The organism is Erwinia sp. TECH1, from assembly GCF_054057575.1.
Genome location: NZ_JBSRZK010000001.1, coordinates 574429 through 689327, shown reverse-complemented (window position 1 = coordinate 689327; position 114899 = coordinate 574429). Strand labels below are relative to the sequence as shown.

General features: G+C 54.8%; 103 protein-coding genes, 6 tRNA genes and 2 pseudogenes (2 of these 111 only partly in view). 49 read left to right on the top strand and 62 right to left on the bottom strand.

What is annotated here, in order from left to right; all coding sequences use genetic code 11:
* Together ACVWZ0_RS03065 and fklB are read right to left on the bottom strand one after the other, a co-directional pair.
* Positions 1 to 222, bottom strand: partial view of a hypothetical protein gene (locus ACVWZ0_RS03065; RefSeq protein ID WP_253455849.1) — the 5' portion only. Its footprint begins 69 nt before the window's first position; 222 of the gene's 291 nt are visible here — the first part of the coding sequence; it begins with the start codon at positions 220 to 222; the stop codon falls past the left edge of the window.
* Between the two features lie 286 nt (positions 223 to 508).
* Complete coding sequence (gene fklB / locus ACVWZ0_RS03060; protein WP_125290327.1) at positions 509 to 1129, bottom strand: FKBP-type peptidyl-prolyl cis-trans isomerase; 621 nt, start codon at positions 1127 to 1129, stop codon at positions 509 to 511.
* Positions 1130 to 1406: 277 nt separating this feature from the next.
* Here fklB and ACVWZ0_RS03055 point away from each other — a divergent pair, with 277 nt between their 5' ends.
* Positions 1407 to 1946 carry an OapA family protein gene (locus ACVWZ0_RS03055; protein WP_253455851.1) on the top strand — a complete coding sequence of 180 codons (540 nt, stop codon included), beginning with the start codon at positions 1407 to 1409 and terminating at the stop codon, positions 1944 to 1946.
* A gap of 117 nt (positions 1947 to 2063) precedes the next feature.
* On the opposite strand, the gene rplI is transcribed toward ACVWZ0_RS03055, so the two are convergent.
* From rplI to rpsF, 4 genes are read right to left on the bottom strand one after another with little or no spacing between them, the layout of a single operon-like run.
* Positions 2064 to 2516, bottom strand: a complete 453-nt coding sequence (gene rplI, locus ACVWZ0_RS03050; RefSeq protein ID WP_125290325.1) for a 50S ribosomal protein L9 — start codon at positions 2514 to 2516, stop codon at positions 2064 to 2066.
* 38 nt (positions 2517 to 2554) lie between these two features.
* Positions 2555 to 2782, bottom strand: coding sequence for a 30S ribosomal protein S18 (gene rpsR / locus ACVWZ0_RS03045; protein WP_000135199.1), 228 nt, complete (start codon positions 2780 to 2782; stop codon positions 2555 to 2557).
* A gap of 4 nt (positions 2783 to 2786) precedes the next feature.
* A complete protein-coding gene (gene priB, locus ACVWZ0_RS03040) occupies positions 2787 to 3104 on the bottom strand; it encodes a primosomal replication protein N (RefSeq protein WP_125290423.1) in 318 nt (105 codons plus the stop codon).
* 6 nt (positions 3105 to 3110) lie between these two features.
* Entirely contained in the window at positions 3111 to 3506 is a 396-nt protein-coding gene (gene rpsF, locus ACVWZ0_RS03035) for a 30S ribosomal protein S6 (protein WP_125290324.1), read from the bottom strand.
* A 386-nt stretch (positions 3507 to 3892) separates the two neighbouring features.
* On the opposite strand from rpsF, the gene ACVWZ0_RS03030 reads away from it, so the two are divergent.
* On the top strand, positions 3893 to 4096 hold the full coding sequence (locus ACVWZ0_RS03030) for a hypothetical protein (RefSeq protein ID WP_253455853.1): 204 nt from the start codon (positions 3893 to 3895) through the stop codon (positions 4094 to 4096).
* Between the two features lie 6 nt (positions 4097 to 4102).
* Here ACVWZ0_RS03030 and yjfP read toward each other — a convergent pair whose 3' ends face one another.
* Positions 4103 to 4852 (bottom strand): esterase, encoded by a 750-nt coding sequence (gene yjfP, locus ACVWZ0_RS03025; RefSeq protein ID WP_253455855.1) that lies wholly within the window; start codon positions 4850 to 4852, stop codon positions 4103 to 4105.
* Positions 4853 to 5027: 175 nt separating this feature from the next.
* Between yjfP and ACVWZ0_RS03020 the strand changes: the two genes are divergently transcribed.
* Together ACVWZ0_RS03020 and bsmA are read left to right on the top strand one after the other, a co-directional pair.
* Complete coding sequence (locus tag ACVWZ0_RS03020; RefSeq protein ID WP_253455858.1) at positions 5028 to 6962, top strand: methyl-accepting chemotaxis protein; 1935 nt, start codon at positions 5028 to 5030, stop codon at positions 6960 to 6962.
* 48 nt (positions 6963 to 7010) lie between these two features.
* Positions 7011 to 7334, top strand: a complete 324-nt coding sequence (bsmA, locus tag ACVWZ0_RS03015) for a biofilm peroxide resistance protein BsmA (protein ID WP_253455860.1) — start codon at positions 7011 to 7013, stop codon at positions 7332 to 7334.
* Here bsmA and ACVWZ0_RS03010 read toward each other — a convergent pair.
* From ACVWZ0_RS03010 to nnr, 21 genes are all read right to left on the bottom strand, one after another.
* The gene (locus tag ACVWZ0_RS03010) at positions 7308 to 8915 is read right to left on the bottom strand and encodes an isovaleryl-CoA dehydrogenase (RefSeq protein ID WP_253455862.1); all 1608 of its coding nucleotides are present in this window, start codon (positions 8913 to 8915) and stop codon (positions 7308 to 7310) included. The genes bsmA and ACVWZ0_RS03010 overlap by 27 nt on opposite strands.
* Before the next feature lie 100 nt (positions 8916 to 9015).
* Complete coding sequence (rlmB, locus tag ACVWZ0_RS03005) at positions 9016 to 9750, bottom strand: 23S rRNA (guanosine(2251)-2'-O)-methyltransferase RlmB (RefSeq protein WP_253455864.1); 735 nt, start codon at positions 9748 to 9750, stop codon at positions 9016 to 9018.
* A gap of 68 nt (positions 9751 to 9818) precedes the next feature.
* A complete protein-coding gene (gene rnr, locus ACVWZ0_RS03000) occupies positions 9819 to 12272 on the bottom strand; it encodes a ribonuclease R (protein WP_253455866.1) in 2454 nt (817 codons plus the stop codon).
* A 19-nt stretch (positions 12273 to 12291) separates the two neighbouring features.
* Positions 12292 to 12735, bottom strand: coding sequence for a nitric oxide-sensing transcriptional repressor NsrR (gene nsrR, locus ACVWZ0_RS02995; RefSeq protein WP_253455868.1), 444 nt, complete (start codon positions 12733 to 12735; stop codon positions 12292 to 12294).
* Between the two features lie 186 nt (positions 12736 to 12921).
* Positions 12922 to 14220 carry an adenylosuccinate synthase gene (locus tag ACVWZ0_RS02990; RefSeq protein WP_253455869.1) on the bottom strand — a complete coding sequence of 433 codons (1299 nt, stop codon included), beginning with the start codon at positions 14218 to 14220 and terminating at the stop codon, positions 12922 to 12924.
* A 131-nt stretch (positions 14221 to 14351) separates the two neighbouring features.
* Positions 14352 to 14552, bottom strand: coding sequence for a DUF2065 domain-containing protein (locus ACVWZ0_RS02985; protein WP_253455871.1), 201 nt, complete (start codon positions 14550 to 14552; stop codon positions 14352 to 14354).
* Between the two features lie 86 nt (positions 14553 to 14638).
* Positions 14639 to 15880 carry an alginate export family protein gene (locus ACVWZ0_RS02980; protein WP_253455873.1) on the bottom strand — a complete coding sequence of 414 codons (1242 nt, stop codon included), beginning with the start codon at positions 15878 to 15880 and terminating at the stop codon, positions 14639 to 14641.
* 20 nt (positions 15881 to 15900) lie between these two features.
* Positions 15901 to 18177, bottom strand: a complete 2277-nt coding sequence (locus ACVWZ0_RS02975) for a phosphotransferase (RefSeq protein WP_253455876.1) — start codon at positions 18175 to 18177, stop codon at positions 15901 to 15903.
* Positions 18164 to 19981: an ABC transporter ATP-binding protein gene (locus tag ACVWZ0_RS02970; RefSeq protein WP_253455879.1), complete on the bottom strand. Its 1818-nt coding sequence runs from the start codon at positions 19979 to 19981 to the stop codon at positions 18164 to 18166. Before ACVWZ0_RS02970 ends, ACVWZ0_RS02975 begins: the two co-directional genes overlap by 14 nt.
* Positions 19981 to 21156, bottom strand: coding sequence for a glycosyltransferase family 4 protein (locus ACVWZ0_RS02965; RefSeq protein WP_253455881.1), 1176 nt, complete (start codon positions 21154 to 21156; stop codon positions 19981 to 19983). The genes ACVWZ0_RS02970 and ACVWZ0_RS02965 overlap by 1 nt, the downstream gene beginning before the upstream one ends.
* Positions 21157 to 21186: 30 nt before the next feature.
* Entirely contained in the window at positions 21187 to 22392 is a 1206-nt protein-coding gene (locus ACVWZ0_RS02960) for a glycosyltransferase family 4 protein (protein WP_253455883.1), read from the bottom strand.
* Positions 22392 to 23414 carry a glycosyltransferase family protein gene (locus ACVWZ0_RS02955; protein WP_253455885.1) on the bottom strand — a complete coding sequence of 341 codons (1023 nt, stop codon included), beginning with the start codon at positions 23412 to 23414 and terminating at the stop codon, positions 22392 to 22394. The genes ACVWZ0_RS02960 and ACVWZ0_RS02955 overlap by 1 nt, the downstream gene beginning before the upstream one ends.
* A 467-nt stretch (positions 23415 to 23881) precedes the next feature.
* The gene (gene hflC / locus ACVWZ0_RS02950) at positions 23882 to 24886 is read right to left on the bottom strand and encodes a protease modulator HflC (protein WP_253455887.1); all 1005 of its coding nucleotides are present in this window, start codon (positions 24884 to 24886) and stop codon (positions 23882 to 23884) included.
* Positions 24887 to 24888: 2 nt separating this feature from the next.
* Positions 24889 to 26121: an FtsH protease activity modulator HflK gene (gene hflK, locus ACVWZ0_RS02945; RefSeq protein WP_125290307.1), complete on the bottom strand. Its 1233-nt coding sequence runs from the start codon at positions 26119 to 26121 to the stop codon at positions 24889 to 24891.
* Positions 26122 to 26183: 62 nt separating this feature from the next.
* Positions 26184 to 27464: a ribosome rescue GTPase HflX gene (gene hflX / locus ACVWZ0_RS02940; RefSeq protein ID WP_253455889.1), complete on the bottom strand. Its 1281-nt coding sequence runs from the start codon at positions 27462 to 27464 to the stop codon at positions 26184 to 26186.
* A 178-nt stretch (positions 27465 to 27642) separates the two neighbouring features.
* Positions 27643 to 27954 carry an RNA chaperone Hfq gene (gene hfq / locus ACVWZ0_RS02935; protein ID WP_246760812.1) on the bottom strand — a complete coding sequence of 104 codons (312 nt, stop codon included), beginning with the start codon at positions 27952 to 27954 and terminating at the stop codon, positions 27643 to 27645.
* Positions 27955 to 28054: 100 nt separating this feature from the next.
* Positions 28055 to 29005, bottom strand: coding sequence for a tRNA (adenosine(37)-N6)-dimethylallyltransferase MiaA (gene miaA, locus ACVWZ0_RS02930; RefSeq protein WP_253455891.1), 951 nt, complete (start codon positions 29003 to 29005; stop codon positions 28055 to 28057).
* Positions 28998 to 30941, bottom strand: coding sequence for a DNA mismatch repair endonuclease MutL (gene mutL, locus ACVWZ0_RS02925; protein ID WP_253455893.1), 1944 nt, complete (start codon positions 30939 to 30941; stop codon positions 28998 to 29000). Before mutL ends, miaA begins: the two co-directional genes overlap by 8 nt.
* 13 nt (positions 30942 to 30954) lie before the next feature.
* Positions 30955 to 32586: an N-acetylmuramoyl-L-alanine amidase AmiB gene (gene amiB / locus ACVWZ0_RS02920; protein WP_253455896.1), complete on the bottom strand. Its 1632-nt coding sequence runs from the start codon at positions 32584 to 32586 to the stop codon at positions 30955 to 30957.
* Positions 32583 to 33050: a tRNA (adenosine(37)-N6)-threonylcarbamoyltransferase complex ATPase subunit type 1 TsaE gene (gene tsaE / locus ACVWZ0_RS02915; RefSeq protein ID WP_253455898.1), complete on the bottom strand. Its 468-nt coding sequence runs from the start codon at positions 33048 to 33050 to the stop codon at positions 32583 to 32585. Before tsaE ends, amiB begins: the two co-directional genes overlap by 4 nt.
* On the bottom strand, positions 33047 to 34570 hold the full coding sequence (nnr, locus tag ACVWZ0_RS02910) for a bifunctional ADP-dependent NAD(P)H-hydrate dehydratase/NAD(P)H-hydrate epimerase (RefSeq protein WP_253455900.1): 1524 nt from the start codon (positions 34568 to 34570) through the stop codon (positions 33047 to 33049). Before nnr ends, tsaE begins: the two co-directional genes overlap by 4 nt.
* Between nnr and queG the strand changes: the two genes are divergently transcribed.
* Positions 34569 to 35708, top strand: coding sequence for a tRNA epoxyqueuosine(34) reductase QueG (queG, locus tag ACVWZ0_RS02905; protein WP_253455902.1), 1140 nt, complete (start codon positions 34569 to 34571; stop codon positions 35706 to 35708). The two genes, nnr and queG, sit on opposite strands and share 2 nt — an antisense overlap.
* Before the next feature lie 313 nt (positions 35709 to 36021).
* On the opposite strand, the gene ACVWZ0_RS02900 is transcribed toward queG, so the two are convergent.
* Positions 36022 to 36097: transfer RNA gene (locus tag ACVWZ0_RS02900), tRNA-Gly, on the bottom strand.
* Between the two features lie 533 nt (positions 36098 to 36630).
* Positions 36631 to 36867, bottom strand: a complete 237-nt coding sequence (locus ACVWZ0_RS02895) for a hypothetical protein (RefSeq protein WP_253455904.1) — start codon at positions 36865 to 36867, stop codon at positions 36631 to 36633.
* A 791-nt stretch (positions 36868 to 37658) separates the two neighbouring features.
* On the opposite strand from ACVWZ0_RS02895, the gene ACVWZ0_RS02890 reads away from it, so the two are divergent.
* Positions 37659 to 38123: a winged helix-turn-helix domain-containing protein gene (locus ACVWZ0_RS02890; RefSeq protein ID WP_253455906.1), complete on the top strand. Its 465-nt coding sequence runs from the start codon at positions 37659 to 37661 to the stop codon at positions 38121 to 38123.
* A 275-nt stretch (positions 38124 to 38398) separates the two neighbouring features.
* Here ACVWZ0_RS02890 and ACVWZ0_RS02885 read toward each other — a convergent pair.
* The 5 genes from ACVWZ0_RS02885 to orn all read right to left on the bottom strand — a co-directional run bounded on the left by ACVWZ0_RS02885 (position 38399) and on the right by orn (position 39467).
* Positions 38399 to 38474 (bottom strand) — tRNA-Gly (locus ACVWZ0_RS02885).
* Positions 38475 to 38498: 24 nt separating this feature from the next.
* Positions 38499 to 38574 (bottom strand) — tRNA-Gly (locus tag ACVWZ0_RS02880).
* Positions 38575 to 38597: 23 nt separating this feature from the next.
* Positions 38598 to 38673: transfer RNA gene (locus ACVWZ0_RS02875), tRNA-Gly, on the bottom strand.
* A 22-nt stretch (positions 38674 to 38695) separates the two neighbouring features.
* Positions 38696 to 38771: transfer RNA gene (locus ACVWZ0_RS02870), tRNA-Gly, on the bottom strand.
* Between the two features lie 150 nt (positions 38772 to 38921).
* On the bottom strand, positions 38922 to 39467 hold the full coding sequence (gene orn / locus ACVWZ0_RS02865) for an oligoribonuclease (RefSeq protein WP_253455908.1): 546 nt from the start codon (positions 39465 to 39467) through the stop codon (positions 38922 to 38924).
* Between the two features lie 91 nt (positions 39468 to 39558).
* Between orn and rsgA the strand changes: the two genes are divergently transcribed.
* The 3 genes from rsgA to mscM all read left to right on the top strand — a co-directional run bounded on the left by rsgA (position 39559) and on the right by mscM (position 44934).
* Positions 39559 to 40608: a small ribosomal subunit biogenesis GTPase RsgA gene (rsgA, locus tag ACVWZ0_RS02860; RefSeq protein WP_253455910.1), complete on the top strand. Its 1050-nt coding sequence runs from the start codon at positions 39559 to 39561 to the stop codon at positions 40606 to 40608.
* A gap of 87 nt (positions 40609 to 40695) precedes the next feature.
* Entirely contained in the window at positions 40696 to 41595 is a 900-nt protein-coding gene (asd, locus tag ACVWZ0_RS02855) for an archaetidylserine decarboxylase (RefSeq protein WP_253455913.1), read from the top strand.
* A 9-nt stretch (positions 41596 to 41604) separates the two neighbouring features.
* Complete coding sequence (gene mscM, locus ACVWZ0_RS02850; RefSeq protein ID WP_253455916.1) at positions 41605 to 44934, top strand: miniconductance mechanosensitive channel MscM; 3330 nt, start codon at positions 41605 to 41607, stop codon at positions 44932 to 44934.
* A 108-nt stretch (positions 44935 to 45042) separates the two neighbouring features.
* Here the strand turns inward: mscM and epmA are convergent, their stop codons facing one another.
* Positions 45043 to 46020: an elongation factor P--(R)-beta-lysine ligase gene (epmA, locus tag ACVWZ0_RS02845; protein WP_253455919.1), complete on the bottom strand. Its 978-nt coding sequence runs from the start codon at positions 46018 to 46020 to the stop codon at positions 45043 to 45045.
* A gap of 262 nt (positions 46021 to 46282) precedes the next feature.
* On the opposite strand from epmA, the gene frdA reads away from it, so the two are divergent.
* The 5 genes from frdA to ACVWZ0_RS02820 all read left to right on the top strand — a co-directional run bounded on the left by frdA (position 46283) and on the right by ACVWZ0_RS02820 (position 50157).
* Complete coding sequence (gene frdA / locus ACVWZ0_RS02840) at positions 46283 to 48064, top strand: fumarate reductase (quinol) flavoprotein subunit (protein ID WP_253455921.1); 1782 nt, start codon at positions 46283 to 46285, stop codon at positions 48062 to 48064.
* Positions 48057 to 48791: a succinate dehydrogenase/fumarate reductase iron-sulfur subunit gene (locus tag ACVWZ0_RS02835; RefSeq protein ID WP_253455924.1), complete on the top strand. Its 735-nt coding sequence runs from the start codon at positions 48057 to 48059 to the stop codon at positions 48789 to 48791. Before frdA ends, ACVWZ0_RS02835 begins: the two co-directional genes overlap by 8 nt.
* Before the next feature lie 11 nt (positions 48792 to 48802).
* The gene (gene frdC / locus ACVWZ0_RS02830) at positions 48803 to 49207 is read left to right on the top strand and encodes a fumarate reductase subunit FrdC (protein WP_253455926.1); all 405 of its coding nucleotides are present in this window, start codon (positions 48803 to 48805) and stop codon (positions 49205 to 49207) included.
* Positions 49207 to 49560, top strand: a complete 354-nt coding sequence (gene frdD, locus ACVWZ0_RS02825) for a fumarate reductase subunit FrdD (protein ID WP_253455928.1) — start codon at positions 49207 to 49209, stop codon at positions 49558 to 49560. The genes frdC and frdD overlap by 1 nt, the downstream gene beginning before the upstream one ends.
* 72 nt (positions 49561 to 49632) lie before the next feature.
* Positions 49633 to 50157 (top strand): lipocalin family protein, encoded by a 525-nt coding sequence (locus ACVWZ0_RS02820; RefSeq protein ID WP_253455930.1) that lies wholly within the window; start codon positions 49633 to 49635, stop codon positions 50155 to 50157.
* A gap of 54 nt (positions 50158 to 50211) precedes the next feature.
* Here ACVWZ0_RS02820 and ACVWZ0_RS02815 read toward each other — a convergent pair whose 3' ends face one another.
* Together ACVWZ0_RS02815 and efp are read right to left on the bottom strand one after the other, a co-directional pair.
* A complete protein-coding gene (locus tag ACVWZ0_RS02815; RefSeq protein WP_034939964.1) occupies positions 50212 to 50346 on the bottom strand; it encodes an entericidin A/B family lipoprotein in 135 nt (44 codons plus the stop codon).
* A 259-nt stretch (positions 50347 to 50605) separates the two neighbouring features.
* Complete coding sequence (gene efp / locus ACVWZ0_RS02810; protein WP_125290277.1) at positions 50606 to 51172, bottom strand: elongation factor P; 567 nt, start codon at positions 51170 to 51172, stop codon at positions 50606 to 50608.
* 41 nt (positions 51173 to 51213) lie between these two features.
* Here efp and epmB point away from each other — a divergent pair, with 41 nt between their 5' ends.
* Positions 51214 to 52242, top strand: a complete 1029-nt coding sequence (epmB, locus tag ACVWZ0_RS02805) for an EF-P beta-lysylation protein EpmB (protein WP_253455932.1) — start codon at positions 51214 to 51216, stop codon at positions 52240 to 52242.
* 56 nt (positions 52243 to 52298) lie between these two features.
* Here epmB and ACVWZ0_RS02800 read toward each other — a convergent pair whose 3' ends face one another.
* Positions 52299 to 52649 (bottom strand): DUF4156 domain-containing protein, encoded by a 351-nt coding sequence (locus tag ACVWZ0_RS02800; RefSeq protein WP_253455934.1) that lies wholly within the window; start codon positions 52647 to 52649, stop codon positions 52299 to 52301.
* Positions 52650 to 52984: 335 nt separating this feature from the next.
* Between ACVWZ0_RS02800 and ACVWZ0_RS02795 the strand changes: the two genes are divergently transcribed.
* Both ACVWZ0_RS02795 and ACVWZ0_RS02790 read left to right on the top strand, forming a co-directional pair.
* Positions 52985 to 53362, top strand: a complete 378-nt coding sequence (locus ACVWZ0_RS02795) for a hypothetical protein (RefSeq protein ID WP_456783597.1) — start codon at positions 52985 to 52987, stop codon at positions 53360 to 53362.
* Positions 53363 to 53543: 181 nt separating this feature from the next.
* Positions 53544 to 55670, top strand: a complete 2127-nt coding sequence (locus ACVWZ0_RS02790; protein ID WP_253461140.1) for an autotransporter outer membrane beta-barrel domain-containing protein — start codon at positions 53544 to 53546, stop codon at positions 55668 to 55670.
* 60 nt (positions 55671 to 55730) lie between these two features.
* Here the strand turns inward: ACVWZ0_RS02790 and groL are convergent, their stop codons facing one another.
* The 3 genes from groL to ACVWZ0_RS02775 form a co-directional block, all read right to left on the bottom strand.
* A complete protein-coding gene (gene groL / locus ACVWZ0_RS02785; protein WP_125290274.1) occupies positions 55731 to 57377 on the bottom strand; it encodes a chaperonin GroEL in 1647 nt (548 codons plus the stop codon).
* Positions 57378 to 57421: 44 nt separating this feature from the next.
* Positions 57422 to 57715 (bottom strand): co-chaperone GroES, encoded by a 294-nt coding sequence (locus ACVWZ0_RS02780; protein WP_125290273.1) that lies wholly within the window; start codon positions 57713 to 57715, stop codon positions 57422 to 57424.
* Between the two features lie 211 nt (positions 57716 to 57926).
* A complete protein-coding gene (locus ACVWZ0_RS02775; RefSeq protein ID WP_253455937.1) occupies positions 57927 to 58388 on the bottom strand; it encodes an FxsA family protein in 462 nt (153 codons plus the stop codon).
* Between the two features lie 315 nt (positions 58389 to 58703).
* Between ACVWZ0_RS02775 and aspA the strand changes: the two genes are divergently transcribed.
* The 5 genes from aspA (at position 58704) to ACVWZ0_RS02750 (ending at position 64778) form a co-directional block, all read left to right on the top strand.
* Positions 58704 to 60134 carry an aspartate ammonia-lyase gene (gene aspA, locus ACVWZ0_RS02770; RefSeq protein ID WP_253455939.1) on the top strand — a complete coding sequence of 477 codons (1431 nt, stop codon included), beginning with the start codon at positions 58704 to 58706 and terminating at the stop codon, positions 60132 to 60134.
* 116 nt (positions 60135 to 60250) lie between these two features.
* Positions 60251 to 61552 (top strand): anaerobic C4-dicarboxylate transporter, encoded by a 1302-nt coding sequence (locus ACVWZ0_RS02765; RefSeq protein WP_253455942.1) that lies wholly within the window; start codon positions 60251 to 60253, stop codon positions 61550 to 61552.
* A gap of 188 nt (positions 61553 to 61740) precedes the next feature.
* Positions 61741 to 63717 carry a protein-disulfide reductase DsbD gene (gene dsbD / locus ACVWZ0_RS02760; RefSeq protein WP_369895110.1) on the top strand — a complete coding sequence of 659 codons (1977 nt, stop codon included), beginning with the start codon at positions 61741 to 61743 and terminating at the stop codon, positions 63715 to 63717.
* A 63-nt stretch (positions 63718 to 63780) separates the two neighbouring features.
* Positions 63781 to 64359, top strand: coding sequence for a division control transcriptional repressor DicD (gene dicD, locus ACVWZ0_RS02755; protein WP_253455949.1), 579 nt, complete (start codon positions 63781 to 63783; stop codon positions 64357 to 64359).
* Between the two features lie 343 nt (positions 64360 to 64702).
* Positions 64703 to 64778 (top strand) — tRNA-Phe (locus tag ACVWZ0_RS02750).
* 267 nt (positions 64779 to 65045) lie between these two features.
* Here ACVWZ0_RS02750 and ACVWZ0_RS02745 read toward each other — a convergent pair.
* Positions 65046 to 65252: pseudogene (locus ACVWZ0_RS02745) on the bottom strand (integrative conjugative element protein, RAQPRD family); the annotation flags it as partial.
* 231 nt (positions 65253 to 65483) lie between these two features.
* Here ACVWZ0_RS02745 and ACVWZ0_RS02740 point away from each other — a divergent pair.
* A complete protein-coding gene (locus tag ACVWZ0_RS02740; protein WP_253455952.1) occupies positions 65484 to 66320 on the top strand; it encodes a hypothetical protein in 837 nt (278 codons plus the stop codon).
* Positions 66321 to 66423: 103 nt separating this feature from the next.
* On the opposite strand, the gene ACVWZ0_RS02735 is transcribed toward ACVWZ0_RS02740, so the two are convergent.
* From ACVWZ0_RS02735 to ACVWZ0_RS02710, 6 genes and pseudogenes are all read right to left on the bottom strand, one after another.
* Positions 66424 to 66708, bottom strand: a complete 285-nt coding sequence (locus ACVWZ0_RS02735; protein ID WP_253455955.1) for a hypothetical protein — start codon at positions 66706 to 66708, stop codon at positions 66424 to 66426.
* Positions 66709 to 66771: 63 nt separating this feature from the next.
* Positions 66772 to 66947: pseudogene (locus ACVWZ0_RS02730) on the bottom strand (DUF4400 domain-containing protein); the annotation flags it as partial.
* Positions 66948 to 67343: 396 nt separating this feature from the next.
* On the bottom strand, positions 67344 to 69443 hold the full coding sequence (locus tag ACVWZ0_RS02725; protein WP_253455958.1) for a peptidase domain-containing ABC transporter: 2100 nt from the start codon (positions 69441 to 69443) through the stop codon (positions 67344 to 67346).
* Positions 69436 to 70710 (bottom strand): HlyD family secretion protein, encoded by a 1275-nt coding sequence (locus ACVWZ0_RS02720; protein WP_253455960.1) that lies wholly within the window; start codon positions 70708 to 70710, stop codon positions 69436 to 69438. The genes ACVWZ0_RS02725 and ACVWZ0_RS02720 overlap by 8 nt, the downstream gene beginning before the upstream one ends.
* Complete coding sequence (locus tag ACVWZ0_RS02715; protein WP_253455963.1) at positions 70700 to 71158, bottom strand: toxin-activating lysine-acyltransferase; 459 nt, start codon at positions 71156 to 71158, stop codon at positions 70700 to 70702. Before ACVWZ0_RS02715 ends, ACVWZ0_RS02720 begins: the two co-directional genes overlap by 11 nt.
* Complete coding sequence (locus tag ACVWZ0_RS02710) at positions 71155 to 72705, bottom strand: MchC protein (protein WP_253455966.1); 1551 nt, start codon at positions 72703 to 72705, stop codon at positions 71155 to 71157. The genes ACVWZ0_RS02715 and ACVWZ0_RS02710 overlap by 4 nt, the downstream gene beginning before the upstream one ends.
* A 544-nt stretch (positions 72706 to 73249) precedes the next feature.
* On the opposite strand from ACVWZ0_RS02710, the gene ACVWZ0_RS02705 reads away from it, so the two are divergent.
* The 3 genes from ACVWZ0_RS02705 to ACVWZ0_RS02695 all read left to right on the top strand — a co-directional run bounded on the left by ACVWZ0_RS02705 (position 73250) and on the right by ACVWZ0_RS02695 (position 75230).
* Positions 73250 to 73555, top strand: coding sequence for a hypothetical protein (locus ACVWZ0_RS02705; protein ID WP_253455969.1), 306 nt, complete (start codon positions 73250 to 73252; stop codon positions 73553 to 73555).
* 48 nt (positions 73556 to 73603) lie between these two features.
* Complete coding sequence (locus ACVWZ0_RS02700; RefSeq protein ID WP_253455971.1) at positions 73604 to 74059, top strand: hypothetical protein; 456 nt, start codon at positions 73604 to 73606, stop codon at positions 74057 to 74059.
* A gap of 67 nt (positions 74060 to 74126) precedes the next feature.
* Positions 74127 to 75230 (top strand): glycosyltransferase, encoded by a 1104-nt coding sequence (locus ACVWZ0_RS02695; RefSeq protein WP_253455974.1) that lies wholly within the window; start codon positions 74127 to 74129, stop codon positions 75228 to 75230.
* 476 nt (positions 75231 to 75706) lie between these two features.
* On the opposite strand, the gene ACVWZ0_RS02690 is transcribed toward ACVWZ0_RS02695, so the two are convergent.
* Positions 75707 to 75922: a helix-turn-helix domain-containing protein gene (locus ACVWZ0_RS02690; RefSeq protein WP_253461142.1), complete on the bottom strand. Its 216-nt coding sequence runs from the start codon at positions 75920 to 75922 to the stop codon at positions 75707 to 75709.
* Between the two features lie 115 nt (positions 75923 to 76037).
* On the opposite strand from ACVWZ0_RS02690, the gene ACVWZ0_RS02685 reads away from it, so the two are divergent.
* From ACVWZ0_RS02685 to ACVWZ0_RS02630, 12 genes are all read left to right on the top strand, one after another.
* Entirely contained in the window at positions 76038 to 76298 is a 261-nt protein-coding gene (locus tag ACVWZ0_RS02685) for a helix-turn-helix domain-containing protein (RefSeq protein WP_253455977.1), read from the top strand.
* A 195-nt stretch (positions 76299 to 76493) separates the two neighbouring features.
* Complete coding sequence (umuD, locus tag ACVWZ0_RS02680) at positions 76494 to 76913, top strand: translesion error-prone DNA polymerase V autoproteolytic subunit (protein WP_253455981.1); 420 nt, start codon at positions 76494 to 76496, stop codon at positions 76911 to 76913.
* Between the two features lie 3 nt (positions 76914 to 76916).
* Positions 76917 to 77297, top strand: a complete 381-nt coding sequence (locus ACVWZ0_RS02675; protein ID WP_253455983.1) for a hypothetical protein — start codon at positions 76917 to 76919, stop codon at positions 77295 to 77297.
* Between the two features lie 88 nt (positions 77298 to 77385).
* On the top strand, positions 77386 to 78024 hold the full coding sequence (locus ACVWZ0_RS02670) for a transcriptional regulator (RefSeq protein WP_253455986.1): 639 nt from the start codon (positions 77386 to 77388) through the stop codon (positions 78022 to 78024).
* Between the two features lie 377 nt (positions 78025 to 78401).
* On the top strand, positions 78402 to 79178 hold the full coding sequence (locus ACVWZ0_RS02665; protein ID WP_253461144.1) for a transcriptional regulator: 777 nt from the start codon (positions 78402 to 78404) through the stop codon (positions 79176 to 79178).
* Positions 79179 to 79369: 191 nt separating this feature from the next.
* Positions 79370 to 79912, top strand: coding sequence for a fimbrial protein (locus ACVWZ0_RS02660; RefSeq protein WP_253455989.1), 543 nt, complete (start codon positions 79370 to 79372; stop codon positions 79910 to 79912).
* Between the two features lie 64 nt (positions 79913 to 79976).
* Positions 79977 to 80660, top strand: coding sequence for a fimbrial biogenesis chaperone (locus tag ACVWZ0_RS02655; RefSeq protein WP_253455991.1), 684 nt, complete (start codon positions 79977 to 79979; stop codon positions 80658 to 80660).
* A 139-nt stretch (positions 80661 to 80799) separates the two neighbouring features.
* Positions 80800 to 83298, top strand: coding sequence for a fimbria/pilus outer membrane usher protein (locus ACVWZ0_RS02650; protein WP_253455994.1), 2499 nt, complete (start codon positions 80800 to 80802; stop codon positions 83296 to 83298).
* A 44-nt stretch (positions 83299 to 83342) separates the two neighbouring features.
* A complete protein-coding gene (locus ACVWZ0_RS02645; protein ID WP_253455997.1) occupies positions 83343 to 84287 on the top strand; it encodes a fimbrial protein in 945 nt (314 codons plus the stop codon).
* 264 nt (positions 84288 to 84551) lie between these two features.
* On the top strand, positions 84552 to 84908 hold the full coding sequence (locus ACVWZ0_RS02640) for a hypothetical protein (RefSeq protein WP_253455999.1): 357 nt from the start codon (positions 84552 to 84554) through the stop codon (positions 84906 to 84908).
* Between the two features lie 52 nt (positions 84909 to 84960).
* Positions 84961 to 86253 (top strand): HlyD family secretion protein, encoded by a 1293-nt coding sequence (locus ACVWZ0_RS02635; RefSeq protein ID WP_253456002.1) that lies wholly within the window; start codon positions 84961 to 84963, stop codon positions 86251 to 86253.
* Entirely contained in the window at positions 86243 to 88342 is a 2100-nt protein-coding gene (locus ACVWZ0_RS02630; protein WP_253456004.1) for a peptidase domain-containing ABC transporter, read from the top strand. The genes ACVWZ0_RS02635 and ACVWZ0_RS02630 overlap by 11 nt, the downstream gene beginning before the upstream one ends.
* Positions 88343 to 88395: 53 nt before the next feature.
* Here ACVWZ0_RS02630 and ACVWZ0_RS02625 read toward each other — a convergent pair whose 3' ends face one another.
* Positions 88396 to 88980, bottom strand: coding sequence for a YceI family protein (locus tag ACVWZ0_RS02625; protein ID WP_253456007.1), 585 nt, complete (start codon positions 88978 to 88980; stop codon positions 88396 to 88398).
* 218 nt (positions 88981 to 89198) lie between these two features.
* Positions 89199 to 90056, bottom strand: coding sequence for an SDR family oxidoreductase (locus ACVWZ0_RS02620; protein ID WP_253456010.1), 858 nt, complete (start codon positions 90054 to 90056; stop codon positions 89199 to 89201).
* Positions 90057 to 90168: 112 nt separating this feature from the next.
* Here ACVWZ0_RS02620 and ACVWZ0_RS02615 point away from each other — a divergent pair, with 112 nt between their 5' ends.
* On the top strand, positions 90169 to 90570 hold the full coding sequence (locus tag ACVWZ0_RS02615) for a winged helix-turn-helix transcriptional regulator (RefSeq protein WP_253456013.1): 402 nt from the start codon (positions 90169 to 90171) through the stop codon (positions 90568 to 90570).
* Positions 90571 to 90736: 166 nt separating this feature from the next.
* Here the strand turns inward: ACVWZ0_RS02615 and treF are convergent, their stop codons facing one another.
* Positions 90737 to 92380 carry an alpha,alpha-trehalase TreF gene (gene treF / locus ACVWZ0_RS02610; RefSeq protein WP_253461146.1) on the bottom strand — a complete coding sequence of 548 codons (1644 nt, stop codon included), beginning with the start codon at positions 92378 to 92380 and terminating at the stop codon, positions 90737 to 90739.
* Positions 92381 to 92883: 503 nt separating this feature from the next.
* Here treF and ACVWZ0_RS02605 point away from each other — a divergent pair.
* From ACVWZ0_RS02605 to ACVWZ0_RS02595, 3 genes are all read left to right on the top strand, one after another.
* Positions 92884 to 94182, top strand: coding sequence for an MFS transporter (locus tag ACVWZ0_RS02605; RefSeq protein ID WP_253456016.1), 1299 nt, complete (start codon positions 92884 to 92886; stop codon positions 94180 to 94182).
* Between the two features lie 124 nt (positions 94183 to 94306).
* On the top strand, positions 94307 to 94936 hold the full coding sequence (locus ACVWZ0_RS02600; RefSeq protein WP_253456018.1) for a LysE family transporter: 630 nt from the start codon (positions 94307 to 94309) through the stop codon (positions 94934 to 94936).
* Complete coding sequence (locus ACVWZ0_RS02595; protein ID WP_253456020.1) at positions 94936 to 95826, top strand: LysR family transcriptional regulator; 891 nt, start codon at positions 94936 to 94938, stop codon at positions 95824 to 95826. The genes ACVWZ0_RS02600 and ACVWZ0_RS02595 overlap by 1 nt, the downstream gene beginning before the upstream one ends.
* A 28-nt stretch (positions 95827 to 95854) precedes the next feature.
* On the opposite strand, the gene ACVWZ0_RS02590 is transcribed toward ACVWZ0_RS02595, so the two are convergent.
* Positions 95855 to 96634, bottom strand: a complete 780-nt coding sequence (locus ACVWZ0_RS02590) for an L-threonylcarbamoyladenylate synthase (RefSeq protein ID WP_125290242.1) — start codon at positions 96632 to 96634, stop codon at positions 95855 to 95857.
* Between the two features lie 244 nt (positions 96635 to 96878).
* Between ACVWZ0_RS02590 and ACVWZ0_RS02585 the strand changes: the two genes are divergently transcribed.
* Entirely contained in the window at positions 96879 to 97409 is a 531-nt protein-coding gene (locus ACVWZ0_RS02585) for a GNAT family N-acetyltransferase (protein WP_253456023.1), read from the top strand.
* Positions 97410 to 97436: 27 nt separating this feature from the next.
* Here the strand turns inward: ACVWZ0_RS02585 and ACVWZ0_RS02580 are convergent, their stop codons facing one another.
* Positions 97437 to 98504 (bottom strand): SDR family oxidoreductase, encoded by a 1068-nt coding sequence (locus tag ACVWZ0_RS02580; protein ID WP_253456026.1) that lies wholly within the window; start codon positions 98502 to 98504, stop codon positions 97437 to 97439.
* A gap of 99 nt (positions 98505 to 98603) precedes the next feature.
* On the opposite strand from ACVWZ0_RS02580, the gene ACVWZ0_RS02575 reads away from it, so the two are divergent.
* Entirely contained in the window at positions 98604 to 99512 is a 909-nt protein-coding gene (locus ACVWZ0_RS02575; protein ID WP_301289639.1) for a LysR family transcriptional regulator, read from the top strand.
* On the opposite strand, the gene yjdN is transcribed toward ACVWZ0_RS02575, so the two are convergent.
* On the bottom strand, positions 99502 to 99942 hold the full coding sequence (yjdN, locus tag ACVWZ0_RS02570) for a VOC family metalloprotein YjdN (RefSeq protein WP_125290238.1): 441 nt from the start codon (positions 99940 to 99942) through the stop codon (positions 99502 to 99504). The two genes, ACVWZ0_RS02575 and yjdN, sit on opposite strands and share 11 nt — an antisense overlap.
* A 970-nt stretch (positions 99943 to 100912) precedes the next feature.
* Here yjdN and ACVWZ0_RS02565 point away from each other — a divergent pair.
* From ACVWZ0_RS02565 to ACVWZ0_RS02555, 3 genes are read left to right on the top strand one after another with little or no spacing between them, the layout of a single operon-like run.
* Positions 100913 to 101395, top strand: a complete 483-nt coding sequence (locus tag ACVWZ0_RS02565; protein WP_253456029.1) for an Hcp family type VI secretion system effector — start codon at positions 100913 to 100915, stop codon at positions 101393 to 101395.
* A 27-nt stretch (positions 101396 to 101422) separates the two neighbouring features.
* The gene (locus tag ACVWZ0_RS02560) at positions 101423 to 102022 is read left to right on the top strand and encodes a peptidoglycan recognition protein family protein (RefSeq protein ID WP_253456032.1); all 600 of its coding nucleotides are present in this window, start codon (positions 101423 to 101425) and stop codon (positions 102020 to 102022) included.
* Positions 102016 to 102441: a hypothetical protein gene (locus ACVWZ0_RS02555; protein ID WP_253456035.1), complete on the top strand. Its 426-nt coding sequence runs from the start codon at positions 102016 to 102018 to the stop codon at positions 102439 to 102441. Before ACVWZ0_RS02560 ends, ACVWZ0_RS02555 begins: the two co-directional genes overlap by 7 nt.
* A gap of 270 nt (positions 102442 to 102711) precedes the next feature.
* On the opposite strand, the gene ACVWZ0_RS02550 is transcribed toward ACVWZ0_RS02555, so the two are convergent.
* The 4 genes from ACVWZ0_RS02550 to ACVWZ0_RS02535 form a co-directional block, all read right to left on the bottom strand.
* Positions 102712 to 104025 carry a c-type cytochrome gene (locus tag ACVWZ0_RS02550; RefSeq protein ID WP_370734837.1) on the bottom strand — a complete coding sequence of 438 codons (1314 nt, stop codon included), beginning with the start codon at positions 104023 to 104025 and terminating at the stop codon, positions 102712 to 102714.
* A gap of 11 nt (positions 104026 to 104036) precedes the next feature.
* Positions 104037 to 105821 carry a GMC family oxidoreductase gene (locus ACVWZ0_RS02545; RefSeq protein ID WP_253456038.1) on the bottom strand — a complete coding sequence of 595 codons (1785 nt, stop codon included), beginning with the start codon at positions 105819 to 105821 and terminating at the stop codon, positions 104037 to 104039.
* Positions 105822 to 105823: 2 nt separating this feature from the next.
* Entirely contained in the window at positions 105824 to 106564 is a 741-nt protein-coding gene (locus tag ACVWZ0_RS02540) for a gluconate 2-dehydrogenase subunit 3 family protein (protein ID WP_253456041.1), read from the bottom strand.
* Between the two features lie 481 nt (positions 106565 to 107045).
* Positions 107046 to 109928 (bottom strand): bifunctional diguanylate cyclase/phosphodiesterase, encoded by a 2883-nt coding sequence (locus ACVWZ0_RS02535; RefSeq protein ID WP_253456044.1) that lies wholly within the window; start codon positions 109926 to 109928, stop codon positions 107046 to 107048.
* A gap of 462 nt (positions 109929 to 110390) precedes the next feature.
* Between ACVWZ0_RS02535 and sbmA the strand changes: the two genes are divergently transcribed.
* On the top strand, positions 110391 to 111593 hold the full coding sequence (sbmA, locus tag ACVWZ0_RS02530) for a peptide antibiotic transporter SbmA (protein WP_253456047.1): 1203 nt from the start codon (positions 110391 to 110393) through the stop codon (positions 111591 to 111593).
* 36 nt (positions 111594 to 111629) lie between these two features.
* Here the strand turns inward: sbmA and ACVWZ0_RS02525 are convergent, their stop codons facing one another.
* Positions 111630 to 113276, bottom strand: a complete 1647-nt coding sequence (locus ACVWZ0_RS02525) for a dihydroxyacetone kinase subunit DhaK (RefSeq protein ID WP_253456050.1) — start codon at positions 113274 to 113276, stop codon at positions 111630 to 111632.
* 282 nt (positions 113277 to 113558) lie between these two features.
* Between ACVWZ0_RS02525 and ACVWZ0_RS02520 the strand changes: the two genes are divergently transcribed.
* Positions 113559 to 113756 (top strand): hypothetical protein, encoded by a 198-nt coding sequence (locus tag ACVWZ0_RS02520; RefSeq protein ID WP_253456052.1) that lies wholly within the window; start codon positions 113559 to 113561, stop codon positions 113754 to 113756.
* A gap of 290 nt (positions 113757 to 114046) precedes the next feature.
* Here the strand turns inward: ACVWZ0_RS02520 and ACVWZ0_RS02515 are convergent, their stop codons facing one another.
* A protein-coding gene (locus tag ACVWZ0_RS02515) for a methyl-accepting chemotaxis protein (RefSeq protein WP_253456056.1) crosses the window boundary here: on the bottom strand, positions 114047 to 114899 show its 3' portion. Its footprint extends 692 nt past the window's final position; only the last 853 of its 1545 coding nucleotides appear in the window; its start codon lies beyond the right edge, outside the window; its stop codon occupies positions 114047 to 114049.

Below are 114899 nucleotides of genomic sequence, written 5' to 3'. Positions count from 1 at the left end.
CGCACCAATATCGTTAATCGCACCGGAAATGTTTAACTCCAGTATTTTACCAATTCCGCCGCCCAGTTGGGAAACAGCGTCAACGGAAGAAGTTGTTAAGCCACCGGCAGAGGCGCCCTGGTCGATCACAGAACCGATAAGAAAGCCAATACCTTTGCCGATATCAGAAAAAAGCCCGGCGCCTGCAACCGCGGCAATTTCATTGTTGGTCAACTCGCGCATTTATAGTTCTCCTTGATAATAATATCATCAGCATTACTATGGCATTCATTGCCACGTCGAGAACTTATTTCAAAAAAGCGGCGTAGTCAAACCTTCCTTCAGGATCAAAATAATCCAGCAGGGTATTTTCAGAATCGGCTGAATATATTTTCAACGAGTGAGAAAAGGCTATTAGTTAAAGCATCCGCATTATTTAACGCGTAATAAAATTCATATCAGGCAATATTGAGGAATAACAGGTCTCCTGCCGGAACAACAACAATCGTTATCCCGGCAGGATCGGCTGTTACAGAATTTCTAACAGCTCAACTTCAAACACCAGCGTGCTGAATGGCGGAATGGAAGCGCCAGCGCCGCGCTCGCCGTAGGCCAGGTTCTGTGGGATAACCAGCTCCCACTTTGAGCCGACCGGCATCAGGGTCAGCGCTTCGATCCAGCCTGGGATAACGCCGCTGACCGGGAACTCAGCCGGTTCGCCGCGCGCCACGGAGCTGTCAAACACGCTGCCGTCGATCAGTTTGCCGGTATAGTGAACGCGAACGCGATCCTGGCGAGACGGAATAGCGCCGTCGCCCTGCTTGATGACGCTGAACTGCAGGCCGGATTCGGTGCTGCTCACGCCGTCACGCTGACCGTACTCTTCCAGGAATTTCTGGCCTTCGGCGGCCATCGCCTGCTGACGCTCGCGACGAACCACGTCGGCACGCTCGTGCACTTCACGCAGCGCGCGGTGAACAACGTCAACGGGCACAGCCGGGGAGTTCCCTTCCAGCGCGTCGCGCAGGCCAGCCAGCAGCGCTTCTGGCTGCAGCCCCTGCAGCCCGGATTCCAGCAGCTGCTGGCCAACCTGTAAACCGATACCGTAGCTTGCTTGTGCTTCTACGCTGTCTAAAGAAGGGGTAGTCATGGATTTTCCTTTACTGGTAATAAAACTGAGGACGAAGCATAACAGCGCAGGCAACAGGGGTAAAACGCCATCTTCTTCAGGTGACATTTTCAGCGTAAAAGGAAACAATAACGCTGCTCCGCTTACGCTATAAAAGCCGCGCGGAGAGTGCGCTATCAGCTATATTTCAGTAGAGGTTAACATGGGCCATATTGCCCGCAGACGAAGGAAACGCCGGCCGGCTTTGTTAAAGCGGTTTATTTTATTCGCGCGAGGATCGCGCAAGGAGGACGACGCCATGCCCGTCACTAAAGCGTCACCAGCATCGAAGTGGTTCAACTGGCTCTGGCACCTGGCGGATTCCGCGCGCTGGATGGATCCGCTGCCGTCTTTCCACCGTCGCGGCATTATCCTGGCCGGGGCGCTGGTTTTGCTGGCTTTTTTGTGGCCTTCGCCGCGACAGCCGGAGCAGACGGAGCGCCCCGTTAACGTTGAGCGCACCACAACAGACGTGCCGCTACAGGCGGAGCTTAGCGGTCGGGTGGATAACAGCCAGCAGCCTAAAGGCGATGCTCAGGGACAGTGGACAAACTACCAGATTGCCAACGGGCAAACGCTGGCGCAGCTGTTCCGCGACCACAATCTGCCGGTAAATGATGTATTTGCAATGGCCCGCGTGGAGGGCAACGACAAGCCGCTGAGTAATTTGCAGGCCGGTCAGGCGGTCAGGATCCGCCAGAATTCGCACGGTGTGGTGACGGGACTGGCCGTAACTACGGAGCAGGGGGAAATTTTATTTACCCGCCAGCCGGACGGCGCGTTTCTGCAGGTTCATTAGCCAAACAAAAACGCCGACGCGATGTCGGCTTTTTACATTACAAACTTGCTCAGAAAACGCTTTTCACAAACAAAAACGCCGGCACAAGGCCGGCGTTTTTAAGCGGTAGAGAAGCGATTAAGCTTCAGTAACCACGTTTACAGTCAGTTTAGCGAAGACTTCGCTGTGAACCTGGAAGTCCACTTCGTGCTCACCGGTAGTGCGCAGAACGCCGTTCGGCAGGCGAACTTCGCTCTTGGCTACTTCAACGCCGGCTGCAGTTACAGCGTCAGCGATGTCGCGAGTACCGATAGAACCGAACAGTTTACCTTCGTCGCCTGCTTTAGACGCGATGGTAACGGTGCCCAGTGCATTGATTTTCTCAGCGCGAGCGTTAGCAGCGGACAGAACGTCAGCCAGTTTGGCTTCCAGCTCTGCACGGCGTGCTTCGAAGAACTCAACGTTTTTCTTGGTAGCAGGAACAGCTTTGCCCTGTGGTACCAGGAAGTTACGAGCGTAGCCCGCTTTAACGTTTACCTGGTCGCCCAGGGTGCCCAGGTTTGCTACTTTATCAAGCAGAATAACTTGCATTACCTTATCCTCTTAAAGTCGTTAATTGACAACAGCCGTTACTGATGACGATCGGTATACGGCAGCAGAGACAGGTAACGCGCGCGCTTGATAGCACGAGCCAGCTGACGCTGGTATTTAGCGCGAGTACCAGTGATACGGCTTGGTACAATCTTACCGCTTTCAGTAATGTAGTTTTTCAGCGTTGCGATATCTTTATAATCGATCTCTTGAACGCCTTCCGCGGTGAAACGGCAGAACTTGCGACGACGGAAATAACGTGCCATTTGGCTAGTCTCCAGAATCTATCAATTCAATCTGCTCGGCATGCAGCACCGTCTTATTCAGCCCATTGCGCCCTTGATGGCTGCTAATGAAACCTGAAACGGTGACCGGCGTGCCGACCGTTATACTTTGAGTAATGGCCTGATGGGCTTTGCCGCTGATAATCACCGGCATGCGACACCAGGCTTGCCGGGTAAAACCGGCCTCCACCTGCATCGATCTGTGCTCAAGCACGAACTGGCAGTGTGGAATACCTGAGGGGCTGACTTTACGCATCGGCGTCTTGCACACGGTGCCAGACAGCGTCAGCCGATTAGCCTCCACGGTCAATTACTCTTCAGAATCCCCAGCATCTGCTTCATCAGAGGTTTCGTTAGCAAAATCTTCACGACGCTCACGGCGCTCGTCTTTCGCTTTAACCATCGGAGAAGCTTCAGTTACCGCGTGCTTAACGCGCATAACCATGCTGCGGATAACGGCGTCGTTGAAGCGGAAGTTAGTTTCCAGCTCATCGATCGCTTCCTGCGGCGCTTCAACGTTCAGCAGAACGTAGTGAGCTTTGTGCAGTTTGTTGATCGGGTAAGCCAGCTGACGGCGGCCCCAGTCTTCCAGGCGGTGGATCGTACCTTCTGCACCAGTGATGGTCGCAGAGTAGCGCTCGATCATGCCAGGAACCTGTTCGCTCTGGTCAGGGTGAACCATAAATACGATTTCGTAATGACGCATCGAATTTGCTCCTTACGGATTATTCAGCCTCCTGTCGGGGTCAACCGCGGCCCATGGAAGCAAGGAACGTTATAAGCCGTGACCTGACAACTATCGGGTCACAACCTGAGAATGCGGCTGAAAAATTGACGCGTAATCATACTGGCGGCGGGGGGGAAACTCAAGGTAAAGTCGCGGCCTGATGTAAATTATTTGTCAGCCTGAGCCAGGCTGCGGTGGGAAGCGAAAGGGACCAGGCAATTAGCCTGTTTTTTCGCCCCTAAAGCGCGACGGTAAAAAGCAAGAATTACTAATACACTTTATCGCGAACGGCGCTAAACTTACAGGGTGAAGACAAGACCCTGACGCCCGGCGTCAGATTTGTTACCTGATTGTGGAGTTGAATCATGAAAACCATCGCAATCGCCACCTTACTCGGACTCGCCCTTTCCACCCCCGCCCTTGCCGATACCGACTGTGGGCAGAGCGTAGCCAGCCAGGCGGCGAACAGCTACGTCTATGTAAACCGTATCGATTCGCCAACGGGACAGATGACGGACAAGCCTTTGGTGACGATCCCCGCTGCGCAACGACTGGCGCAGCAGCTGTGATCCCGTCTACAAATGACGTTTGAAAAATGCTGTCGTGGCTTCCAGCGCCGACGGCGTGATGCGATGCCCGATGCCCTGCTCCGTGAGAAACGTCAGCCCGGCATCGAGCTTCGCTTCTCTTAACGCTTTTTCCAGCCGCACGCTCTCTGCCACCGGTACCATCTCATCCGCTTCACCATGCCAAATCAGCAGCGGCCGATCGGCAATTTTCTCCAGCTGCCGACTGATATCATAATCCGCCAGCGGCGCCATTCGCTGAGCAAAAGCCTGCGCCTGCTCGGGCGTATGCACGGCCAGCGGCGGAAACAGCGTGTGGGACAGCGACATATAATAGCCCGACCCCATCAGGCAGGCGACGCTGGTAAAACAGGGGTAGCGCGCCATCGCGCCCAGCGCGGTCATGCCGCCCATTGAGGCACCCGCCGCCGCAAGGCGCGTACCCTCAATCAAATTCTGCTGCCGCAGCGAGGCTATAAGCTGCGGTACTTCATCAATATTGCTTTTCAGGATTTCCCAGAAGTGGGACAGGCGATATTCGCTATCGCCGTTATAGCGCGCGCCGTGCATATCCGCGTCGGGCAGGATCACGCGAAAGCCCGCCAGCGCCAGCGCCACGCCGAAATAGCTATAGACTTCTTTCGACGAGGTAAACCCGTGATAAAAAAGGATAGTAGGCAGCGGCTCGTCTCTTTTGCCTGTCGGCGCGGCGTGCAGGCATTCAATCCCCGCAAAAAATTCCGTACTGACTTCAATCATCACTTTCCCCTTAAGTCGTTGCGCTACAGGCTACAAATACAAATAGCCAGCTAATCATGCTGTTATTTGAGTTTATTGCTTATTTAATTGATCTGCATGCTGAAGCGCTCACTAAATATTTTCTTTTTCCAGCCGTTAACCGTTATGACCCCCCTCTTTTAATACAGGCTATTTTATGAAATTTCTCGCATTTGGGCGCTGGAGCCTCGGCGTTAAGCTGTCGGTAATAACCTCGCTAAGCGTAGCCGCATTATTTTTAGTTTTAACGCTGGCGCTGACCAATAACGCGTCGAATCAAATGCAGGCGTTAACGCTGGAAAATATGGAAAACCAGGTCGACGGCATCGGCGATATGGCCACCATGTTCAACAGCACGCTGAGTGAAGAAGTCGCTAACTATACCGCGCTTTTTCAAAGCTTTTTGCCGAAGCAGTTCTCCATCGATCCTGGCGAACGCGTAACGATTGGTGCCGAACAGGCGCCAGTCCTGCGTGCGGGGCTAAAAACGCTGAATCTGGACGAAAGCCTGGTGGATGATTTTCTGGCGCGCACCGGCGCTATCTCGACCGTTTTCGTGCGTACCGGCGACGATTTCCTGCGCGTGTCGACCTCGCTACGCAAAGAGAATGGCGAGCGTGCTATCGGCACCCGGCTGGATCGCGCCAGCCCAGCCTGGAAAATGGCGCAGCAGGGCCAGATCTTCCAGGGCGTTGCCATGCTGTTTGGCAAACGCTATATCACGCAGTATCAGCCGGTAAAAGACGCCAGCGGACAGGTGGTCGGCATTCTGTTTGTCGGCGTGGATATTACCAAACAGTACGCGTTGATTAGAGAAAAAGTGCTGGTGAAAAAGCTGGGCGAAAGCGGTCACTTCTCCGTGCTGAGCGATGCCGCAGGCAAAACACGCGGCCAGTATGTCTTCCATCCTGAACGCGAAGGCCAGCTGCCGGCCTGGCCGGAAGCCACCCGCCAGCTGCTGCTGAGCCAGACTTCTGGCAAGGTGGAAGTCAAAGACGCCAACGGCGAAACGCAGATCATGGCCTGGCATCATCTGCCAGACTGGCACTGGATAATTCTGGGCGAAGTCAATAAAGCCAGCCTGCTGGCGCCGATCCAACATACCCGCAATCTGTTCCTGACGCTGGGCGCCGCGCTGGTTGCGCTGTTCGCGCTGGGCTTTATCACCACCACGCATCGTTGGATAAGCAGGCCGCTACAGCAGGTCATCGAGCTGGCCGAGCACTACTCTGCCGGTAATTTGCAGGCCACGCTGGAAACCCGGCGCCATGATGAAGTGGGCAAGCTGATCGTCGCGATCAACGGTATCGGCGACGGGCTGGATCGTATCGTGTCTCAGGTTCGTGAAGCCGCTCAGGAGATCAGCAGCGGAACAGATGCTATCGCCTCCAGCAGCGAAAACATCAGCGAGCAGATCACGCGTCAGGCGGCCAGCGTGGAAGAAACCTCGGCCAGCATGGAGCAGCTGAGCGCTACCGTGGCGCAAAACGCCGCTAACGTTTCCCAGGCGTTGACGCTGGTAGGCGAAGCGGCGGCGGCGGTCGGTAAAGGCGGCGAAACGGTGACGCGTTCCGTGACGACCATGACCGATATCAAGAGCGCTTCACAGAGCATTGCCGATATTACTCAGGTGATTGAATCTATTGCTTTCCAGACCAATATCCTGGCGCTGAACGCCGCAGTGGAAGCGGCGCGCGCGGGCGAGCACGGTAAAGGCTTTGCGGTGGTGGCGGCGGAAGTCCGCGCGCTGGCGCAGCGCAGCGCCACGGCGGCCAAAGAGATTGACGGCCTGATTGAAAACTCACTCAGCAAAGTGGTACAGGGCCACAATCTGTCCGAGCAGACGCGCCAGTCAATGGAGGATATCGTTGGCCGTATCGAGCAGGTGAAAGTGCTGATGAGCGAAATCAACATTGCGTCTAAAGAGCAGTCGGCGGGCATTGGCCAGGTCAATATTGCCATGAACCAGATTGGCCAGGCGACGCACGAAAGCACCGAGCTGGTCGCCACCTCAGAGCTGACCGCGCAAGAGCTGAGCCGCAAAGGCCATCACCTGACCGCTCTGGTGCAGGTTTTCCGCGTCAAGGCATAAAGCATCGGGATAGCTTACACTTCAGGCAGTCCATCAAGAGGAGTGCTTATGTCCAGGTTATCCCTGTTTTTCGTGCTGCTGCTTACGGGCTGTAGCCTGACCCAAACCACGCCGCAGCCGCCCCCGCCGGTACAGGCGCAGGCGCAGGAGATCACGCGCGCGCAGAGCACGACGCTGACGCGGCTCGGCACCGTCAGCGTGTCGGTACGCGGCTCGCCAGATGATGCCGCGCGGGCTATTGCCGCTAAAGCCAACGAGGCGGGCGCGAAGTATTACGTCATCCAGATGGTCAGCGAAACGGTCATGCCGGGCCGCTGGTATTCAACGGCGGTGCTTTATGGGCCGTCAGCTAATGCCGGTGGCGCGCAGTAGCAAACGCTGACAGACTTTTTCCGACAGCGGCGCCGGCCCGCGCAGCTGTCGGCACCAGGCGTCGGCTATGCAGGGTTCCAGCTGCCTCATGACCTGCACGCCGCAGGCCAGGTTGAACAGGCTTTCGCAGATTGCACGCGCCTGGGCTTCCTGCGGATGGCGCAGCAGCAGCTTTAACTGGCGCCAGGCACCGTCGAAGTAGCGGCTTTGCCCTTTCACCGCCTCAAACTCTCTGGCCAGCAGCTCCATGGCGGCTGGCTGCTTACTCAGCACGCGCAATACGTCCAGGCACATCACGTTACCGGCACCTTCCCAGATGCTGTTAACCGGCATTTCACGATAGAGCCTCGGCAGCTCGCTCTCCTCGCAGTAGCCGATACCGCCCAGCATTTCCATCGCCTCCGCGACAAAGCTGATGCCGCGTCTGCACACCACGTATTTCGCCGCAGGCGTAAACAGTCGGCTGAAGAGTTTGCCCGCTTCACCGCTTTCCGCCGACCACGCGCCGGCCAGCCGCAGCAGCATCGCCGTCTGCCCTTCCAGCAGCAGGGCCTGCGAGCAGAGCTGCTGACGCATCAGCGGCTGATCGACCAGGCTTTTGCCCTGCACCTGACGCTGATGGCAATGATAAAGCGCAATGGAAAACGCGCGGCGCATCATCGCATGGCTCGCCAGCGCGCAGTCAAAACGGGTATAGCCGCCCATTTTTAAAATCTGCCGGACGCCTTCGCCCTCTTCGCCAATCAGCCAGCCGCTGGCCGCAAAGAACTCTGCTTCGCTGCTGGCATTGGATCGATTGCCCAGCTTGTCCTTCAGCCGCTCCAGATGCACGGCATTACGGCTGCCGTCCGGCAGCAGGCGCGGCAGGAAAAAGCAGGAAAGCCCGCCTTTGGCCTGCGCCAGCACCAGATGCGCATCGCTTTGTGGCACTGAAAAAAACCATTTATGGCCGGTGAGCCGGTATTCGCCGTTGCCCACGGGTTCGGCGCGTGTGGTGTTGCTCAGCACATCGGTGCCGCCCTGTTTTTCAGTCATGCCCATGCCGATAAGCAGCCCGCGCTTGTGCTCGCCCGGCTGCAAATGCGGATCGTAACGGTCGGAAAGCAGCGGCGTAAGCCAGCCGCTAAAAGGCGCAGGTAAATGGGATTTCAGCAGCGGAATAGCGCCGAAAGTCATGGTGACAGGGCAAAGCGTGCCCGCTTCCACCTGGGCGTGCAGGATAAAGCGGGCGGCCCGCGCGACAAAGGCTGCGGGCGGCGCATTCTCCTGCCACGGCAGGTTATGCACGCGGTTGCTGCACAGCCCCTGCATCAGCAGATGCCAGGCGGGATGAAAGCGCAGATCGTCCAGCCGTTCGCCTACAGCATCGTAGCGCAGCAGCTCCGGCGGATAGCTGTTGGCCAGCCTGCCCAGCTCTGACGACTCGGCGCTGCCCAGCTGCTGCCCGACGGACGCCAACAGATCGTTGTCCCAGCCCGCGCCTTCGCGCAGCACGGCCTCGCGCAGCGGCGTATCGGAAAGAAAAAGATTGCTGTTGGTCAGCGGACGGGGCTGATTAAAGACGTGGTGGGTACGGTTCATCCTGACCTCCTTCTGTAGGCACACACTCAGTATGCAAAAGAGGACGGCGCAGGCGAGGAGCAGAGAGGGATTTCGGGGCGCGGATCACGCCCCGGCGTGATTATTTCGCGCGCTGACGCACGGCCTCAAACAGGCAGATGCCGGTAGCGACCGATACGTTCAGCGAGGAAACGCTGCCCGCCATAGGAATGCTGATTAGCTCGTCGCAGTGTTCACGGGTCAGACGACGCATGCCTTCGCCTTCCGCGCCCATCACCAGCGCCATCGGGCCGGTCATTTTGCTCTGGTACAGCGTATGATCGGCTTCACCCGCCGTGCCGACGATCCAGACGTTGGCTTCCTGGAGCATACGCATCGTGCGCGCCAGGTTGGTGACGCGGATCAGCGGGACGTTTTCCGCCGCGCCGCTGGCCACTTTTTTCGCCGTGGCGTTCAGCTGAGCGGAGCGATCTTTCGGCACGATCACCGCATGAACGCCAGCCGCATCGGCGCTGCGCAGGCAGGCGCCCAGGTTATGCGGATCGGTTACGCCGTCCAGGATCAGCAGGAAAGGTTTCTCCAGCTTTTCCAGCAGATCCGGCAGATCGTTTTCCTGATACTGGCGGCCGGCTTTGACGCGCGCCACGATCCCCTGATGCACGCCGCCCTCGACCTGGCTGTCCAGCCACTGACGGCTGGCGACCTGGATCACGATGCCCTGCGCTTCCAGCGCCTTCACTACCGGCTGCAGACGGCGATCGTCACGGCCTTTAAGGATAAACACTTCCTGAAAGCGCTGCGGATCGCTGTCAAGCAGCGCCTGCACGGCATGGAGTCCAAAAACTATTTCACTCATTCACTGTTACTCAACTGGTCGTTACATGCCGCATCCGGGATGCGGCGAGGTTATGCGTCTGCCTGCCTTCAGGATGCGGGCGTATCGGTCTTTTTCGCGGCGCGTTTGGAACGCGTCGCGGCGGCGATTTTACGGCTTTTATCCGACGGCTTGCGCGGTTTTTTCTCGCTTTTCGCGCCGTCTGCCGCACCGGCCTTGCTTTTGCCGTTGCGGAAGGCGCTGTCCGGCTCGAAGTTCACCTTTTTGCCCTGGTCGCGACGGCGTTTGCCGCTGTGCTGGGCGGCGGGTTTCTTCGCCCGATCGCGCTCGGTTTTGCCTTCGCCACGCGGTTTGCGCGCGCTGGAAATCAGCGCGAAGTCAATTTTGCGCTCGTCCATATGCACCGCGTCCACGCGCACTTCAACCGTATCACCCAGGCGATAGGATTTGCCGCCGGACTCGCCAACCAGGCGCTGCCCGATGGCGTCAAAGCGGTAGTAGTCGTTGTCCAGCGTGGAAACATGCACCAGCCCGTCGATAAACAGATCGTTTAAGCGGACGAAGAAGCCGAAGCCGGTAACGCTGGAGATCACGCCGGTAAAGGTTTCGCCCACCTGATCCTGCATAAAGTCGCACTTCAGCCAGTCGGCTACGTCACGCGTCGCTTCGTCCGCACGGCGTTCGGTCATTGAGCAGTGCTGACCAAATTGCAGCATCTGCTGCATTTCATAGTGATAGCCACCGGTCGGCGTGGTGTTGCCCTGTAGCGTGTTGTTCTCTTTCGCCAGCAGATATTTGATAGCGCGATGCAGCAGCAGATCGGGATAACGACGGATCGGCGACGTAAAGTGCGCATAGGACGCCAGCGCCAGGCCGAAGTGGCCGCGGTTTTCCGGGTCGTATACCGCCTGCTTCATCGAGCGCAGCAGCATGGTTTGCAGCATTTCGGCATCGGGACGCGAAGAGATCTGCGTCAGCAGCTCGGCATAATCCAGCGGATGCGGCTTGTTGCCGCCGCCCAGCGTCAGGCCCAGCTCGTTCAGCACGGAACGGAAGCTTTTGATGTTTTCTTCACTTGGACGATCGTGATCGCGGAACAGCGCCGGCTCGTGGTTTTTCTCCACAAAGCGCGCTGAAGCGATGTTCGCCAGGATCATGCACTCTTCAATCAGCTTGTGGGCGTCGTTGCGCGCCACCTGCTCAACGCGCTCGATACGGCGATCGGCGTTGAAGATAAATTTGGCTTCGTCGGTTTCAAAGGAGATACCGCCGCGCTGCTCGCGCGCTTTTTCCAGCACCAGATACATGCGGTGCAGCTCTTCCAGATCCTTCACCAGCGGCTGGTACTGTTCGCGCAGCTCCTGATTGCCCTGCAGGATGCTCCAGACCTTGTTATAGGTCAGGCGCGCCCAGGAGTTCATGACCGCTTCGTAATGCTTGTAGCCGGTCAGCTTGCCGGTGGCGGAGATGGTCATTTCACAGACCATACAGAGGCGATCCACCTGCGGGTTCAGCGAGCAAAGCCCGTTGGACAGCACTTCCGGCAGCATTGGTACCACCTGCGACGGGAAATAGACCGAGGTGCCGCGGTTAACCGCTTCGTCATCCAGCGGCGTGCCGGGACGAACGTAATAGCTGACGTCGGCGATAGCTACCCATAAGCGCCAGCCGCCGCCGCGTTTTCTTTCGCAGAAGACGGCGTCATCAAAGTCGCGGGCGTCTTCGCCGTCAATGGTGACCAGCGGCAGATCGCGCAGATCTACGCGGCCCGCTTTGGCTTCTTCCGGCACTTCTTCCTTCAGCTGGGCGATCTGGCGCTCCAGCGCTTCCGGCCAGACGTGAGGAATATCGTGGGTACGCAGCGCCATTTCGACAGCCATGCCGGTACCCATATTGTCGCCGAGCACTTCCACCACTTTACCGATAGCCTTGCTGCGACGGGTAGGACGCTGCATCAGCTCCACCACCACCACATAGCCCATACGGGCGTTCATCAGCTCTTCCGGCGGGATCAGGATATCAAAGCTCAGGCGGCTGTCGTCCGGCACCACAAAGCCGACGCCGGCTTCGGTAAAGTAGCGGCCAACAATCTGGTTATTACGCGGCTCCAGCACGCGCACTACGCGCGCTTCACGGCGGCCTTTGCGATCGGCGCCCATTGCCTGGGCCAGGATCACATCGCCGTGCATACACATCTTCATCTGCTCGGCAGAGAGATAAAGATCGTCTTTGCTGCCCTCGGCACGCAAAAAGCCAAAGCCGTCGCGATGGCCGATAACCTTGCCGCGCAGCAGATCGAGACGCTCCGGCAGCGCATAGCACTGGCGACGAGTGAACACTAACTGTCCGTCGCGCTCCATCGCGCGCAGGCGGCGGCGCAGCGCTTCGGTTTGCTCTTCGCCAGAGATAGAAAGTTCATCCGCCAGCTCTTCACGGCTGGCGGGCTTTTCGCGTTTATCTAAATGGGAAAGGATAAATTCGCGGCTGGGAATGGGGTTCTCATATTTTTCAGCTTCCCGTTCCTTAAATGGATCTTTTGACATAGCGGTTCCTCCGTTGTCATCAGCTGCGGAAAGAGGGTTGCTCAATTCGCAGCAATTGGTAGAGCGGATGGTTGTCGGTAACCAAATCGGCCAGCGTGTAGCCGTCCAGCACGGCGAGAAAACACTGTACGGCCTCGTGCAGCGCCGTTTTCAGGCGGCAGGCCGGGGTGATGTGGCAAAAGTCACTGTGGCAGTTCACCAGCTGGAGCGGCTCCATATCGCGGACGACCTGGCCTATCACGATCTCGCTGGCCGGTTTACCCAACCGGATGCCGCCGTTTTTGCCCCGTACCGCAGCGACATAGCCTGCCCGACTCAGCTGATTGATAATCTTAACCATATGATTACGCGAGACGCCGTAAGCCCCGGTGACTTCCGTGATGCTGGTCATCCTGCCTGCGGGCAGCGCGGCCAGAAAAATCAGCGCGCGTAAACCATAATCAGTGAAACTTGTTAGCTGCACGGTTACCTCAACGGCACGGCGCTAAACGCGCCAGCAATCCGCTCAAAAATGAGTGTGTTGTCAATGATGATAAACCAGCCTTCGCATTCGAGGCCATTTTATTTCAGTAAGCGCTGATAAAGAGAGGGCGGGACGAGAGAGCGGGAGAGGAAATCAGGCCGGATATTGTCCGGCCTGGCTAACATCTTATGCGTCAAAAGGGTCACGCAGGATCATCGTCTCGCTACGGTCAGGACCGGTAGAGATGATGTCTACCGGCACGCCGGTCACTTCTTCAACGCGCTTGATATAGTTGCGCGCCGCCTGCGGCAGGCCTTCCAGCGTTTTCACGCCAAAGGTGGTTTCGCTCCAGCCCGGCAGGGTTTCATAAATCGGCTCAATGCCTTCCCAGCCTTCTGCTGCCAGCGGCGTGGTGGTCACTTCGCGGCCGTCCGGCATACGGTAAGCGACGCAGATTTTAACTTCTTTCAGGCCATCCAGCACGTCCAGCTTGGTCATGCAGAAACCAGACAGCGAGTTGATCTGCACCGCGCGACGCACGGCAACCGCATCCAGCCAGCCGGTACGACGACGACGGCCGGTAGTGGCGCCGAACTCGTTACCCTGCTTGCACAGGAATTCGCCGGTTTCGTCGAACAGCTCGGTCGGGAACGGGCCTGCGCCAACGCGGGTGGAATAGGCTTTCACGATGCCCAGCACGTAATCCACATAGCGTGGGCCCAGACCGGAACCTGTCGCTACGCCGCCTGCGGTGGTGTTAGAAGAAGTTACGTACGGATAGGTGCCGTGATCGATGTCCAGCAGCGTGCCCTGCGCGCCTTCAAACATGATCAGGTCACCGTTTTTACGCGCGCCGTCCAGCAGTTCGGAAACGTCCACCACCATGCCGGTCAGGATATCGGCAATGGCCATGATATCGTTCAGCACTTTGTCGTAGTCGACCGCTTCTTCTTTGTAGTAGTTCACCAGCTGGAAGTTATGGTACTCCATCACTTCTTTCAGCTTGGCCGCAAAGGTTTCTTTATTGAAAAGGTCGCCAACGCGCAGACCGCGACGGGCAACTTTGTCTTCATAGGCTGGGCCGATGCCGCGACCGGTGGTGCCGATCGCTTTGGCGCCGCGCGCTTTTTCACGCGCCACGTCCAGCGCGACGTGATATTCCAGGATCAGCGGACAGGCTTCGGAGATAAACAGGCGGTCGCGTACCGGAAAGCCGCGATCTTCCAGACCCTTCATCTCTTTCATCAGCGCGGCCGGTGAAAGCACCACACCGTTGCCGATGATGCTGGTTACGTTTTCACGCAGAATACCAGAGGGAATTAAATGGAGGACGGTTTTTTCACCGTTGATGACCAGCGTGTGGCCCGCGTTATGACCACCCTGATAGCGAACCACGTATTTCGCACGTTCGGTCAGCAGGTCAACAATCTTTCCTTTACCTTCGTCACCCCATTGGGTGCCCAGTACGACGACGTTCTTACCCATTTCTAAAATCACCGATTGCTTAAAAATGGATTCTACCACCGTAAAACACGTCTTTCAGCTCTTTTAGCACACGTTTGCGTACTTTTTTCCCCGTCGCGCGGTCCGGTGCCGACGGGCGCTTTTTCGTACCGTTATCCGCCGCCGTGGACGCTGACGCTATACCAGATCACCATGCCGGCGACCACCAGCCCGCCGCCGAAACGACGCAGTAATCGGTCGGGAACCTGCGCCATCGTGAGGATCAAACGCCGCCAGATACGCGGCAGCAGCATCGGGCCAATCCCTTCTAAAATCAGCACTAATGCCAGCGCTAACCAAACATTTGCATTCATAAATGACGATCCGGAAAAAAGAGCCGTAGTATGCCACGGCTTTTTACCGGTTTGGCCGGGAAAATGAAAGAAATCATGTTAAAGCGCTAAAACTGTATTCCCGCTTTCAGCCACCACGAGCTGGCGCTGCTGGCGTGCTCGCTGCGTTGCCCTGAACCGTTATAAAAGCGGGACGAAGGCGCAAACCAGGCGGCGCTGGCCTCTATTCGGATATGCGGCGATGCTCGCCAGCCCGCCACGATATCCAGCGCCGATCCCAGCTTTTTCGTGCTCAGACGATCGTATTTAGCCTGCAGCGCCGTACTGTTTTTGACCTGCTGGCCCAGGCGATCCTGACGGTAGTAATGGCCGATAACATCAAGCGAAAGACGGTCAGTGATATTCACACCCACGCCTGCGGTGAGGATATGGATATTGCTCAGTTCAGGATCGAGCGTGTCGCCATAGATTTTATATTTCGCCAGGCCGCCGAACCGGGCCTCGTTCCCCTGTAATCCGGTCTGTCGATAGCGCCTGGAAATGTTATCGCCATCGCGGTCGCCGCTGCCCCAGGCGTAGCCCAGCGTCAGCCGGGGACGTAACGCTATCTGTTTAAAGGTCAGCGTGACGCCGCCGTCCAGCGCATAGCCCCGCAGCGCCTGCCGCGCTTTTTGCCCGCGTACCGCGCCGATATCCAGCCAGTGGCTGACCGGTGCCTGCGGAGGCGACCAGGATCGCAGCCCCATGTTGAGCTGCCTGTCGCCTTCTGCGGCGCGATTATACTGCCAGAAGCTATAGCCGCCGACTCGCCACTGTGGGTTGATCCCGTAACGAGAAAACAGCATCAGCAGCGTGGTCTTATCGCCGCGCGTGTGGCTATCCAGCAGGTTTCGCTGCCAGTAATTGACGCGTCCCACGCCTACTGCCGTTTTTAGCGCATCGCCAAAGCGCGCATGGACGCCATCCACGTTTTCATCAACCAGCCATTCCCGCTCGTCGCGCAGCAGCCAGCGCCCCAGCCGCAGTTCGGTTTCCGGCAGCAGCAGGTTATCAACACGCAGCCAGAGCTGGTTGAAGTTCAGCGTATCGGTGGTATTGCCGCCGCTTCCCGTCTGGCGCTTTCGTTTCTGGATCAGCTCCAGCTCGCTGAAAAAAGAGACCGGCTCGTCTTTAAATCCCCGCACGTTCAGCCGCAGCGTCGGCTCGGTTTCTGTTTGATTGCTGCGATCTTCGCCATATCTGAGCTTGCTGTTCTGCAGCATTTTCGCCTCGTAAATCGCCCGCCAGTGAAAGCTGACCGGCTCTGCCTGCGCCTCGACCGGGTAAAAATGCGGCAATACTATAAGCACAAGCACGCCGCGCCGGATCATCAGCATCCTCTCCGTGCAGCCGCGTGCTTTAGCCGCGCCTCGCAAAGCGCCAGCAGACTGGCCGTTGTGTGGTGACGTTCAGGAAAGAGCAGGCTGATGGCGATATGGCGCGCCAGCGCCAGCGTGGTAAAAATGCTGATATTAGCGATATCCGCTGCGGCCGATCGCGCCAGCCAGGCCGCCAGAAAAGCATCTTCATGCACGGCCAGCGCTTTGTCGTCGCCGTAGTCCCGCAGCGCCTGCTCGCGCAGATGAGCGATATAGTTGCCTGCATCCAGCGATGGCGGCCCCAGGGCGGCAAGATCGAAATCCAGTACGGCAAGCTGTCCCGGCCGTGCGGCCGTCAGCAGCAGCTGGGCGGGATAGAAATCACGATGGAGAAAAAGGCCGGGCGTGGGGCTTAGCGCCAGCGCCAGCTGCTCACAGGCGCGGCTGACGTCGGCTATCCTGGCGGCCCATGCAGGGCGCGTCGTCGCGGCTTGTTTCAGCCGCTGCCGCAGCGTTTCCAGCTCGTCTTTTACCGACCAGCGCTTGCCCGCAACGGCCCGCTGCGCGGCGCGGCTGTGCTGTAGCCGGGCCAGCGCCGTGCCGACCAGCTCGCCCGTTGCCGCCAGCTGTTTATTATCCGGCGACAGCGCTTCGGTGACGCGCTCACCGGCGATATGCTGCTGGAGCCAGAGATTTTGCGCTTCGAGCACGGCCAGAGGCTCAGGCACGATAATATCGCTGTCACCGCTAAAACCGTTGCGCCACAGCGCCTGCTGGACAAGAAAACCATGCGGCTCGAACCCTTTATAACGGTATTTGCCAATAATGCTCAGTTCGTCCGGCGCTGACGTCCAGCGCCAGGCCAGCACTGCGCGACGACCGGGCTTGTGGGTAACGAGCGTAGCCTCCTCCAGCATGGCGGTGGCAGGCAATCCCAACGCCTGACGCAGCAACGGCGCTATGCGCGGCTTGCTCAGCAGCCCGGACAGCGCCGCTGCCGGATCGGCGGGCGGCTCGCTCTGGGTCATCAGCTGCCCGGCCCGCTGCAACAGCGCGGCGATATGCTGCGGCCAGCCCGCCATGCGCTTGCGAAACGGTTCAGCGGCCAGCTGCAACAGCGCCAGCGCCGTATAATCAGCCAGCAGCGGCGGCAGATGGCCGCGCTGCTGACGATATCCCTCATGTAGCGCGGCGACAATCCGCCTGGCCTGGTTTGGCGTCAGCGTTTTCTCAATGACCTGCAGTTCCAGCCTGGCCTGAAAAGCGGCCAGATCGACGGCGGGATGACCGGCTGTGGCTCTGTCCCAGTCAATCAACCGCAGCTGGCTCTCCACGGTGCGTTTGACCACCTGATCGACAGTGAAATCGCCGTGGATAACCACGCGCCGGAACAGGCGACCCGTCAGTTTTTTTGCCAATCCGGTTAACAGTGAGATAAATTTTTCTTGCTGGATGGGCGCCACAACCTTCAGCGTGTTCAGCACCTGCCATGCGTCCCTGATGCCGTCCGGCAGCGGCGCGTCTGGCAGCGATATTTTCAGGCTGTGCAGCCTGGCCAGTTTGCCTCCCAGCAGGAAAACATCCTGCTCCGTCAGGTTGCCGGCCTGCTCCACGCACAGCGTTTCCCCCTCAATCCAGCGGGCGATCAGCAATCGTTGCTCGGGCAGCGCCGCCAGCAGTTCAATTTCGCCGGTGGCGTGCCCCAGCCGGTTGCCTGTCAGCATTGCCTGATAACGTTCATCGCTGGCAAAACGCAGCGTGGCCCAGGGCCGACCGTTGCAGCGCAGCAGCGCCAGCAGCCTGCGTTCCGGCTTATAGCGCAGGATGTCCAGCTCAAGGCACGCCCCGTCGGCAATGTCAGGCAGCCAGCTGCGCAGCTGCGCGTCCCGCTCACGCGAGCCATTCAGCAAAGCGAGGCCGGGAAGCGCGCGATCGTGCTGTGGATAGCTCAGGATGATCCCCAGCTCGGGAATAGCCAGCGGGGCAAAAGGATCGCCGTTGTTAATGAGCTTTTGCCGTCTGGGATGCCGCCAGGAAACCTCGAAGCGCGTCAGCGTCAGCGCCTTGGCGGCCAGCCAGCGCCGCTGTCCGTCAGCGAACTGGAGGATCAGCGTTGCGACGCAGCTGGTGGCGGGTTTATAACGGATATAGTCGATTTTAAGCGAGCGCAGCCCGGCAAACGGCGGTAAAGCACGTATTTTTGCCGTCAGCAGATCTTCATCAAATAGCGCCGCCAGCCCCGGCAGGTCGCCGTCTTTCCCGATCGGTTCATGTTTATCCCGTAGCATAGGATACGTCCCTGTTGTTGCTTTGCTGTAGTGCCCACAGACAGGCGTAGCGCCCGCGCCTTTCCAACAGCAGCTCGTGCGTGCCCTGCTCAACGATTTCGCCCTCTTCCATTACGAGGATCCTCTGGGCTCGCGCGGCAAAGGAAAGGTTATGCGTTACGATAATCGTGGTGCGGCCAGCCATCAGCCGGGTCAGCGCGCCGGTCAACCGATGCTTGCTTTCGCAGTCCAGGCCCGTATCCGGCTCGTCCAGCAGCAGCACCGGGCTTTGCCTGACGGCGGCGCGTGTAATCGCGATACGCTGGCGCTGGCCGCCGGACAGCGAGTGTCCCCTTTCGCTGAGCACGGTGTTGTACCCCTGCGGCAGCCGCATAATAAACTCGTGCGCGCCTGCCAGCCTGGCGGCGGCGTAAACCTGTTCATCCGTCACGGCTTTCAGCGCCGCCATGGCAATATTTTCCCGAACGCTCAGGCCGAACAACAGGCTGTCCTGAGGCACATAGCTGATATTTTGCCGCACGCTTTTAATCGTACAGTGCCGAATATCCCGCCCGTCGAGCAGAATACGGCCCGCCTGCGGATCGTACAGCCGCAGCAGCAGGCTAAGCAGCGTGGATTTCCCCGTGCCGGAAGATCCGACAATAGCCAGCGACTCGCCGACGCCCAGGGAAAAGCTGATATGCCGCAGCGTGCCGTGCTGTTGCGAGGCCGAATAGCTAAAGCCGACGTCTTCGCAGCAGATTTCGCCGCGAACGCTGACCGTCTGCGCGTCCGGCCGATCGACAATTACCGGCCGGACATCCATCAGGCTGGTGACGCGCTCGCCTGCGGCCAGCGCTTTGGACAGGCGTCCGGCATATTTAGCGTACTCGCGCACGGGCCGAAATGAGTTTTTAAGGTAGGAGACAAAAATCAGCAAATCGCCGGGCGACATCCGGCTTTTCAATACTTCGCTTGCGCCATAATAGAGGACCGCTGCCGTGGCGAAAGCGATAATCAGATCGGCTTTGCGTTCCATGCCCGCCAGCAGGCGACGGGACTGTACGTTTTGCCGCAGGCTTTTTACGTCGTCAACCCCGAAACGGCCGGCGGCGACGGGCTCCAGCGACAGCGCCTGCACCACGCCTATCGCACCGAGAAATTCAGCGGCGCTGGCGGCCAGCGCCCCTTCCCGCTTGCGCTGATCGCGGCTGACTTTATGCACCTTCACGCTGGTGCGGCGAATGCTGAACAGCAGCAGCGGCATCAACAACAGCGACAGCAGCGTCAGTTTCCAGTTGATATAGAGCATCATGCCGAACATGCCGGTCAGGATCAGGATATTCGCCAGCATGGGCACCATCGCCGTAATCATCGCCTCGCGCAGCATGCCGATATCGTTGATCAGCCGCGTGGTGAGATCGCCGCTCTTCGCCTGATGATGAAAGCTTAACGACAGGCTTTGCAGATGACTGAACAGCGCCTGACGAAGCATGCTGATGATGCGATTGCCCGCCATCGCCAGGCCGACGGTGCTCAGGTAGCTCAGGCCGGCTTTGACGGCGGCAATCAGGATGACGCTGCCGGCGCAAAGCAACAGCAGACCCGCCGCGCTAAAATGGCCAACCAGCGTATTCAGCCTGCCCGTAACCGGCGCGCCAGGCTGCGCCAGCACCTCGTCGATAATAAAGGCCAGCGGCCACGGCTCCAGCAGGCGCATGCCCGTCGCCAGCAGCAGGAAAAGGAACGAACGCACGATTAAGCCGCGCTGCTGGCGAAGCCAGGGAGCGAAACGGGCAGCAATGGGCAGCCAGGGCAGAGACATTAGCTTGCGCTCCCGACAGGCATTTGCGCCAACCGCAGCGTCTCGCTGACTATTTTATCCCAGCTGTGATGCTCCGTGACGAAGCGTCGGGCGGCTACCCCCAGGCGCTGGCGCAGCAAAGGCTGGTCCACCAGCTGCCGAAGCAAAACGCAAAGCGCCGTGGCATCGCCCGGCTCTACCAGCATGCCCGTGACGCCGTGGTCAATCACTTCGGCAAGATGGCCGACCCGCGTTGCCACAACCGGCAGCTGCGCGGCCATATACTCATAGATTTTCAGCGGCGAAAAGTAGAAGTCCGCCAGCTGCGGATAGGGCGCGACGGCAATGTCTATCCTGTTCAGCCAGTCCGGCACCGTCGCCGGGCTAACGGCTCCGGCGAAAGCGACGCCGGAAATCGCTCTCGCCTGCACCGTTTTTTGCAGTTTCTGCCGCTGTGGCCCATCGCCAACAATCAATAGCCAGACGTCAGGACGCTGCAGCTGGAGCAGTACAAAAGCATCCAGCAGCGTTTCTACGTCGTGCCAGGCCTTAAGCGTGCCGACAAAGCCGATGGTTATCGCTCCCCAGCTGGTTTCCGGCTGTGGTGGCGCGATGGGAGGCCGAAAGCGCAACGGATCGACACCGTTAGCAATAATGTGGATGCGTTCAGCAGAACCGGCAAAGTCAGTCAGCCACTTTTTTACGCCGGGCGAAACGGCAATAACCACCGTCGCGCTGGCAAGTAGCTTTTTCAACACCGCCACGGCCTTCTTTTCTGCCACCAGCTCGCGGTAGCGTTTTTGTTCCTCAATCAGCGGCGCGTTGACTTCCAGCACCGTGCGCCAGCCCTGTCGGTGCGCATACGCCAGTCCGGCGAAGCTCCACAGGGAATAGCGTTCATAGACCAAATCGAACGGGCCTTCCGCCTGGAGCGCCTGCTCCAGCTGAGAATTAACGGCCAGCGCCGTTTCAACCCGCGTCAGCGCATTGTCCACCGCTGGCGGATCGAAGGGATCGAGCGAAACAAGTTTGATCCCTTGCAGATCGTCGGGCGGCGTGGCAATGCGACGAGCAAAAAGCACGATCTTCGCGCCCTGTCGGAGAAGCGCGCGCAGCACTTCCTGAATATGGACGGATGCACCCTTACAGCCAAAAACGGGGATCCCGCTATCTGCACAGATGAAAGCAACTCGCATAAATGAAAATCCTTTTTTCATACGCAGAATTTATTTCTGCTGTGGAGTAAATATCTTTTGCATTTCCATGATGTTACGGTCGATGTCGTAGTCGCGAACAATCATCCTGCGCGCCTGCCTTGCCAGCTTTTCACGCATATCCTGCCCGCTCAGCAGCATCACTATCGCATCGGCCAGCCCGATGGCATCATCAGGGTCGACGCACAGCCCGGTTTGACCATCAATGACCAGCTCCGGGATCCCTGCCACGCGTGTGGAAATCACCGGTGTACCCAACGCCATCGCTTCAACCAAAATGGTTGGCAGACCGTCGCGATCGCCGTCCTCGCTAATGGTGCAGGGCGCAACCACCATGGCGCTCTCCTGCATCGCTGCCGCCACCTGCTGGCGCGGTAACAGACCGGTAAAAGTCACCTGTGCCTGTAGCTCGCAGGCCGCGACAGCCGCCTCAAGCGCCGCCCGTTCCGGGCCGTCGCCAATCAGCGTGCAGTGGAACGGAATGGCTCTGGCCTGCAGCTGCGCCAGGGCGGCAATCAGCGTCCGAAACCCTTTTTTAGGCACCAGCCGCCCCACCGCCAGAATAGCGGCCTGCCGCCTGAGCGGGGAAAGCCAGGGAAACTGGCGCAGATCCAGACCGTTATAAAGCCGGCTGACTTTCTGCCAATCGCCGCCGTAACGCTCGCATAGCCAGGCAAGATTGTAATCGGACACGGTTATCACATGGCTGGCGTCCTCTATTTTGCGGGCCAGCCGGATATCCGTGTCATAGCGGTAATAGATGTCTTTTGCATGGGTGGTAAAAGACCAGCTTATGTTGCTGAACTTTGCACCAAGCCGCGCCACGGTAGCGGCCTGGGTGGCAAAATGCGCATGCAGATGCCGCAGTGCGTGCTGTCTGACGGCCAGCGCGAGCGCTATGCCCTGCGCCAGCTCGTGCACGTCGTGATCCCGCTCCTCTGCCAGCCGGGTGGCAAAATCAGGCAGCACCTCCAGTGCCTCTTTTACCAGGTTCCAGAAAAGTTCGGTGTTACGCTGCTTATCCGCCAGGCGAATAACCGGCGCTTTCACCGTGCCGATATCGGGCTGAAAATGCGTTTCCATCACCGGCCCGAGCGCAAAAATCGTCAGGCTGAGGCCCGTACGCTCATGCGCCAGGATTTCACTGACGACAAATGTTTCTGAGAAACGTGGGTAGCGTTTCAGCACGTAGCCCACGCGCAGCGGTTCAGACGCCATCAGACATACTCCCCGATACGCCTGCCGTTGAGTATTTGCCGGACGCTGACGGCTACCTTTTCCAGACCGTCAAAATTAAGCTTTTCACGCGGATTAACAAAATGGCGCGGCTGCTTCAGCCAGTCGCCCAGCCGTTCCTGGGTCAGATGAGTCGGATGCAGCGCGTCAATCAACCCCAGCGCGGCAAGTTTCGTTGCTCTGATCCACTGTTCCTGGCGGGGAGCGATGCGCGGCACAATCAGCGCCGTTTTATTAAAAGCCAGGATTTCCGTCAGGGTGTTATATCCGCCCATCGCAATAACGCGGCTGGCGTAGCGCAGCAGTTTTAGCGGTTCCGCCACGAATTCCACCACGGTTTTTTCAGGAAACCCTGCGGCCAGTTTTTTTAGCCGTAGCCGCTGCGGCTCGGGCATCATCGTCCCGGTCACTAATACGCCGCGCATCCCGTTGGGCAATACGGTGCTGACGAAGCTTTCTGCCAGGCGAAAGCCATCCTGTCCGCCGCCCACGACGCACAGCGCATAAGGCCGGGCGACAGGCGCAGCCTCATCATCACCAAAGCTTTGAATGCGGCGCGTCGCGTCCAGATAGCCGGTAAAAATCATCTTATTTTTGGTCGCGGCGTCAAAGTGATATTCGCGGGCCAAATCGTAAAGTGTCCTGTCGCCGTAAACCCAAATCGATGAATAAAACTTCCTGAGCGCCGCGCTGTTTTCTTGCTTATACCACTGTTTTTTCACCGCTTCGGGGTCGTCTATAATATCGCGCAGACCTAATATCAGATGCGTTTTTTTAGCGGCCAACAGCGGCAGACTGAGATCCAGCTCGCGCATGGCGCCGCGCGGCACGTTATCCACAATCATAATATCCGGCGAGAAAGCGTTGATAGCCGCGTAAATAATTTGCGAGCGGAGCCTGACCAGCGGCTGAACCTTTTTGCCCAACGCGCGGGGGCGATACTTTCCCTCTACGGTCTTCTGCCAGGAAGGCAGGATAAGGCTGTCTGCGCCGGGCGGCAGCATAAAGGCACCGGCTGCACGCACGCCTGAAATAAGCAATATCTCAGCATCAGGGCAGGCTGCTGTTATTGACTGACTGAGCAACATATTTCGGCGTATATGGCCGAATCCCATTGTATCATGTGAATAAAAGACACAGCGGGGATTTCTGGAAGGATCCATTTCCATTCATCCTGTTATTAACGCTATTTTAAGATGGCCGCCCGGTTATTTCACCCGTAAAACTCCCGGCTTATTTAAAAACGGCAAACGCTTATCATGGTTAAATATTTGCAGCCATTAATCATTTAATAAAATAAGCGTAAAAAAAGGCTACACAAAGCGCGGCAGGCCGTCAACGGCAAGGGGGAAAAAGCGGAATAATCACATTTTTGCGCGAATATTAATTAATAATTAATTAACAAATGCATCACGCTTGCGGCGAGAAATAAAAAAGCCGGGGAGGATCCCCGGCCTGAGTGTGAAGACGCTTAGCGAGTCGCTTTGGAAGGCGACTGCATAAAGCGGAAGAAGTCGCTGTCCGGGCTCAGTACCATTACGTCCTGATTGCTGTTGAAGCTGCTGTCGTAGGCGCGCAGGCTACGGATAAAGGCATAAAAATCCGGATCCTGACTGAAGGCGTCGGCAAAGAGTTTCGCCGCTTCGGCATCCCCTTCACCGCGCGTCATCAGCGCGGTACGCTGCGCTTCGGCCAGCGTGCGCGTGACCTCATAGTCAGCGCCCGCACGCAGTTTCTCTGCCTCTTCCTGACCCTGTGAACGCTGGCTACGAGCAACCGCTTCACGCTCGGCGCGCATACGATTGTAGATAGCGTCAGACACCTCGGTCGGCAGGTTGATCTGCTTGATACGCACGTCAACGACCTGAATGCCCAATGCCGCCATACTGTTCGGATTCACCGCTGGCTCTTTGCTGCTGGTTTCGCGCTCTACGCGCGCCGCAGCGGAAGCGATAGCATCATCGGCCGCTGGCGTGGCGATCTCGTCATCCTGGCCTGCGCTGCCGGTGTTCAGGGCGTCACGCACGTCGGTAGTCAACCGTCCACGCGAGTCGGTAACGATATCTTTAACGTCCAGACGACCAATCTCAGAACGCAGACGGTCGCTGAATTTACGTTTCAGCAGCACTTCCGCCTGCGAAACGTCGCCGCCGCCGGTAGCCAGATAGTAGCGGCTGAAATCGCTGATGCGCCATTTGATATAGGAATCCACGATCAGATCTTTCTTCTCTTTGGTGACGAAGCGATCGGCCTGGTTATCCATCGTCTGCAGGCGCGCGTCCAGCGACTTCACGGATTCAAGGAAAGGGATCTTGAAGTGCAGGCCCGGCGCATAGACCAGCGGTTTATTTTCATCGTCGCGCAGTACTTTGCCAAAGCGCATAACGATGCCGCGCTGGCCTTCCTGCACCACAAACAGCGATGCGTAAAGCACCACCAGCACCACAATTAATACCACGATTAATGGCTTACGCATCCTTAATCTCTCCCTTCGCGCTGGGTGTCGTTACGCTGAGCATTAACCCGACGCTGATCCATAATGCTGTCCGGGCTGAACGACGAGCCGTTGCTGGCGCGTTCATTGCTGCCCGAGGCTGCCGGCAGATGGAGCAGGCTGTTATTGTTCTGCCCCGCTGACGCTGGGGCGCTCTGGCCGCGCATCAGCTGATCCAGCGGCAGTACCATCAGGTTGTTGCCCTTATCGTTAACCAGCACCTTACGGGTGTGGCTCAGTACGCGCTCCATGGTTTCAATATAGAGACGCTCGCGGGTAATCTCCGGCGCGGCTTTATATTCCGGCAGCAGCTTGGCGAAGCGTGCCACTTCACCCTGCGCTTCCAGCACGGTACGCGTTTTATAAGCGCGTGCTTCTTCCAGAATACGCTGAGCCTGGCCGTTGGCGCGCGGCTGGACTTCGTTGGCGTAGGCTTCCGCTTCACGAACGTACTGCTCGCGGTTTTCACGCGCGGCAATGGCATCGTCAAAGGCGGCTTTCACCTCTTCCGGCGGACGAGCGGCCTGGAAGTTGACGTCCAGCAGCGTAATGCCCATATCGTAAGGACGGATCGTCTCTTCCAGCTCGCGCTGGGTATCGCTACGCACGACGGTACGACCTTCTGTCAAAATGCGATCCATCGTTGAGCGGCCGATTACGCCGCGCAGCGCGCTGTCCGTCGCCTGGCGCAGGCTGTCGTCCGCGCTGGTTACGGCAAAAAGATAGCGTTCCGGGTTGGTCACGCGGTACTGCACGTTCATTTCCACGCGCACCACGTTCTCGTCCGAAGTCAGCATCGTTCCTGATGCAGCCAGTTCGCGTACCGCCTCAACGTTGACGGCACGAACCTGATCGATAAAGGTCGGCTTCCAGTTCAGGCCCGGTTCTACCAGATGGCTGAACTTGCCAAAACGTGTTACCACGCCGCGCTCCGCCTCTTTAATGGTATAGAAACCGCTGCCTGCCCAAATCACTACCGCAGCAACGGCAACGATGCCGATCAGGCGACCGCCGCGTCCCGGCGCCTGCTGGCCGCCGTCGTTTTTACCACCGCCGAAACCGCCAAGCTTTTTGCTTAACTTGCGGAAAATATCATCCAAATCAGGAGGCCCTTTATCGCGCCCTCCTTTGTTTCCCCCGGGGTTGCCGCCTTGATTATTGCTGCTCCCCCACGGGTCGCGGTCCTGTCCGTTATTCCCGGGCTGATTCCACGCCATGTTTCTGCTCCATTTATTGTGTATGCGGTGTTATCCCAGAGCCGGGATACGCGAGTCGGGCGTCAAACAATGTAATCCACCAGCTCCGGTTCCTGTTTACACAGGCGGCGCCAGTCAACGATGGGCATGCGTATCTGTAACCCTACGCTGCCGTCATCTTCATTCCACTCTTTTTCTATCGCCTGCAGCTGATAAAAGCGGCTGCGCAGCCGCCCCGCTTCCGGCGGCAGGCGTAAATCGTATTGGGCTATTTCGCCTGCCAGCCGCTCGGTCAGCGCCTGAAACAGCAGCGGAATGCCTTCGCCCGTTTGCGCGGAAACCCAGACGCGAACCGGCAGGTTTTCATCATTGCGATCGATCCTGGGGATAAAATCTTCCAGCGCATCAATCTTATTCATCACCTGTAGCGTCGGAATGTCGTTTGCTTCGATCTCTTCCAGCACTTCTTCTACAGCTTCAATATTCTCATCCACGCGCAGATCGGCGGCGTCGATAACGTGCAGCAGCAGCGTGGCCTGCCGTGTTTCCTGCAGCGTCGCTTTAAAAGCGGCGACCAGATCGTGCGGCAGGTGACGGATAAAGCCAACGGTATCCGCCAGCACCACTTCGCCTACGTCCGCCACGTCCAGACGACGCAGCGTGGGATCCAGGGTCGCAAACAGCTGGTTGGCGACATAGACCTCGGCAGAAGTAATGCGGTTAAAAAGGGTGGATTTTCCGGCGTTGGTATAGCCGACCAGCGAGAGCGTAGGCACATCGGCCTTGTTGCGCGCCTGACGTCCCTGATCGCGCTGCTTCTCTACTTTCTCAAGCCGGGAAAGGATAAGCGTGATGCGGTTGCGCAACAGACGACGGTCGGTTTCCAGCTGTGTTTCACCCGGGCCACGCAGGCCGATACCGCCTTTCTGGCGTTCCAGGTGGGTCCAGCCGCGTACCAGACGCGTGGCGAGATGGCGTAGCTGAGCCAGCTCGACCTGAAGTTTACCTTCGTGGGTACGCGCACGCTGCGCGAAGATATCCAGGATCAGGCCGGTGCGGTCGATTACGCGGCACTGGCACAACGCTTCAAGGTTGCGCTCCTGGGCCGGACTAAGGGCGTGATCGAAGAGCACGACAGAAGCGCCGCTGGCTTTAACCGCCTCGGCTATTTCTGTGGCTTTACCTTCACCAACAAAATATTTTGGATGTGGCGCCTTGCGGCTTCCGGTAATTACGCGTAGTGCTTCGACACCAGCGGAAGAGACAAGAGTTTCGAACTCCTGTAAATCTTCCATATCTCTGTCTTGGGAGAAATAGATGTGTACCAGTACGGCCTGCTCACCGGCATCATAACGGTCAAACAAACTTAAAACCTCTCAGAACCTTGTTGAACCTGCTTTACGATGGCCATACTGCCTGGGATCAGAGGCAAAATGCACATTTGCGCTAACTAGCGACGCCCGTTCGCCTTTTCCTGAGAAGAGGCGCGAGTCAGGGACATTGCCAGGACGGGCGAGCCGGCCCGTCCTGAAAGAAGAGCGATTACTCTGCGTCGTCACTTTCCTGCTGGGGCTGCGATGATGCTCCCTGATTACTGCCACCGTGATGATAGTTGCTGCTTCCGCCACCCGCGTTGTTGCTATGATGGGAGACCGGACGGGACGGAACAACGGTAGAAATGGCATGTTTATAAACCATCTGGCTAACCGTGTTTTTCAGTAAAATTACAAATTGGTCAAATGATTCAATCTGACCCTGCAGTTTAATACCATTCACCAAATAAATCGAAACCGGAACACGTTCGCGACGCAGTGCGTTCAAGAACGGATCTTGCAATGATTGCCCCTTAGCCATTCTATCTTTTCCTTATATGCTTGTTGTTTACTACTTAAGAGCTTGCGCTCTGAAATACTGCGTAAAAATTTGCGCACGATAACGCACCAATTGTACACAATCACCCAGCCTTCGCACTAAGAACCTGTAATACCTCTGCCAGCGCCGCCTCAGGTTGTTCGCTATCCAGCCAGTGAACATCCTTCCAGCCGCGCAGCCAGGTTATCTGGCGCTTGGCTAATTGCCGTGTTGCGCAAATTCCCCGATAAACCATTTCATCGTAATCGATCTCGCCCTGCAAAAATGACCACATCTGGCGATAACCCACACAACGAATGGAAGGCATGTCCGTATGCAAATCACCTCGTGCAAAAAGTGCCCGAGCCTCCGCTTCAAATCCTGACGCTAACATTTGCTGAAAACGCAGCGCGATACGCTGATGGATGGTTTCCCGCTCACGAGGAGCGATGGCGAACTGCACCACCTCGTACGGCAACGCTTCACCTGCGGTTTTCGTCAGTTCTGTTAAAGTTTTACCTGAAATAAAAAAAACTTCCAGTGCTCGCGAGAGTCTCTGGGGATCATTCGGATGAATACGATTTCCAGCAATGGGATCTATTTCACATAACTGACGGTGAAGCGCTTCCCATCCCTCTTCACTCGCCCTTTGCTCTATACGCTGGCGTACTTCAGGATCGGCCGGGGGCAACGGCGATAATCCTTCCAGCAGCGCCTTGTAGTAGAGCATGGTACCACCAACAAGCAGCGGGATACGCCCGCTTCGGGTAATCTCTGCCATTTCCGCCAGCGCATCGCGGCGGAACTCCGCCGCCGAGTACGTTTCAGCGAGATCGCGAATATCCAGTAAACGATGGGGCGCCAGCCGCAGCTCCTCTGCCGAGGGCTTGGCGGTGCCGATATCCATACCGCGATAAATCAGGGCGGAATCGACGCTAATCAGCTCAACCGGCAGCTGCTGGCGCAAGGCTATCGCCAGCGCCGTCTTGCCGGAGGCCGTAGGCCCCATCAAAAATATAGCCTTAGGCCGGCCAGCCGTAGATAAGTCACTCATGCTTCAGGGCATTCATCGCCAGTTCAGTATCAACATACTGTAGTAGTCCGGATGGCGGCGATTTAATCAGCTGCGGGCAAAGTCTTTCGACCTCTGCCAGCAGCGCAATCGCCTGCGAGTGATTCCAGTGCGGACGCTCGGTCACAGCGTGCCGCGCTAACCATTGCGCCACCTGCCTGACCGCAATCTCCGGCTGTTGAGCAAGGTAGCCTAACAGTTCTGGAATCAAGATTTGTAAATTTTGTTGGCGCAATGGTAAAGGTACGGCGCGCAGCGTGATGTGCTGCCCGTCCGCTTCCAGCTCTATGCCCATTTGCTGCAATAACGACGCTAAACGACTGGCAGCTTCGCGCTCCGGCTTCGCCATTTTTATCCTGACCGGGATCAGCAGCGGCTGCGGTTTTAACCCTTCTTCGCCAGGCTCCAGCTGCGCCTGCTTCAGCCAGCGCTCCGCCACCGGCAGCGAAATCAGAGCCAGGCGCTCGCGAGATTCCACCAGCGCAAAGTCGTTATGCAGCACGGTCAGCACGCGGCCAAAGCTTTCGCTGTGACCGCTGAGCGTTGGCTCGGGTTCAGGCTGCGCGCGTGCGCTTTTTGGCTCAACCGGACGCGACGACGCCTCGCGCGCGGCAGGCAATTCAGGCGTTTGCAGCAGCTGGCGATAGAGCGCGCCCTCTTTTTTCTGGTAGCCTGGCTCCTGATGTTGCCAGCCTGCCGCGGCTTTCCCGCCGCTGTTGCCTCCGCCGTTACTTCCGCCGTGGCCGCCAGCATTACCTTCACCATTACTTCCGCCGTTGCCGCCGCCATTACCTCCACCGTTACTGCCAGCGTTTCTGGCCGGTGCAGGCGCGGAAAAATGGTTGCCGCCCGCCGCCTGTCGGTTCTCTGGCTGCCAGCGCTCGGTCGGCGCTTGAGCCGTCACGCCCGGCAGCGTCTCCGCACCGGCTTCCTGCAGCACGCTGATCACGCCCTGATAGATAAAGTCATGCACCAGCCGCGACTGATGGAAACGCACTTCATGCTTGGCAGGATGCACGTTGACATCTACCTGATGCGGATCGATGGTCAGGTAAAGCACATAGGCAGGCTGATGGTCGCCCAGCTTATCCTGATAGGCCTGGCGGATAGCATGATTGATCAGGCGATCGCGCATCATGCGGCCGTTAACATAGCAATATTGCAGATCGGTAACGGCGCGAGCGCCGATCGGATCTGCGACCCAACCCTGTAGCACGAGATCGCCGTGCTGCCATTCGATAGCCAGCGCATGGCTGAGAAAAGCAGTTCCGCAGATTGCGCCCAGGCGGCGTTCACGCTGCTTGCTGTCGCTGACGGCGCGATACTGGCGGATAAGCTTGCCGTTATGGGTCAGCGAAAACGCCACGTCGAACCTTGCCAGCGCAATACGCCGGATCACCTCGTCGATATGGGTGAATTCGGTTTTTTCCGTGCGCATAAATTTCCGGCGGGCGGGCGTATTATAGAAGAGGTCCAGCACTTCAAGCGTGGTGCCGACCGGATGCGCCGCAGGCTTGATGGTCACGTCCATCTCTCGCCCTTCCGCGTAGGCCTGCCAGGCTTCCGCCTGTTCAGCCGTACGCGAGGTCAGCGTCAGGCGCGAAACGGAGCTGATACTGGCCAGCGCTTCGCCCCGAAAGCCGAGGCTCATGATGGCTTCCAGATCGTCAAGCGTGGTGATTTTACTGGTGGCGTGGCGGGCCAGCGCCATCGCCAGCTCGGCTTTGCTGATGCCGCAGCCGTTATCGCGGATACGGATCAGTTTGGCGCCGCCTTTATCGATCTCGATATCTATTCTTGTCGCGCCAGCGTCCAGGCTGTTTTCGACCAGTTCTTTCACCACCGACGCCGGACGCTCTACCACTTCACCTGCGGCAATCTGGTTGGCAAGCTGTGGCGGCAGTACCTGAATCGGCATAAAAGATCCTTGTTTACGAGGTTGGAATAGTTAACGTCTGCCCCAGCATAACATTTTGCGATTTCATATTATTCGCCTGCTGTATCGCTTTCGGGCTGACGCCATAGTGTGCGGCAATGGCGGTCAGCGAGTCACCGCGCACCACTTTATGCCGCTGCGGCCGGCTGGCGCTCACGCTCTGCGCGCCGGAAGCCGGCACTTTCAGCCGCTGGCCGACCCAAACGACATCCTTCTTCAACGTATTCATCGAACGCAGCATCGCCATGCTGACGCCGTAGTGGTCGGCGATCCCGGAAAGCGTCTCGCCTCTTTTCACCACGTGGCGCGTTACCGCACCGGCATAGCGCGTGCTGACCGGGGCGGGATTAGGCTGAACATCAACCGCCGTTGCGGACTGCAACGGTCGGTTTTCCTCCTTTGGGATGGATTGCAGCGGGTGCGCCAGGAAGTAGTTGCGCAGGCCTTTATAAATCGACTCGGCAATCTTCTGCTGGTAAGCGCTACTGCCGAGCAGTCGCTCCTCCGAAGGGTTACTGATAAAGCCGGTTTCCACCAGCAGCGAAGGGATATCCGGCGAGCGTAATACCCCCAGGCTGGCGTGTTCCGGGCGTCGTTTGTGCAGCGAGCCAACGCGCTGCAGCTGGGCGATAACCTTAACCGCTACGTCATAGCCAACGCGCTGCGAGTGGCCGAACTGCAAATCGAGCACCGCCTGGCTGAGATAGGGATCGGCCTGGCTGTTAGCCAATAGATCGCCCGCGCCGCCCAACAGCTCCGACTGTTTCTCGTGCTGCTCCAGCCATCCCGCCATTTCGCTGTTGGCGCGGCGGTTAGAGAGTACCCAGACGGACGCGCCGGACGCGCTACGGTTCGGCGCGGCATCGGCATGGACAGACACCAGCAGATTAGCGTTCTGCTTGCGCGCCACGTCCGAGCGGCCCATCACGGAGATAAAATAGTCGCCGTCGCGGGTCATCACGCCTTTAAACATAGGATCGGCATTCAGCAACGCTTTTAATTTGCGCGCTATGGCGATAGTCACATTTTTCTCTTTCAGCCCGTTCGCGCCGATAGCACCCGGATCCTGGCCGCCGTGTCCGGCATCTATCGCCACGATAATAGCTTCGTCAACGGCACGCACCGTTCTGCCCGGCACCGCGACTTCGTTGCCGTTGCTGACCGCCGTAACGGCGTTGCCCTTAAACGGATTGTCTGCCGGAACGGGCCGCGAAACGCTGCTGACGGCGGCAGATCGCTGTGCCGGACGCGTGCCGTTGATGGTGAAAACCACGTTATAGGTGCTGCCGTTACGCTGGGTCACGGCGCGCGTTTTTCCCGGCTGCGTCAGCTCGAACACCAGCCGGATGCTCTGTTTATCCTTTGGCGTGCTGGCGCGAATACGCTTCACCATATTATCGCCGCTGAACGTCAACGGCAGGCCTTTGATCACGCCGCTCTGGCGAATATCCAGCACCACGCGTTCCGGATTGTGCAGCGGAAAGAAGCCATACACCGGTTGACCGCCGAAGCTCAGCGTGATCGAGGCCCTGTCGTTGCCGTTTGAAACCTGTATATCCGATAAATTAGCGGCCAGAGTGGAAAACGTACTCAGTAAAGCAGCCAGCAGCAGTCCCAGCTTGATCATTGTCCGTCTTTCTCCATGCGGGCCAGGATCGCCTCGCCCTCTGCCGAGCAGGCCTCAAGCTCTGCCTGACGGGCTTCGCCCTGATAACTGAGACGCAGTTCAATATCCGGCGGCGGAAGAAAGCCCGCGCCCTGCTGCGGCCATTCGACCAGGCAAAGGCTGTCGCCGCCGAAATAGTCGCGGATCCCCATGAATTCCAGCTCTTCAGGGTCGGCCAGCCGGTAGAGGTCGAAATGATAAATGCGACGATCCGGCAGAACGTAAGGCTCTACCAGCGTATAGGTCGGGCTTTTCACGTTGCCCTGGTGGCCCAGCGCCTGTAGGAAACCGCGACTGAACGTGGTTTTACCCGCGCCCAAATCGCCATACAAATAGAGTGTTGCCGCGCTGTGACAGGCGCGGGCCAGGCTGGCTCCCAGTGCGAGAGTGGCAGCCTCGTCGGACAATGCGATAGCGGTCTTCATTCTTTTCTGTTCAGGATCTCTGGGTTAACAAACAGGTACAGCTCGGAAAACAGATCGGTCGCCAGCATCCCGCGCGTGCCCAGACGTTGCGATACGGCTTCCGCCGCGGCGCCGTGGGCCACGCAGCCTGCGCAGGCCGCTTCATACAGCGAGAGCTTCTGGCCTGACAAACTGCCGATAATGCCGGAAAGCACGTCGCCCATGCCGCCGGTCGCCATACCGGCGTTACCGACATCGGCAATCGCCATCTCGCCCGCTTCGCTGGCAATCAGCGTGCCGGCCCCTTTCAGGACCACCACGCCGCCGTAGCGTTTAGCCAGGCTACGAGCGGCAAGTAAGCGGTCACTCTCTATTTCGCTGGTTTTTACATTAAGCAGACGGGCCGCTTCGCCCGGATGCGGCGTAATGACTCGATTTTGACGTTTATCGCCAGCGATTGCCAGCAGGTTAAGCGCGTCAGCATCCCAAAGCATCGGTTTAGACGATTTTTTTACTTTTTCCAGGGCATCTTTACCCCAGTCACGCTGCCCCAGGCCCGGGCCAATCACAATGACGTCGGCCCATTCCAGCGCCTCATTAAGCGCCCGATCGCTTAGCGTCTGTACCATTAGCTCGGGCCGCGCCGTTAACAGCGGTGAGACATTATCTTTGTGAGTAAGTACTCGCACTAAGCCTGCTCCGGCGCGCAACGCGGCTTCGCCCGTCATCCGGATGGCGCCAGCCGTTCCCTGATCGCCACCGATTATCACCAGCTTGCCATGGTCGCCCTTATGAGAAGTGGGCTTACGCGGCGACAGCCAGCGCGTCAGCACGGAAGCATCGTAGCGCGCCATCGGCGCAGTTTGCCCTGCCAGCCAGGCATCCAGCCCAAGGGCATGGAAATGTAGCTGACCGACGCAATCCCGTGCTTTACCGGTCAGCAGACCCGGCTTAAGCGCGATAAACGTTAGCGTATGGGCGGCATTAATAACTGCGCCGGGAGTGGTCCCGTTAGCAGCCACTAACCCGGAGGGTATATCTACGGCAAATACCGGCGCGCTGGCCGCATTCGCTTTCTCAATCAGCCGGGCGTATTGGTCGCCAGGGGCGCGGTTCAGCCCGGTGCCCAGTAGCGCATCGATAATAATATCGCTTTGTTCAGGCCAGGGCGTGTCCGCCGCATGGATTTCCCCGCCTGCCGCCAGCCACGCGTCGCGCGCCTGTGTCGCTTCTTCCGGCAGCGCCTTCGATCCTTCGCAGGCAATGACCGTCACCTCCTTCCCTGCCGATAGCGCCAGGCGAGCCGCAATAAAACCGTCGCCGCCGTTATTGCCATGGCCGCACAGGATCAGCCAGCGTTTCTTCTCCGGGTACAGGGCCTGAACGTGGCGGAATGTCGCTTCGCCCGCCCGCTGCATCAGCTCAAACAGCGTGATCCCCAATGCGTCCGCGCCCTCGCGCTCAAGTTGCGCAATCGCCTCTACAGGCCAGACAGAATAGGGTAAACTGGTCGGGTTATTTAGCTGGTTCAGGTTAGTCATGTCGCATCCTCTCGATCTTTCTCAATTCGCCCTGGAAATTAAACAGTGGGGGCTGGAACTCGGCTTTCAGCAGGTCGGTATCTGCGATACCGATCTTAGTCTGGAAGAGCCGCGCCTGCAGGCCTGGTTAGACAAGCAATATCATGGCGAAATGGACTGGATGGCGCGTCACGGTATGATGCGCGCCCGCCCTCATGAGCTACAGCCCGGCACGCTGCGGGTTATCAGCGTGCGCATGAATTATCTGCCCGCTAAGGCGGCGTTCGCCAGCACCCTAAAAAATCCGCAGCTTGGCTACGTTAGCCGCTATGCGCTGGGACGTGATTACCACAAAGTATTGCGCAATCGCCTGAAAAAGCTCGGCGATCGTATCCGTGAGCGCTGCGAAGAGGCTGAGTTTCGGCCTTTTGTCGACTCGGCCCCGGTGCTGGAAAGACCGCTGGCGGCCAAAGCGGGGCTGGGCTGGACGGGCAAACATTCTCTGATCCTGAACCGGGAAGCCGGCTCGTGGTTTTTTCTTGGCGAACTGCTGATCAACCTGCCTTTACCGGTCGATTCACCGCAGCAGGAGCAGTGCGGCCGCTGCGTCGCCTGCCTGACCACCTGCCCGACCGGCGCGATAGTCGAGCCTTACGTCGTGGATGCCAGGCGCTGTATCTCCTATCTGACCATTGAACTGGAAGGCACCATTCCGGAAGAGTTCAGGCCGCTTATCGGCAATCGCATTTACGGTTGTGACGACTGTCAGCTAATCTGCCCCTGGAATCGCTACGGTCAGCTAACGGATGAGGATGATTTCAGCCCGCGCGCCGTGCTTCATGCGCCGCCCTTAACCGACCTGTTTGCCTGGGACGAGGCGACCTTTTTACGCGTGACGGAAGGATCGGCGATCAGACGTATCGGTCATCTTCGCTGGTTGCGCAACGTCGCGGTAGCGCTGGGCAATGCGCCCTGGTCAGAGGAAAACGTGGCGGCCTTACAAAACCGTCAGGGAGAAAATCCGATGCTGGACGAGCATATTACCTGGGCGCTGACCCGCCAGCTGGCAAGGCGCGCGGAAAACGCGATTGAGGTGCAGAGCGGCCAGCAAAAGCGGCTGGTGCGCGTCATAGAAAAAGGATTGCCGCGCGACGCATAAATAACCACGTAGGCTGCCTGCGTCGTTAAGCCACTTTTCCACACGCTGTGCATAAAAATAAAAAGCCGTTGTCATTCAACTGCCACAGAAAGCGCAAGCGATCTCTATAACATTTTGAAATATTAATTTGTCTTTATAAATCAAAAAGATAGAAAATGTGCGTAACGTCTTTTATTCCTGAATAGCAGGCAGGGGTAGATTGCAACCTGTGGATAACTCTGTTGAAGGTTATTCTGTACAGGCTGAAAAAAGCGAAACCCAGCCGCTAAAGGGCTGTGGATAACTCGATCAGAAATGATAATGATGAATGTTCTGGAGCGGGAAACGAGACTCGAACTCGCGACCCCGACCTTGGCAAGGTCGTGCTCTACCAACTGAGCTATTCCCGCAAAGAGATAATACTAAGATTTAACCGCGTTAAAATTGTTAACTTGTTGATTTTAAAAGAATTGTTATTCTCTTATGGTCGAACGGGTGCGATTATGAACGTATCATTGAGCAAAAACAAGCTTTTTTCTGCTGTCTGCGGCTAATTGTTGCTGGCGATCGTCGCCTTGCTACGCATCTATACGTAGGCTGACAGACAAAGTAATAAACGCTCCTCGAATGCAGAGTAAACCTTCGGGCTGCGCGTTTATACCTCAGGGAGAGGCCCTTCCCCTTCTTACTATGTTGTTTCGTCACTTCGGCTCGCTTCCCTTGCTGGCGTTCCCTGCCGGGCTGTTGCCTGCTTTTAAACCCTACCGGTCATCCTGAACAGGCGAACCGTTAGCTGATTTAACAAAGCCTGCTGTTTAGGGGCAGCCCTCGCCATTATCCTGACCTGCTCCAAAGCTGGTCATTAGCACCTCTCATAGATAACCTTCGATAACCTGTTCTTATCCGTATTTCCAGCAGTGACGCCTCCATTAATTTTATTACTTTAAAACTCTTTATAAAAAATATTATCAGGAAGGGTTTGATGACAGTTATCCACTGAAATGCCTTTATAGCCCATGCCAGCAATTTCTCCTTTGTACTCTCTGCGTGTTGCAGGAACCGCAGGCTGCCCATGCTGAGTACTGAGCGCAAGGCCGGCTGATGTTTCCCTTTTCCATTTTAACGGCAACAGGCATATCCTGAACGAAAGTAAGCCACCCCCTAAAATTAATGTCAACATTCTCAGCACAAGCAGAGAGGTTATGAACCATTAACCGCAAAACCCACTAAAATGTTGCTTTATAGTTAAACACTCAAGGCTAATGTTTGCCCGACCATCACGTTATCATCTGAATAAAGTAAACCATCGGCTTGTGAGCAGCCTGAAAATTCTACAAAAAACAATTTATTACCTCGCTAACTATCCCGTCCGTCCTTAAAAAAATCATTAAATATTAGCCAATTATATCTGACTCCCTTTATTTTTCGCTTAGTCTGTTATTTTCTCCTGTCTTAATTAAGGAGCGTCCAACCATTACCTGCCCTCGTTTGCATTTGTGGCCCTCTGCCTGCCTTTTTTATGTTCCCATACAAGCAGATACGCTGGATCTCACTTTTTCCAGCCTGACACCAGGCTATGTTAAAAGTTATTAATATCTTCATCATATATAATTTACCCGGCTATTTAATTTACGGCTAAAGTGATTCATCCGACCAGTAAAAAAAAGATTGAATACAGGGGAAGTTGGCCGCACACTTACTTATGACATTTCTTTGTTATTGCAAAGGATAAAAGCATTGACAAAGATACGCGTTCTGGCGTTTACGGTAAGAATTGATAATTAAAAGGTGTTAAAGCATCCCAGCGCCGTCGACTTTATTTTTAAAAAATTACATTAATTAACAGTAAAACAGAGGCGCGCGCCTGACGAGGCAAAAAAATTTCAGGCTCAGCCATGCGCCTGTGGCTGGTTATTAAAAACACATAACAATATCTTCAGGATATGCCACTTATTAAGGACGATAAGCACCATGGATAATAAAGATTCTATTGTTTATTGCATTAACAATCAGATCCATTTTGTTCCTCAGCAGAATAAGCTTATCTCGTGCAAAACGGGAAAAGAGCACGTCACTTACGTTACCGCTTCGCGCTGTTTGCATTTGCTGATTTGCCAAAGCGGGGAAATGGTCTCTCATCATTCCCTGTATGCGGCGGGCTGGGAAAATCATGGGAAAATTGTCACCCCGAATACGCTTTATCAGACTATTTCAAAATTAAGAAAGCAGCTACAGGATGCCGGACTGACGGAAAATATTATTCAGACTCACCCGCGTCGGGGATGGAGTATCAGCGACAAGGTTCCCATTGAGGAAAAAGCGATCGGTGCCATAGCGGATACGATGCTCCAGCAGCAAGGTCTGAAAGGGTTTTGTAGAAAAATTTTTAGCGCTTATCCAAAAAAAATGCTGACTTCCATTGCTCGTTTCCGCTAATCCGCTGTAGCGACGTCCTGTTACAAGCGGGTTCAGCATAACGCATCAGGCAGGGAAGGGTTCCGTGACGTAGCCAGTCCCTGTATTCGTTGTTATTACGCTGCGAGGAGGCGTAAAGAAAGGAAGTGCTGCGCCATCTGTTACTCAACAGAAACGGCCAGGCTGGGTCTCAAAAGCAGGTAAGTTTATAAGATTGTGAAATCAGAAACAGAGGGAAAATGGGATAACTACTGACATCAGGATAGGTTACAAAAAGCATTTTGGGAGGATAATACTGGAGCGGGAAACGAGACTCGAACTCGCGACCCCGACCTTGGCAAGGTCGTGCTCTACCAACTGAGCTATTCCCGCTTGGGGTGGTGCAGTAAAACGTTTTGGAGCGGGAAACGAGACTCGAACTCGCGACCCCGACCTTGGCAAGGTCGTGCTCTACCAACTGAGCTATTCCCGCTTGGGGTGGTGCTGTAAAACGTTTGGAGCGGGAAACGAGACTCGAACTCGCGACCCCGACCTTGGCAAGGTCGTGCTCTACCAACTGAGCTATTCCCGCTTGGGTGGTGCTGTAAAACGTTTGGAGCGGGAAACGAGACTCGAACTCGCGACCCCGACCTTGGCAAGGTCGTGCTCTACCAACTGAGCTATTCCCGCTCTGCGTATCAGGTAAAAACTCTTCCTGTACGGGGAGCGCATTATACGAGAAATGAGAATCGCCGCAAGCCTGCAACGCCACTTTTTTTCGCTTTGCCGCCTGATTGCTGACAAAACCAGCATAACGCTAATTTTGTCAGCGCTTCGCTCCTAGAGTTGGATAAAATGCTCGCGGTACCAGGCCAGCTCGGCAACCGACTCCCGAATATCATCCATCGCCTGGTGCGTGCCCTGCTTTTTAAAACCGGCAAGGATTTCCGGCTTCCAACGGCGCGCCAGCTCTTTCAGCGTGCTGACGTCCAGATAGCGATAGTGGAAGTAGGCCTCCAGCTCCGGCATATATTTAAACAGGAAGCGACGATCCTGAGCGATGCTGTTGCCGCAGATTGGGGAACTGTTCTCCGGCACCCACTTTTTCAGGAACGCCAGCGTCGCCTGCTCGGCGGCGCGATCGTCGTACTGACTCGCTTTCACTCGCTCCACCAGCCCGCTGTTGGTATGGGTGTTCACGTTCCACTCATCCATCAGCGCCAGCTGCGCATCGGACTGATGGACGGCGAACACCGGTCCTTCCGCAAGGATATTCAGATCGGAATCGGTCACCAGCGTGGCGATTTCGATAATACGATCCTGTTCCGGGTCCAGGCCGGTCATTTCAAGGTCAATCCAGATCAGATTACTGGCATTTACTGTCATAGGGTTTCTCGCCGTGGCTTATATCATCAAACGTTAGGGTGTATCATAAACGTTTTGCCCTGTCAGGGCGAAGCTAAGCCTGTGAGGAAGCGTGAGCAAGAACAAACTGTCTAAAGGTCAGCAACGTCGCGTCAGTGCCAACCATGAGCGCCGTCTGAAGCAGCGCGCCGACAAGCCGGAGCCGGATGATAGCCTGTTTGGTGAAGCGCGCGACGGCGTGGTGATCAGTCGTTTCGGGATGCACGCCGACGTGGAAGATGCGGACGGCAGCGTCCACCGCTGTAATATTCGCCGCACCCTTCGTTCGCTGGTGACCGGCGACCGCGTACTCTGGCGGCCCGGCGTGCAGAGCGCCAAAGGCATTGTGGAAGCGGTGCACGAGCGCACCTCGGTACTGACCCGTCCTGACTTCTACGACGGCGTAAAGCCGATTGCCGCCAATATCAATCAGATCGTTATCGTCTCGGCTATTCTGCCGGAGCTGTCGCTGAATATTATCGACCGCTATCTGGTGGCCAGCGAAACGCTGGATATCGAGCCGCTGCTGGTGCTGAATAAAACGGATCTGCTGGATGACGAAGGCATGGCCTTTGTGCAGGAGCAGATGACTATTTACCGCAACATCGGCTATCGCGTCGTGATGGTCTCCAGCCATCGCAAGCAGGGCCTGAGCGAACTGGAAGCCGCGCTGGTTGATCGCGTCAGCATTTTCGCCGGCCAGTCGGGCGTAGGGAAATCCAGCCTGCTTAATGCGCTGCTGGGGCTGGACTCTGCGGCAGAGATCCTCACCAACGACGTTTCCGACGTCTCCGGTCTTGGTCAGCACACCACTACCGCAGCCCGTCTTTACCACTTCCCTAACGGCGGTGACGTTATCGACTCGCCGGGCGTGCGCGAATTCGGTTTATGGCATCTGGAGCCGGAACAAATCACCCGCGGATTTGTCGAATTCCGTGAGTTTTTAGGTCACTGCAAATTCCGTGATTGCAAGCATGACACCGATCCGGGCTGCGCTATCCGCGAAGCGGTAGAACGCGGCGATATCGACGAGTCGCGTTTTGCCAACTACCACCGAATTCTGGACAGCATGTCGGATATGCAGCTAAAAACGCGACGCAGTTTTTCTGAAAACAGCGACTGAGATCCGCGCGGCGGGCGTCGTAGCCTGAATGCACGGACGCTGTTACAATCCGCACCCTTAATTATTTCAGAAAGCCAGGAGGCTATTGTGTTGGATCGTCTGAAGCTCGGCCTGAATGCTGTTTTGCCGAAAAAAGGCCTTACTGAACTGGCCGGTTGGGGCGCAGGCAAGCGCGCCGGCTGGCTGACTAAAGCCGTTATCGATATTTTTGTCTGGTTCTACAAAGTTGATATGAAAGAGGCGCAGAAGCCCGATACCGCCAGCTACCGGACCTTTAACGATTTCTTCGTGCGTCCGCTGCGTGACGAGGCTCGCCCGATTGAAACCGATCCTAATCTACTGGTGCTGCCATGCGATGGCGCAATCAGCCAGCTGGGCCATATCGACGAGGATCGCATCTTCCAGGCGAAGGGCCATACCTATACCCTGGAAGCGCTGCTGGCGGGCGACGTCGCGATGACCGATATGTTCCGCAACGGCGAGTTTGTCACCACTTACCTGGCGCCGCGCGACTATCACCGCGTGCATATGCCGTGCAACGGCATCCTGCGTGAGATGATCTACGTGCCGGGCGATCTTTACTCCGTGAACCCTTTGACGGCGCAAAATATCCCTAACCTGTTTGCCCGTAACGAACGCGTTATCTGCCTGTTTGATACCGAGTTCGGCCCGATGGCGCAGATTCTGGTCGGTGCCACTATCGTCGGCAGCATCGAAACCGTCTGGGCGGGCACGGTAACGCCGCCGCGCGAAGGCGTGATCAAACGCTGGCGCTGGCCGGGCGCGGAAGAAGAGGGATCGGTAGTGCTGCTGAAAGGCCAGGAGATGGGCCGCTTTAAGCTGGGATCGACCGTTATCAACCTGTTCGCCGAAGGTAAAGTGAAACTGGCGGAAAGCCTGACGCCGGAAACCACCACGCGTCTGGGCCAGCCGCTGGCTATCGCGCTGCAAAAAACCAGTGCTGAAGAAGTCTTACATCACCCATAGCAGAGACGTATGTTACGCCTGATAGTTATTCTTTTCGTGGGCTGGACGCTGCTCCAGCCCGCCTGGGCCGCCAGCGCCCCCGACGCTGCGCAGATTAAACAGGCCCTGGAAGAGGCGAAGTCCAGTCAGGACACGCCCAATCAGGCGGAAATCGTGGATGCGCTTCAGTCAGCGCTAAACTGGATCGATGACCAACAAAAGTCGCAGGCCAACGCCAGCGACTATCAGCAGGTTATTGACGATTTTCCCCGCCTTTCCCGCGAATTACGCCAGCAGCTGGTCGTGCTGGGCGACAGCAGCAAAACGGTGAGCGCTACCATGACGGCGGCGGAGCTGGATCAGGAGATCCTGCAGATCAGCAGCCAGCTGCTGGAAGAAGGCCGCCAGGCGCAGCAGGAGCAGGATCGCGCCAGGGAAATCAGCGACTCTCTGGCCCAGCTGCCGCAGCAGCAAACCGACGCCCGACGCGCGCTGAATGAGATTGAACGGCGCCTTCAGGCTCAGCCCACCCCCACCACGCCGCTCGCTCAGGCACAGCTCTCCGCTCGCCAGGCAGAGTCGGCAGCGCGTAAAGCCCGCGTCGATGAGCTGGAGCTGGCGCAGCTGTCGGCCAACAACCGTCAGGAGCTGGCGCGGATGCGCGGCGAGCTTCACCAGCGTAAAGCCACCCAGCTGGATGCGTATCTGCAGGCGCTGCGCAATCAGCTGAACAGCCGCCGTCAGCGCGAAGCCGAAATCGCGCTGGAAAAAACGGAACAGCTGGCGGAAAACAGCGGCGAGCTGCCGCAAAGACTCAGCGAACAGTTCCGTATTAACCGGGAGCTGTCCGCCGCGCTGAATGAACAGGCGCAGCGCATGGATCTGGTCGCCTCGCAGCAGCGTACCGCCGTTAATCAAACTATTCAGGTTCGCCAGGCGCTGAGCACTATCCGCGAGCAGTCGCAGTGGCTCGGCGTCTCCACGGTGCTGGGTGAAGCCCTGCGCGCGCAGGTGGCTCGCCTGCCGGAAATGCCCAAACCGCAGCAGCTGGATAACGATATGGCCCAGCTGCGCGTCCAGCGGCTGCGCTATGAAGATCTGCTGGAGCGCCAGCAGCAGCTGCGTCAGCTCCGCCAGGATGACGGCACGCCGCTAACCAGCGAGCAGCGCCGCATCCTCGACGCCCAGCTGAAAACCCAGCGCGAGCTGATTGGCTCGCTGCTTTCCGGCAGCGACAACCTGATCCTGGAAGTGACCAAGCTTAAAGTCGCCAACGGTCAGCTTGAGGACGCGCTGCGGGAAATCAAAGAGGCGACGCATCGCTATCTGTTCTGGACGGCGGATGTCGGCGCGCTGCATCTCGACTTCCCGCTGCTGCTGATGCGCGATCTACGCAATCTGCTGTCGCTGAATACGCTGGGCCAGCTGGGCGGCGCGCTGGTGATGATGTTTACCAACCGGGAAACCGTGCTGCCCATTATCGGTGCGGTTTTGCTGGTAGGCTTCAGCCTGAGTTCGCGCCGACACTATCGTGATTTCCTGGACCGTTCCGCCAGTAAGGTGGGCAAAGTCACTCAGGATCGCTTTGGGCTGACCATGCGCACCGTGTTCTGGTCGATTCTGGTGGCGCTGCCGCTGCCGGTGCTGTGGATGGCGCTGGGCTACGGTTTGCAGCACGCCTGGCCCTACCCCGTCGCCGTGGCGATTGGCGACGGCATCACCGCCACCGTGCCGCTGCTGTGGGCCTTTATGATCAGCGCGGGCTTTGCCCGCTCTAAAGGATTGTTTATCGTCCACTTCCGCTGGCAGCAGAATCGGGTGGCGCGCGCGATGCGCTTCTATACGCTCTGCATCGGCTTTGTGGTGCCGCTGATTATGCTGCTGATAGGCTTTGATAACCTGGACGAGCGCCATTTCTCCGCCACGCTGGGCCGCCTCTGCTTTATCCTGATCTGCGGCGCGTTGAGCCTGGTGACCATCAGCCTGAAACGCGCGGGCATTCCTCTTTACCTGGATAAAGAGGGCAACGGCGAAAACTTTATCAGCAATATCTTGTGGAACATGATGATCTGCATTCCGCTGATCGCCGCGCTGGCTTCCTGCATCGGCTATCTGGCCACCGCGCAGGCGCTGCTGGCCAGGGTGGAAACCTCGCTGGCTATCTGGTTCCTGCTGCTGATTATCTATCACATTATTCGCCGCTGGATGCTTATTCAGCGTCGCCGCATCGCTTTCGATCGCGCGCGCAACCGACGGGCGGAAATACTGGCCCAGCGCGCCAAAGGTGAAGAGGAAACCACGGCTACGCAAAGCACGGAAACGGAAGTCGACGAGCCGGTTATCGATCTGGACGCCATCAGCGCCCAGTCGCTGCGGCTGGTACGCTCCATCCTGACGCTGATTGCGCTGGTGTCGGTTATTGTGCTTTGGTCAGAGATCCATTCGGCGTTCGGCTTTCTGGAGAACATCAGGCTGTGGGATGCCAGCACCACGGTGCAGGGCGTGGAAAGCCTGGAGCCGATCACGCTCGGCTCGGTGCTGATTGCGATCCTGGTGCTGATTATTACCACGCAGCTGGTGCGTAATATGCCGGCGCTGCTTGAGCTGGCGCTGCTCCAGCACCTTAATCTGACGCCCGGTACCGGTTATGCCATCACCACGCTGACCAAATACACGCTGATTCTGGTTGGCGGCCTGGCCGGGTTCTCAATGATCGGCATCGACTGGTCGAAGCTGCAATGGCTGGTGGCGGCGCTGGGCGTGGGGCTGGGCTTTGGATTACAGGAAATTTTCGCCAACTTTATTTCCGGCCTGATTATCCTGTTTGAAAAGCCGATCCGCATCGGCGATACCGTTACCATTCGCGATCTGACCGGCAGCATTACGCGGATTAACACGCGCGCGACGACAATCACCGACTGGGATCGCAAAGAGATTATCGTGCCGAATAAGGCCTTTATTACCGAGCAGTTTATTAACTGGTCGCTCTCCGATTCGGTTACGCGCGTGGTGCTGACTATTCCTGCGGCGGCGGAAGCCAACAGCGAAGAGGTAACCAACGTGCTGCTGACCGCCGCGCAGCGCTGTCAGTACGTGCTCGACACGCCGCCGCCGGAAGCGTTCCTGGTGGATTTGCAGCAGGGCATTCAGCTGTTTGAGCTGCGCATTCACGCGGCGGAGATGGGCCACAGGATGCCGCTGCGCCACGAGCTGCATCAGCTTATTTTGCAGGGCTATCACGAGCACGGGCTGGAGATGCCTTTCCCACCGTTCCAGGTGCGTATGGAAACCATCGGGCGCAAAACGCCGGTCAACAACGGCGTGCCGGCGGCCAGAACGTATAAATCAGGCGGGCTGTAGACGCAGAACGGCTAAATCAGGCGGGCTGTTAATACAGGCCAGAACGGTTAAATCAGGCGGGCTGTAGACGCAGGCCAGGGCGCAATCCCTGGCCTTTTTTCTGGCGACTTAACAGCGGTCGACGGAGAACGCGATCACTTCGCTCAGCTGCGACGCCTTAAGCGCCAGCATCACAATGCGATCCACGCCCAGCGCCACGCCGGAGCATTCCGGCATGCCGTGCGCCAGCGCGTCCAGCAGATTAGTGTCAATCGGCTGCTGCGGCAGGCCAAGCGCGGCCCGCTTGCGGTTATCCTGCTCAAAACGCTGGCGCTGCTCGCGGCTGTCGGTCAGCTCACGGAAGCCGTTGGCCAGCTCAATGCCTTTGAAATAGACCTCGAAGCGTTCCGCCACGCGGTGATCTTCAGTGCTGATCTCCGCCAGCGCCGCCTGGCTGGCCGGGAAATGGTACACAAACGCCGGTTTCTCTTTGCCGATTTGCGGCTCCACGCCCGTGACAAACAGCAGCTGAAGCAGCGTGTCGCGGTCTTCCTCGCGGTTAGCCAAATCGCCCACGCCCAGCTTTTCCGCCACTTCACGCATTTGCGCTTTATCTGCCGACAGCGGATCCATCTCCAGATGACGCAGAAAAGCCTGCTGATAGGAGAGCGTTTCCGCAGGCGCGCACTCCAGCACCTGCTGTAGCAGATCGTCCACCTCGTTCATCAGCCGGTACATATCGTAATGCGGCCGATACCACTCCAGCATGGTGAACTCAGGGTTGTGATGGCGTCCCGCTTCCTCATTACGGAAGCAGCGGCAAAGCTGGAAAATCGGCCCGCTGCCCGCTGCCAGCAGCCGCTTCATATGGTATTCCGGGCTGGTCATCAGGTAGAGATCCAGCCCCTGCGCCGCACCCGGCCCGACAAAACGCGTCTGAAAAGGAAACAGGTGGATGTCGGTTACGGTTGCCTGGCTCATCGCCGGGGTTTCCACTTCCAGCACCCCACGATCGGCAAAGAAACGCCGGATTTCAGCCATTATCGCTGCCCGTTTTAACAAGTTGGTGACGGGCGCGCTCGGCTGCCAGCTGGCCGTATCGCTCATAGTTTGTACTCCTCAGGGATCAGGGTGAAGCAGTCTACCCGAGGCGCTTCGTACAAACAAACCTGCGCCGGTAAAAAAAACGCGCGCCCGATACAGCGTCCACTGCGGAAAACGTTAACCCCTTAACATTATTGCCGTCATTTTTTCACCTGTTTGCCTGAGCATATCAATTTTACCCGCTACCGCCGGTTTTATACTGCTGTCTCCGTTAACCGAGGGTATCCCCTCATCCTTTCTATAACGGCCTGACAGGGAGAATATCGTGCAAACTTTTACTGCCGATCTGGTGATTGTCGGCGCGGGCGGTGCCGGGCTGCGGGCGGCCATCGCCGCTGCGGAGGCCCACCCCACGCTTTCCATTGCGCTGGTTTCAAAAGTCTATCCCATGCGCAGCCATACCGTCGCCGCTGAAGGCGGTTCCGCCGCCGTCACGCAGGCGCATGACAGCTTCGATCTGCATTTTCAGGATACCGTTTCCGGCGGCGACTGGCTGTGCGAACAGGATGTGGTGGACTACTTCGTGCAGCACTGCCCGCAGGAGATGGCCCAGCTGGAGATCTGGGGCTGCCCCTGGAGCCGTCGTGAAGATGGCTCGGTCAACGTGCGCCGCTTCGGCGGCATGAAAATCGAGCGCACCTGGTTCGCCGCCGACAAGACCGGCTTCCATATGCTGCATACGCTGTTTCAGACCTCGCTGAAATATCCGCAGATTACTCGCTTCGATGAGCATTTCGTTCTCGATCTGCTGGTGGATAACGGCGAGGCGCGCGGGCTGGTTGCCATGAACATGATGGAAGGCGCGCTGATAAAAATTCTGGCGAAATCGGTGGTGCTGGCAACCGGCGGCGCGGGGCGCGTCTATCGCTATAACACCAACGGCGGCATCGTTACGGGCGACGGCATGGGAATGGCGCTGCGTCACGGCGTGGCGCTGCGGGACATGGAGTTTGTGCAGTATCACCCGACCGGACTGCCCGGCTCCGGTATCCTGATGACCGAAGGCTGTCGCGGCGAGGGCGGCATCCTGGTTAATAAAGACGGCTATCGCTATCTGCAGGATTACGGTATGGGGCCGGAAACGCCGCTCGGCCAGCCCAAAAACAAATATATGGAGCTGGGGCCGCGCGACAAGGTGTCGCAGGCTTTCTGGCATGAGTCGCAGAAAGGCCGCACCATTCATACGCCGCGCGGCGAGGTCGTCCATCTCGATTTGCGCCATCTGGGCGAGAAAAAACTGCTGGAGCGGCTGCCGTTTATCTGCGAGCTGAGCAAAGCCTACGTCGGCGTCGATCCCGTTACCAGCCCTATCCCTATCCGTCCGACGGCGCACTACACCATGGGCGGTATCGCTACGGACGCCAGCTGTGAAACCACTATTCGTGGGCTGTTTGCCGTGGGCGAATGCTCGTCGGTGGGCCTGCACGGCGCTAACCGGCTGGGATCGAATTCGCTGGCGGAACTGGTAGTGTTTGGCCGTCTGGCCGGTGAAAACGCCGCCGTCAGGGCGCTGGAAAATCGTAACTTCGCCACCGCCGCGCTGGACGCCCAGGCCCGCGACTGCGAGCAGCGGCTGAAGGCGCTGGTTAATCAGCCCGGCGACGAGCGCTGGTCGACGCTGCGCGATGAAATGGGCATGACGATGGAGGAAGGCTGCGGTATCTACCGCACGCCGGAACTGATGCAGCAGACTATCGACAAGCTGGCGGAGCTGAAAGCGCGCTTCGGCCGCGTGCGCATCCGCGACAGCTCCAGCGTCTTCAACACCGAACTGCTCTATGCCATTGAGCTGGAGCACGGGCTGAACGTGGCGGAATGTATGGCGCACGCGGCTTTCGCGCGTAAAGAGTCGCGCGGCGCACACCAGCGTCTGGATGAGGGCTGCCGCGAGCGCGACGACGAGCGTTTTTTGCAGCACTCGCTGAGCTTTTTCAACGCGCAGGGCGCGCCGACCATCGCCTGGGGCGACGTCGTGATTACCCGGCTGCCGCCGGCGAAACGCGTTTACGGCGCGGAATCAGAACATAAGGAGGCGCAAAATGGCTGACCTGGCGCATTGCAACATTGCCATCCAACGCTATAACCCGGAAACGGATAAGGCACCTTACTTTGTCACCTACCCGGTTCCCTGGGACGAGCAAACCTCGCTGCTGGACGCGTTGGGATATATCAAAGACAACCTGGCCGGCGATCTGTCCTTTCGCTGGTCATGTCGCATGGCTATCTGCGGCTCCTGCGGCATGATGGTGGACGGCGTGCCAAAGCTCGCCTGTAAAACCTTCCTGCGCCACTATCCGCAGGGGATCCGCGTAGAGCCGCTGGCTAACTTCCCCATCGAGCGCGATCTGGTGGTGGATATGAGCCGCTTTATCGAGAGCCTGGCGGCAATCAAGCCCTGGATTATCGGCGATTCGTCGCAGGCGCAGAACGGCCCCAACCGGCAGACGCCGGCGCAAATGGCGCGCTACCACCAGTTTGCCGGCTGCATCAACTGCGGCCTGTGCTACGCCGCCTGTCCGCAGTTCGGGCTTAATCCGGAATTTATCGGCCCGGCCGCTATTACGCTGGCCCACCGCTACAACCTCGATAGCCGCGACAAAGGCAAACGCGCGCGAATGCCGCAGCTGAACGGCGATAACGGCGTCTGGCCCTGCACTTTTGTTGGCTTCTGCTCGGAGGTCTGCCCGAAACATGTCGATCCGGCCGCCGCTATCCAGCAGAGCAAAGTGGAAAGCGCCAAAGACTATCTGATCGCCAGCCTCAGGCCACAATAAGGAGTTGCCAGATGAGTTCTAAACGCAATGCTTATCACCGCCCGGTTACGGCCGACTGGTGGCGAAAAACGGGTTTCTATCGCTTCTATATGCTGCGCGAAGGCACGGCGCTTCCGGCGCTCTTGTTTAGCGTAGAGCTGATTTTCGGGCTGTACGCGCTAAAGCACGGAGCGGAAAGCTGGGCAGCCTTCGTGAATTTTCTACAGCATCCCGTGCTGCTGCTGTTGAACCTGATTGCGCTGGCCGCGGCGCTGCTGCACAGCAAAACCTGGTTTGAGCTGGCGCCTAAGGCGTCGATTATCGTTATTGGCGACAAGAAGCTGTCGTCCGGGCCGATTGTTAAAAGCCTGTGGCTGGCGATGGCGCTGATTAGCCTTGCCATGCTGGCCGCTGTTCTGCTGGTAAGGGAGGGATAATGAAAAATAAAAACCGTTCTGACGAGCCGTTGTTCTGGGGCATGTTTGGCGCGGGCGGCATGTGGGCCGCGCTGGTGTCGCCCGTTGTGGTGCTGCTGGCGGGTATCATGATGCCGCTGGGACTGGGCGCGCCGTCGGCCTTCAGCTTTGAGCGCATCCTTGGCTTTGCGCAAAGCTGGCCGGGCCGCCTCTTCCTTTTTCTGGCTATCGTGCTGCCGCTCTGGTGCGCGGTGCATCGGCTGCACCACATGACGCACGACCTGAAAATTCATCTTCCCGCCAGCAAATGGATTTTCTATGGCCTGGCCGCCATTTTAAGCATCGTCACCGCGATTGGCGTACTGACGCTTTGATAACCGGGCGGCTTCGGGCCGCCTGCGCAAAATGGCCTATACTTAAGCAGTTCAAACGCAAAGGAATCGCTTATGTCTCTCTGGAAAATGCTGGCCGCAGGCGCCGGCGCCCTTCTCTCTGTCGCCTGTACCACCACGCCGCCGAAAGGCGTCACGCCCATCGAAGGCTTCAACGCCGACCTTTATCTGGGCAGCTGGTATGAAATCGCCCGTCTGGATCACCGTTTCGAACGCGGCCTGGATCACGTGACCGCCACCTACAGCAAGCGCGACGACGGCGGGCTGAAGGTGATCAACCGCGGCTTTAACGTCAAAAAACAGCGCTGGCAGGAAAGCATCGGCAAAGCCTACTTTACCGGTTCGCCAAGCCAGGCGGCGCTGAAAGTCTCCTTCTTCGGGCCTTTTTATGGCGGCTACAACGTGATCGCGCTGGATAAAGACTATCAGCACGCGCTGGTCTGCGGGCCAAACAGAAACTATCTGTGGATTTTATCGCGCACGCCGCAGCTCGACGGCAAGGTAAAAGAAGAGCTGACGGCGAAGGCGCGTCAGGCCGGTTTTGACGTGAACAAGCTGATTTGGGTGAAGCAGGATTAATACCCTGTGAAGGCTGAAAACAAGAAGGCCGGTGTGCAAACACCGGCCTCTCTTTTACTGAGCGCTTCGCTGGATCGCTCGTCCGCCTGCGGACACGTCTTCGCCTACCCCACGGGTGGTATTACAGGCGGTAAGCGCAGAAGAGAGCACCAGAACGGAAAAGATCGCGACAATACTTTTCTTTAACATAACCAGTTCCTTTTAATTAGAAGTAAAGTACAGCGTGTTAAGCATAGTCGTAATTTCGCGAATGCGTCTGGCGAGGCGGAAAGGAAGACGGGAACTCAGCTGACAGTGTGTGAGATGACGCCGCCCGGGTGCCGGGCGTCTTTGCCGAAGCCGTGGAAAATATTGCGCTCAGCGCGCAGGCCGTTAGAGTGACAGCAATAAAAGAGGCGGTTTATGGGGCGGGAAAAAATAAGGGCCCGCGCAGGCAGGCCCATACCACTTATTTTACGCGAGAAACGTATTCGCCCGAACGGGTGTCTACTTTAATCACTTCGCCAATCTGTACGAACAGAGGCACTTTCACTACCGCGCCGGTAGAAAGTTTGGCTGGCTTGCCGCCGGTACCGGCAGTATCGCCTTTCAGGCCTGGATCGGTATCCACGATCTCCAGCTCAACGAAGTTTGGCGGCAGAACCTGAATCGGCTTGCCGTTCCACAGCGTCACGATACACTCTGCGTTGTCCAGCAGCCATTTTGCCGCGTCGCCAACAGTCTTCTCTTCGACAGGGTGCTGTTCGAAGGTTTCCGGGTGCATAAAGTGGTAGAACTCGCCGTCGTTGTACAGGTAGTTCAGGTTGGTATCTACTACGTCTGCGCCTTCGGCGGAGTCGGTAGACTTAAAGGTCTTCTCAACGCGAGTGCCGGTCAGCAGACGACGCATTTTCACACGTGCGAACGCCTGGCCTTTACCTGGCTTAACAAACTCGCTGGATTCGACGGCATAAGGCTCGCCTTCGAACATGATTTTAAGACCGGGACGGAAATCGTTGCTAGAATAAGTCGCCATAAAGGCCCTCTACAATTTAATACTGGTACTTAGCCAAAAAAATGGCACACATTGTAACCCTAAATACCCCTTCGCGAGAAGAATGGTTGCATCAACTTGCAGATGTAATCACCGACCCTGATGAATTATTACAGCTTTTAGGCCTTGATTCACATCCTGAGCTTCGGGGCGGCGCCAACGCGCGCCGTCTTTTTGCTCTGCGCGTGCCGCGCGCTTTTGCGGCAAGAATGCAAAAGGGCGATCCGCAGGATCCGCTGCTGCTCCAGGTGATCACCCAAAGCCAGGAGTTTATCGATGCGCCAGGTTACAGTACCGATCCGCTCGACGAGCAAAGCAGCGTAGTGCCGGGTCTGTTACATAAATATCATAATCGCGCGCTGCTGTTGGTGAAAGGCGGCTGCGCCGTCAACTGCCGTTACTGCTTCCGCCGTCATTTTCCCTATTCGGATAACCAGGGCAACAAGCGCAACTGGCAGCAGGCGCTGGAGTATATCCGACAGCAGCCGCAACTGGATGAAATAATTTTCTCCGGCGGCGATCCGCTGATGGCGAAAGACAGCGAGCTGGCGTGGCTGATAACCGAGCTGGAGCAGATCCCGCACGTGAAAAGGCTGCGTATCCACACTCGTTTGCCGGTGGTTATCCCTGCGCGCATCACGGCTGCGCTTTGCCAGCGGCTGGCAGAGACACGGCTGCAAACGCTGCTGGTCACCCATATCAATCACGCGCGCGAGATTGACGACGAGCTGCGGGAAGCCATGCGGCAGCTGAAGCGAGCGGGCGTCACGTTGCTGAACCAGAGCGTGCTGCTGCGCGGCATCAACGACAGCGCCGCCACGCTGGCGGAGCTCAGTAACGCGCTATTCGACGCCGGGATCCTGCCCTACTATCTGCACGTGCTGGATAAAGTCCAGGGCGCGGCGCACTTCTACGTTTCCGACGAGCAGGCGAGGAACATTATGCGGGAACTGCTGAGCCAGGTTTCCGGCTATATGGTGCCGAAGCTGGCAAGGGAGATTGGCGGTGAGCCAAGCAAAACGCCGCTTGATTTGCAGCTGCGTCAGCAATAAAAAAACAGGAGAAGCGGCAATCTTCTCCTGTCCGGGTAATCCGTGCTGCTAACGCCTCAGGGACACTTATAAACCTGACCGCTCATTTTGCTGTCCAGCGGCGCGAAGCTTGACCAGATGTTCTGCGTTGGGCTGGTTGCGCCGTAAATGACGTTGCCGCCCATTTCCGCCGCGCGATTGCGTAGATCGTTAGCCGCGCCGCGCAGAGAGCTGCTTTCACCGCCGCCTGCACCGCTCAGCCAGTTGCTTTGTGAGCCGGTCAGGTTGCCCAGCAGCTGACAGCTGCTTGCCGGTTGTTGGTCGGTGAAGGTGACGCGTTCACCTGCTGAACTCAGTTTGGTAGAGCTGCTACAGCCCGCCAGCAGCACCGCCGCGACAGAGAGCCCCAGCAAGACGTTAATCCGCATTTTAATCTCCATTATTATTAACAGACTCATCCGCAGATTAACATAAAATCGGCGATACGCCTGAACTTCTGCTGCGCCGATGAAAAAAAGAGTCGACGGGCATGGCAAAAGAAAGGGGAAAGCGCCTGCTTGATCATAAAATGCCAATATTAGTTTTCATAACTATCGCATTTTATATACATACCCATTGCAAGATGCCGTCGCAACCCGATGATGTTTAGGATTATTCTTTATAGCGTTGAATGCCGGTTTAATTTAATAAGAAAAGGGATGTTATTATAAATAAAATAAATCCTACCCACCACGCTTTATCCTTTATTTCTTAAGGCATCACAATGTTTTCAACACCGGTAATAAAAAAACTGAAACTCGTTGGCACAGGGTGCAGCTTATTAATTTTAACAAATTACTTACCTCTCGCCTTTAGCGCCCCTAATATAGTCAACATTAATAACGAGCATGTTTATATTTATACGCCGCAAAGCGAAGAAACCCTTTTTAACGTTACCAATGGCGGCAGCTTAACCATCAGCAACGCGGAAGCGGGGTTTACCCCCTCGCCGCAATCGCATCTGTTTAGCGATTCAACGCTGTCGTTGAACAGCAATGCGATCTTTTCAGGCGATATAGACAGCAATAACAGCCATATTATTTTTTCTGACAGTACCTATACCGGAAATATCAGGCCCGCTCTCCTCAGCCAGTCTGGGTGACATTTATATTAATGCCTCTGTCGTAAACGGCAGTATCAGGACCGGACAAAATAACCATAATAAAACGGTAACCATTAAGGACGACGTTTTTAATGGACAGGGACGAGTTTCCCCTTTATCTGTCTATAGCGGCAGCCTGATTGTTGAAAACAGTAAACTTAATAACCATAACTTTGCGGTGATGGATATCAGAAATACTGATTCCGCCATTTTGCAAAAGATTGATATCAACAGCACCAGTGATTATGCGGGCGCAATGGCGATAGGCGTCACCGGCATCCTGCTTCAGGATGTCGATAACGTTGATATTATGAATTCTGTTATTACCAGCGACGGAACGGCGATCAGAATGCGTAACAGCGCTGACGACGGCGTGCTGGACAATTTGTTTATCAGCAACTCCACACTGTCGGCTAAGGCAGCCTCGGCGCTCGAAGCCGCTAACAGCGATATGATCATTTATAACTCAACGTTAAATACCGCCAGCAACGGCGATGAAATAGCCTGTTATGCGGGGAGCGCCGCCATCAACGGCTGCGGGGCGTTGCATGTGGAAGGCGCTAATGTTTTCGTCAGTCAACACTCCGTTATCAACAGCAACAACGTTGGCGTATTTATAACGGGAGAAAATAAAACCCAGTTTGACGTCAGCGACTCTTCCATCAACGCACAGAAAGCCGTTTTCAGCGTTAACCAGGGTAATGCCGCCATCGCCCTCCGCAACAATTATTCGTCAGGCTCCCCTTCTGTCACCAGTAAAGAAGGTAAGCTGCTGGAAGCGCTTAATAATAGCCAGGTGGATTTCTCACTCTATAACATTTATGCCCGGGGTGATATTTTTGCGGATGACAGCAGCCGGGTGAACGTTCTTTTAAGCGGCGCCAGCCAGCTGGAAGGCAATATAACCGGTGTGGGTACGCTGGAGATCGGCCGAAGCGCGCAGTGGAAAATGACGGCGGATAATCACATTAAACAATTGTTATTTATCGGCGGCTCGATTCTGATGCCGGATGTTGACCCGAATGATAAATATCATACCTTAACGATCGACAGCCTCACCGGCGCCGGCCTGTTTGCGCTGAATACCAGTTTGCAGAAGATGCAGGGCGATATGCTCAATATTACCCGCGACCTCTATGGCACGTTTTTACTGCGCGTGGCGAACAGCGGTGCGGAGCCTGACGATCCAGACGCCATGCTCAAGGTAGTGCAGGGACCGACCAATACGGCGCTGTTTGCGCTGTATGGCGGGAAAGTGGATGCGGGCGTCTGGCAGTACGATCTGATCCAGAAAGATAATGCATGGTATCTGGCTAACAGCGCCCGGCCTGATGCACCCGATACGCCTGACGTGCCCGATACGCCCGATGCGCCTGATAACCCTCCGCAGCCTTCGCTTACGCCTTCGGCAGATGCCGTATTGAACATGGCTGCGGCGCCAGGGCTTATTTTTACTAACGAACTGCAAAACTTGCGTCAGCGTCGGGGCGATCTTCGTGGTCGGGAAGCCGGCGATGGCGGGCTCTGGGGCCGTTATCTTCACCAAAACACCCGGATAAACAGCGCGACGAGCCGCTGGAAGCTGGGCCAGAACGGCTTTGAACTGGGCGGTGATAAAGCCGTTGCGGCAGGACAAGGCAACTTGCTTGTCGGCGTAATGGCCTCCATCACCAATAATTCCGTCAGGGATGTTCGTGGCGGCAACAGCCAGATTGACAGCTACGGTATCGGGGCGTACGCCAGCTGGTTTGCCGATAGCGGCCTGTATCTGGATACGACAATCAAAATGAACCGCTTTAATAGCCGGCTGCACACGCGCATGAGCGACGGCGTGGCGGTCAGCGGCGGCTACAATCAGTACGGCCTGGGCGGCGCACTGGAGGGCGGCTGGCATATCGTACTGGCGGATGACTATTGGGTGGAGCCTTTTGCCAGAATGATGGTTTTTCGGGCTGACGGAAGCCAAATGACGCTGAGCAACGGCATGAGAGCGCAAATTTATCAGCCATCCCTGGTGCAGGCCGAAACAGGATTGCAGATGGGTAAACGCGTCCGGCTCGGTAAAGCCGTGCTTGATCCTTACCTGAAGGCCAGCGTAACGCACGGACTCGCCAAATCCGCTAAAGTCCGGCTGAACGATCGCTGGGATTTTAACGATGCCGCTAACGCCAGCGCAGGAAGCTACGGCGCGGGGATCGATATCAGCCTTGCCAGGGATGCTTCACTGTATAGCGAACTCACCTATCAAAAAGGGCGTGCTGTTGAATCCCCTCTGACCGCCAATCTGGGCTTTCGCATCGGATTTTAGGCATAAAAAAAACCTGCCATCGCTGGCAGGTTTTTTTTCTTACAGGGGCTGGGTGCCGACTTACATCATGCCGCCCATGCCGCCCATACCACCCATGCCGCCGCCTGCACCTAAGTCTGGCGCATCAGCTTTTGGCAGGTCAGTGACCATGCACTCGGTGGTGATCATCAGGCCCGCAACGGAAGCCGCGTACTGCAGCGCAGAACGGGTCACTTTGGTTGGGTCCAGGATACCGAAGTCGATCATGTTGCCGTATTCTTCGGTCTGCGCGTTGTAACCGTAGTTACCGTCGCCCGCTTTCACGTTGTTAGCGACCACAGATGGCTCTTCGCCTGCGTTAGAAACGATCTGACGCAGTGGGGATTCCATTGCGCGCAGCGCAACTTTGATACCCACGTTCTGGTCTTCGTTCTGGCCTCTCAGCTCGGACAGCAAAGCCGCCACGCGCACCAGCGCCACGCCGCCACCGGCAACCACGCCTTCTTCTACTGCCGCACGGGTAGCGTGCAGAGCATCTTCAACGCGAGCTTTCTTCTCTTTCATTTCAACTTCAGTTGCTGCGCCTACTTTCAGCACGGCCACGCCGCCTGCCAGTTTCGCTACGCGCTCCTGCAGTTTTTCACGATCGTAGTCAGAGGTCGCTTCTTCGATCTGCTGACGGATCTGCGTTACGCGGCCAGAGATCACAGACTCTTCGCCCACGCCATCGATGATGGTGGTGGTGTCTTTGTTGATCACAACGCGTTTTGCCTGACCCAGGTCTTCCAGCGTCGCTTTTTCCAGCTCCATACCGATCTCTTCAGAGATAACGGTACCACCGGTCAGCACAGCGATATCCTGCAGCATAGCTTTACGACGGTCGCCGAAGCCAGGTGCTTTAACCGCAGCCACTTTCACGATGCCGCGCATGGTGTTAACCACCAGAGTCGCCAGCGCTTCGCCTTCAACGTCTTCAGCGATGATCAGCAGCGGCTTGCTTGCTTTTGCCACAGCTTCCAGCACCGGCAGCATTTCGCGGATGTTGGAGATTTTTTTGTCAGCCAGCAGGATGAACGGTGATTCCAGCTCAACCGCACCGGTTTCCGGCTTGTTGATGAAGTAAGGAGACAGGTAGCCGCGATCGAACTGCATACCTTCAACCACGTCCAGCTCGTCCTGCAGGCCGGTGCCTTCTTCAACGGTGATCACGCCTTCTTTGCCCACTTTTTCCATCGCCTGAGCAATCAGGGTACCCACGCTCTCATCGGAGTTAGCGGAGATAGTACCAACCTGAGCAATGGCTTTGGAATCGGAGCAAGGAACGGAAAGTTTTTTCAGCTCATCAACCGCAGCGATAACGGCCTGATCGATACCGCGCTTCAGATCCATCGGGTTCATGCCCGCGGCTACGGCTTTCAGACCTTCGGTGATGATAGACTGTGCCAGCACGGTGGCGGTGGTGGTGCCGTCGCCCGCTGCGTCGTTCGCTTTAGAGGCAACTTCTTTCACCATCTGCGCGCCCATGTTTTCGAACTTGTCGTCCAGCTCGATTTCACGTGCAACGGAAACGCCGTCTTTGGTGATGGTTGGTGCGCCGAAGGATTTATCCAGCACTACGTTACGGCCTTTCGGGCCCAGGGTTACTTTTACTGCGTCTGCCAGTACGTTAACGCCACGGAGCATTTTAACACGAGCGTCGTTGCCAAATTTTACGTCTTTAGCTGCCATTATCAATATCCCTTAAATTCGTTTCGTTCAATGAGTTACGTAAATTACGCTTCAACAATTGCCAGAATGTCGCTTTCAGAAATGATCAGCACTTCCTGGTTGTCGATTTTCTCAGTTTTCGCACCGTAGCCTTCGCTGAAAATCACGACGTCACCGACTTTTACGTCCAGTGGCTTCACTTCGCCATTTTCCAGGATACGGCCATTGCCAACAGCCAGCACTTCGCCGCGGGTAGATTTCCCTGCTGCTGAGCCGGTCAGAACGATGCCACCAGCCGATTTAGATTCCACTTCTTTACGCTTGACGATAACACGGTCGTGCAATGGACGAATTTTCATTGATAGCTCTCCTTTGAGAAGTCCAATCAGTCATTTTGGGATGAATGCCGGGCTTCACTGGCACCGGCCTCGTGACGCAAGAGATAGGGACAGCGCCCGACCCTTTCAAGGGGTAAAAAATAAAAATTTTGCTTCTGCGTCACAACTGCACAAATAACAGTCAGCGAAACGGCGGATAAAAGAAAAGGCGGGTTGCCCGCCTTTCTGAAGATTACTGCCTGTCGTGCTTGTCGTCGTGTTCGATAAGCGTGGTGTCTTTACGCTCATACTCGCCGTCCACGGTATAGCCGCTGTCCGGCCCCGCGCCAGGCCCGCGCCAGCTACGCAGGTGCGGCATCAGCTTCAGCGTCAGGTGTTTTTGCACCGGCGGCAGCAGCAGCAGCAGGCCCAGGAAGTCGGTAAAAAAGCCGGGCAGCAGCAGCAGAAAACCGGCCAGGATCAGCGAGACGCTTTTTAGCATCTCTGCCGCCGGGCTTTCCCCCGCCGCCAGCTTTTGCTGCATCAGCATAAAGTTCTTCATGCCTTCGTTTTTCACCAGCGAAATACCGATGCACGAGCTGAACACCACCAGCAGCAGCGTCAGCAGCACGCCCATCACATGGGCGACCTGGATAAAAATAGTGATCTCAATCCAGGCGAGAACAAAAAGTACTAAAAACGGTAACCAGCGCACCGCAGTCTCCTGTCGGTTAGAGCCGCCATGCGCCAGGCATAGCGGCGAAAAAAGGATCGTATCGATTAAAGATGGGCATGTCGCCCCGTCTTTTCAACCGTCAGCGGAAAATTCCCTGCCGCCTCGTCAGATAAACAACGGCAACACGACGGCCAAAAAAACCTCGCGATAAAGTGAAAAGCGTCAATATTTTAACGAATATAGTGATGCTCCTGATGACGCAAAACGTTAACATATCGGTCCCGGACTGATGGCGACTCATGGATCATTCTGACTCTGGCTAGTATAACCGGCAGCAATCACAAGAAGGTGCTCATGGCTAACGACATTCGTATCGAAGAAGACCTGTTAGGTATGCGAGAAGTTCCGGCGGATGCTTACTACGGTGTTCATACGCTGCGTGCGATCGAAAATTTCTATATCAGTAACAGTAAGATCAGCGATATTCCGGCCTTTGTTCGCGGCATGGTGATGGTAAAAAAAGCGGCCGCGATGGCCAATAAAGAGCTGCAAACCATTCCCCGTAATGTTGCCAACGCCATTATCAAAGCCTGCGATGAAGTGCTGATTAACGGCAAATGTATGGATCAGTTTCCGGTTGATGTCTATCAGGGCGGCGCCGGGACCTCGGTCAATATGAACACCAACGAGGTGCTGGCCAATATCGGCCTGGAGCTGATGGGCCATCAGAAAGGGGAATATCAGTTTCTGAACCCCAACGATCACGTCAATAAATGCCAGTCCACCAACGACGCCTACCCTACCGGTTTCCGCATCGCGGTTTACAGCTCGATCCTGCAACTGCTGGACGCTATCGGCAACCTTAGCGAAGGCTTCGAGCGTAAAGCCATTGAGTTCAACACCATCCTGAAAATGGGCCGTACCCAGCTACAGGATGCCGTGCCGATGACGCTGGGCCAGGAATTCCACGCGTTTAACGTGCTGCTGAAGGAAGAGATCAAAAACATCCTGCGCACCGCCGAGCTGCTGCTGGAAGTTAACCTGGGCGCAACGGCTATCGGCACCCGCCTTAACACGCCGGATGGTTATCAGCAGCTGGCCGTACAGAAGCTGGCGGAAGTCAGCAATCTGCCGTGCGTACCGGCGGAAGATTTGATCGAGGCGACCTCGGACTGCGGCGCTTACGTCATGGTGCATAGCTCGCTGAAGCGCCTGGCGGTGAAGCTGTCGAAAATCTGTAATGATTTGCGCCTGCTCTCTTCCGGCCCGCGCGCCGGCCTGAACGAAATCAACCTGCCGGAACTGCAGGCCGGCTCTTCTATTATGCCTGCCAAGGTCAACCCGGTCGTGCCGGAAGTGGTTAATCAGGTCTGCTTTAAGGTTATCGGCAATGACGTGACGGTGACGATGGCGTCAGAAGCGGGCCAGCTCCAGCTGAACGTAATGGAGCCGGTCATCGGCCAGGCGCTGTTTGAGTCGGTGTCTATCCTGACCAACGCCTGCGCCAACCTGCTGGAGAAATGCGTGGACGGCATTACCGCCAATAAAGCGGTTTGCGAAGCCTACGTCTTTAACTCAATCGGCATCGTTACCTATCTGAATCCTTATATCGGCCACCATAACGGCGATATCGTCGGCAAGATTTGCGCCGAAACGGGTAAAAGCGTGCGCGAAGTGGTGCTGGAGCGCGGCCTGCTGACCGAAACGGAGCTGGACGACATTTTCTCGACCCAGAACCTGATGTATCCGGTTTATAAAGCGAAACGCTACACCGATGAAGAGTAATCCGCCGCGGTAAGCGAAAAAAGGCACGTTGGTTCACAGAACGACGTGCCTTTTTTTATGCCGCAAGTTACATGCTATCAACCAATTCATAACCAAACAGACCAGGGGAGCAAACTATGATTTTACCTGAGCTTATTGTCGTGCTGGCGGCGATCTATCTGGGCGCGCGACTGAGCGGCATCGGCATCGGCTTCGCTGGCGGCGTGGGCATGCTGATCCTGACGCTGGGGTTTCAGATTAAGCCAGGTGCAATCCCGTTCGATGTGATTGAAATCATCATGGGCGTGATCGCGGCTATTGCGGCAATGCAGGTCGCGGGCGGAATGGATTATCTGGTCAGCCTGGCCGAACGCCTGCTGCGCAAGCATCCGCGCTATATCACTTTTCTGGCGCCGCTGGTGACCTACGCAATGACGCTGCTGGCCGGCACCGGCCATACGGCATTCTCCACGCTGCCGGTGATTGCCGAGGTGGCGAAGGAACAGGGCGTTCGCCCTTCCCGCCCGCTTTCTATTGCGGTAGTCGCCTCGCAAATCGCCATTACCGCCTCGCCTATTTCCGCCGCCGTGGTGTTCCTTTCCGGCATTCTGGAACCGAAGGGCGTCAGCTATCTGGGCCTGCTGGCCGTGGCGATCCCTTCCACGATGGTCGCGATCTTCATCGCCGCGATGATCACCAATTTTCTGGGCAAAGAGCTGCATGAAGATCAGGTTTATCAGCAGCGTCTGGCAAAGGGCGAAGTCACGCTGCGCGGCGAAACGGTATTTAAAGAGAAACCGGGCGCGAAGCTATCCGTACTGCTGTTTTTGATCGGCATTATAGCCGTCGTGCTTTACGCTACCGCGATTAGCGAAACCGTTGGGCTGATCCAGAACCCCGTGCTGCCGCGCAACGAAGCTATTGTGATTTTTATGCTGACCATTGCGGCGCTGATCTGCCTGAGTTGTAAAGTAGATACCGCAAAGATCCTCTCCGCCAGCACGTTCCGTTCCGGCATGAGCGCCTGCATCTGCGTGATGGGCGTCGCCTGGCTGGGCGATACCTTTGTCAAAGCGCATATCAACGAAATTCAGGATTTTGCCGGCAGCCTGCTGCGCGACTATCCATGGATGCTGGCGGTGATCCTCTTTTTTGCCTCCACCCTGCTTTATTCGCAGGCCGCCACCACCAAAGCATTGATGCCTGCGGCGCTGCTGCTGGGCGTGTCGCCGCATACCGCGATAGCCTCTTTCGCCGCCGTCTCGGCGCTGTTCGTGCTGCCTACCTATCCTACGCTGCTGGCCGCCGTGGAAATGGACGATACTGGCTCGACACGCATCGGAAAATTCGTTTTTAATCATTCTTTTATCGTGCCCGGCACGCTGGCGATTGCGCTGTCGGTCGCCTTTGGCTTTCTCTTCGCCAATCTGTTCCTGTAGCGATAAGGGCGGGCTGCGCTGACGGCACGCCTGGTTAAACCCCGCCTTAACCACACCCTTTCCGTTGCTTCCAGTGCGACATCCTGCAACAGCCGCAGCCGCCAGGCCGTGATATAGTCTGCGCCTTGCATAAGATCTCCGCCGCGTCGGAGTCTGCCTGTTTTCTGGTTTATATCGGTAGTGGAAAAATGATCCCTGTCATGATGAAACGCATCACAACCTGCCTGCTGCTGGCGCTGATCGCCTTCTTTAGTACGAGTGCCAGCGCCTCGCTGTTTGGCAACAACGCCAACAGCCACTTCGGCACCGTCGACCAGGCCTTCAGCTTTGATTTCAGCCAGCGGGCCGATCGGCTGACGCTCAGCTGGACGGTGAAGCCCGGTTACTACCTTTATCGCCAGCAAATCTCCCTGACCGCACAGGGCGCGAAGCTGGCCGACTGGGCGCTGCCCGCGGGCAAACCGCATGAAGACGAGTTTTACGGCAAAACGGAAATCTATCCCGACAGCCTGACGGTGCCTTTAACGCTGCTGGAAGCGAAAAAGGGCGCGACGCTCAGCGTAACCTGGCAGGGCTGCGCCGCCGCCGGTTTTTGCTATCCGCCGGAAACCCGCAGCGTGCCGCTGAACGAAGTGACGGCCGCCAGCCAGCCGCCAGCGGATGCGGAAAGCGCGGCCTCCGGCACGCAAACTGAGGCAGGTAACGCGATTTCCAATACGCAAACTAATGCAGAAAATGCTGCTTCCGGTACGCAAGCCGATGCGGGCAAGGTGGCCTCGGATGCACAAACTAATGCAGACAATGCGGCCTCCGCTATGCAGACCGATGCAGGCAATGCGGCCTCGGATGCGCAAACTAATGCAGGCAATGTTGCCTCCGCTATGCAGACCGATGCAGGCAATGCGGCCTCCGGCACGCAGACCGACGCCCTCGTCGGGCAACCCGCGCAACCGGATCATAAACTGCCCTTCTCGCCGCTGTGGGCGCTGCTGATCGGCATCGGCGTTGCCTTTACGCCGTGCGTGCTGCCGATGTATCCGCTGATCTCCGGGATTATCCTTGGTGGCAACCGTCGCTATTCGCTGAAGCGCCTGTTTGCGCTGGCTATGGTCTATGTACAAGGTATGGCGCTGACCTATACCGCGTTGGGCGTGATCGTCGCCGCTGCCGGGCTGCGTTTTCAGGCCGCGTTGCAGTCGCCAGCGGTGCTGATTGGCCTCTCCGTGCTGTTTATTCTGCTGGCGCTGTCAATGTTCGGGCTGTTTACGCTCCAGCTCCCCTCTGCGCTGCAAACCCGGCTAACGCTGTTAAGCAATCGTCAGCAGGGCGGCTCGCTGCCGGGCGTCTTTTTGATGGGCGCGCTGGCCGGTCTGATCTGCTCGCCCTGTACTACCGCGCCGCTCAGCGCCATCCTGCTTTATATCGCGCAAAGCGGCAACATGCTGGCCGGGGCGGGCACGCTCTGGCTCTACGCCGTGGGCATGGGGCTGCCGCTGATCCTGGTGACGCTGTTCGGCAACCGCCTGCTGCCGAAAAGCGGCGCGTGGATGCAAACGGTAAAAGAAGGCTTTGGCTTCGTGATTTTGGCGCTGCCGGTCTTCCTGCTTGAGCGCGTGGTGGGCGACGCCTGGGGACTGCGTCTGTGGAGCCTGCTGGCCGTCGCCTTCTTCGGCTGGGCCTTTATCAGCCTGAAATCCGCTAACGGCTGGCTGCGTCTGGGGCAGATCCTGATGCTGGCGGCGGCGCTGGTCGCGGCCCGTCCTTTGCAGGATTGGGCGTTCGGCGCGCCTGCAACGGCAAGCCACACGACGTTAAGCTTTACGCGCATCGCCACCGTCAGCCAGCTCGATCGGGCGTTGCAGCAGCATAACGGCATCACCATGCTGGATCTCTATGCCGACTGGTGCGTAGCCTGTAAGGAGTTTGAAAAATATACGTTCAGCGAGCCGCAGGTACAGAATGCGCTGAATAAAACGCAGCGGTTACAGGCGAACGTCACGGCTAATAATGCAGAAGACAAAGCGCTGCTGGCACGGCTGAACGTGCTGGGGCTGCCTACCATCCTGTTTTTTGACGCTAGCGGCAAAGAGATCCCCGGCTCGCGCGTGACCGGTTTTATGGATGCCGCAGCCTTCCGGGAGCATTTGCAGAAATTGTCGCAGTAAACGACACTAGAGAAGAATTTTACGGTCGCGACCGTAAAGTAATGCATTCAAGAGGAGAGTCGCTTGCAACGTGAACAGGTACTCGAGCATGCACTGAACGTACTCGAGCAGAACGGGCTGGCCCCCTCCACCTCTTTCGCCATGATGGCGGAGGCGGCAGCCTGCCAACAGGAAGATTTGCAACGCTACTGGCCCGACCGCGAGGCGCTGCTCTATGACGCCCTGCGCTATCACAGCCAGCAGGTTGATATCTGGCGGCGCAAGCTGCTGCTGGATGACACTATGGGGCCAGCACGCAAGCTGCTGGCGCGTTATCAGGTGCTGGAGGAGGCCGTTAACAATAACCGCTATCCCGGCTGCCTGTTTGTGGCCGCGTGCAGCTTTTATCCGCAGCCGGACCACCCTATCCATCAGGTTGCCGAACAGCAGAAGCGCGCTTCCTGGCAATATACCCACGAGCTGTTGACCCAGCTGGAAACCGATAACCCGGAACTGCTCGCTCATCAGATGGAGCTGATTCTGGAGGGCTGCCTGAGCCGGCTGCTGGTGAAACGCAACGTGCAGGAAGTGGTGACGGCCCGTTCGCTGGCGGAAGACGTGCTGAGTATCGCGCTATGCCGTAAGAATGGCGCACTGAGCTAGTGCGCTGAGCCGTAAGCGCCGAAGCCTTCTGCGGCCTCAGAGCGGCGCGCTAAACTGTAAACACGGAAGCCTCCTGCGATCTCAGAGCGGCGCGCTGAGCCGTAAGCGCGGTGGTGCGTTTAATCAGCGTCCTGTACTGTAAGTGCGCCGCGCCGCACAGGTCGTCGCGTTCTTTGACAAAGGAAACGCACACGACGGAAGCCTGAAAGACAGGCTGTCCCGAATGGATTTGCATAACTTTCAGGCTGACTGTCTGAAAAGCAGGCAGTCAGTCACGCTTTAACGCTTTTTTATGACAAAGCCGTTGACGGCGGGCGGCCTTTACGGTTTAATGCGCCCCGTTGCCCGGATAGCTCAGTCGGTAGAGCAGGGGATTGAAAATCCCCGTGTCCTTGGTTCGATTCCGAGTCCGGGCACCACTATTCCAAACCCTCGCTTATGCGGGGGTTTTTGCTTTATGCGTCAAAAAATCACTGGATTACCAGTAGATATTATCCTTCTCTCTGTCTGCCCCCGCTTCCCGATGGTGCCAAATGGGCATTCTGCCCCACGTATTTTGTTGTACTGACGCTTTGATGCCCCAGTAAGTCTTTCACCAGCGTAAGATTCCGTTCCGACGATGTTATCAGCGCCGTCGTGAGGTTATGGTGAAAATAATATGGCGAGACGGCAAAACCACATTCCTATCCGGTATTGATGGTTTTGAGATCCGATGTGACACGGGAATAGTCGAACCAGAAACGCCCCTGTTCTGGCCGGTCAGCCTGAACGGCAGCAACGCGAGCACGTTCAAGTGCTGCCTGTATTTGAATCAATAGGTGCTGGGCAGACGCCAGCTCATCTTTTTCAGATGCATGGACGGGTAACGCGATCAGCAATGTCAGCCCCAGCAAACAGCCGGCTCGTCAGGTTAAGCACTCCTCAGTGATTTAGGGTGCTGTGAGGGTGCGATAAATGTGAAGACGGGTCAGGGGATAACTGTTTATGGTTTTTTGATAATTTTCGTATTAACAAATAGCAAGCCAAAGCGCTATACAAGTTGATTAGTAGAGACAACAATATATCTATCGCTGCGTTATCATTAGCGAATTATTACTGTCTGATCCAGAAGGTTAGAAAATAGCATGACGTTATCATCAGGTAGGGTGGAGTTCACAGAAGCAACCAGAAAAATGGTCATGGAGGAAGCCGGATATTGTTGTGCAAATCCTGGCTGCCGTATGCATTTACTTGAGTTCTACACCGAACAAAATAAAACTCGAAAACTGGGCGATGTAGCCCATATTTATTCTGCTGTTAGCCTGTCGGGAAGTGGCCCTCGATCCAACCCACATATGACGCCTGAACAACTCAGCGCTCAAACTAACGGAATATACCTTTGTACAACTTGCCATCGTCGTGTCGATAATTGTGAACTGATGTTCCCAGCAGAACATCTTTTTCAGTGGAAAAGAGAGGCGCAACAGAGTAATAACCCCGAGGGGAGAGACCGCTGGAAGAATCCAGGATATGGACGAACGACGCTTGACGACTGTTGGGAAACAGAAAAATACCTCCACTTCACCAGTCCTTTTATTGACACTATCTATCAATTTTGTTTAAAGGTTCAAGGAACTCAGTTCCGAACTTTCAGAGTTGATCACAAGATTATCGTAACGCTCTGGGGGCTTGCCAGAAGAGGAATAGGCCTGCCTACCTTTAATATATACTCCCACCAATTTAGAAATAAAATCTTTGAACTACAGCGAATAGCAGAAGAACTTATCAAGCTGCTTCCCGAAAATACACAACTGGATTCGGGATCCTATTATAAAGGCGATGAACCGCCATTTTTACCAGGTTTTCCCTCTGGCGTACTTGTTTATATTGACGGTCGAGTACAGGCATTATCTGAGTTAATACAGCAATGGCGGATGATTCAGCTATGCTGGGAAAATGAAGTGAGTATGTATCAAATTTAAAATACTTCCCTTACTGACGCGCCAGTAACCGTTTTTACAGGGCTTGTCTGCTGACGACAGCGCACAAAAGCCAGTTTTGTGCGCCGCCGCCCAGCTTACTACTCTAGTACGAAGGAGCTGACTGCGCGCTCTGCACTTCTTTCCGATACTGGTTTGATATTTGCTCAGCCTTATAAGAAGAAGCGATACTGCAAGACCGTAAGTTATCTAATCTAAACACCTTGTTTTCATTACATTTAACTAAAAATGTATTGAACTCCTCGGGGTTCGAATCAGCCCACTGTTCAATCTTTATAGTTTGAGCATCTTGTTGTTGAGCATTGCTGGCCAGAACTGGTGCGCTTAGCACTATCGTTCCCAGCATGAAACTAAAAATGAATCCCTTCATATATTCTCTCCTGTCATTAATCACCTGCATATTTTTCACTCAGATATCAATCAGGATCAACTACTAAAGGTACTTTTTAAACGAAGCTGTGGTCACCGTCACTGCAATACCCAGCAAAATAGCGGCGGGCAACAGCAGCAGGTTGGGATATACCGCCGTTGGCCACGACAGATACAGCATACAGGGACATAAATTGCGGGTTTCACCATTCGTTTTGCATGGTGATACACAAAACTCGACGCCTACCCGACGCGTGGCGGCTGTTTCATTACATGCCACAGGATTTTTACCGCGACGTCAGTTCGATGAGCAGACCAAAGTTGACGATGAAAATTATCGGTTATGGCCCTAATGCAAAAATCATCTTCGCCTTACAAGGGATTACCCTAAATACTATTTTTAATAGAGATGGCTGACGCGCAGTAAGCTGAAACGTTATCCATCAGCCAGTAAAGAAGCTCCGACGGTATGGCCCCGCTCCCGAATCTGATCCAGGCATAACTGGTTGCCTATTCTGGCAAACGGCCGGTTTTTCGGCAAATCCAGCAGGTGTCATCCAATCCCGTGCAAAATGGAGCCGACATTGGCTATAAGATATGCACCACGCCTCCATGTTGCGCCGTGCATACAAGCAACTAATTTATTGCAATAATTCTGTCGACAGCCTTAAGCGTTTTTTCCCGATGTGCAATAATAACTCTTGTAATATTGAGCTTTTTAATTTCTCCATTTACAAACCGCTCACTATTACTATCAAGAGAGCTTGTCGCCTCATCCATGAACAGAATAGAAGGCTTTTTATAAAGTGCGCGGGCAATAAAAACTCGCTGCTTTTGCCCACCTGACAGTCCTTCACCCAGTTCTCCAATTAGCGTGTCATAACCCATAGGCATTTTCATAATCACATCGTGAATATAGCTGGTTCTGGCGCACTCTATCATCCAGCTTTCATCTACATTCTCTACAAATCCGCAGATATTTTCACGTATTGAACCAGAGAATAACCTGTCGTCCTGCATGATACAGGCAATCATTTTATGATAGTTATTTATTCCCGTCTGACGGATATCAATCCCATTAACGATTACCTTACCGGTATCAGGTTCAAGCAGCCCGCATAATATTTTCATCAATGTGGTCTTGCCCGAACCAGAGTTACCTGTTATCGCTACACTTTCGCCTGGTGAAATTGAAAACGACAGGCTGCTGAATATCGCAGCTGACTGACTATCGTAGCTGTAGCTGATATCTGATATTTCCAGCGATACCGGATTCATAGTCGCGATATAGTCGATATCCGCTTTTTTTTCTTCCCGTTGATGTAAAGCGATATCCGCAATACGTTCATTATGCAGACTCATGATGCGCAGTTGCAGGAGAAAGTTTGTTAGTGAAGCAATCCTGTCGGAAAACTGGCCACGAAACGCACCAAATGCTACAAACATACCTATGGTCATTTGGTTATCGATAACAAGCCCAGCGCCCAGCCATAAAATAGCAATCTGATCGCATGTAGCTACAAACGTATTTACTCCGCCAAAAAGGAGATCCATCTTATTTAATTTGATACCAGAATTTATCGCATCAATTTTCAAATTCAGCCAGTGTGTTCCGCGCCTTTCCGTCATTCCCTGTATTTTGACCGTGGCTATACCATACAATGTCTCCATAAAATAGGAGCTGGCACGCGCACCTCTGACAAGCGTTTCTTCTGAAACCTGACGGTAATGACCATAGGTCAATAGCCGAATAATAACATAGACCGCAGTAAAACCCAGTACAAACCAGGTTAACCAACCACCATATAGCGCCATCATTATCAGGACACTGACGACCATAATACTGTCTATGATGGCGCCAACAACGCTGGTCGTAAAGGTAGAACGTAGCGTATCCAGCGAGCCAAAACGAGAATTAATATCACCCAGCCTGCGCCTTTCAAAATAAGTTAAAGGAAGCCTTAACAAATGATTAAACAGGCCAGACTGCCATTGCACATTAATAAAAGTCCCCATAACCAGTGAAGACCAGGCTCGAACAATGCCCGTTGCCGCTCGCAGAAATATAAAGAACATTAATCCGAAACAAATCAAAGTTAATAATCCTTTATCGCTTGCCGGAATAGCATGATCCATCACCAGCTGCGTACCTATCGGCATCACCAGATTGATGGCCTCAATAATTACTGACAGGAAAAATATTTTTGCCAGCATACTTTTAATGCCATAAATACTACTAATCAGCGTACGCAGGCTCAGGCGATTCTTAACCGTTTGTTCTGTAAATTCACTGCCGGGCCAGACTTCCAGCGCGACACCGGTAAAGTGTTGCGACATTTCTTCAAGCCCGATATGCCTTCGTCCTCTGGCAGGATCGTGCAGAATAAAACGGTTGCGTTTCACGCTGACCAGCACGACAAAGTGGTTAAAATCCCAGTGAAGTATGCAGGGCATTTTCAGCGCGCCCAGCTCGCTTAGGGCCAATGACAGAGGACGGGTCGCCATCCCCAGCTGTTCTGCAATACCGTTGAGACCAGCAAGATTGGCACCGCGCGTCGATAAATTGAACCGCTGTCGCAACGATATCAAATCAATGTTTTTGCCGTAGTGTCCGCATACCATCGCCAAACAGGCGAGTCCACATTCTGAAGTCTCTGTCTGATGAATAACCGGAACTCGCCGTTGCCACCGCAAATCCAGTTGATTCACAATCTTTTTAAAAGCAGTGCTACTCATCTACCTGTCCTGTGGCGCTGTGCTTCATGTCATAGAGTGGTGAAAGCATCCACTGGTAAATTTTTCTTTTTTCCAGAAATAATGTGCTTTGCGCTTTCATACCATTTTCCAAAGGCAGAAATTTCCCGTCATAAGTAATAATCTGCTTTTCAGGTTTAACGATTACCTTATACCAGGGGCCAGAGGTGCCTGATGAATACCCAGGAGATCCCTGATAAGTGAGCATCTCTTTTGCTGTGGCTGGCGTCCTGGTGATGGTCGTCACCGTTGCGGAAAACTGGCCGAATTTTTCTGCCGGAAAAGCCTCATAACGGATATTAACTTTATCTCCCGGTGAAATATAAGGTACAGCATCATTAGGCACCCAAATAATGAGATAATAATGATCAATGACCTGAGGGAGAAGCTGTAGCAGACTGTCCCCAGCATTTACCATTTGCCCTGGCGTGACGCTCATTGAATCTATTTTTCCGTCAGAAAGAGCACGAATAACGATTTCTTCGCCCTCGTCGGTGTCAACCAACTCTTTTTGTAAGTCGAATTGCTGTAGTTCCATCTGATAAATGCGATTATCAAATTCTGCCGCCTGCGTCTGAACCTGGCTTGCAAGATTGGTTACCTGTAACGCATTTTGTTCATTCTGCCCGCTCAGGTTAAGAAGATTATTTTGCTGCTGATAATACAGTGCCACCTGATTAGTCAACTGATCTTTGGTGATCAGTCCTTTTGATTGGTATTTCCGGTAGTTCTCCATATTACCTTTCATGATATTTATGCCCTCTTCAGCTCGTCTGATAATATCTGATGAGCGTCGGAATGCATCACTGTATTGCATATGTTGTTGTTCTAACATAGCCAGTGTGACTTTTTTATTTTCTTTCAGGTGGGAGATAATATTCCTTACGCGAACCAGCTGGCTTTCAATATCCCTCCGACGATTTTCACTGACGACGCCGCCTGGCGTGCTTTTGCTAACGTCCAGTTGATAAACAGGGTCACCTTTTTTTATGATATCCCCTTCATGGACAAACTGCTTCACCACGATCCCTTGTACGCTGGAGTAAATATTAATTGCCCGTGGCCAGGTAGTAATTTCTCCGCTGACATTAACTCGACGCGTATAGGTTCCTTCCGTAATAAATACCAGAAAAGCCACCATGAAAGTGACAGAGACTAATATAACCAACCAGAGCGGAATGCCCGGCAATAAGATCGCACGCCCATGCCATTGCATTTTCCTGTTTTCTATTGCTTCCTTACGAAACAAATTTTCTTCCTCGGAATGTTTCGACTCTAATTTTCTTCCTACGGCTTAACCAGCGCACTGGTTCTTCACCCCAAGGTCGTAGTTGGGAAAAACGCTCAATAGCCTTGCGGCCAAAACCGGGTTTGCAGCAAAAATCGAGGATCCAAACCCTGCCGTCTTCATTCCATTCAGAAGGGTGCAGTCGGAATTTTGGATCGTCAAGCAATCTCTTTTCCGTATCTGCAGCCAGGTATGCCCAGGTGATATAGGCCAGTGGAAAACCCTGCACGTCGAAAAGAAATTTTATTTGGTGGTGCTGTATCGCGTATTCGGTCCAGAGCTGAATAGTTAAAACCGGATAGAGGCTGTAATTACGGTTATGGAGCATACAGCTAACGGCAAAACCAATCTGTTCCTGGGCTGACCATGTATCCTGGCCATCTACGGTTTCCTGTATATACAATGTCATTGTTTTCTCGCCTGGTGCCCGTGAATGGCTAATGCGCTACTGCCTAATACGTCGTTAGCAAATGTCTGCATTTTGATCCCCATTGCGACGAATGCCTGCCTCAGAGACACAATATCTTTTTCATGCGTTTTTAGCAGATGCGCTATTTCTTCAAACATTTGCACTTTGCCTAAACAGGCTCGGGGCAGCAGTTTTTGTCGCGCGCTCTGCTCCACTTCTTTTATCATTGCGGCGTTATCAACTCCCTGCTCATGGCAAGTGCTGGTCAGCCAGCCTATGGCGTCGGTATAACTTCGCAACAGTTCCGGAAAGCGGTTATCCTCCTCCAGGTCATTATCATGTAAACCTCTTTGTCCCTGGCAGCGCTGGATTAAACCTGTAACAATGTTTTCCAGTGAAAATCTATTCTTTTCAACGCGATACGGCATGTTGCCAGGCCTGGCAATAAATGCCACAAAGTTTTTAACTAAAGGTTTTAGCGTTTCAGGCACTGGTTTCTGTAAGGGAATGGTTATACCCAACAATTCCAAATAGCCACGGTAGCAAGCGTCCTGGAAAGCCTGTTGAAAGACGTCTTCTGTCTGCTGACGGGCAGTCACCGTGAATCCCGGATCGAACAGATATTTACCTGCGTACAGGCAAAGATTGGATAGCCCCTTTTGCAACGTTGCTGGCTCTTTCATCAGCGCCATAAGCCTGAGATGGTATTCAAAGCTATCGCTACTTTCGTCCGGGAACAGACAGTTCAGGCCATTAAAATCCAGCAGCTTGCCGTCCATTGAGATATTGGATGGCGACGTCGTTAACCTCAAAAAACGTGTCCGGCAAAATGCCATTTGCCGTGCCTGGCGTCTGGCAAGCTCACATAATCCTTCGATGCAGTAACGCTGCGGATCGCGATAAGCCCGCTCGCTAAAGCCATCTGGCGGCATCGGCAAACTTATCGGCAACTGGCGGATGACAGAACTCACCCGTCGGGCATCATGCAATAGTTGCCCGGCATAGTCAGGCTGCGGCCGAAAATAGGGTGCCCGTTCGAAATGAGCCGGACGCACTACAGGCTCACGGATCAGCAGCGCCCGCCGCGAAGAGCCTGCCGCAAGTTCACCGGCGTTGGCAATATCATTGTCGATAAGTAAAACTGCGCGCGTTTGCACCGCGCCATAAGGGAGAATTTGCCCCAGCACTTCGCTCCATAAAGCTTCATAAAGCGCATGAACGGCGCTCAATGTACCATTTGAGTGACGTTCGTCTGAGCCCTTACCCACCAAGGGATTAGCCCCCATTCCTTTCACCTGATAATGCCCGTCAAAACCGCAGCGGGCACCGCCGCCGTTGCGCTGAATGCCGCTACCGCCATAACGCTCCGCATAAAACTTTTTGGTCGCAGCGGAACGGGCTGGATCGATCAGATAGCTACAGGCGTTGCGTAGTGCTTCTGGATCTTCAACGTCCGCAGCGCACCACAGCAACGAGGATGACACTTGTTGGGCATAAAAAGGCACCAGATTTTCTGCCAGGCCTGAAAGCAAAGAGGAATGACTCATTTGCTGGCATTCTCCAACGTGTTTTGATGATATGCGTTTTGCTTCTTTTTAGGCGGGTAATTTCCAACGCGCTTAAATAGGGTCATAAGATACATAATAAGCAGCGGGTATTTTATTGAGCATTTTCTTATCCAAAAAGAAATAGCAGAAGATAAAAAGGGTACAGAATTTATAATAAAGAGCCTTTAGACACTACAGGAACAAAATTAAATTTTTTTTAAAGTTATCAAAGCGTCAGTATTGCGTCAATGATTACGCTAGTGCCAGCTAATGATAATTTCATTTAATATAATTTAACTGCGTTATTTTTTAGGGCCATGTATACATAAACTACCCGAGCATAATTTAGCCAGACAAAAATAGACTGCGGTATCATTTTTATTACCTCTCAATCCCGCCGGGAAAATAGCGACCAATTAAAAGGTAAGGTTTGTAGAACTTATAATCACGAACAGATGAAACTAATTTTTTATTGCTTACTGTAAAGATAGCGTTATTATACTTTACAAAAATGTACAATCAGACAACATCAAAGGAGAATAAAATGCGCAATTTAAGTATTGAAGAAATGCAGTTAGCCAGCGGGGCTGCGGATATTGTGGGCGCTGCTCAGACTATCGGTTCTGCCGTTGGTGGCACCGCTGGCGCCTATGCAGGAGCAGAAGAAGGAGCCTTAATCGGTGCCGGCATGGGCGGGCCTGCCGGTGCCATTATTGGTAGCGGTGTAGGTGCAGGCGTTGGTTACTTTGGCGGTGATGCCATTGGCTCGGCTATCTCTGCCGGTTACGATGCCGTCGGTAGCTATTTTGGCGGCGATTCAGCCTCTTCTTCATCGTCTTCAGGCGCTTAACCTGTTTTACCTGCGGGCGGCTGCTCTGTATTGAAAGGAAATTAGTAAGTGAATACTCGCTATACGCTTCATCGACTGAGCCTGCTTGACCAGTGGCGTTTTGACCGTTTTCGCCTGCTCTTTTGCATCGCCGTCGTGCTTATTTTTTCCGCCGTGATTTACTGGGTTCTGCCTTTGTTTGGTCATGGCAATGTACAGAACGGTTTTGTCGGAATGTTGTGCGGACTTTCCGTTAATTTCTGGCTGACTTGTATAGGCCGCCTGCGTATTGATTCTGTCGATTATGTGGACAAGCTGGCAGTAATCCTGGAGCGTTACAAATATAAAAAAAATGGTTTGGGCTATTACGACATCCCGGCGCATCGCTATATGAAATTTAAATCTCAGCGGATTTATCTCAACAGAAAAAACGAAACCCTGGTGATTACCGGTCCCTATAACATCCTGAAGAAAGTTATTAAGCAGCTTAATGCCGGCGCACCTTCTGAAGATGCGACTAAATAGTCTCAATCTGAGGCGTACCTGACAGACAAAACGCTGATCATTATTTCTTGTAGAGAAGGGTTTTCCCATGCGCGTTCTTTTTATCGGCCCTCCTTTATATGGCCTGCTATTTCCCGTGCTATCTCTGGCTCAGGGATTTCGCGCTAACGGACATGAAGTGCTAATCGCCAGCGCCGGAAAGTTTGCACAGAAGGCTGCCGAAGCAGGTCTGGTGACGTTTGATGCTGCGCCAAATCTTGATTCCGAATCCGAATACCGACGTCAGGAAGAGAAACGAAAAAAAAGCAATAAAACAGGAAACTTCTCTTTTTACAGTGACCAAATGGCCGACCGGCTTATAGAGCTGGCTGGCAAATGGCGGCCCGACCTGATCGTCTATCCTCCGCTTGGCGTGGTCGGCCCCCTGATCGCGGCCAAATACCGTATTCCTGTTGTGATGCAGTCGGTGGGTTTCGCCCATACGTCATGGCATATAAAAATGGTGACGCAATCGTTGGCCGATGCCTATGCTCGTCATGGCGTTACTGCACCGCCGCGCGATCTTGCCTGGATTGATGTTACACCGCCGAGCATGAGCATCCTGAAAAATGAAGGCGAACCCGTCATTTCTATGCAGTACGTTCCCTATAATGGGGGCGCCGTCTGGCAAAAATGGTGGGAGAGAACCCCGACACGAAAGCGTTTGTTGGTTAGTCTTGGCACCGTTAAACCCATGGTCGATGGCCTGGATTTAATTTCGTGGGTCATGGACTCGGCAGATGACGTGGATGCTGACATTATTCTTCAGCTGGCGGCCAATGCACGCGTTGGCCTACGTCAGCTTCCGCCAAATGTAAGACTGGTCGACTGGATCCCGATGGGCGTATTTCTCAACGGCGCAGATGGATTTATTCATCACGGCGGCGCAGGCAACACCCTGACAGCCTTACGCAGCGGCATCCCTCAGATAGTGTTTGGCGAAGGTGCCGACCGGCCTGTTAACGCCAGAGCTGTTGTTGAGCGAGGCTGTGGGATCATACCCGGTAAAAATGGCATCACAAGCGAAGGGATCAATACCTTTTTGGGCAATAAAGCATTGCGCGAAGCTTCGGCACAGGTTGCCGTGGAAATGGCTGCACAAGCCAGCCCTTCAGACGTTGCAAAAGAGCTTGTTACAAGGCTAAGCGGTTAATCATCGTCAGCTGCGCTATTTGATCCTTACGCCAACAGATAATAACTATGGCCAGTCAGGCTTTTGGCTGGACTCTATACTGCAAAAACAGCTTCGATTTCATTAACGCAAATGAATGTTAGCAACGTTTGCTTTTAACGCTTTGTTGTCTGTTCATGCCTCGGGCTTAGTTCTTATTCTCATCAGTGCCTGTTCAACTTTCTCCGCATTCTGCTCCGGTATAACTTCTTTATTAGCTATGCCGGTTTGGTCACCTGACGCTGTGCGGTATGTCTGAACATAATGTTCTGACCGGCAGCTACAGCAATAAATTTATCTTGCTGGGGTATGTGATAAAGATTTGTCGATCCGGAGGGACGAAGTCGATGCTGATAAAGAAGCCATTTGATGAAAAAAGGGTTGCGTAAGCGCAGAAATATCACAGGCGATACGCTCACCGGTTACACATTCGGATAATCATTTTAACGCCGCCATTCTTACCTGAATTTATTATATCGCGAAGGCCAGATGCGCTCCGGCTCGGTATCCAGGGCTATGGCAATCAGCCTTTCCCCTCTTGGCCAGTGGCGGTTCAGCGCATTGGCCAGCGTGGACGAGGCCAGCCCAGCCTCGCGGGAAACGGCAGACAGCGTCGTGCCTCTCTTCTTCAGCTCGGCAATGATATCTGCCGGGTGCCAGTCCTTATCGGTTATCTCTGTCATCCTTGTCAGCTTCCATCAGACGTTGCTTGTTGAGTATCACTAAACAACTACGATGTTAAGTAATGCTAAACAGTAAGTCAATGTATGATTGTTGATGGTGTTACTGATGATCCCAGCTCGTTTGAAAGCCGCCCGTCTCCATGCTCGTCTGACTCAGGAAAAGCTGGGCGTTCTGGCGGGCATTGAAGAGGAAACGGCGCGCTCGCGCGTTTCGCAATACGAAGGCGGGATCCATCGTCCAACGTTTGAAACGATGTGCGCCTTTGCAAAAGTGCTCAACGTGCCGGAATGCTATTTTTATACGATTGATGACGCCTTCGCCGAGACGATTTTAGCGCTCTGGCATCAGAGACAACGTCCCGCCTGACGCCGTTTTACCAGCGGCCCTGTCACTTTTCAGACAATCGCCAGCCTTGCGGCCGCTCCCCTTATTTCACCCGCTGTAAGCCTGTTCCGGCGCCTTTCCTTCTGTCGCCAGAAGCAAAAAAACCATCGTCAGGCTTGATCGTTTCCCGTAAATGATAATACTGTGTTTATATACAGCTTATTTCGGGATAACCCCATGAATTTACTTCGTCCGGTCGAAGTCCGCGCGCTTCTGCGGCTGCCGCTCTTTATGAGCCGCGTGCCCTGCGGCTCACCTGCCAGCGCGCACGACCATGTTGAACAACGTCTGGACTTAAACGATCTGCTGGTGCAGCGGCCGGAGAGCACCTATTACATTCGCGTCAGCGGCGACTCAATGAAGGATGCCGGGATCGATGACGGCGACCTGCTGGTGGTCGATAACGGTATTGCCGCCGATCACGGCGATATCGTGGTCGCGGCGGTAAACGGCGAGTTCACGGTAAAAAAGCTGCAGCTGCGCCCGGACGTGCGGCTGCTGGCGATGAACAAGGCCTGGCCGCCGATAGTGCTGGCGGAAGAAGAGCAGCTGGATATTTTTGGCGTGGTGACCTTCACCATTAAGGCGATGGAGTAAGCCATGTTGAAAAATCGGGTTTACCGCGCCTGCGCCTCTGACGTTCAGACTTCGCCGCCGCATCAGGTTAAGTTTTTGTTCAGTCGGCTGCACGAGCTGGTGCCGACTAATAATGATTGCTATCTCTGCGCCTGCAACGGCAGCTTTTGCATTATCGATCGTTACCGGCCTGCCGTAGCGGGCAGCCGCGTGCTGATTGATGTGGCAGGCCGCTGCGAATGGGCGCGTATCGGAAATAATCCACAACGAATCGTCACCGATTGCGGGCAAACGATTGAGGGTAATCAGCTACAGGAAGCGATCATACTGGGGGTAGTAATCCGCGAGGTGGTGCCCACCTACCCATTTAATCGCTCTGACATAAGCTTAATTGGCAACGATTAGGAAAATTCTTAAATCTCTGTTGCTGAATAAAAGAAATGTGGTATTTTTATTCATACAAAGGGATATGAAGAGGATATTCAGAGGGAACATGAACAATTCTTATGTTATCAATAATGCTATAAAGTTTAGCCCGGCTGATAATAAGCTATTTTTTTTAAACGGTACAGCTGATGCCATTACTCTTAACCACCCGGCCAGCCTGTGTTTTCTTGAATTAATAAGAAAACAGGGTGAGATAATCACTCAGCAGGATTTTATGAATGAGATATGGCATAAAAATGGAAAATATGTAACAGCCAATACTTACTATCAAAATATTTGCCTGCTACGTAAATGTTTAAAAAAAACCGGGCTGGACGAGAACACTATTGTCACGGTGCCCCGTAAAGGACTGATGCTGCCACGATCCGTTGAAATCAAAATCCTGCCCGTAGCTTCAGCAGACCCGCTTAATCATATGGAAGGCAGGCTGGCGGCCTGCAGCCAGCCTGAACCTACCATCGGAAACGCCCCGACTGAAGTCGCTTCGCCGGGCATTAAGCCCGCGGCAGAACAACCTTTCTCCGATTCGCCAGGGGTTAAGCCATGTGCATTGATACAAGGAACGCAGAGAAAAAAAGCAATGCTGAAGTTCCCCCATGCAGGCTGGAAACGATATAAAACATCTTTCTTATTCACGCTTTTATTCTTTTTTGATTTTATTATAACCATCAAAGTTTTCCCTTAAACACCTACCATAAATATTAATTAACAGTTCCGGATGGATTTTATCCATTCGGATCAAAAAGGACAAAACACCATAAGAAGAAGGAAAGCTTCACACTCTTTAATGCGTGGATGGGCGGCCATCTTTTCTGCTGTTGCATATAGCAGATAAGAAGGAAGATCGGCGAACGCCGTTCTGAAAAAAATCTCCTGTGAATAAGATATAATTCAACAGCCCTGCTGTAGACTTCACTATCTTGTTACTATAAGAATAGCGATAGGCCAGACCACTTCAGGCGCCTGCTTCACTTATTTTTATCATTAAATGGCGCGATGGATCTTAAACAGTGGACTGAGCAGCAATGACTTTGACAGATGCAGGAGGCATCAGTGATAACTATGGGAAAAAATCTTATCGGTAAAAAAAATGGCGTGATCTTCATTATCAATGAAGAGATCACGTTTGATCCTGATAAATGCATTATAAGGAATATCATGCATAACCAGGAAATCAGGCTGAATATGCCTGCCAGCCGTTGTCTTACTCTGCTGTTAATGAATCCGCATTCCGTGATATCCAGGGAGCATTTCCTTGAAGAGGTTTGGCAAAAAAACGGCGTTGTCGTCTCACAAAACACTTATTACCAGAACATATCAATATTGCGCAAAACTTTAAAGCAGGCCGGATTAAGTGGTGAATTTATTGTTACCGTTCCTCATAAGGGGCTAACCTTATGCCAGAACATTACGATAACACACCAAAAAATCAGAGAAACGGATCCGGAGAATGATGTTATTAAAATGTCATACAATAAAATCCATAATATGAAAATAGCACCACAAGCGGAGAAAAAGGAGAGCTCCCGGAAGGCCCTTCCTTTTTTTAATCGAGGGGAAATCCGATTTTTTTTCACGGACGGAGATGAATGCAGGCACATCTTCTCGATGATACTTATCGCTTTGATAATCTCTGTCATCATAACATTGATTAACAGTTATGCTGTAAATGCCAAAGGGATCACCCCCACCACGAAAGAGCAAAAAAGCGAATTACCTTTTTGTTTTGCAAAACAAAACACCGACTGTTCTGAAATTGTTTTAATGAACAGAAGGTTCTCTCTTTCACAAAATCACGCTGTGATTCACAAGTCCCCCAACCTTAGTTTGTTCAGATGAATCTCATCAACAACATAAATTCACAATGCTTCATATAGACTACTTCCAAATCTTACGATTATATTATCGGCGCTGCATCAGCTTGCAGGCAACAGATAATTCCCGTTGCTTTTAGCATATCGGCTATAGATTACCGGGAATGGCTTATTTAAATTGCATTATCAGGATTATTATTAACAAGGAATAGCACTATGAAAATGTATAACGCGCTGTCAGCGCTGGCTCTATTAACCATTTTCTCTACCACTTCCGCAGCTGCCGCAGACGGGACAATTAACTTTAAAGGCAGCATTATCGATACTGCCTGTACTGTTGACCTCGACGGTGCTGGCGCGACAACCATGGATGTTATCATGGGAAATGTTCATAAATCCGCGTTTAGCGGCGTAGGATCAACGGCTGGCGGCAGTGCCAGCGCCACTAAATTTACTCTTACCCTGAAGGACTGTCCGGCAACCGCAGCCACGGCAAAAATAAAATTTGATGGTATCGCCTATGCAGGTGATAACACCGTGCTGGCTTTGACTGATGAAGCAGGCGTTGCAACAGGCGTAGGTATTCAGCTCTCCGACAGCAGTGGCGTTCTGCCTTTATATACCGAGTCAGCTTCCTATCCGCTGACTTCTGGTACCACCTCCAATACTCTGGACTTCTATGCTCGCTATATCCAGAAAGCGGCTACCGTCACTGCTGGCCCGGCTAACTCCGTAGCGACTTTTACCGTTAATTATTAATTTGCTGAACGTTAACACCATCCGTTACGGATGGTGTTTTTCATCGCTCCCAGGAGGATAAAACATGCGACATTTCCATATTTTCCTGTTTTTTATCGGGATGTTAAGTATCTCAGGCGCCAATGCTGGCGTCATTATTGGGGGTAGCCGGCTGATTTACGAAGGAAACAAAAAAGAAAAAGCAATCGGTATAGAAAACCCGGATAACTCTCCTTATTTAATCCAGTCATGGGTCGAAGATGAACAGGGAAATACCATTAAAGATACGCCCCCTTTTATTGTCACGCCGCCTTTATTCAGAATGGATGGCGGTCAAAAGAATCTGCTGCGCATTATTCGGGGAGCACGTGCATTGCCTCAGGATAAAGAGTCTCTCTATTGGCTCAATATCAAGTCTATTCCCTCATCATCAGAAGAGAACAGAAACACGCTGCAAATAGCCGTGCGCGCCCGACTCAAACTGATTTACAGGCCAGATGCCCTGTCGGGAGAAACAGCGGAAAAGCATACTGATGAGCTGGTCTGGAAAACAGAAGGAACAACCTTAACCGTTACTAACCCTTCTGATTACTATATGAATTTTATGTTTATAAAAATTAATAATAACAGTATTACCGAAGGTGGACTGGTCGCGCCACGCTCATCCGCAACCTTTAAACTTCCGGCCAGCAATGTTGCTGGCAGCATCAGCTGGAAGTTAATAAATGATTATGGCGGTATCGGCGAGCTACACCATGCTTCACTTTAATTTTAAAGGATGAATCACGAAAGTTTTTTTAACTTTTGCAACTTTCGACCCACCTGTACTTACGCAATGGAATGTGATTATGTATGGAACCTCATCTGCCAGATGTAAGAAAAAAATTAGCCGTTGCCTTTGGCCACTGATGCTGCCAGCCCTGCTGGCTGGTCTGATTGAAAAGCAGGCTAATGCGAGGGAGTTGTTCAACCCCAATTTTCTCCAAACCAGCAGCGGAAGTACGGAGATAACCGATCTGTCGGTATTCGAGAATCCACAGTCTCAGGCGCCGGGCGATTATGTAGTCGATATTTTTATTAACGATAGCTTTGTCGAAACTAAAAAAATCACCTTTTTTAGCCACGAGCGGTCAGCAAGCGAGAAGGTTCTACAGCCCTGTTTAAGCCTGCAACTGCTGGCTTCCTACGGCGTGCGCACCACGGCCTTTCCGGATTTAAAAGAGAACGCGGCGGGATGCGTTGCGGTTACCGCGATACCGCAGGCCTCTGTCACCTTCAATTTTAATACTCAGCGACTGATGTTAAGTATTCCGCAAGCAGCACTGCGCACCAGCGTCAGGGGATTTATTTCGCCAGAGCAGTATGATGAAGGGCTGACGGCGCTGTTCCTGAACTACCGATTTTCTGCGGCTAATAATTATGCCCGTGACATTCATGCTCACGACAGCGACAGCCAGTACCTTAATCTGCGCCCCGGATTGAACATGGGAGCATGGCGGCTACGCAATTACACCGCCTGGAACCGCAGCAGCACCTCAAAAGATAAAGGCAAATGGGATGCCGTCTATACCTATCTGCAACGTAATATTATTCCGCTGAAAGCGCAGCTTACCGTAGGCGAAAGCACCTCGCCTGCCGATATCTTCGAAAGCGTGCCTTTTCTTGGCGCGCAGCTGGTTACAGATGATGAAATGCTACCGGAGAGCTTGCGCGGTTACGCTCCGGTAGTCCGAGGAACGGCCCGGACAAATGCTCAGGTTATTATTCGCCAGAACGGCTATATCATCTATCAAAGCTATGTTGCGCCGGGCGCTTTTGAGATCGCCGACCTGTACGCTACCGGCGGCAGCGGTGATTTATACGTCACCATCAAAGAAGCCGATGGCAGTGAGCAGAATCTGGTTGTGCCTTATGCTTCCCTGCCGGTACTGGCGCGTGAAGGCTATCTTAAATACAGCTTCACCACGGGTAACTATCGTCCTTACGACAGCGCCGTTGACGAAAGATATTTCAGCCAGGCGACGGTTATCTACGGCCTGCCCTGGAATATTACGCTGTTTGGCGGCTTACAGGCTGCCGCAAACTACCAGTCGCTCGCCTTCGGCATCGGTAAAAATTTTGGCGGCCTGGGCGCGTTCTCTGCCGACGTGATTAATGCCTGGTCAACGGTAAAAGACCAGGGCAAAACCGACGGCCAGTCCGTACGACTCCGCTACAGTAAAAACTTTTATGAAACGGGGACTAACTTTGCCATTGCCGGTTACCGCTATTCGACCCGTGATTACTATTCTCTGCCCGAGCTGATGGATACCTGGCGTTCAGGCTACAGCTCATTGTACCGGGAACAGGCGCGTAACCGCACGGAGCTGACGCTGAACCAGCATCTGGGCCAGTCCGCAGGCGCCCTGAGCCTCAGCCTGTTACGGGAAGACTACTGGCGTACCAACCGCCGGATAGAGTCGGTTTCTACCAGCTACAACAACAGTTATAACGGCATCAGCTACGGCGTAAGCTACAGCTTTAACCGTAATTCGTCTGACTTCTCCGGCAATCGCACTGACGCCAAAGATCGGATCTTTTCCTTCAACGTTTCCATGCCGCTGAGTCGCTGGCTGCCCAACAGCTGGGCGAACTATACGGTGACCAGCAGCAAACCGGGAAGCGTCAGCCACAGCGCTGGCCTGAGCGGTACGGCGCTGGAAAACAACAACCTTGCCTGGAACCTGCGCCAGGGGTATGCCAGCCAGGGGACGGGCAACAGTGGCAATCTTGACGCCGATTATCGCGGTACTTACGGTGAGGTCACCGCCGGTTATGGCTATGACCAGACGATGAAAAGAGTGAGCTATGGTGCCGAGGGCGGCGTGATTATCCATAGTAAAGGCGTCACTTTGAGCCAGCCCTTTGGCAATACGGCAGCGTTAGTGGAGGCGGAAGGCGCCAGCGGCGTACAGTTAATTAACCAGACCGGCGTTAAAACGGATTTCCGTGGTTATACCGTTGTACCGAACGTTGCTCCTTATCGTCGCTCAGATATTGCGCTTGATACCACCACGCTGTCTGAAGATGTCGATCTGGCGTTAAGCACTCAAAGTGTAGTGCCCACACGAGGTGCGATTGTTCATGCCCGTTTTTCCGCCCGGGTAGGCGGCAGAGGGATCATGACGCTGACGCATAACGGCCAGCCGGTTCCTTTTGGCGCAATGGTGGTGGAGGCTAATGAACAGAATAAGCAGGGATATATTGTCGGAGAAGCCGGTCAGGTTTATCTCAATGGGCTTAAACCTTCAGGGACTTTGCTGGTGCAATGGGGTAAAAGCGAGAGCAAAAAATGTCGGATTAACTACACGCTTCCGGAAAACAAACCAGAAAATGGCATTCGACTGCTGAACGGTATTTGCCGGTAGTTATAACTATTGAAAATTAACCTGTTATCTGGAGTAACGACAAGATGTCTGTGTTTAACCCGCCAGTCATAATAAAATATTTACCGTTAATATTAATGCTGCCTTTTTATAGCCATGCAGCGAGCTGCGTTTTAGGAGGCAAGCCCAAGGCGACAACAGGTGCTCTTACGCTTGCGGTTGATCCTAATGTGACAATAGGGGAGCAACTTGGGATCCGATTCAGTAAAGGCTTTTATGGGCAAACGCTCGTTGTCGGATGTACGGGTACCAGCCCTTATCGCTCAGCGTCACTTCTCACGGCAAGTACTACGGTCGACGGCGCTTATGAAACGGGTATTCCTGGGGTGGGCGTTATGATTGGCGACCTGTATAAACCGGGACAAAATATTCCCTATATGACGTCATTATCTCAAAATTTGCTGACCCCCTGGATAAATAAAAGCGAGGTTAAACTTACCTTTGTCAAAACAGGCCCTATTACTCCCGGGACCACGGGTAGTAAAGTTTACAGTAATTATTATCTTAATTCGGAATCCTTCGCCACGCTGACCGTAAATAGCCTGACCATTATCCAGAAAAGCTGTCTGGCAGATACCAGTTCAAAAAATCAGACAGTCAATCTGGGCAGTCCGAGCCGTAGCGAATTTAATGGCATCGGCAGTACGGCAACCTCTTCAGAGCGAAACTTTTCCGTTATATTGCAATGTGAATCAGATAATATCCCTGTTCAGGTTACTTTCGAACCCGTAGGCAGTTCTGACGGAGAGGGTATGCTAACTATCAATGATGAAAATGATGCGGCGTCAGGCGTTGCAGTTGAGGTAATGGATAAAAACAGAACGCCCCTTAGTTTTACCACGGCCACAACTTACCATAGTGCCGCAGAGCAGAGGATAGAAATCCCCCTGATTGCTCACTATAAACAAACCGGCGAAATTGCCCCTGGCGCGGCAAATGCCGCAATGACGTTCACCATCACTCAGAACTGATTCAGCCTGTGATGAAATGGTTCAGATGTAGGAATTCACAAAATGCAGAAGGGATTCAGAAAAAAATTACTCGTTGGGGAATTGAGAAAGCCAGACGACATTAAATTAAGAAAAAAACCCCATTTATTCAGAAAAAATCAAAGATAATTCAGTTTTATTTTTAACAGCATATCGATAGGATTAATGTGCCCGGCAATAATCGGGGCATTAAAAAAGGATGCCTTACCTGAATAAGGCTATTTTTAAAAAAAAGGAATGCATACAATGAAAGAACTTTCAGTGATTGAAATGAACGAAGTTTCTGGAGCATACGGCTGGGACTTCAGCAACTTTGGTAGTTTCGCCCTGAGCGCTATTTCTAATATCGGTGAGCTTGCTATTTCAGCTGTAGTGGGTGGTGCGACTGGTGCTATGACAGGCGCCTATGTTGGTGGCCGTCACGGCGGCGATGGCGGCGGCCTGCTCGGTTTTGGCATTATTGCTGAAGGTATCGGCATGGTGGCTGGTGGCATCCTTGCTGGTATCTCCAGCGCGACTTACTGCGCTGCTACCGGCTGGGATTCAACTCAAAGTTTTGTTAACGACGTTTATAATTCTTTCCTGAACGGTACCGTCGCTTAATTTTTACTCAAGAGCCACTCCGGTGGCTCTTTTTTTCTCTCTGGAAACTCCTATGGATAACAATAAAAATAAAAGCCTGTTCCGCAGCGACGCGTTGGATTATCAGCGCCAGAAGTGGACAGGAAAGGCGCTGCTTATTTCTAAGATACCAGCATCTGTTATTACAGGATTTTGCCTGCTTTTTCTTATCGTAGTTATACTGGCTATGGTCTTCTTTGATTACAGCAGACGTATTGATGTTGATGGTGAAGTGATTACCCTTCCTCATGCTATCAATATTAATTCACCACAGCAGGGTTATATCACCACCACCTTTGTTAAGGTTGGCGATCGCGTTAAAAAAGGCGATCCGCTGTATGAACTGGACGTTGCCCGTATTACCTCTTCAGGAAACGTCAGCAGCGCCGCCGTCGAATCCATTAAAATTCAGACGGCTAATCTTCATGCAATGATTGCTAAATTAGAAAGTAATAAAGCGTCTACGCTGGAAAACCTGCAGTCGCAGATAGACAGCTATGCAAAGGCCCATAAAGAAACCGAGAAGATGGTTAACAGCGCCCGCGAAGGCGTAAAGAAAATGAATGAAAGCCTGAATAACTATGAAAAGTATTTAAAAAAAGGGTTAATCACTCAGGATCAGCTTAATTATCAGCGCGCGCAGTCGCTTTCCCAGCAGAGCGCCTATCAGGCGCTGAACAGTCAGAGTATTCAGGAAAAAATACAGCTTTCGCAATTACGCAGCGATAAATTTACGCGTGCCGCAGATTTTGATAACCAGATTATTCAAAATAAATCTCAGCTAAGCGATCTGGAACGACAGCTGGCAGAATATAAAGCGAATAACAGTATCATTATCAGTGCAAAGCTTGACGGTATTATCGAATCGCTTAGCGTAACGCCGGGCCAGATGGTGGAGACCGGCGCCAGCCTGGCGCAGATTAAGCCGGTGGATAACGTGCACTATTTTTTATTGCTCTGGCTTCCGGATAACAGCCTGCCCTATGTCAAAGTGCAGGACGGCATTAATATCCGCTACAACGCTTTCCCTGCTGATAAGTTTGGGCAATTCCCAGGAAAAATCATCTCGATTTCCTCTGTCCCTGCCTCGCCGCAGGAGATGAGCACCTATAGCAGCGGTGCCCGCCAGGAGAAAGGCTCTTATTACAAAGTTCTGGTTGCCATTAACGATACAGAATTCAGTGATAAGGGAAAAAAACTGCAAATATCTGGCGGCCTTCAGGCCAGGGTCATCGTCTTCCTTGAGAAAAAGCCGTTATATCAATGGGCGATTGCGCCTATAAATAAAATAAAAAATAGCGTGAGTGGAGTTGTCAATGACAGGTAAGTCGCTTTTTGAAAAAATTAACAGCAAAATAAATTTTTCACTGCGCCGTAAAGTTCCGAAAATTTTGCAGTCGGAGTCCTCAGAGTGCGGGCTGGCTTGCCTGGCGATGGTCTCTTCTTACTACGGTCTGAACGTCGATTTATTTAACCTTCGTCAGAAGTTCGGCGTATCAACCAAAGGCGCGACCTTAAATCTTGTGGCCGGCATCGCCTCGCAGCTTCAGCTGAAAACCCGCGCGCTTTCGCTGGATATCAATGAGGTCGGTAAGCTGAGAACGCCCTGCATTTTGCACTGGGATATGAACCATTTTGTTGTCCTGGTAAAAGTGCGCCACAACTCATTTGTGATCCACGATCCGGCCTTCGGGCGGCGGGTGGTGGGTATGAAGGATATGTCCAACCACTTTACCGGCGTGGCGCTGGAGCTGTGGCCGGATAAGGAATTCCACAAAGAGACGGTAAAAACCCGGCTGCGCCTGCTGGATCTGATGAAAAACATCAATGGTCTGCCCGGCGCGCTGTTAAAAATATTCGCGCTGTCAGTCGTCATTGAGTCGATTAATCTGCTCCTGCCGGTAGGAACTCAGCTGGTGACTGACCATGTTATTCAGGCGCATGATTACGATCTGCTAACCGTGATCTGTCTCGGCCTGATTATCTTTACCCTGTTTAAAGCCTTTGTCAGCGTAATACGGGCATGGACCTCGATCGCGCTGGGCACGTTGACGGATGTGCAGTGGAAGACCACGCTGTTCGATCATCTGATGAAGCTGCCTTTATCCTTTTTCGAAAAGAGACATCTTGGCGATATTCAGTCCCGTTTTTCCTCGCTGGACGCCATCAGAACAACATTTACCAACAGCATCGTTACCGGGATTATCGATACCATTATGACTATCGGGCTTTTTGCGATGATGATGGTTTACGGCGGCTGGCTGGTCTGGGTCGTGATGGGCTTTACCCTTTGTTATGCACTGATGCGTCTGGTTACCTATCGCCTGTATCGCCAGCTGTCAGAAGAACAGATTGTCAAAGGCGCCAAATCCAGCTCCCACTTTATGGAAACGCTTTACGGTATTTCCACCGTAAAATCCCTTGGTATCGATAATATTCGCTCCAGCCACTGGCTTAATCTGAATATCGACGCCACCAATACCGGCATTAAAATTACCCGGTTTAATATGATGTTTGGCGGCATCAATACCCTGGTCAGCACGCTGGATCAGGTGGCCATACTCTGGCTGGGGGCTTCCATGGTGATTGATAATAATATGACACTGGGGATGTTTATGGCTTTTAACTCCTACCGGGGACAATTTTCCCAGCGCGCTGGCAGCCTGATCGATCTGGCGCTGAGTCTGCGAATGCTCTCGCTTCATAATGAAAGGATTTCCGACCTTATTTTCACCGAGGCAGAAGAAACCGTCGCGCCACGGGCTATTTTCAGGCCCGGAGAAGGTATTGCGCTTAACGTCAAACAAGTCAGCTATCAATATGATGCGTTATCAAAACCGATTTTTACCGATCTGAATATTGCCGTTCAGCCCGGTGAAAGCGTTGCTATCGTCGGCCCTTCCGGCGTCGGGAAAACGACCTTGCTTAAAGTCATGAGCGGTCTCCTTATGCCCACCAGCGGCGAAATTCTGGCCGGAGGCCTGGATATTCATAAAATCGGGTTGAATAACTTCCGGCAAAGCATTGCCTGCGTGCTGCAGGATGACCGGCTTTTTTCAGGATCTATCGCGGACAATATCTGCGGTTTTTCCCCGGATGCTAACCGGGAGCTGATTATGGCGTGTGCGGTTTACAGCAATATTCACCACGAAATAATGAGTATGCCGATGGGCTATGAAACCCTGATTGGCGAGTTAGGCGCAGGCATTTCCGGCGGTCAAAAACAGCGGCTGTTTATTGCCCGGGCGCTTTACCGGCGTCCCAGCATCCTGTTTATGGATGAAGCAACCAGCCATCTTGATATTGAGAATGAAAAGGCCATTAATAACGCCATCTCCTCGCTTAAAATCACCCGCATTATCGTGGCCCACCGCCCTTCCACCATCGCCTCTGCCGATCGCGTAATTGAGCTATAGCGGCCCGATTTAAAGCCCGCTGAAAAGCGGGCTTCAGAGCAGCCGATACGGAATTACTTCGCGTAGGCTTCGGTGGTGATGGTCAGCTTCACGTCGTCGCTGACGGCCGGCACATATTTATCCAGCTTAAAGTCGGAGCGTTTAAAAGTGGTGGTGGCATCAAAGCCAACCGCTTCCTTCTTCACCATCGGGTGCATGCCCTGCTTGTTCAGCACCGCATGCAGCACGACAGGTTTGGTGATGCCCTTGATGGTCAGGTCGCCGTGTACATCCAGGGTATTTTTACCTGTGCTGACCACTTTTGTGCTTTTAAAGGTCGCATTCGGGTATTTGGTCACGTCGAAATATTCCGGGCCTTTAAACTCTTCGGTCAGCTTGTCTACGTGCGTATCAATGCTGTTGACCGGAATAGTCACGTCCACTTTAGAATCGCTGACTTTAGCGGCATCAAAATCAATATTGCCGGTAACATCAGACAAATCGGCCGTTGGATGGGAAAAACCGAAGTGAGTCCACGAAACAACAACGGAGGTATGCCCGCTGTCCATTGCGTAATTAACGGGCGCGGCGGCAGAAAATTGTGACCAGAGCGCGGAGCTGATTAATAACGGTAAAGCGACTTTCTTGATTAACGTCATGCCGGTTGTCCTTATTTTCACCAGGAATGTTTAAGGATAGTGCAGCATTAACGGTTTGCCCGATAGTGAAGATATTTGACCGGCTTTGTCAAAAAGATTAGCCAACAGCAAAGGATCCTGGCGATCGAGCGGGACGACCGGGGATCCCTTTTGCAAGATTATCCGGACGCAGCAATGCTTTAACAGCTATCACCGCGTCCCGTGCGAAAAGCGCGGCTTTAAGCTTTGGCCACAAACGCTTTTACCACATCCTGCCACGGCGTGGTCGCCCGGCCGATCAGGCGGCTTAAAGTATGGCTGTCATCATACAGCGCGCCTTTGGCCGCATTGGCATCCGAATCCGCCAGCATCTCTGCCAGCCCGTCAGGCAGACCGGCCGCTTTTAACGCGGCGGCAAAGTCGTCCTGAGGCAAATTTTGATAACGTACGGCTTTACCGCTGGCCTGGGCGATTTCCGCTGCGAACTGCGTCAGCGTATAGGCCTCGTCGCCCGCCAGCTCGTAAACTTTATCAACAGGCGCGTCGCTGGTCAGTACAGCAGCCGCCGCTTCAGCATAATCCTGACGGGTAGCAGAAGCGATTTTGCCCTCGTCGGCCGCACCAATAAACACGCCGTGCGTCAGCGCTGGCGCAATGCTGGCGGCATAGTTTTCGCTGTACCAGCCGTTGCGAAGAATAACGTAAGGCACGCCGGATGCAATCAGCGCCTGCTCGGTTGCCCGGTGTTCATCTGCCAGCCCCATCGGCGAGCTGTCGGCATGAAGCAGGCTGGTATAGGCCAGCAGCTTAACGCCTGCCGCTTTGGCCGCCTCGATGGCCGCTTTATGCTGCGCCTCACGCTGGCCGACCTCGCTGGAGGAAATCAGCAGCACTTTATCCACGCCGCGAAAAGCGTCGGCCAGCGTCTGCGGTTGGTTATAATCGCCCTGGCGTACCTGAACGCCCAGCGCGGCGAGGTCGGCCGCTTTCGCCGGCGAACGCACCACGGCGACCAGCTCTTCGGCAGACGTTCTTTTCAGTAAAGCATCAATCACCAGGCGGCCAAGCTGGCCGGTTGCTCCGGTTACTGCAATCATAATGTTCTCCTTAGCGGTGATAAAAGCGCATCCGGATTAGCCCCGGAAGCGTTGTGTTCAATCAGCCTATGTCATACACTAACCAAAAGTAAGTACTTACAGGTTTGTTAGTATGGAAAAAAATAGTTCCTCAATCGTTTCGCTTCGCGACAGGCTGCAACGCGGCGAATTATTGAACCGCGACTGTCCGTCGCGCGAAGTATTAAAACGCCTGACCGGCCGCTGGAGTTTGCTGGTGCTGATTGCGCTGGAGAACGACACGCTGCGCTTTGGCGAACTGCGGCGCAAAATAGGCGGCGTCAGTGAAAGAATGCTGGCGCAAACCCTGCGTTTTATGGAGGAAGACGGCTTTGTGGAGCGTATCGCTTATGAAGTGATCCCGCCGCACGTTGAATACAAACTTACCGTGTTGGGTCATGAAGCGCGCGACCGCATTACGGGCCTGGCCGACTGGATCGAGGTTAATCTGCATCAGATTATTGATAACCGCCGCCAGTTTTCAGCAGAGGAATAAATCTGTATTCGGCGGCGGCCAACGCCATGCTGCTGATTTGCTCCTTTTCCCTTCCCGGCAAAACGGTTGATAAAGTTCACCTTACCCAGTGATGGCATATTATTTTCGCCGACCCTAAATAAAAAAGGCCTTCATAATGAAGGCCTTTAATAATTAAGCGCGCCATTTATCGCTTCGGCGCCGCATCCGGATACATCGCCAGCAGGCGACGCGTAACGCCGTTTGTCCAGCCGAATCCATCCTGCAACGGATATTCGCCGCCGCCCGCTAATACCGGCGCGCGGCCGGCAACGTTATATTTCTCCACCATCTTATGGTGACGATGATAGGTAGCGCCCGTTACCTGAAGCCAGCGTGCGGCTATTTCTTTCGCCAACAGCTCTTCACCGTAGTTATTAAAACCCTTGATCGCCATCCACTGCATCGGCGCCCAGCCGTTGGGTTTGTCCCACTGCTCACCGGTTTCTTCTACCGTAGTCAGCACGCCACCCGGCGCCAGCAGATGCGAGCGTACCGCCGCAGCGGTGGCAGCCGCCTGCTCCAGGCTGGCCATTCCTACGTAAAGCGGCGTCACGCCAGCCGCCGAGAAAGCGCCTTTTTCGCGCTCCCGCCAGTTGTAGTCGCGGTACAGCTCGGCCTGTGCGTCCCATAACCAGGCATCGACCGCTTCACGGCGGCGCACGGCTTTTTGCTGAAACAGTTCTGCGGTCGCACGATCGTTTTTACGGGCAGACAGGCGAGCGATCGTGGTTTCCAGCTTGTAGAGAAACGCGTTTAAATCGATCGGCACAATGCTGGTGGTCTGGATGCTTTCCAGCCGTCCTGCTTCGCTCAGCCAGCGGGAGGAAAAGTCCCAGCCCGAAGCCGCACCCGCCCGCAGATCGCGATAAACCTCGCTGGAAGGACGCGCCGAGTTTCTGGCGGTTTCCACGTCTTCAATCCAGGATTCGTCGCGCGGCGTATCGCGATCGTCCCAGTAGCGATTCAGTACCGATCCGTCCGGCATCATCACCACATGACGCCATGCTTCGCCGGGCGTCAGCGACTCCGTGCCGTCCATCCAGAAGTCATATTCACGCTTCAGCTGACGAAGATAACGCTGCGCCTGGCTAACGCCATCTTTTTCAAACAGTTCGACCATCAGCGCAAACACTGGCGGCTGCGAGCGGCTCAAATAATAGGTGCGGTTGCCGTTTGGAATATGGCCATATGTGTCGATCATCCACGCAAAGTTATCCGCCATCTGGCGCAGCAGATCGGTCTGTCCGCCAGCCGCGAAGCCCAGCATGCTGAAGTACGAATCCCAATAGTAGGTTTCGCCAAAGCGGCCGCCCGGCACGACATAAGGTTCCGGCAACGGCAGCAGCGAAGAAAATTCAGAATGCTTTTCCGGCTTGCGCGTCAGTACCGGCCACAGCGAGTCAATATGCTCGCCCATGCTTTTTGCCGGATCGGCCACGTAGCGGCTGTCGTTAATTTTCGGCAGGTCGAAATTCTCCAGCACAAAGGCCAGCAGGTTAAAATCCTCTCGCTCGCGCTGAATAAAGTAGCGGTAGAGGATCATCTCCGGTTCGATTTTCGGCGCGCAGTCTGCAAAGGTTTTGCTGTCGGCAAAGATCCTTGCGCTCTGCACGGCTTCAAAGAGTTCCTGGTAGCGATCGGAAGGCGTCAGAATATCCGGCGCAGGCAGTCCCTGAATAGGTTCAGGCTGCGGTTCGGCCAGCATATCCAGCGCTTCATAATCGTGATAATAAGCTTCGTAATCTGCCAGGTTATTGTCAATGGTCAGGTCGTTATGATTAAAAGCGATAAAAACCTCCTGATGTCGATGATTGACAATGTGGTGTACGGTTAATTATGTATAAGATTAAGTATAGTACTCGTGTCTCATAGTGCAAATAAGCGCGAATATGACAGAAGTTAAGATAATATTTCAAAAAATAAACAAACAAAGAATAATCGATATTTCCCTCTTTGATTAAAGGAATAGCAAGAGGTGAAACCCCTCTTACATTTTCTGAAAAAAATGAAATAAAGCAGCCGCCCTCTCTTTAGCAGGTTCAGGCCCACCTTGCCCCATCTTTCGGGCTTCCGCCTGTTGCTTCTTTCTGCTTGCCCGCAGTCGGTACAAAGCAGCTTCAATCGAAAATTAAAGCGATGCTTTTTCATTCTTTGAAAAATTATTTAAATTTCTCATTTACATTAAATTTAAACGGCCGAATACTAATGCGGGTCAAATGCTGTTATGGCGATGGCAGCGATAAGTTTATCTGATAGCAAACCAGCCCTTTCAAATACGATTAAGGAAATCTCGTGGCACCGGTAGTAAATAAATCCGCAGCGTTGCACTCGGAAAGTCTTACAGATGAAGACGACAGTTTAGTTTCTCCCGTTAATTCTCCTGATATAAATAAAACCTATATTATTCGCGGCACGCGCAGATTTATGCACGCCACGCTGGCGCTGTTCTGCGCCGGCCTGTCCACCTTCGCCGTACTGTACTGCGTGCAGCCTGTGCTACCTGTTTTTTCGCAAAGCTTTCATCTGACGCCTGCGCAAAGCAGCCTGTCGCTGTCGGTCACCACCATCATGATGGCGCTGGGGCTGCTGGTGACCGGGCCGCTGTCGGACGCCATCGGCCGTAAATCGGTGATGTCCGTTTCGCTGCTGCTGGCCGCCTGCTTTACGCTGATCTGCGCCACCATGAGCAGCTGGGAAGGCGTGCTGGCGATGCGCGCGTTGACCGGGCTGGCGCTAAGCGGCGTCGCGGCGGTGGCAATGACTTGGCTGAGTGAGGAGCTGCACCCGGTTTTCCTCTCTTTCTCTATGGGCCTTTATATCAGCGGTAATTCGATTGGCGGCCTGGTTGGGCGGCTCTCTACCGGCATGCTGGCCGATCACTTTTCCTGGAACGTTTCGCTGTTCGTGGTCGGCCTGTTCGCGCTGACGGCCGCCGGGCTGTTTTTCCGCCTGTTGCCCCCTTCGCAGCACTTCCGCGCCACTTCGCTGCGGCCGCACCAGCTGCTGGTCAACTTTATGTTCCAGTGGCGGGATATGGGATTACCGATGCTGTTCCTGGTCGGCTTTATTCTGATGGGCAGCTTCGTGACGCTGTTTAACTATGTCAGCTTTCGCTTTCTGGCCGCGCCTTTTTCCCTCAGCCAGACGGTGGTCGGTCTGCTCTCCGTCGTCTATCTGACCGGCACTTACAGCTCACCGAAGGCGGGCGTGATGACCGCTCGCTACGGGCGCGGCGTGGTGCTGATGGCTTCGCTGCTGTTGATGCTGGCCGGCCTGATCGCTACCCAGTTCACCACGCTGTTGCTGGTGCTGCCAGGCCTGATGCTGTTCGCCGCCGGTTTTTTCGCCGCGCATTCGGTCGCCAGCAGCTGGGTCGGTCACCGCGCCCGTCGCGCCAGAGGCCAGGCTTCTTCGCTCTACCTTTTCTTTTATTACCTGGGATCGAGCGTGGCGGGGACGCTGGGCGGCGTGTTCTGGCACGGCTACGGCTGGGCTGGCGTCTCCGCATTTATCGCCGTGATGCTGCTGGGCGGGCTATGGCTGGCTAACAAACTGCGCCAAATTCCCGTGCTGGTGAAAAAAGTCCGTTAGTTTTACGGGGCGGCTCGCATTCTCCGCCCCGAACCGCTTCTGCTTAATTTACTTCCCCCTGCGCAGCCATTAAGCTACGGCCACCCGAAAGGTTCCTGTCGCTCATTGTTCAAGGAATAGTGTTATGTCGCTCCACCTCTGGCTTGCCTATGCCGGTATTATTGCCGTTCTTATCGCCGTTCCCGGCCCTTCTGCGTTGGTCAGCATGACGCACGGGCTGCGCTACGGCCGACGCCGCGCGCTGGCGACGGTGATCGGCGGCGTGATGGCGGCCATGACGCTGATGACCGCATCGGCGCTGGGGCTGGGCGCGATCCTGGCGGCCTCCACTACCGCCTTTACCGTGCTGAAAGTGGTCGGCGCCGCCTATCTGATCTGGCTGGGCATCAGCGCCTGGCGCAACAGCGCGCCGGCAGAAAGAATCGTTATCAGCGGCCAGCCGCAGGCGATGCCCGGCCTGCTTAAACTGTTTCGTAAAGGCTATATGGTCGGCATCAGCAATCCCAAAGACCTGCTGTTTTTCGCCGCGCTGTTTCCTAACTTTGTGGAAGCCAGCCAGCCGCACGCTGTCCAGTTCGCCACGCTGGCCGTCACCTGGGCCGTCACGGACTGCGGCCTGATGTTCGCTTACGCCTGCGCCGGTCGCCGCCTTTCTGGCGTATTTGCCAACCCGTCGCGCCTGCGCCTGCTTAATCGTGCCGTCGGCAGCCTGTTTGTCTTTGCGGGCAGCGCGCTGGCAATCTCCGCCCGCTAATGAGCGACGTCGAAAACCTGCACGCGATGGTGATTTTTGCCCGCGTGGTAGAAACGCTGAGCTATACCGAAGCGGCAAAACAGCTGGGGATATCCAAGTCGGCGGTCAGCAAAGAGATCGCCGCGCTGGAAATACGCCTGGGCGCAAAGCTGCTGCTGCGCACCACGCGCAAGATCGCCGTAACCGAGGTCGGCATGACCTGGTATCACTACTGCGCGCGCATTCTCAGCGAGGTAAAAAGCGCCGAGCTTTTTATTCGCCGCTTCCACGAGGAGCCGACCGGCAGCCTGCGCGTCGTCGCGCCGGTTACCTTCGGCTGCCAGTGCATCGTGCCGGTGCTGAACCAGTTCGTGGCGGGCAATTTGCACGTCAGCGTAGATCTCGACCTTACCGACAGGCCGGTGAATCTGGTGGACGATAATCTCGATCTGGCTATCGTCATCCGCCGCGACAGGCCGGAACATCCGCACTGCCTGCCGCTGATGGATATCAGCTGGGGGCTTTACGCCGCGCCAGCCTACCTTGAGCGTTTTAGCGCTATCCAACGGCCGGAAGATCTGACGCGCCACGACTTTATCCTGTTTCGTGGCCCGGCCCATACTATCTCGCTGCCCTTTCGCAAAGAGAAGCAGAAGCGGGATATCGAGGTGCGCAGCCGGTTTCGCGCCAATAACAGTACCGCGCTGGTTAATTCAGCGGTGGCGCAAACGGGGATAGCCTATCTGCCGGATTACGTCGCCCTACAGGCGGTGGAGAAAGGAAAACTCTGTCGGGTACTGCCGGAATGGGAAATGGATCTTTATAAATCCTGGATCCTGACCAAAGAGAACGGCCTGATCTCGCCGCGCGTCAGGCTGTTTATCGCCGCGCTGCAGAAAGCACTGAGGTAAGGCGGAACCGAAGCTCCGCCCTGCATAATCAGTAGTAGTTGCCGTGGCGGTAATCCCAGGTGGTAAAGGTGTCTGACAGCATCGACATGATTTTATCCACGTCCAGCCCTTTACGGATCAGCACCGGACAAGGCGTAATGTTGCGCTCACCCTTCTGCTCCGGCACCAGCTTGCCGTTTTCATCCACCATCGCCACCATCACGCCCTGCTCGTAGCGGGTTTTCTCCGATTCGTTAGGCTGGATAGACTTCACGTAGTCGTTGGCTTCGATAATCAGATCCGCCTGGGATTCGATACGCTCGCCGATGCCTTCGACCAGGCCACGGTTGCCTTTGCCTGATGGGTTAGCCGAACTGGCGAAGGAGAATTTACCGTGGTTTTCCCACAGCTCTTTCGCCAGTTTCTCGCCGGGCACGCCGAATTTAATCACGAAGCAGCTGGTCTGACGGCGATCCATCATCAGATCTTTTGAACCGTCTTCCGGGATACGCGCCACCGCCTCTTCTTTCCACGGCAGGATGCAGCCCAGCAGCACGTCTTTGTCCCAGTGCTGCTGATACAGCGATTCAATTTCCGGGTTCAGCTGCGCCAGCTCTTTCAGCTGCTCCAGCGAGCCACACAGCACCACGCCCGGCTTGTTGCGGTTGCGCTGCTTGGCGTCGAACTTGCGCTCCAGGCCTTTCGCATCGGAAGTCATGATGATGTAGCCCACTTTGGTCGGGCAGACGATCATGCCGCCGTCGGCAGACAGGATATTTACCGCTTCCGGCTGCAAGCCGCCGTTCCAGTGAATGGTTTTATTGCTCATGATTGCCCCTGCCAGTATAAGAGTCATGTGGGGGTCAGCGCCTTTTTGGCCTGCCCGGATAACTTCATCCTAACGCAGGCGGCTTTTTTCGCAACAGTCAGGCGCCTCTTTCGGCAATTGTTTCCACCAGGAAACAATTGTTGCAGAATGAGGCCGGATAGCGCTGCCAGACCTGCGGAACAAAGAAAGTTGAACCCTTCGCGGATTTTCGCCACTCACCTTTTTTAGCCTGAGCGAGCACCCTATGCAGATTGCCTTTTTCGCCGAGCAAGATCGGCTTGCCTTAAGCAGTTGGTTTACGTCGCAGGCCGACGTTACGCAGTGGGCCGGGCCGGGCGTCGCCTGGCCGCTGGAAGAGTCGTTTCTCGCCACGCTGCTGGATTCCGCCAGCCAGCAGCCTGCCAGCCTGCTTACTTTTGCCGGAAAACAGGCGGGCGAACTGGCTGCCGTGGCGCAGACAGGCTTTGACTGGAACAACCATCTGGCCTGCCTCTGTCGCGTGGTGGTCAATCCAGCGATGCGGGGACAAAATCTGGCGGAGCACATGCTGCGCCAACTGATTGCGACGGCTTTTCAGCAGGAAGGCATCGAGCGTATTGAGCTACGCGTCTACACCTTTAATCAGGCGGCGATACGTACCTACGAGAAGCTGGGTTTTGTGCGGGAAGGCGTACAGCGGCAGGGCGTGGCGGTAGGAGAAGCGCGCTGGGACTGCGCGCTCTATGGCATGCTGCGTCAGGAATATGTGCAGCCTGAAGCAGCGCGCCGCGCGTAATGGCCGTCACGCGCGGCGCCTGTAGCATCAGGCCGGGATAAGTTTTTCCGCCTTCAGCCTGTCAAACAGCGCGAAAAACGCATCGCGCGTGGGCTGATAACCGGTAAAGCCCGCCTTGCGGCTTTTGCTGACGTCGGTAAAGACCTCCATCGGGCGGCCCAGATCGGCGTCGGTATGCCACCAGGAAACCAGCCGGTTGATATCCGCTTCCTTGAGGTCGAACTGCTGCGCGATGGCTTTCCACTGCTCTGCCGCCGCATCCATCCGCCCTTCCAGCGGCTGCATCTCGTCCGGGTAAGGCGCGGCTTCCACGCCAAAATAGTCGGCGATCTGGCCCCACATCCATTTCCAGCGGAACACGTCGCCGTTGACCACGTTGTAATCTTCATTCTGCGCCGACGGCGTGGTCGCGGCCCATTCCAGCTGCTGCGCCAGCACGCTTGCGCTGGTCATATCGGTCACGCCTTCCCACTGCGCTTTCGAGCCGGGGAAGATAAACGGCTGGCCGGTCTGCTTGCAGAGGCTGGCATAAACGGCCAGCGTCTGGCCCATGTTCATCGCGTTGCCCAGCGCAAAGCCGATAATGGTATGCGGACGGTGCACGCTCCAGGTGAAGCCATACTTCTTCGCGCCCGCAAAGACTTCATCTTCCTGCGCGTAATAGAAGTTATCGACAGGCTGGCGGCCCTGCTCTTCGCGGAACGGCGTCATTGGCACCGCGCCTTTGCCATAGGCGTCAAACGGCCCCAGATAGTGTTTAAGGCCGGTGACCAGCGCCACGTGGCCGCCTTTCAGGCCGTCGCCCAGCGCGTCGATCACGTTACGCACCATCGCGCCGTTTACGCGGATATTCTCTTTTTCATTGGCCTGACGCGACCAGACGCTGAAGAAGACCTTATCAACCTTCAGGTCAGCCAGCGCTTTCTTAACGGATTCAGCATCGGTAAGGTCGGCGGTCAATGCCGTGCAGCCCGCCGGCACCGCCGTGCGGCCGCGTGAAAGGCCATAAACTTCCCAACCGTCGCCGGTCAGCTGCTCTGCCAGTGCGGTACCGATAACGCCGCTGACGCCGACAATAAGTGCGCGTTGTTGCATAAATTTTCCTCCTGATTGCTAATTCATTAAGCTTAATAGAGAATTAAAATCCTATTAGAGGTATAAATTCATATTATTTGAGAATATGAGTCATGAATAATGATCGGTCGGGATCGCCTTAAAGATATCACCCCCTTTGTCGCCAGCGTGGAGCACGGCAGTTTTACCGCCGCCGCCGATTCGTTGCATCTGACCAGTTCAGCCATCAGCAAAAGCGTGGCAAGGCTGGAAGCCCGGCTCGGCTCGCGGCTGTTTGAACGCACCACGCGGCGACTGGCGCTGACGGATGCCGGTCAGGCCTTTTATGAAACCTGTACGCGTGTGCTGAGCGAGCTGGCGGAAGCGGAATCCGTACTGGCCGCCCAGCGCGCCATTCCGGTCGGACGGCTGCGGATTGCCGTGCCCAACACCTTTGGCCGGATGCGGGTGATGCCGCTTATCAACGAATTTTGCCAGCAGAACCCGGAGATGCAGATTGCCCTCTCTTTCTCCGATCGCTTTGTCGATCTGTTTGAGGAAGGCGTGGATATCGCGATACGTATTGGCGGCTCGACAGATTTTCCGCCCTCGCTGGGCTGCCGCTTTTTGGGTAATGAAAGGCTGATCTTCTGCGCTTCGCCGGACTATCTGGCGCAGCACGGCGTGCCCGACTCTTTGCAGGCGCTGACCGAAAGGCGAGCCATTGTTTACGATCGGGTAGATGGCAGCACCAGTCCGTGGCATATCCGCTCGCCGGATGGACGAACGATAACCCGGACCCTGCCTTATCGGATGGCGTTGGGGGATGGCGAAGCCCAGGTCGCCGCCGTAGTAGCCGGACTCGGCGTGGCGCAAATGGCGACCTGGCTGCTGGAAAAAGAGTTGGCCAGCGGCGCGCTGGTACCGATCCTGCCAGAGCTGGCGGTAGAAGGTCTGCCGCTGTTTATCGTCTGGCCGCGCAGAAAGCAGCTGCTGCCGAAGGTCGACGCGCTGCTTGCCACGCTGGATCGGCTGAAAATCAGTCAGTAGCGGGTTTATTTACGTTGATGCGCCACGGCACGCCGAACTTATCGATCAGCGTACCGAAACCGGCCGCCCAGAAGGTTTCTTCCCATTCCAGCGTGACCTTACCGCCAGCGGAAAGATTATCGAACCAGCGTTTGCCTTCGGCAGGATCGTTGCTCGACAGGCTGACGGCAAAACCGTTATAGCTTACCGCTTCCGCGCTGTCGCTCATTTGCAGCTCGCCGTCGCCGATATGCAGCAGCGCGTGCATGATTTTATCATCCGCTGGCTGTTCCGCGCTTGGGCTGTTCTGTTTCTGCGGCTGCTGTTTTTTCTCCGCAGGCACGTCACCCCAGGTCATTTTAACCGTCAGTTCGGCTCCCGTGGCCTGCTGATAAAAAGCGATAGCCTCTTCACAGTTTCCCGAAAAGTATAAATAAGGCGAAAGTTGCATAACATCTCCTTCGTTTGAGGTATGTGCTGAAGAACAAGCTCGAAGAAAGTGTAGCAGGCGACTGAGATCTGGCGCTTAATTACATGTTACTGAATAAAAACGCATGCCAGGAAAAGCAGAACGTTCTTCTGTCCGGCTCTGGCAGGAAGGCTCGTCGGTTTAAACCAGACGCTTTCGACACGGCAAAAAAACGGCCAGTTTGCTGGCCGCTTCATCTGAAAGGTATAAAAATATGTTGCCCTGCTACCGACGCTATCCGGGCCAACGCTTTCATGCCTTTGCCGTTACTCTTTGCCTCAGGTCGTTCCAGTAGTTGCGACAGGAGCGGTAATAAACAAGCGCTCGCCCGCGCTAATTATCTGCGTCCGTTTCAACATCATTTTTCTGGTAACCTCTTCCTGGCGACTATGGCATGTAGCTGACGATAAGATTCCATCTGGTCTCAAAAGCGACGGATATTGCGTTTCAATTGCGGGTCTCGCAGAAACTTCTGTGTGTAAATGTGCGGCCCAACCGGTATATCAAAATAACGCCTGTGTTATCGTATTGGTTGTTATATACGTATTCAGCTTGCGGAGCGGCATTATCAGCGTCATTTTTTTGACCCTGGTGTAGTGACGTTGCGAGCAAGATTGACCTTTGCAGGGGTAATAAAATAAGTGTTGATTTAGCTGAGTAGCAGCGGTTTTATAACGGGGAACCGACCTTGTGTAAACCGCCAGTGGCCCGGCTTTGACCATGCCCCGGCAGCAGTGCGCCAGGGAGACAAGCCAAGCGTTCCAAAGTTGAACCAGCTGGCAAGTTCAGTCCCGGAAGCCAGAGCGATTGCAGATGTTCTTCAGGCACGATGGCGTGAAATATCCAACCAGCGGTCTGACAGAGATGTTTTCAGTTACGTGATCAACCTTTATTGGAAGTTTATACGAGGCAAAGAAAAGCAGTAATCATTTTATTTATACAAGGAAGAATTATGGCTCAGGATATTTTCATAAAATTTAATGGAATTGAAGGCGAGTCTCAGGATTCTACACATAAAGGTGAAACAGAAATCCTGAGTTGGGAATGGTCTGTCAGACAGGCATCAAATATGCACCTGGGATGGGGTGGCGGCGCCGGGAAGTGTACCGTTGACGACTTGTATTTTGAACATTATATCGATAAGACCAGCACCAACTTACTTCATTATTGTCTTACTGGAAAACGTATACCTGAAGCCGTTTTGACTGTCAGAAAAGCTGGCGGCTCTCCGCTGGAGTATATGCACATTACGCTTCAGGATATTATCATCACCGGCGTAAATCCTGTGTATCTCAATACCATGCGCGTCCCGCGTGAAGCGGTCAGCCTCGCGTTCTCCAGGATAAAGATGGATTACGTTTTGCGAAATGCGGGGAGAAATATAGCGGGTACGGTTTCTATGGGATATGATATTAAAGCTAATACGGATATTTAACTATAAGTAATATAAGGGAATATAACTATGCTATTCGTTAATAAAAATGGGTTAGTGGATGCGGAACGTATTATCGTCAGACGTTTCAGCACGATAGAGCGTGGCAAACTGGACAAAGTAAATGGGATTATCGTACATCAGACCGGAGGATCGACAGCAGAAAGCTCTTTTAACAGTTATAAAAACACAGGTGCAAATGGTGCACATTTTCTGATAGATAAAGACGGTACTATTTACCAGACAGCTTCAGTCTTTAAAATTACTTATCATGTCGGCAATATAAGATCCAGATGCTACATGGAAAAGAAATGCAAACCTTCGGAAATTTCCAAAATAAAGCCATTACTGAATAAATATAAGCAGCTCTCTCGTTTAGAACAGAAAAAGCCATATCCAGAAAGATACCCTGCTAACTTTGATTCTCTGGGCATAGAAATAGTTGGAAAACCTGTTTCAGGTGAAGACCAGGATGCTATTTATGAAAAGATCAATGATGCCCAAAACAGTTCATTGAAATGGCTTGTAGCTGAACTTTCTGACACATTAAAAGTATCGATGACTGAAATTTTCAGACATCCTGAAGTATCATATAAAGTTAAGACAGAAGCGGGTACAGCACAATGGTGAAAAAAATTTTCGTCATGCTGTTTGTGTTTTTTACTATAAATATAGCTTTTGCAGGACATATGGCGACCCGAAAAATCACAGGCATTAAAATTGATGAAACGGGAAAAACCGAAGATGAATCAGGAAATGTCAAAAATGGCTGCCTGGCATTTAAAATAACAGAGCGAGACGTGACGGATTTTTTTTCTGAGGCGTATCCGGTGCCTTTAAGTTTTAATGTACATGATCGTTATTCACCCTGTTATGCTAAAGGGACTATTGAATTTAGCAACAACACCCGTGGTAAATGGAAAATATTCTCCAGTGGAGGAGGAACACTACGATGGGACACTGGTGATGTAGTAACTTTATTTTATAATGATTATAAATGGACAGATCCTTTCGAAGGAACATACACGTCTGATGACGAGCTTGATTAACAATCAAAATCTGCTCCCAACCATTAAGGTACACGCCTGACTGGCGTACCTTATTTACTGGGTGTTTCAACTTTTACAGCGCAATCTGACCGGGCTGGAAAAGGGTGCCGGGTAACAAAATTTTGGCGGTTCCGGCGTAACTCTTGGTAATGAGCGGACATCAATGCCGTTTTCTGCATCTTTGTGGAAGCAATCTGTCCCCGGATCGGGCACGCCGTCTACAATCTGAAGCGGCCATTTACTGGCCGCTTTTTTACCGGTCAAAGTCGCTTATTTCACTTCAGTCAGCTTCTCAATATCCACGCTGCCCTGCTGTTCAGCGTCGTTTTTACGCACTTTCGCCACGTCGCTGGCGCTAACCTGCTCTTTGGCCGTATTGCCCCAGCTGGTGCGGATAAAGTTCACCACGTCGGCGACCTGCTGGTCGTTCAGCCGCCAGCCGAAAGCCGGCATGGTGATGGCAGAAGGGGCACCCTTCACGCCCGGTAGCGTCGCGCCGCTGATAACGATATGGATAAGCGAGGTTGGATCTTCCGCCAGCACCACAGGATTGCCGCTCAGCTGCGGGAAGAAGCGCTTATAGCCGCTGCCGTCCGTTTTATGGCAGGCCGCGCAGCTGTCGACGTACACCGACGCGCCCGGTTTGCTGTCGTCGCCCTTCCACAGCGCCTTCGCTACCTTGTCATCCGGCGTAAAGCCGACCTGATTTAAGTCTTTCGCGCCCAGGGATTTCAGATAGCGCGCAATGGCGGTGATATCTTCGTCGCTTAAATGCTGCAAACTGTGCTGCACCACTTCGGTCATGCCGCCAAAGGCCGCGGTACGATCGTTGCGGCCATAGCGCAGGAACTGCGTCAGATCGTCTTCACTCCAGCGGCCCAGTCCGTCACGGCTGTCGCCGCGCAGGTTGTTGGCGGTAAAGCCGTCAATCGGCGAGCTGCTGCCGGAAAGGTAGTCGCTGCCTTCGCCGTCGTTCAACGCTTTTTCCTGCATGGTCAGGCTACGCGGGGTATGACAGGCGCCGCAGTGGCCCAGGCCTTCCACCAGATACTGACCGCGAGCCAGCACCGCATCCTGCCCTTTAATCGCCTGGAAAGCTTTTACGTCCGGTGCAAACAGCCCGCGCCAGATCGACAGCGGCCAGCGCATCGACAGCGGCCAAGGAATGTCGCTTTTCCTGTTTTCGGCCTCAACCGGCTTCACGCCATGCATAAAGTAGGCGTAAAGCGCGTGCATATCCTCATCGTTAACCACAGCATAGGAAGGATAAGGCATCGCCGGATAGAGCGTGTCGCCGTTCTTCGCTACGCCGTGGCGTACCGCTTTCTGAAAGTCGTCATAGCTGTAATCGCCAATGCCGGTTTTCTTATCGGGCGTGATGTTGGTGGAGTAAATCTTGCCGATGGGCGTCGCCATCGCCAGCCCGCCAGCAAAAGATTCGCCACCCATTTTGGTATGGCAGGCCACGCAGTCGCCCGCGCGCGCCAGATACTCGCCGCGCTTGATCAGATCGGCGCCGTTATCCTCCGCCGCCGCAACAAAGGTGGTCATACCCAGCATCAGAGCCGGGATCAGCATTTTCATCATGGTCATCCTTACGCCTGCACCAACGGACCTGGACTTGGAAGGTACTGTTCACGAATCGCTTTCGCTGACCAGTAGGTCAACGCCGCCACCATGCCGGTCGGGTTGTAGCCCAGACCCTGCGGGAAGGCGGACGCGCCCGGAACAAACACGTTCGGCACATCCCAGCTTTGCAGATAGCGGTTAACCGCGCTGGTTTTCGGATCTTCGCCCATGATCGCGCCGCCGTTCATATGCGTGGTCTGATACACGGTGGTGTCGAAATGCGTGCCCGGCATTTTCGGCGCGCCGCTGATCAGTTTCGGGTTCATCGCTTCGGCGATTTTGTGCATCCGGCCATGCATAAACTGCGACATTTTGATGTCGTTTTCCTGCCAGTCAAAGGTCATACGCAGCAGCGGCTGGCCGAAAGCATCCTTGTAGTTCGGATCCAGATCCAGATAGTTGTTGCGATAGGACTGGTGCGCGCCGTGCGCGTCCATCGAGACATGATGCGTATAGTGATCGGCGACCGCCGCTTTCCACTTGCTGCCCCAGCCTGGCGTGCCCGGCGGCGTCGGCAGGCCGGAGATCGGCTTCACGCCCGCCTGGTTAACCCAGAACGGCGAGCCGCCGACAAAGCCATATTTGCCGTGGTCGAAGTTATCCGCGTTGAAGTCGTCCACGCCCACGCCCGCGCCGCCCGCGCCGATAAAGTTGTTGGTAAAGACGTCTTTATCAAAGAAGGCCTTGATGGTGGAAATATTCTGATAGGCAAAGTTACGGCCTACGGTGCCTTCGTTAGTGACCGGATCGTAAGGCTTGCCGATGCCGGACAGCAGCATCAGGTGCACGTTATGGAACTGGAAGGCGGACAGGATCACCAGGTCGGCGGGCTGCTCGATCTGGCGGCCAAGCGCATCGACATAGGTCACGCCGGTAGCGCGCTTTTTGTCGTCGGTCAGGTTGACGCGCAGCACGTTGGCGTTTTCGCGCAGCTCAAACTTCGCTTCCTGACGTAGCGCAGGCAGCACGTTAACGTTCGGCGACGCTTTGGAATACATATAGCAGGCGTAGCCGCTGCAATAGCCGCAGAAGTTGCACGGCCCCATCTGCGCGCCGTAGGTGTTGGTGTACGGGCCGGAAGTATTGGCGGAAGGCAGATCGTAAGGATGATAGCCAACGGATTCAGCGGCCTGCGCGAACAGCTGCGCGGAGAAGGTTCGCTTCTGCGCGGGCAGCGGGAACTTGTCGGAGCGATCCGGCGCGAACGGGTTGCCGCGTCCCTGCTGGCCGACGACTTTGCCCTTAACGCGCCATTCCGAGCCGGAGGTGCCAAACACTTTTTCGGCCTTATCAAAAAACGGCTCCAGCTCGTCATAGGTGACGCCGAAATCCTGAATGGTCATGCCCTCAGGAATAAACTTTTTGCCGTAGCGCTCTTCATAGTGGCTGCGCATCCGCAGCTCGATCGGATCGACGCGGAAATGCACGCCTGACCAGTGCAGGCCCGCGCCGCCGGTGCCGGTGCCGGGTAAAAACGCGGCAAGCTGGCGATAGGGCTGCGCGGTCTGCGCCGAGTTATGGCGGATGGTCACGGTGCTTTTGGAGAGATCCTGGAACAGCTTTTTACGGATGTTATAGGTCAGCTCATCAATAACCTGCGGATACGCGCCGTCAGGATAGGTGTCGCGATGCGGGCCACGCTCCAGCGCAACCACGTTCAGGCCCGCTTCGGTCAGCTCTTTCGCCATGATCGATCCCGCCCAGCCGAAGCCTACGATCACCGCATCTACTTTTTTCATTACGTTTGCCATGCTTATGCTCTTTCCCCACGAATCGACACCGGCGGGAACGGATAGCGCTCGCCCCGTTCAACCCAGTCCATAAAATCAGCGCGCGCGCCCGGAAAGCCGATCAGCTTCCAGCCGACCATATTCTGATTGCCGCCATGCACAGGATCGCTGAAGAAGCCTTCGCGCGTGTTCTGTAACAGGAAAGAGAAGAAAACCTTAGCCGGAACCTGTTTGAATTCGGCTTTGCCGGCTTCAAAGGCCTGTAGCAATGCGTCCTGCTGGTCGTGGCTCAGGTCGGCGAACGCTTTGCCGTGCTGCGCTTTGGCGAAAGCATCCGCGTCCGCCAGGCCCAGGCGGTAAATATCGCGCGGGATCAGCGGGTACTGATAGCCCAGCTCTTTGTCGGCATCGGGATGGAAAGGTCCCTGCATATACCAGTTGGAACCGGTCGCGTAAGGCGTGTTCATCTGACGATCGATATATTCCGGCACGCCCGCTTCCAGCGCGCCGGGGCCGCGTTCGTCGGCAGGGATCAGGCGCGCCACGGCCGCCTTAATAAAAGCGTACTCTTCCGGGGTAAACCAGGTGGGCTGGTAATCGCGGGCCTGCTGCGGCCCTGCAGGCTCGGGCGCGGCTACGGCTGCGGCTGCGGCTGGCGCGGTTAACGCGCCCAGGCCCGTGCTGCCAATCGCCACGGCGGGCGCAAGCGTAATGGTTCTCAGCAGAAAGTCCCTGCGGGAGCTTCCGATCGTTTCTTTTGACATGACATTGCCTTTTAAAATGGCCTGGTTGTTCGGCTGTAAGCATTCGTGATGGGAGACCCGCTAGCCTGTTTTTTTATAAAAATCGGGCGCTAGCGTGATCTGAATCAATGTTACCGGTAACAATTTATGGATTTTAACAGGAATCGGCGCAAAAAATTAGCGTAAATAAACAAAATGGCACAATTTCATTAACAACCAGGCAGGCGGAAAGAGAGAGGCACGTCACCAGAGAGGGCCAGCGCGCAGCAGAGCGTTATAAGGGATGAGCTATTGAAGAACGCGCGGCCGCAGCAGAACCAGCACGCAGCCTGACGTTGTAAGGGATGAGCTACTGAAGAACGCGCGGCCGCAGAAGGCCAGCTTGTCACATTGCGCGCGAATGATTTAGCCAAAGGCGCGCGCAAGGCCAGCGCGCAGCACGACGCCCTGGTGGATAAGCTACGCGGCGATCGTAGCCATAACGCTGTTCAGGATCGGGCCGCTAAGGGTGAACCTGGCCGTCGCGCTTTTCGTCCAGGCCAAACAGCTTCAGCCGCGTCTCCGACGGCTGCGGGCGGCCAAAATAATACCCCTGGAACAGCGTACAGCCTTCGATTTTCAGCTGCTCGAACTGCTCGCTGCTCTCCACCCCTTCCGCCGTGATTTGAATATCCAGGCTGCGGCTCATGCCCGTAATGGCCCGGATAATGGCCAGCGCCTCGCGGCTCTCTTTCATATCGTTGATAAACGACTTGTCGATTTTGATCTTATCGAACGGGAAAGAACGCAGATAGCTGAGCGACGAGTAGCCGGTGCCGAAGTCATCCAGCGCGATGCGCACGCCCAGCTTTTTCAGCTTTTGCAGAATGCGGATATTGACCAGGGTGTTGTCCAGCAGCACCGACTCCGTGATCTCCACTTCCAGCCGGTGCGGGGCCAGCCCGGAATCCTTCAGCGCCGCTTCCACTACCGACACCAGCGAACTGTTTTTAAACTGGAGCGGCGAAAGGTTGACCGCCACGCTCTGATGCGCCGGCCACTTCGCTGCCTCGCGGCAGGCTTCGTACAGCGCGAAGGCGCCCAGCGAGTGGATCAGCCCGGTTTCTTCCGCCACGGGAATAAAGTCCAGCGGCATAATCAGTCCCTGTTTCGGATGGTGCCAGCGCATCAGCGCTTCGTAGCTGATGATCTCCTGGCCCAGACTATCGGTAATCGGCTGGTAATACAGCTTGAGGTGGTGATGGGTCATTGCCTCGCGCAGATCGGTTTCAATCATGCGGCGCTTGCTGGCGGCTTCGCCCATTTCGCTGGAGAAATGCTCAAAGCGGTTGCGGCCGTTGCGTTTGGCTTCGTACAGCGCCATATCGGCACAGCGCAGCAGCTCGGCGGGGGTAGTCAGACCGCCTGCGACAATAGAAATGCCGATGCTCAGCCCTACCGTCAGGCTATGTCCGTCGACGTTGAAGGTCGGACGGATGGCCTCAATCAGTCTTTGCGCCACCGCTTCGGCTTCCTGTAAATGCGTCAGGCCTGGCAGTACGATAGAGAATTCATCGCCGCCGTTGCGCGCCAGCGTATCCTGTTCACGCAGCACGCCGCGCAAACGGCTGGCGACGGCGCGCAGCAGATCGTCGCCGACCTGATGGCCCAGCGCGTCGTTGACGTTCTTGAAGTTATCCAGATCCAGACAGAGCGCCGCCGTCTGTTTACCATTATCGAAATCGCAGCGCAGCGCCTCGTTCAGCCGCTGGCTGAACAGCACGCGGTTCGGCAGGCTGGTCAGGTTATCGTGATGCGCCATATGATGAATGCGCGCATCAGCCGCGCGCTGATCGGTAACGTCGTCAGCAATCAGCAGCACGTAGTTAGTATGGGCGTCGTTGCCGTTAATAATCGAGGCCGAAGCGTTGATGATCCGTTCGCCGCCACGGGTACGCAACAGCTGCTCGTTTTTATGCACGCCTTCATTGCGCTGTGCGGCGGTCGCCAGCTGGGAAAAATAGCCGCTCAGCTCTGAGGGCATGTAATCGTCCAGCCTTTTGCCGGCAAGCTCCTTCATTTTTACGCCCAGCAGCTGCTCCGCTTTGCTGTTCAGCAGCAGCACCTCGCGCGATACCACGTCTTCCACTATCACACAGCAGGGAATATTGCCGATAATGGTGTCGAGAAACTTCGACAGCGCGGCCATCTTATTGCTGTTCTGCTCTGCCAGATCTTTTGCCCGCAGGATCTGCTGTTCGTACTCGCGCAGTTCAGTGCAGTCGCGGGTAATTTTGGCAAAGCCAAGCAGGCGGCCTTCTTTAGTATGAATCGCTTCGATCACCACGTGCGCCCAGAAGGCGCTGCCGTCTTTGCGATAGCGCCAGCCCTGATCTTCAAAACGCCCAACGCTTTGCGCAATCGCCAGGTTTTTGTCGGGCAGGCAGGCAAAGCGATCCTGCGCGCTGTAAAAGCAGGAGAAGTGTTCGCCGACGATTTCCTCCGCCGTATAGCCTTTGGCGCGATGCGCGCCGGCATTCCAGTTCACCACATGGCCCTGGGGATCGAGCATATAGATGGCGTAGTCGGTGACGCCCTCCACCAGCAGACGGAACACCTGTTCCCTTTCGCGCTGTTCTTGCAGCACGCGCTGTTGTTCAGTGCAGTCGCGGGTGATTTTGGCGTAGCCGATTAGCCTGCCGTCGTCGTCGTGCACGGCGTCAATGACCACGTGCGCCCAGAAAGAGGTGCCGTCTTTACGATAGCGCCAGCCCTGCTCTTCGAATCGGCCGGTACGGTAGGCGGTTTTCAGGTTGGTTTCCGGGAGCTTAGCCAGCCGGTCTTGCGTGCTGTAAAAGCAGGAGAAGTGTTTGCCGACGATTTCTTCCGCCGTATAGCCTTTGGAACGCCTTGCGCCTTCGTTCCAGTTCACCACATAGCCGTCGGGATCGAGCATGTAGATGGCGTAATCGACCACGCCTTCGACCAGCAGACGGAATTTCTGCTCCTGGGCGCGCTGTTCGGCAAGCTGAGCCTGCTGTTCGGTGCAGTCGCGGGTAATTTTGGCGAAGCCGATTAGCCCGCCGTCGTCGTCGTGCACGGCGTCAATCACCACATGCGCCCAGAAAGCGCTGCCGTCTTTGCGGTAGCGCCAGCCTTCGGTTTCAAAACGTCCTTTTTCGCGGGCGATGGCCAGGCCGCGCTGCGGCAGACCTTTTTCTCTGTCTTCCGCACTGTAAAAACAGTCAAAATTTCTGCCGATAATTTCATCCGGCAGATAGCCTTTCGCCCGCTCCGCGCCCGCGTTCCAGTTGGCTACGGTGCCGTCAGGTTTCAGCATATAAATGGCGTAGCCGACCACGCTTTGCACCAGCAGTCGGTACATCACATCATTATTTTCGTTCATTTTCTTTCCGCCTGAGGGACGCTGCCCCGAAGAAGGCCTGGCCTGCAGATAAGCGGCTCTCCGCTGCAGGCCCGCCTTTTCTGAAGCAATCCCGCGCCGCTATTCCCTGTAAAACCTTGCTGCATCAGGCTCCGCTGCCTGAAAGTGCCTTATCGTTATCGGCCTCGTTTAAATAACATTCAGCATTTATTTTGCCGGGCCAGGGCGGGGAGGACTATGCAGGGTTGAACGCGTGGCTGCAACCCGCGATCGCTACAATCCCGGGATAAGATGTTTGCAGAATATTAAAATAATGGCCTGTAATTTATTAACGCTTCGCGACCGCTATTCACGTTAATGACTGGCGTAACGGAAACACTCGCCTGTTGCAAAGGCGGCGGTCAGACATCAGCGGATACAAAACCGGTAAGACCATTAACGAGTAATCGCGTTAGATGGTGGCCTTACCGTTCTGGAGTCGCTATGTTTAAATCCTTTTTCCCCCGCCCCGCGCTGTTCTTCAGCAGCGCCGCCGTCTGGTGCGCGATCGCCATTCTCGTCTGGTTTGCCGGCGGCAGGCAGTTTCTTACCTCATTCGCCCATGCCGGCCCGCTGCCAAATAACGCCTTGCGCTTTATCGCGCCTTCCGCCCTCGCTTTTTATCTTTATTATTTTGCGGCTTTCGCCCTGTTCGCCGGGTTCTGGCGCGTGTTCAGTCCGCATCCCTGGCAAAATTGGTCGGTAAACGGTTCGGCGCTGATTATTTTTGTGACCTGGTTTTCGGTGCAGATGAACGTTGCTATCAACGCCTGGTATGAGCCGTTTTACGATCTGATCCAGCGTGCGCTGACCCATCCCAATTCGGTACCGATCGCCACGCTTTATCAGCAGCTGATCGGCTTTCTCAGCATTGCGCTGATCGCCGTGCTGGTGGATGTGCTGAATATGTTCTTTATCAGCCACTATGTTTTCCGCTGGCGCACGGCGATGAACAACTATTATATGGCGCACTGGTCGCGGCTGCGCGGCATTGAAGGCGCGGCGCAGCGCGTGCAGGAAGACACCATGCGCTTCGCCTCGACGCTGGAGGATATGGGCGTCAGCCTGATTAACGCTGTTATGACGCTTATCGCTTTTTTGCCGGTGTTGATTGGGCTATCGGTGCATGTGAAAAACGTGCCGCTGCTGGGTGACCTGCCCTACGCGCTGGTGATTGCCGTGGTGCTCTGGTCGCTGCTGGGCACCGGGCTGCTGGCCGCCGTCGGCATCAGGCTACCGGGCCTGTCGTTTCGTAATCAGCGGGTGGAGGCGGGCTACCGTAAAGAACTGGTCTATGGCGAAGACGATCCCGCACGCGCCAGTCCGCCCACGGTGCAAAATTTGTTCGGGCTGATCCGTAAAAACTATTTCCGGCTCTACTTTCACTATCTCTATTTTAATATCGCCCGCTCGCTCTATTTGCAGCTGGACGCCGTTTTCGGCCTGGTGGTGCTGTTTCCTTCTATTGTCACCGCCGCCATTACCTTCGGGCTGCTCCAGCAGATCAATAACGTATTTGAACAGGTGCGCGGCGCCTTTCAGTATCTGGTTTATTCGTGGAGCACGCTGGTTGAGCTGTTGTCTATTTATAAACGTCTGCGGCTGTTTGAACAGGTACTGGACAGGGAAGCGGAGGGAGAGCTTTAACAGGGCGCGGAAGGAACCGCGCCCCGGAAGGGCCGCTTATTGTTGCGCGGCCAGCCTGGCGAAGACCTGCTCTACCGCGTAAGCGCCCGGATCCTTCACGCCGTGCAGGCTTTCCTGGTTAAGGTAAGAGGAGCGACCCGCCTGCGCTTTGCTCATCTGCGCCGTTTTTTCCGCGCCCGCTTTTGCCGCCTGCGCCGCCTCTTCTCTACTTTTACCCGCCGTCAGCGCGGCAAAGGCCGGATCCAGCGCGTCAATCATGGTGCGATCGCCCGGCCGCGCGCCGCCGTAGTGCTGCATCCGTTCCAGCCCGTAGCTCAGCGCCTGCGGCAGCGCCTCGCCTTCTTCCAGCTTCTGTCCGGCGGCGGTAAACATAATCGACATCAGCACGCCGCTGGATCCGCCCATCACCACCGCCAGCTCTTCGCCAATCAGCGTTAGCAGGTTTTCTGGCTCGTTCAGCGGCAGCCTGTTCGCTTCCAGCTCGGCGAGGATTTTTTTCGCCCCGGCGGCAAAGGTCGAGCCGGTGTCGCCATCGCCCACTTTGGCATCCAGCTGGTTAAGCTCGGTCTCCAGCTCTGCCAGCGTGCGGCAAACGGTAGCAACTATGGCGGCCGTTGATGCATTTTCCGAAGGCGCAAAATGCTGCTGCCGCGCAACTTTTTCGCCCTGGCGCGTATTAAGCGGCGCAGGCTTGCTCGCGGGCTGCCAGCCGCTGGCCTCAACCGGCGCCTGCAACGCTTCCGCCAGCGCGTCGGTCAGCAGCAGCGTCGACAGCGAAAAGCCTTTCATATCCAGCGCGCTAACCAGCGTCGCCGGGCCAATCAGCAGATCGACCTGTTTTCCCAGCGGCGAACGCAGCACCTCACGCGTCAGCACCGCCATTTCCAGCGAAGAGAATCCGCCCAGGTTATTGATTAACAGCGCCGTTTTTTTATTGTCCGGATTGTGCTCCGCCAGCTTCGCCGCCATCAGTGCAACGATCTCGCGGCTGTCCTGCGTTTTCAGCGTAGAGGCGCCCGGTTCGCCATGAATGCCCATGCCTAACTCGCTTTGGCCTTCTTTAACCCGCTCGTCCCGCTTTTCGCCGGGCACATGGCAGCTGCTGAAGGCCAGACCAAGGCTGGCGGTGGCGGCAATGGCTTCGTTGGCCGCTGCCATCACCTCCTCCAGCGATTTTCCGCTGGCGGCGGCGTAACCGGCGACTTTATGGATCAGCGCCGTACCGGCAATCCCGCGCGGCTGCGGATTATCCGGCAGCGCGATATCATCGGTCACCATCACCAGCTCGACCTTAAAGCCCAGCTTTTTGGCTTTTTCCGCCGCCAGGCCGAAGTTCAGCCGATCGCCCGTGTAGTTTTTAACGATCAGCAGGCAGCCTTTTTCACCCGTGACGTTGATGATAGCGCTGAGCACGGCTTCCACGCTCGGCGAGGCGAAGATATCGCCACAGACGGCCGCGGTCAGCATTCCTTTTCCGACAAAGCCCACGTGGGCCGGTTCATGCCCGGAGCCGCCGCCGGAAATCAGCGCTACGTCCTTTTTATCCCAGTCGTTACGCACCACCACCCGAATATCGGGGCCGGCGTCAAGCAGGCTAAGGCTGTGCCACGGGTTGCCGATCAGCGCGCCTTCAATGGCTTCACTGACCAAATCGCTTTTTTGATGCATGAAAAACTGACTCATAAATCTGTTTTCTCCTGGCTGAAAAGAGCGGACTGAGTCACTAACTGTAGTTGAATTCCTGCGGCGGCCGCGCAGGAAACAGGCAGGGCAAGGAGAAAAGCAGTAACTTAAAATGGACGTGATTTCCCTTTTTTCAGCAACAAACGTTGGTAAAAGCTAACGGAAAAACAACAGAATATTTTATATTTTTTATCACTTTTTGCCGTGGGAGAGTCGTTGCCCTTCTGGTCGGGCCTCTGCGTACCCGCCACAGGAAAACTCCGAATAACCGAAAAAAGTACCATGATTACTAAAGAATTTATTATTGCAAACCCCGGCATTATTCCTAATTGTTTCTCTGCGCTGGTTTTGAGATTGCAGTATATCAGTCAATTATTATACAGTTTTGGTTATCGTTCTGCGGCGTTGGGGAAAGCTTCTTTTATCCGACTAACGCTTTCCCCCCTTAACGCAGACGATCCCCCCTCTGTAGCAGGATAAGCTTCACCACGCCACCACCAGGGCGTTATGCGGAGCAGGTCGCAAGGCCTGCTCTTTTTTATCGCTGTTTTGGCTGTAAAAAGCCCGGAGGGGCAGCCCGCCTTAAAGCGTTATATCCGTGGAGAGAGCGTAAAACAGGCGTTGCCACCGCGTTTTCGGCCAGGCACCTGGGCAGGAGCATAAGGAAAGCGGGCGGGAATTGTGTTGTACCGTTTAAAAGTATACCGTTCAAAAGGCAGGCTCCGTCCGCTGCTCGCCAAAACGCGGCGCGACCGAAGCCTGCATCACCGTTAGCGGAACACGCTGATCGCTTCCACCAGACGGGTGGCCTGATGCGTCATTCGGCCAGCCGCCTGCGCGCCTTCTTCCACCCGCTCGGCGTTCTGATGGGTGATATTGTCCAGGTCTTCTACCGCCAGGCTGACTTCGCTCAGCGCCGTAGCCTGCTCGGCGGTGGCGGAACTGATCTGCGCAATCAGCGAGGTCACGTTCTGCACCTGAGAAACGATATCCTCCATGGTTTTGCCCGCGTCGTTAACGTGGACGCTGCCGGACTCCACCTTCAGCGCGCTGTTCTCCACCAGGCTTTTTATTTCGCTGGCGGCTTTGGCACTGCGCTGCGCCAGGCTGCGCACTTCTCCGGCCACCACGGCGAAGCCTTTGCCCTGCTCGCCCGCGCGTGCGGCTTCCACCGCAGCGTTTAGCGCCAGGATATTGGTCTGGAACGCGATCCCATCAATGACGCTGGTGATGTTGGCTATCTTCTTCGAACTGTCGGCAATTTCCGCCATCATGCCGACCATATCCTTCATCACCACGCCGCCTTTGGTCGCGGCATCGCGAGTGCTGGCGGAAAGCGTATTAACCTGCTGCGCCGTGTCGGTATTGCTTTTTACCGTGGCGGTCAGTTCATTCATGGTGGCAGCCGTTTGCTGGACGTTGGCCGCCGCCTGCTCCGTACGACGGCTCAGCTCGTTGTTGCCGTGCGCGATAGCATCGCTGGCGCTCATCACGTTGACCGCCTGGCCGCTGACGTCTTCCAACAGCCAGCGGAACATCAGCCCCAGCTGCCCGACCGCCCGCAGCGTGGTGCCGATTTCATCCACGCGATCCATCTGGTCGACCTGCTGGCAGGCGCCGGTC

Bases quoted from the DNA above. Each gene is read 5' to 3' on its own strand.
- fklB (WP_125290327.1), bottom strand. From the start codon at position 1,129: ATGACTACCCCTTCTTTAGACAGCGTAGAAGCACAAGCAAGCTACGGT.
- ACVWZ0_RS03055 (WP_253455851.1), top strand. From the start codon at position 1,407: ATGCCCGTCACTAAAGCGTCACCAGCATCGAAGTGGTTCAACTGGCTC.
- rplI (WP_125290325.1), bottom strand. From the start codon at position 2,516: ATGCAAGTTATTCTGCTTGATAAAGTAGCAAACCTGGGCACCCTGGGC.
- rpsR (WP_000135199.1), bottom strand. From the start codon at position 2,782: ATGGCACGTTATTTCCGTCGTCGCAAGTTCTGCCGTTTCACCGCGGAA.
- rpsF (WP_125290324.1), bottom strand. From the start codon at position 3,506: ATGCGTCATTACGAAATCGTATTTATGGTTCACCCTGACCAGAGCGAA.
- ACVWZ0_RS03030 (WP_253455853.1), top strand. From the start codon at position 3,893: ATGAAAACCATCGCAATCGCCACCTTACTCGGACTCGCCCTTTCCACC.
- yjfP (WP_253455855.1), bottom strand. From the start codon at position 4,852: ATGATTGAAGTCAGTACGGAATTTTTTGCGGGGATTGAATGCCTGCAC.
- ACVWZ0_RS03020 (WP_253455858.1), top strand. From the start codon at position 5,028: ATGAAATTTCTCGCATTTGGGCGCTGGAGCCTCGGCGTTAAGCTGTCG.
- bsmA (WP_253455860.1), top strand. From the start codon at position 7,011: ATGTCCAGGTTATCCCTGTTTTTCGTGCTGCTGCTTACGGGCTGTAGC.
- ACVWZ0_RS03010 (WP_253455862.1), bottom strand. From the start codon at position 8,915: ATGAACCGTACCCACCACGTCTTTAATCAGCCCCGTCCGCTGACCAAC.
- rlmB (WP_253455864.1), bottom strand. From the start codon at position 9,750: ATGAGTGAAATAGTTTTTGGACTCCATGCCGTGCAGGCGCTGCTTGAC.
- rnr (WP_253455866.1), bottom strand. From the start codon at position 12,272: ATGTCAAAAGATCCATTTAAGGAACGGGAAGCTGAAAAATATGAGAAC.
- ACVWZ0_RS02990 (WP_253455869.1), bottom strand. From the start codon at position 14,220: ATGGGTAAGAACGTCGTCGTACTGGGCACCCAATGGGGTGACGAAGGT.
- ACVWZ0_RS02985 (WP_253455871.1), bottom strand. From the start codon at position 14,552: ATGAATGCAAATGTTTGGTTAGCGCTGGCATTAGTGCTGATTTTAGAA.
- ACVWZ0_RS02975 (WP_253455876.1), bottom strand. From the start codon at position 18,177: ATGCTACGGGATAAACATGAACCGATCGGGAAAGACGGCGACCTGCCG.
- ACVWZ0_RS02970 (WP_253455879.1), bottom strand. From the start codon at position 19,981: ATGTCTCTGCCCTGGCTGCCCATTGCTGCCCGTTTCGCTCCCTGGCTT.
- ACVWZ0_RS02965 (WP_253455881.1), bottom strand. From the start codon at position 21,156: ATGCGAGTTGCTTTCATCTGTGCAGATAGCGGGATCCCCGTTTTTGGC.
- ACVWZ0_RS02960 (WP_253455883.1), bottom strand. From the start codon at position 22,392: ATGGCGTCTGAACCGCTGCGCGTGGGCTACGTGCTGAAACGCTACCCA.
- ACVWZ0_RS02955 (WP_253455885.1), bottom strand. From the start codon at position 23,414: ATGCTGCCGCCCGGCGCAGACAGCCTTATCCTGCCTTCCTGGCAGAAG.
- hflC (WP_253455887.1), bottom strand. From the start codon at position 24,886: ATGCGTAAGCCATTAATCGTGGTATTAATTGTGGTGCTGGTGGTGCTT.
- hflK (WP_125290307.1), bottom strand. From the start codon at position 26,121: ATGGCGTGGAATCAGCCCGGGAATAACGGACAGGACCGCGACCCGTGG.
- hfq (WP_246760812.1), bottom strand. From the start codon at position 27,954: ATGGCTAAGGGGCAATCATTGCAAGATCCGTTCTTGAACGCACTGCGT.
- miaA (WP_253455891.1), bottom strand. From the start codon at position 29,005: ATGAGTGACTTATCTACGGCTGGCCGGCCTAAGGCTATATTTTTGATG.
- mutL (WP_253455893.1), bottom strand. From the start codon at position 30,941: ATGCCGATTCAGGTACTGCCGCCACAGCTTGCCAACCAGATTGCCGCA.
- amiB (WP_253455896.1), bottom strand. From the start codon at position 32,586: ATGATCAAGCTGGGACTGCTGCTGGCTGCTTTACTGAGTACGTTTTCC.
- tsaE (WP_253455898.1), bottom strand. From the start codon at position 33,050: ATGAAGACCGCTATCGCATTGTCCGACGAGGCTGCCACTCTCGCACTG.
- queG (WP_253455902.1), top strand. From the start codon at position 34,569: ATGTCGCATCCTCTCGATCTTTCTCAATTCGCCCTGGAAATTAAACAG.
- nnr (WP_253455900.1), bottom strand. From the start codon at position 34,570: ATGACTAACCTGAACCAGCTAAATAACCCGACCAGTTTACCCTATTCT.
- ACVWZ0_RS02895 (WP_253455904.1), bottom strand. From the start codon at position 36,867: ATGTTGACATTAATTTTAGGGGGTGGCTTACTTTCGTTCAGGATATGC.
- ACVWZ0_RS02890 (WP_253455906.1), top strand. From the start codon at position 37,659: ATGGATAATAAAGATTCTATTGTTTATTGCATTAACAATCAGATCCAT.
- orn (WP_253455908.1), bottom strand. From the start codon at position 39,467: ATGACAGTAAATGCCAGTAATCTGATCTGGATTGACCTTGAAATGACC.
- mscM (WP_253455916.1), top strand. From the start codon at position 41,605: ATGTTACGCCTGATAGTTATTCTTTTCGTGGGCTGGACGCTGCTCCAG.
- epmA (WP_253455919.1), bottom strand. From the start codon at position 46,020: ATGAGCGATACGGCCAGCTGGCAGCCGAGCGCGCCCGTCACCAACTTG.
- ACVWZ0_RS02835 (WP_253455924.1), top strand. From the start codon at position 48,057: ATGGCTGACCTGGCGCATTGCAACATTGCCATCCAACGCTATAACCCG.
- frdC (WP_253455926.1), top strand. From the start codon at position 48,803: ATGAGTTCTAAACGCAATGCTTATCACCGCCCGGTTACGGCCGACTGG.
- frdD (WP_253455928.1), top strand. From the start codon at position 49,207: ATGAAAAATAAAAACCGTTCTGACGAGCCGTTGTTCTGGGGCATGTTT.
- ACVWZ0_RS02820 (WP_253455930.1), top strand. From the start codon at position 49,633: ATGTCTCTCTGGAAAATGCTGGCCGCAGGCGCCGGCGCCCTTCTCTCT.
- ACVWZ0_RS02815 (WP_034939964.1), bottom strand. From the start codon at position 50,346: ATGTTAAAGAAAAGTATTGTCGCGATCTTTTCCGTTCTGGTGCTCTCT.
- efp (WP_125290277.1), bottom strand. From the start codon at position 51,172: ATGGCGACTTATTCTAGCAACGATTTCCGTCCCGGTCTTAAAATCATG.
- epmB (WP_253455932.1), top strand. From the start codon at position 51,214: ATGGCACACATTGTAACCCTAAATACCCCTTCGCGAGAAGAATGGTTG.
- ACVWZ0_RS02800 (WP_253455934.1), bottom strand. From the start codon at position 52,649: ATGCGGATTAACGTCTTGCTGGGGCTCTCTGTCGCGGCGGTGCTGCTG.
- ACVWZ0_RS02795 (WP_456783597.1), top strand. From the start codon at position 52,985: ATGTTTTCAACACCGGTAATAAAAAAACTGAAACTCGTTGGCACAGGG.
- ACVWZ0_RS02790 (WP_253461140.1), top strand. From the start codon at position 53,544: ATGGATATCAGAAATACTGATTCCGCCATTTTGCAAAAGATTGATATC.
- groL (WP_125290274.1), bottom strand. From the start codon at position 57,377: ATGGCAGCTAAAGACGTAAAATTTGGCAACGACGCTCGTGTTAAAATG.
- ACVWZ0_RS02780 (WP_125290273.1), bottom strand. From the start codon at position 57,715: ATGAAAATTCGTCCATTGCACGACCGTGTTATCGTCAAGCGTAAAGAA.
- aspA (WP_253455939.1), top strand. From the start codon at position 58,704: ATGGCTAACGACATTCGTATCGAAGAAGACCTGTTAGGTATGCGAGAA.
- ACVWZ0_RS02765 (WP_253455942.1), top strand. From the start codon at position 60,251: ATGATTTTACCTGAGCTTATTGTCGTGCTGGCGGCGATCTATCTGGGC.
- dsbD (WP_369895110.1), top strand. From the start codon at position 61,741: ATGATCCCTGTCATGATGAAACGCATCACAACCTGCCTGCTGCTGGCG.
- ACVWZ0_RS02740 (WP_253455952.1), top strand. From the start codon at position 65,484: ATGACGTTATCATCAGGTAGGGTGGAGTTCACAGAAGCAACCAGAAAA.
- ACVWZ0_RS02735 (WP_253455955.1), bottom strand. From the start codon at position 66,708: ATGAAGGGATTCATTTTTAGTTTCATGCTGGGAACGATAGTGCTAAGC.
- ACVWZ0_RS02725 (WP_253455958.1), bottom strand. From the start codon at position 69,443: ATGAGTAGCACTGCTTTTAAAAAGATTGTGAATCAACTGGATTTGCGG.
- ACVWZ0_RS02715 (WP_253455963.1), bottom strand. From the start codon at position 71,158: ATGACATTGTATATACAGGAAACCGTAGATGGCCAGGATACATGGTCA.
- ACVWZ0_RS02710 (WP_253455966.1), bottom strand. From the start codon at position 72,705: ATGAGTCATTCCTCTTTGCTTTCAGGCCTGGCAGAAAATCTGGTGCCT.
- ACVWZ0_RS02705 (WP_253455969.1), top strand. From the start codon at position 73,250: ATGCGCAATTTAAGTATTGAAGAAATGCAGTTAGCCAGCGGGGCTGCG.
- ACVWZ0_RS02695 (WP_253455974.1), top strand. From the start codon at position 74,127: ATGCGCGTTCTTTTTATCGGCCCTCCTTTATATGGCCTGCTATTTCCC.
- ACVWZ0_RS02685 (WP_253455977.1), top strand. From the start codon at position 76,038: ATGATCCCAGCTCGTTTGAAAGCCGCCCGTCTCCATGCTCGTCTGACT.
- umuD (WP_253455981.1), top strand. From the start codon at position 76,494: ATGAATTTACTTCGTCCGGTCGAAGTCCGCGCGCTTCTGCGGCTGCCG.
- ACVWZ0_RS02675 (WP_253455983.1), top strand. From the start codon at position 76,917: ATGTTGAAAAATCGGGTTTACCGCGCCTGCGCCTCTGACGTTCAGACT.
- ACVWZ0_RS02670 (WP_253455986.1), top strand. From the start codon at position 77,386: ATGAACAATTCTTATGTTATCAATAATGCTATAAAGTTTAGCCCGGCT.
- ACVWZ0_RS02665 (WP_253461144.1), top strand. From the start codon at position 78,402: ATGGGAAAAAATCTTATCGGTAAAAAAAATGGCGTGATCTTCATTATC.
- ACVWZ0_RS02660 (WP_253455989.1), top strand. From the start codon at position 79,370: ATGAAAATGTATAACGCGCTGTCAGCGCTGGCTCTATTAACCATTTTC.
- ACVWZ0_RS02655 (WP_253455991.1), top strand. From the start codon at position 79,977: ATGCGACATTTCCATATTTTCCTGTTTTTTATCGGGATGTTAAGTATC.
- ACVWZ0_RS02650 (WP_253455994.1), top strand. From the start codon at position 80,800: ATGCTGCCAGCCCTGCTGGCTGGTCTGATTGAAAAGCAGGCTAATGCG.
- ACVWZ0_RS02645 (WP_253455997.1), top strand. From the start codon at position 83,343: ATGTCTGTGTTTAACCCGCCAGTCATAATAAAATATTTACCGTTAATA.
- ACVWZ0_RS02640 (WP_253455999.1), top strand. From the start codon at position 84,552: ATGAAAGAACTTTCAGTGATTGAAATGAACGAAGTTTCTGGAGCATAC.
- ACVWZ0_RS02635 (WP_253456002.1), top strand. From the start codon at position 84,961: ATGGATAACAATAAAAATAAAAGCCTGTTCCGCAGCGACGCGTTGGAT.
- ACVWZ0_RS02630 (WP_253456004.1), top strand. From the start codon at position 86,243: ATGACAGGTAAGTCGCTTTTTGAAAAAATTAACAGCAAAATAAATTTT.
- ACVWZ0_RS02625 (WP_253456007.1), bottom strand. From the start codon at position 88,980: ATGACGTTAATCAAGAAAGTCGCTTTACCGTTATTAATCAGCTCCGCG.
- ACVWZ0_RS02620 (WP_253456010.1), bottom strand. From the start codon at position 90,056: ATGATTGCAGTAACCGGAGCAACCGGCCAGCTTGGCCGCCTGGTGATT.
- ACVWZ0_RS02615 (WP_253456013.1), top strand. From the start codon at position 90,169: ATGGAAAAAAATAGTTCCTCAATCGTTTCGCTTCGCGACAGGCTGCAA.
- ACVWZ0_RS02600 (WP_253456018.1), top strand. From the start codon at position 94,307: ATGTCGCTCCACCTCTGGCTTGCCTATGCCGGTATTATTGCCGTTCTT.
- ACVWZ0_RS02595 (WP_253456020.1), top strand. From the start codon at position 94,936: ATGAGCGACGTCGAAAACCTGCACGCGATGGTGATTTTTGCCCGCGTG.
- ACVWZ0_RS02590 (WP_125290242.1), bottom strand. From the start codon at position 96,634: ATGAGCAATAAAACCATTCACTGGAACGGCGGCTTGCAGCCGGAAGCG.
- ACVWZ0_RS02585 (WP_253456023.1), top strand. From the start codon at position 96,879: ATGCAGATTGCCTTTTTCGCCGAGCAAGATCGGCTTGCCTTAAGCAGT.
- ACVWZ0_RS02580 (WP_253456026.1), bottom strand. From the start codon at position 98,504: ATGCAACAACGCGCACTTATTGTCGGCGTCAGCGGCGTTATCGGTACC.
- ACVWZ0_RS02575 (WP_301289639.1), top strand. From the start codon at position 98,604: ATGATCGGTCGGGATCGCCTTAAAGATATCACCCCCTTTGTCGCCAGC.
- yjdN (WP_125290238.1), bottom strand. From the start codon at position 99,942: ATGCAACTTTCGCCTTATTTATACTTTTCGGGAAACTGTGAAGAGGCT.
- ACVWZ0_RS02565 (WP_253456029.1), top strand. From the start codon at position 100,913: ATGGCTCAGGATATTTTCATAAAATTTAATGGAATTGAAGGCGAGTCT.
- ACVWZ0_RS02560 (WP_253456032.1), top strand. From the start codon at position 101,423: ATGCTATTCGTTAATAAAAATGGGTTAGTGGATGCGGAACGTATTATC.
- ACVWZ0_RS02555 (WP_253456035.1), top strand. From the start codon at position 102,016: ATGGTGAAAAAAATTTTCGTCATGCTGTTTGTGTTTTTTACTATAAAT.
- ACVWZ0_RS02550 (WP_370734837.1), bottom strand. From the start codon at position 104,025: ATGAAAATGCTGATCCCGGCTCTGATGCTGGGTATGACCACCTTTGTT.
- ACVWZ0_RS02545 (WP_253456038.1), bottom strand. From the start codon at position 105,821: ATGGCAAACGTAATGAAAAAAGTAGATGCGGTGATCGTAGGCTTCGGC.
- ACVWZ0_RS02540 (WP_253456041.1), bottom strand. From the start codon at position 106,564: ATGTCAAAAGAAACGATCGGAAGCTCCCGCAGGGACTTTCTGCTGAGA.
- ACVWZ0_RS02535 (WP_253456044.1), bottom strand. From the start codon at position 109,928: ATGAACGAAAATAATGATGTGATGTACCGACTGCTGGTGCAAAGCGTG.
- sbmA (WP_253456047.1), top strand. From the start codon at position 110,391: ATGTTTAAATCCTTTTTCCCCCGCCCCGCGCTGTTCTTCAGCAGCGCC.
- ACVWZ0_RS02525 (WP_253456050.1), bottom strand. From the start codon at position 113,276: ATGAGTCAGTTTTTCATGCATCAAAAAAGCGATTTGGTCAGTGAAGCC.
- ACVWZ0_RS02520 (WP_253456052.1), top strand. From the start codon at position 113,559: ATGATTACTAAAGAATTTATTATTGCAAACCCCGGCATTATTCCTAAT.